Here is a 115,343-nt window from a genome sequence, read left to right on the forward strand (position 1 = left end):
TGGAAAAAGCATGCAGGTGCAGGCACCTAAGCCCGCACAAAAAAGCCGTCCCACAGGGACGGCTTTTTGCATTCAAACGCCGCAAAAACTCACTTTTGCGCGAGAAACTTCGTCGCCAGTTGCACCCAGTACGACGAACCCACCGGCAGCAGCTGATCGTTGAAGTCATAACTGGCGTTGTGCAGCATGCACGGACCGGCGCCATGACCGGCGTCGCGATGTCCACCGTCGCCGTTACCAAGAAACGCATAGCAGCCGGGCTTTTCCAGCAACATGAACGAAAAATCCTCGGCGCCCATGGTCGGCTCGACGTGGTCATCGACGTGATCGGCGCCCACGACTTCCCGCATCACTTCCGCAGCAAACTGCGTTTCCGCGCTGCTATTCACCGTCGGCGGATAATTGCGCAGGAAACTCACCTCGACGGCACATTCATACGCTTCAGCCGTGCTCTCGGCGATCTTGCGTAGACGCGCCTCAATCAGATCGAGCGTTTCCGTCGTGAAAGTGCGCACCGTACCGGCCAGCCATGCGGTGTTCGGCACGACATTCACGGCATCGCCCGCGTGAATCTGTGTGATCGACAGCACCGCGGTATCGAGCGGCTTCTTGTTGCGCGTGATGATTCCCTGCAGACCATTCGCGATCTGCACCGCCGTAAATACCGGATCGCGCCCGTTATGCGGCAGCGCGGCGTGCGAGCCCACGCCGCTGATATCGATACGAAATTCATTGCTCGACGCCATGATCGGCCCTTCGGTCACGCCGAAGAAACCGGCCGGCATCCCCGGCCAGTTATGAATGCCGAACACCGCATCGACAGGAAAACGCTCGAACAAACCCTCTTCGATCATCGCTCTCGCGCCTGCGCCGCCTTCCTCCGCCGGCTGGAAAATGAAGACGATGGTGCCGTCGAACTGCCCGTGTTGCGCAAGATACTGCGCAGCGCCCAGCAGCATTGCCGTATGGCCATCGTGACCGCACGCGTGCATCTTGCCGTCGTTGTGCGAGCGATGATCGAAGGTGTTCAGTTCCTGAATCGGCAGCGCATCCATATCGGCGCGCAAACCGATCGAACGAGTGCCGTTGCCGCGTTTGAGCACGCCCACAACGCCCGTTTTGCCCAGGCCCCGATGCACCTCGATGCCCCATCCGGCGAGCGTAGTCGCAACAAGTTCGGCGGTGCGGGTCTCTTCGTAACGCAGTTCGGGGTGAGCGTGGATCGTTCGTCGTAGGCCCTGGATTTCGCCCTGGGCGGCCTGGATTTCCGGGATCAGTTTCATGGCTGACTCGTGGCAAAGCTCGGATTACGAGCTAGGAATGTGAGCGCCCGTCCTTCGATGATGGCGGGCGTGATCGAGTCATTTTACGCCCAAGCCTTTTTTTCGAGGCAAGCACCTGGACGGGCGGCGGCGCAGCGCGCCGGACATAATAAAATCACGCCATCGATAGCCCCTTGCGACACACATCCATGAACGCCCGAGCTGAATTTGCCCGCGCAGTCTGTCCCCATGACTGCCCCGACACCTGCGCCATGCGCGTCACCGTCGAAAACGGCCGGGCGATCAAGGTGAGCGGCGACCCCGAGCATCCGCCGACCCAAGGCGTGCTCTGCACGAAGGTCACCCGTTACGCCGAACGCGTGCACCATCCGAAGCGCCTGACGCAGCCGATGAAGCGCGTCGGCCGCAAGGGAGAAGGGCGTTTCGAGCCGATCAGCTGGGACGAAGCTTGCGAAATCGCCGCCACGCGTCTGGGCGAAATTGCGCAGCGCGCGCCCGAAGCGATCCTGCCGTATAGCTATGCGGGCACGATGGGGCTCGTGCAGGGCGACAGCATCGCTCAGCGCTTCTTCCACAAGCTCGGCGCCTCGCGTCTCGATCGCACGATCTGTGCGGCGGCGGGCGCAGCGGGCCTGCGTTACACCTATGGCGCGGGCCTCGGCATGCTCACCGAGCATTTCGCCGAAAGCGAAGTGATCCTGATCTGGGGCGCGAATCCGATCGCCTCGAATCTGCATTTCTGGACGCGTGCGCAGGAAGCCAAGCGCAATGGCGCGAAGCTGATCGCCATCGATCCGTATCGCTCGCTCACGGCCGAAAAATGCCATCAGCACATCGCGCCGAAGCCCGGCACCGACGGCGCGCTCGCGCTCGGCATGATGCACGTGCTGATCACCGAAGACCGCCTCGATCACGACTACATCGCGGCCTACACGCACGGCTACGAGCAACTGAAGGCGCGTGCGCTGACTTACACGCCTGCGCGCGTGGCGCAGATCTGCGGTATCGACGAACAGACCATCATCGAGCTCGCGCGTCTCTACGCGTCCACGCGCAAGGCGGCGATTCGCATGAACTACGGTTTGCAGCGCGTGCGCGGCGGCGGCAACGCCGTGCGCGCGATTGCCTGCCTGCCCGCGCTGACGGGCGCATGGCGCGATCGTGCGGGCGGCGTGCTGCTGTCGTCGTCGGGTTGGGCGCCGGTCGATGCGAACGCGCTGCAGCGTCCCGATCTGATCCCTGGCTGGCCTAAGCATCAGCCGCGCGTCGTCAACATGAACCAGATCGGCGATGCGCTCACGCACGCGGGCGACGCGCAGTTCGGTCCGAAGATCGAAGCGGTCGTCGTCTACAACTCGAACCCGGTTGCGGTTGCGCCGGATTCGGCCAAGGTCGCGGCGGGCTTCGCGCGCGAGGATCTCTTCACGATCGTGCTGGAGCAGTTCCAGACCGATACCGCCGATTACGCCGATCTGCTGCTGCCTGCCACGACGCAACTCGAGCATCTGGACGTCCACAAGTCCTACGGCCACACGCACGTGATGGCGAATCTGCCCGCCATCGCGCCGGTTGGCGAAGCGCGTCCGAACACGGAAATCTTCCGCTCGATCGCCCGCGCGATGCAGCTCACCGAACCGGCGCTGTTCGACAGCGACGAAGAAGTGGCGGCGAGCGCCTTCGACTGGAGCGACCCGGCGTTCAACGGCGCCGGCTGGTCGACGCTCAAGGAGAATGCGTGGATCAAGCTCGATATCGCCGACGCGCCGTTCGCCAACGGCGGCTTTCGCACGCCCACGGGCAAGTGCGAGTTCTACAGCGAAGCGCTCGCGCAGGCCGGCATGGACCCGCTGCCGGACTATCTGCCGCCGTATGAATCGGCCGATCACGCGCCCGAACTCGCCGCGCGTTATCCGCTCGCGATGATCTCGCCGCCCGCGCGCAACTTCCTCAACAGCACCTTCGTGAACGTCGAAAGCCTGCGCGCGACCGAAGGCGAGCCGCACGTCGATCTCAATCCCGCCGATGCCGCGACCCGCAATATCGCCGATGGCGACCAGGTACGCATCTTCAACGATCGCGGCTCGATGAGCGCGCGTGCGCGCGTTTCCGAACGTGCGCGCGAAGGCCTCGTCGTGGGTCTGTCGATCTGGTGGAAAAAGCTCGCGCCGGACGGCCGCAACGCCAACGAAGTGACGAGCCAGGCCCTCACCGACCTCGGCGGATCGGCGACTTTCTACGATTGCCTCGTCGAAGTCGAACGCACGTAAACCCCTAATCCAGCACGCAAAAAGCGGCCCCTGCGCATTTCGAGGGGCCTTTCTAACTCGCTGATTCGCGGCAAGAAAAGCGCAGAGCGCATGCTACGATCGGCGTTTTAGCACGACCATTCGAAAATACCTGAGGAGGAGACGCCGCATGGAAAAAGTCTGGCTGAAATCGTACCCGCCTGGCGTTCCCGCGGAAATCGACGCGAGCCAATACGCGTCCATCACGGCGCTGCTCACCGAGAGTTTCAGCGCGAACCGGTCGAAGCCCGCTTTCGCCTGTATGGGCAAGGCCATCACTTACGGTCAGCTCGACGAACTTTCGAAGCGCCTCGCCGCGTGGTTCCAGTCGCGCGGCATCGAGCGCGGTGCGCGCATCGCCGTGATGATGCCGAACGTGCTGCAGTATCCGGTCGCGCTGGCTGCGATCCTGCGCGCGGGCTACGTGGTCGTGAACGTGAATCCGCTCTATACGCCGCGCGAACTCGAGCATCAGCTCAAGGACAGCGGCGCCGAAGCGATCATCATCCTGGAAAACTTCGCCAACACGCTGCAAGCCGTGATCGCGCAGACGCGCGTGAAGCATGTGGTCGTCGCGTCGATGGGCGATTTGCTGGGCGCAGCGAAGGGTTTCATCGTCAACTTCGTCGTGCGCAACGTGAAGAAGATGGTGCCCGAGTGGAGCCTGCCGGGTCACGTGCGATTCAACGATGCAGTCGCCGCTGGCGCCCGCACGAGCTTCAAGCCCGTCGAGCAGACGCCCGACGATGTCGCCTTCCTCCAGTACACGGGCGGCACGACCGGCGTGTCGAAGGGCGCGACGCTGCTGCATCGCAATCTCATCGCCAACGTGCTGCAATCGGCGGCCTGGACCGAGCCTGCGCTGGCGCGTCTGCCGGCCGGCACGCAGCCGGTGACGGTCGCGGCCTTGCCGCTTTATCACGTGTTTGCGCTCACGGTCTGCGGTCTGCTGACGATGCGCACGGGCGGCCTCGCGGTGCTGATTCCGAATCCGCGCGATATCGCCGGCATGATCAAGGAACTGCACGGTTACTCGATCACGACGTTCCCGGCCGTCAACACGCTCTACAACGCGATCCTCAATCACCCGGATTTCGACAAGCTCGACTTCTCGCATCTGCTGGTCGCCAACGGCGGCGGCATGGCGGTGCAGGAAGCCGTGGCGAAGCGCTGGTACGAGCGCACGCAGACGCCGATCGTCGAAGGCTACGGCCTTTCCGAGACCTCGCCGAGCGTGACCTGCAACCCGACCACGGCGACCGAATACACGGGCACGATCGGCCTGCCGCTGCCGTCCACCGAGATTTCGATTCGCGACGATAGCGGCAACGAACTGCCGATCGGCGAAGCGGGTGAGATCTGCATTCGCGGTCCGCAGGTGATGGCGGGTTACTGGCAGCGTCCGGAAGAAACGGCGAAGGTCATGACCGCCGATGGCTTCTTCAAATCGGGCGATGTCGGCGTGATGAACACGCGCGGTTACGTGAAGCTCGTGGATCGCAAGAAGGACATGATTCTGGTCTCGGGTTTCAACGTTTATCCGAACGAAGTCGAGGACGTGGTCGCCAAGCTGCCCGGCGTGTTCGAAGTGGCCGCGGTGGGGGTGCCCGACCAGCATTCGGGCGAGGCGGTGAAGCTCTACATCGTCAGGAAAGACCCGGCGCTCACCGACAAGGATGTGTTCGAATACTGCAAGACGCAGCTCACTGGCTACAAGCGCCCGAAGCTGATCGAATTCCGTAACGATCTGCCGAAGAGCAATGTCGGCAAGATCTTGCGGCGCGAACTGCGCGAGAGCCGCGCATAAGCGCACAGTCTGACGCGACAAGCGAAACAGGCCTGCCCGCAAGGGCGGGCCTTTCTTTTTTGCGCCGCGCCTGAATGAGGCACGCACACCACGGCGCAAAGAAAAAGGGCGCCCGAAGGCGCCCTTGAGACTGAAACGGCTGTTTTTCTTAGAACTTGTGACGGATGCCGACGCGCGCCGTGAACTGGTTCTGGCTCGACGAAGCGGTCAGGTTGTTGATATTTGCCGTGGCTGCAACGGTCTCGCCAGCGGCGTTGATCGTGTCGCCCAGTGCGTGCTGGTACACGCCCGTCACGTAGATGTCGGTGCGCTTGGACAGGAAGTAGTCCACGCCCACTGCGCCCTGGTGATACTGGGCGCGCGAGCCGCCGTTGATCGACACGCCGCGCGTGTAGTCGTAGGCTGCGCCGACCAGCAGAGCCGGGGTCAGCTGATACTTGAAGTTGAGTTCGGCGTTGTTGAACGTTGCCGACTGGCCCTTGTAGGCGGCGAGCGCGTAGGTCGAGCCGAGGTTCGCGAAGCGGATGTTCGAGTACGTGATACCGAACGTGGCTGCGCCGAACGTGTAGGCGCCGCCCGCACCGATCACCTGGTACGTATTGGCCGACGCGAAGCCCGAGTAGACCGACGACGTCACGGCTGCGTTAGCCGCTGCGGCCGTACCACCGTTGTTGAACAGGCCGCCCGATGCTGCCGGCGTGCGTGCATTCAGGTAACCGACACCGAGGGACAGCGGGCCGTTGTTGTAGCCTGCGCCCAGCGACCAGATCTGGTTGTGCGAGAAGTCGCCAGCCGTGTTGCCGAAGCTGTACGTGCCGCCGAAGGTCAGGCCAGCGTAGTTGGCGCTGGTGAACTTGACCGTGTTGTTCGTACGGTACGCGTTGTTGAAGTTGTCGATATCGCCCGGGTGAGCAGCGATGTAGCCGCCCCACTGGTCGCCGGCTTCGAGCGGACCAACGTAGTCGACCACGGAGTCGTACTGGCGACCCAGCGTGACCGAGCCGAATTGCGCGCTGTTCAGGCCCACATAAGCCTGACGACCGAACAGGAGACCGCCCTGGCCAGACTTGCCGTTGTTCACGTCAAAGCCGCTTTCGAGCACGAAGATCGCCTTGAGGCCGCCGCCCAGGTCTTCCGCACCGCGCAGGCCCCAACGGCTGCCTTGCAGGACGCCGCTCGACAGGTTGTACAGGTGCTTGCCACCTGCATTGGTGTTGATGTTGAAACCTTCGTCGATGATGCCGTACAGCGTGACGCTGCTCTGAGCGTGGGCGACGCCCGCGAACGCACCCAGCGCGGCGAGCGCGAGAAGCGACTTCTTCATTGATGGATCTCCAGTGTTTGACTGCTTTTATGCGTCTTTTTAACAAGGCCTGTTTATTTGTCTTGCGGTGGCCCTGATGTCTAACTTCGCGAGAAGTTGAGACGTAATGTAACCAAAAGGGTTAGGGGGGACAAAGGAAAAGCCTGGCGCACGTAAGTACCTGTTTCGTTTACACAACATGGTCTAGAATATGCGCCTGGATATCGGCGCTGCCCCTGATTGACGGGCCTGCCAGTGTTCCTGTAGCGACTTTGAACGGCCGGTCGGTCGGTGTTTGAGCCGCTCTTTTGATGGTCTGTTTTGCCGTGGTTCCGGAGGGAGGTTGGATGACGTTTGACGATTTGATTACCGAATTCGATCGAGGCTTGCGCTCGATCACGGGTGTGTCGCGCATGTCGCGTCCCATGCCGCAACCTTCTCCCGACGCCACGGCCGCGCAGTTCGCGACCGCCGAGGCCGCGGTGGCCACGGGCGGCGCTGTCGCGGCGTCGATGCCCGGCGAGTTGACGCCCGCCGAACGCACGCATGCCGCCGGCCTCATGCGTGTGAATCACGTTGGCGAAGTGTGCGCGCAGGCGCTTTATCAGGCGCAGAAACTCGCGACCCGTTCGCCCACGCTCAAGGCGGCATTCGAGCAGGCCGCGCGCGAGGAAGAAGACCATCTCGCCTGGACCGCGCGCCGCCTCGAAGCGCTCGATTCGCGTCCCAGTCTGCTCAATCCGCTCTGGTACGCCGGCGCGCTTGCGATCGGTCTGGCAGCAGGACGTCTGGGCGACAAGGTGAGCCTGGGCTTCATGGCCGAAACCGAGCGCCAGGTCGAGCATCACCTCGACAGCCACCTCGATGCGCTGCCGCCCGCCGACCTCGAATCGCGCGCGATCGTCGAGCAGATGCGTACCGACGAAATCGCCCACGCGAAGTCGGCAACGGATCTGGGCGGTATCGAATTGCCCTTGCCGTTGCGCTCGCTCATGCGCACTGCATCGAAGGTCATGACGCGCACGGCTTACTATATTTAAGCCGTACTTTGAGATGTTCATGCGGACCGGTATGCTTCGCCGGTCCGCTTTCTCCATGTCACTGAAAGCGCCTTTCAGAGCTTTCAGTCGTCCGGTTTAATCCCCGCCAAGTCCCCGCACCATCGCGGTTTTACCCGCGCTTTTCACGTATCACCTTCATAACCTGCGTTAGCTCATTCATTCATAACGATTTTTGGTTTTAACGTCGACTTGAACGGGTGCCGCTAAGTCCTTGTTCTATCGGATAAATTTCGTCAAAAATCGTGCCCCCCACCTTGACCCTCGAAAGGCCTTCCTCTAAAGTGGGAGACAGTGTGAGAAAGTGTATTTTTGTGTGATTTGAGAGATGTATTCGGGTAAATTTCCTGAGATTTAGACGGGCGGCGAACAGCGCCGCGTGGGGGGGGGAGCAAATTGTTCCAGGGGGCGTCGGCGCTGACACTCGATGCGAAAGGACGGATGTCGATTCCGTCGCGCTATCGGGACGCGCTGCAACAACAGGCAGAAGGCCGGGTGACGATCACCAAGCACCCGGACGGCTGCCTGTTGCTATTTCCGCGCCCCGAATGGGAAGTCTTCCGCGCGAAGGTTGCGGCCTTGCCGATGGATGCGCACTGGTGGCGCCGCATCTTTCTTGGCAACGCGTCCGACGTCGATCTCGACAGTGCGGGCCGCGTGCTCGTCTCACCTGAATTACGTCTTGCGGCTGGTATGGAAAAGGAAGTCATGCTGCTCGGCATGGGTAGTCATTTTGAGTTGTGGGATGCACAGACCTACGCCGCCAAGGAACAGGCGGCGATGGCTCAGGGCATGCCCGACGCCTTGAAGAATTTCACGTTCTGATCGCGGGTAAAAAAACGCTATGGCATCTGCGATGGGACAAGGATTGCAGCATCGCACGGTGCTGCTGGATGAAGCGGTCGATGCGCTCGTTACGCGCGCGGACGGCGTCTATGTGGACGGCACGTTCGGGCGGGGCGGCCACAGCCGCGCCGTGCTCGGCCGGCTCGCTCAAGGCGGCCGGCTGATTGCGTTCGATAAGGACCCGCTGGCGATCGCCACTGCCGGACAGGTGGGCGACGCACGGTTCTCGATCGTGCACGAAAGTTTTGCTTCACTGCGCGACGCTCTGGCGGAGCGCGGGGTAGGGCGTGTGTCGGGTGTGCTGCTGGACCTGGGCGTGTCGTCGCCGCAAATCGACGACCCGGAGCGCGGTTTCAGTTTCCGCGCCAATGGTCCGCTCGACATGCGGATGGACCCGACGCGCGGCGAGTCCGCTGCCGACTGGCTCGCGCGGGCCACGTTGCAGGAACTGACGGAGGTGATTCGAGATTATGGGGAAGAACGGTTTGCTTTTCAGATTGCAAAGGCGCTTGTTGCTCGCCGGGCAGAGTCCGACCGTCTCGGGCCTCTCGACAGCACGGGCGAGCTTGCCCAAATCGTGGCTAACGCCGTCAAAACCCGTGAGAAGGGTAAGGACCCGGCAACCCGCACCTTTCAAGCTATACGGATTCACGTCAATCAAGAGCTTGCGGAGCTGCAGGTCGTTCTAGAAGCAGCTTTGTCGTCGCTGGAACAGGGGGGGCGGCTCGTGGTCATCAGCTTTCATTCGCTGGAAGACCGTATCGTGAAGCGGTTCATGCAGGCTAACGCCACGGCGCCGGCGATCGATCGCCGTTTGCCGATTCGCGCTGTGGATCTGCCCAGCCCGCCCCTGAAGCTGCTCGGGCGCGTATTCGCAAGCGACGAAGAAGTCGCGGCGAATCCGCGCGCCCGTTCGGCCGTGATGCGCATTGCGGAGCGCATCACGCCATGAATCGCCTGAACATCTTCCTGCTGATCGTCGTTATGGGCTGCGCGTTGTCAGTCGTCAACGCCACCAATCAGCAGCGGCAGATCTTCATCCAGTTGCAACGCGCGCAGTCGCAGGAGCGTCAGCTCCAGCAGGACTACGCGCAGCTTCAATATCAGCAGAGCGCGCTGTCACGCACATCGCGCGTGGAACAGCTCGCTACCGATTCGCTCAAGATGCAGCCCGTGACGACCGGACGCACGCAATACCTGACGCTCGCACCGGGCGCGGCCACCGCAGTGGACGCGCCTGTGCCTGTTTCCGCGCCGGTCATGGCGTCGGCACCGGCCAGCACGAACGGCCGCCGCGGAGGCGCGCGATGAAAAAGGGCAACAGCCGCAAGAGCGTCGCCTTCAGCGCCAACCCGATTCTCTCCGTGCGCCTGCCGATGTGGCGCTCGAAGCTCGTCGTCTTCATGCTGTTCATGGCGTTCGTGGCGCTGGCCGCACGTGCGTTCTGGATTCAGGGACCGGGCAACGCCTTCTATCAGAAGCAGGGCGAAAGCCGCTATCAGCGCACCATCGAACTGCCCGCCACGCGCGGCAAGATTCTCGACCGTAACGGCCTCGTGCTCGCGACGAGTCTGCCCGTGCGCGCGATCTGGGCGATTCCCGAAGCCGTGCCCGACGATCTCGGCGCCGACAAGCTCAACCAGCTCGGCAAGCTGCTCGACATGTCCACCAAGGACCTGCGCGCCAAGCTCTCGGAAGACAAAACCTTTGTCTACGTGAAGCGTCAGGTGCCGCTCGACATCGCGCAGCAGATCACGGCGCTCGACATTCCGGGCATCTATCAGCGCAACGAATACAAACGTTTCTATCCGGAAGGCGATGTCACGGCCCACCTGATCGGCTTCACCAATGTGGAAGACGAAGGGCAGGAAGGCGTCGAGCTCTCGGACCAGAAGATTCTCGCGGGCGTGCCGGGCATTCGCCACGTCATCAAGGACCGCATGGGCCACATCATCGAGGATGTGGATGAAACCGTCGTGCCGCACGATGGCAAGGACGTCGAACTGTCGATCGACAGCAAGATTCAATACATCGCGTATTCGAACCTGAAGGCGGCGGTCGAAAAGTTCAAGGCCAAGGCGGGCGCCGCGATGGTGGTGGACGTGCGTACGGGCGAAGTGCTCGCGCTCGTCAATTACCCCACGTATAACCCGAACGACCGCTCGCACCTCACGGGCGAGCAGCTGCGCAACCGCATTCTGACCGACGTGTTCGAGCCGGGCTCGATCATGAAGCCGTTCACGGTGTCGCTGGCCCTGGATTTGCACCGCGTCTCGCCGACTACACTGGTGGATACGGGGGGCGGCAAGTTCACGCTCGACGGCGCGACCATCACCGACGATGCAGGCTTCGGCGTGCTGACGGTGGGCGGCGTGATCCAGAAGTCGTCGAACATCGGCGCGACCAAGATCGCGATGACGCTCCGGCCCGAAGAAATGTGGAACATGTACACCAGCATCGGTCTCGGACAAGCGCCGAAGGTCGGGTTCCCCGGCGCGGCGCCTGGGCGTCTGCGTCCGTGGAAAAGCTGGCGTCGTATCGAGCAGGCGACGATGTCGTACGGCTACGGCCTGTCGGTGTCGCTGTTCCAGCTCGCGCGCGCGTACACGGCCATCGCCCACGACGGCCAGATTCTGCCCGTCTCGATCTTCCGCCATCCCGGCGACGATCAACCCGTGGTCGGCACCCAGGTGTTCGCGCCCACGACCGCGCGCGAAGTACGCACGATGCTCGAAAGCGTGGTGTCGAAGCAGGGCACGTCGCCTGACGCGGCGGTGCCTGGCTACCGCGTGGGCGGCAAGTCCGGCACGGCGTACAAGCACGGCCCGCACGGCTACGACCACTCGAAGTACCGCGCGTCGTTCGTCGGCATGGCGCCGATGCCGAACCCGCGCATCGTTGTCGCGGTTACGGTGGACGAACCGACTGCAGGCAGCCACTTTGGTGGCGCGGTGTCGGGTCCGGTGTTCTCGAGCATCGTCGGCGATACGCTGCGCTCGCTCAACGTGCCGCCCGATATGCCGGTCAAGCAGCTCGTCGTGTCCGACGACAGCGCTTCGTCCACGGCGGTTGCGAATGCGCCGTCCGCGCCCGCAAAGCGCGTCGCGAGCGCCAACGCAGGCAACGCGAAGAGCCCGTCCGGCGCGCATCACATGACTGTCGCCGATAACGCCAAAACCCGACCCGGAGTCGTCCGATGAGCGCCACGCGCACCCAGCATCCCGCGCACCGGCAGATCGCGGACGCGCTCGCGTGGCTGCGCGCGCGCATTGCGCCCGCAGTCAATTTGCACGCCGACACCCGTTCGCTCCAGCCCGGCGATGTGTTCCTCGCCTACGCGGTCGAAGGCGCGGATAACCGCTTGCATATCGAAAACGCACTCGCGCGCGGCGCGGCAGCGGTGCTGTATCAGCCGGAAGGCTATACCGGCGCGTTCGACGTCGCGCAGGCGCAAAACGCGCTGGCGGTTGCGCAACTCGACATCCTCGCGGGCGAAATTGCCAGCGGCTGGTACGGCGACGCCAGCGATGCGATGCTCGTGGTCGGCGTAACCGGCACCAACGGCAAGACCTCGTGCAGCCAGTGGATTGCATCGGCGCTCACGGCCATCGGCCAGAAGTGCGCGATCGTCGGCACGCTGGGCAGCGGCTTTGTCGGCCAGCTCGTGCACACCGGTTTCACGACGCCCGACGCGCCGCAACTGCAACGCTCGCTCGCGCAGCTGCGTCAGCAGGGCGCGCAGGCGGTGGCGATGGAAGTGTCGTCGCACGCGCTGCATCAGGGCCGCGTGAACGGCACGTCGTTCGATGTCGCGATCTTCACGAATCTCACGCAGGATCACCTCGACTATCACCGCACCTTCGAAGCCTACGAGGCCGCGAAGGCGCGTCTGTTTGCGTGGCCGGGCCTGCGCGCCGCCGTCATCAACGCCGACGATGCCGCCGGTCGTCGCCTGATCGCTGCCACGCGCGGCACGACGCGAACGATTGCCTACGGCGTCGAAACGCCTGCCGCCGATGCGCCCGTCGCCGACGCCTGGCTGCGCGCGAAAGACGTGCGCGCGACCGCCACGGGCACCGCGTTCCATCTGGAAACGTCGGACTGGGGCGAAGCGAATATCGAAGTGCAGACGCTCGGCCTGTTCAACGTGAGCAACCTGCTGGGCGTGCTCGGCGCGTTGCTGGCGGCGAATGTGCCGCTGCTCGCCGCGCTCAACGAAATCGCGAAACTGCAGCCGGTGAACGGCCGCATGGAGCGTCTGGGTGGCCGTATCGATCAGGACGAACCGCTCGTCGTGATCGACTACGCGCACACGCCCGACGCGCTCGAAAAGACGCTCGAAGCGCTGCGCCCGATTGCGGCGGCACGCGGCGGCCGGCTGATCTGCATGTTCGGCTGCGGCGGCGACCGCGACGCCACCAAGCGTCCGCTGATGGGCGCCATCGCCGAGCGTCTGGCCGATCAAACCGTCGTGACGAGCGACAACCCGCGCAGCGAAGCGCCGGCCGCGATCATCGATCAGGTCGTCGGCGGCATGCGCGAACCCGCGAAGGCGCGCCGTATCGAGGACCGCGCGAGCGCGATCCTGCAGGCGGTGCGCGGCGCGGCCAAGGAAGACGTCATCGTGCTGGCCGGCAAGGGGCACGAGGCAACCCAGGAAATCATGGGCAAGAAGCGCGCGTTCTCCGATCAGGATCACGCGCGCCTTGCCCTCGCAGCCCGCCCGACGTCCGATCGGCATGGGCGCGGAGGCGGTGAATGACAATGCTTTCCCTGCGCGAAGCGGCAGCGCTGATTCCCGGCGCGAGCGTACTCGGCGACGAGAACACGACCTTCGAGCGCATCTCCACCGATAGCCGCACGACCGGCCCCGGCGATCTGTTCGTCGCGCTCAAGGGCGACCGTTTCGACGCGCACGACTTCCTGCCCGACGTGGCGGCCCGTCACGTGAGCGCGGCGCTGGTCTCGCGCAGCCCCGGCGACTGGCGCGTTCCCGCACTGCGCGTGGACGACTCGCGCGCGGCGCTGGGCGCGCTCGCGCTCGGCTGGCGTCGCCGTTTTGCGATGCCGCTCGTCGCCGTGACGGGCAGCAACGGCAAGACCACGGTCAAGGAAATGATCGCGTCGATCTTCGCGGCGGCGGTCGGCGAAGACGCGCGTCTGGCGACGGCGGGCAATCTGAACAACGACATCGGCGTGCCGCTTACGCTGCTGCGCCTGAACGCGGCGCATCAGATCGCGGTGGTCGAACTCGGCATGAACCATCCGGGCGAAACGGATTTGCTCGCGAAGTTCGCCGAGCCCACGGTCGCCGTGGTGAACAACGCGCAGCGCGAGCACCAGGAATTCATGGCGACGGTGGAAGCGGTCGCGCTCGAACACGCGAGCGTGATTCACGCGCTCAAGCCCGAAGGCACGGCCGTGTTTCCCGCCGACGATGCCTACGCCGGAATCTGGCGCGTGGCCGCGACCGGCTCGCAGATTCTCGACTTCGCGCTGCACACCGATGAACGCGCAGTCGACGCCGCCGTGACGGGCAAGCTCAGCGGCGCGCGTCTCGCGGTCGCCACGCCCGACGGTCATCTCGAAGTCGAACTGAAGGTGCTGGGCGCACACAACGCGCACAACGCGCTCGCCGCTACGGCGGCGGCGCTGGCTTCCGGCGTGTCGCTCGATGCGATCCGTCGCGGCCTCGAAGCATTCGAGCCCGTGAAAGGCCGTTTGCAGGTCAAAGGTGCAGCACTTGCGGAACTTGCGGGCGCGAAGGTGATCGATGACACCTACAACGCGAACCCCGATTCCGTGCGCGCGGCCATCGACGTGCTGGCGACGCATGACTCGCCGCGCGTGCTGGTGCTGGGCGACATGGGCGAAGTCGGCGACAACGGCCCGGCGTTCCACCGCGAGGTGGGCGCCTACGCGCAGGAGCGCGGTATCGACGCGCTGTACACGCTCGGCGCGGCCGCCCGCGACATCTCGACGGCATTCGGCGCCAATGCGCTGCACGCCGCCGATGTCAGCGAGCTGGTTCGCGCACTCGCCGGCGCCGGTTACGGTTCCGGCGCAACGATCCTCGTGAAAGGCTCGCGCTTCATGCAGATGGAGCGCGTCGTAGCCGCCATCACGAACCCGCAACCCACCGCACCGGACGCAGCGTCCGGCGCGCACTGAAATTCGAAGGAATACAAGCAATGCTACTGGCGCTGGCGCAATGGCTGCAGAATGACGCAAGCTTCTTGCGCGTGTTCAGTTATCTGACGTTCCGTGCGGTGATGGCCACCATCACCTCGATGGCGATCGGGCTCTTTCTCGGGCCCTGGGTCATTCGCAAGCTCACCGAAATGAAGGTCGGCCAGGCCGTGCGTACGGACGGCCCGCAGACTCACCTCGTGAAGTCCGGCACGCCCACCATGGGCGGCGTGCTGATCCTGCTCGGCATCGCCGTCGCGACGCTGCTGTGGGGCGATCTCTCGAACCGCTTCATCTGGATCGTGATGCTGGTCACGTTCGGCTTCGGCGCGATCGGCTGGGTCGACGACTATCGCAAGGTGGTCTACAAGGACCCGCGCGGCATGTCTTCGCGCGAGAAGTATTTCTGGCAGTCGGTGATCGGCCTGTTCGCGGCGGTGTATCTCGCCTTCAGCGTGTCCGAGGCGAATAACGTGCGCGTGTTCGACCTCTTCATGGCGTGGGTGCGCAGCGGTCTGTCGATGGGTCTGCCCGCGCGCGCCGACCTCTTGCTGCCGTTCCTCAAGTCGATGACTTATCCGCTGGGCGTGTGGGGCTTTATCGCGCTCACGTACTTCGTGATCGTCGGCGCAAGCAACGCGGTCAACCTCACCGACGGCCTCGACGGTCTCGTGATCATGCCGGTCGTGCTGGTGGGCGCGTCGCTGGGCGTGTTCGCCTACGTGATGGGCAGCTCGGTCTACTCGAAATACCTGCTGTTCCCGCACATTCCCGGCGCGGGCGAACTGCTGATCTTCTGCTCGGCGATGGGCGGGGCGGGCCTGGCGTTCCTCTGGTTCAACACCTATCCCGCGCAGGTGTTCATGGGCGACGTGGGCGCGCTGGCGCTCGGCGGCGCGCTGGGCACCATCGCCGTGATCGTGCGTCAGGAAATCGTGCTCTTCATCATGGGCGGCATTTTCGTCGCGGAAACACTGTCCGTGATGCTGCAGGTGACCTGGTTCAAGTACACGAAAAAACGTTATGGCGAAGGGCGCCGCATCTTCAAGATGGCGCCGCTGCATCACCATTTCGAACTGTCGGGCTGGAAGGAAACGCAGGTGGTCGTGCGTTTCTGGGTCATCACGCTGATGCTGTGCCTGATCGGTCTGTCGACGCTGAAGCTGCGTTGATCGACGTTTCCATTTTGCTCACGTAGTTCTGCCCACTTAGGAAAGCAAGCGATGTTTGGCGAGAAGTTTCGGGATCGGCAAAAGCCGATGGTGCTCGTGCTGGGACTCGGCGAATCGGGTCTCGCGATGGCGCGTTGGTGCGCGCGGCAAGGTTGCCGCCTGCGCATCGCCGACACGCGCGCGACGCCGCCGGGCCTCGCCGAACTCGCCACGCACGGCATCGATCCCGCGAACTTCATCGGCGGCGCGTTTTCGACGGCGCTGCTCGAAGGCGTCGAGATCGTTGCGATCAGCCCGGGTCTGTCGCCGCTGGCCGACGACCTCGTGCCGCTGATCGCTGCCGCGCGCGAGCAGGGCATCGAAGTCTGGGGCGAACTCGAACTGTTCGCGCAGGCGCTGCGCCATCTGGGCGAAAGCGGCTACGCGCCGAAGGTGCTGGCGATCACCGGCACCAACGGCAAGACCACCACCACGAGCCTGACCGGCAAGCTCTGCGAGCGCGCGGGCAAGACCGTGGCGGTGGCCGGCAACATCAGCCCGGCGATGCTCGACAAGCTCGCCGAAGCGATCGACAACACCGCGCTGCCCGACGTCTGGGTGCTCGAACTGTCGAGCTTCCAGCTGGAAACGGCGCACAGCTTCGCGCCCGACGCGGCGACGGTGCTCAACATCACCCAGGATCACCTCGACTGGCACGGCGGGCTCGACGCCTACGCGGCCGCCAAGGGGCGCATCTTCGGCGCGCAGACCGTGCGCGTGCTCAACCGCGACGACGCGCGCGTGATGTCGCTCGCGCGCGTGCAGGACAGTGGCGATGCGCGTGTCGTGACCTTCGGCGTGAACGAGCCGCAACGTGACGGCGACTTCGGCCTCTCGCGCGACAACGGTATGCAGTGGCTGGTGCAGGCGCACGACCGCGACGTCATCGACGAGCCGGTGTCCGCGCGCCGCCGCAAGCAACTCGACGCCGCGCCGGTGAACCTCGCCATGAAGCGTCTGATGCCGGTAGACGCGCTGCGCATTCGCGGCCTGCACAACGCCGCCAACGCGCTGGCCGCGTTCGCGCTCGCACGCGCAATCGATCTCGCGCCCGCCGCGCTGCTGCACGGCCTGCGCGAATATCGCGGCGAGCCGCATCGCGTCGAACTGATCGCATCGATCGAAGGCATCGATTTCGTGGACGACAGCAAGGGCACCAATGTCGGCGCTACGGTTGCCGCGCTCGACGGCCTCGCGCAGCGCGCGGTGCTGATCGCGGGCGGCGACGGCAAGGGCCAGGACTTCGATCCGCTGGCCGCGCCGGTGGCGCGCTGGTGCCGCGCGGTCATGCTGATCGGCCGCGACGCACCGAAGATTCGCGCCGCGCTGGAAAGCACCGGCATCACGCTCGCCGATCACGCCACGCTTGAAGAAGCCACGCGCGCGGCCACCGCGCTCGCCGAACCCGGCGACGTCGTGCTGCTTTCGCCGGCCTGCGCGAGCTTCGACATGTTCAAGGGCTACGCCCACCGCGCCGCCGTGTTCAGCGACACGGTGCAAGCCATCGCCGCAGAACGGGGGACGACGATATGAGCTGGTCCGAACGATTCGGCGCGCGCCTGTCGCGCGAAGCGAGCGGCGGGTCTGCCGATCACAGCACTTCGCTGGGTTCGTCCAGCGCACGTGCGGGCGGCATTTCGAGCGCGGTCAACGGCGTGCGTCCGGCGCGCTCGCGCATGCTCGACTACGACTACTCGCTGTTGTGGGCGGTGATCGCCTTGCTGGGCCTGGGCGTGGTGATGGTCTATTCGGCCTCGATCGCCATGCCCGATTCGCCCAAGTACGCGGCGTACCGCGACTGGGCGTTTCTCGCGCGCCATCTGGTGTCGCTCGTGGTGGCCGCGGTCGCCGCGCTGGTGGCGTTCCGCATCCCGGTTTCGGTGTGGGAGCGCTACGCGCCGAAGATTTTCCTGATCGCATTGGCGATGCTGGTGGTCGTGCTGATTCCGCACATCGGCAAGGGCGTGAACGGCGCACGGCGCTGGATTCCGCTTGGCATCACGAATATGCAGCCGTCGGAAATCATGAAGCTCGCCGTGACGATCTACGCGGCGAACTACACGGTGCGCAAGCAGGAATACATGCACAGCTTCGCCAAGGGCTTCCTGCCGATGGCGTTTGCGGTGGGCGTGGTGGGTGCGCTGCTGCTGCTCGAACCCGATATGGGCGCGTTCATGGTGATCGCCGCGATCGCGATGGGCGTGCTGTTCCTCGGCGGCGTGAACGGCAAGCTGTTCGGCGGTCTCGTGGCCACGGCCGTGGGCACTTTCACGCTGCTGGTGTGGGCGTCGCCGTGGCGTCGCGAGCGGATCTTCGCGTACCTCGATCCGTGGGACGACCGCTACGCGCAGGGCAAGGCTTATCAGCTTACGCACTCGCTGATCGCCTTCGGGCGCGGCGAGTGGTTTGGCGTGGGCCTGGGCGGCAGCGTCGAAAAGCTCAACTATCTGCCCGAAGCGCACACCGACTTCATCCTGGCCGTGATCGGCGAGGAACTGGGTTTTGTCGGCGTGATGATCGTGATCCTGCTGTTCTACTGGATCGTGCGCCGCTCGTTCGAGATCGGCCGTCAGGCGCTCGCGCTCGACCGCACTTTTGCGGGTCTCGTTGCGAAGGGGCTGGGCGTGTGGTTCGGCGCGCAGGCCTTCATCAACATGGGCGTGAACCTCGGCCTGTTGCCGACCAAGGGCCTGACGCTGCCGCTCGTGAGCTACGGCGGTTCGGGCATTTTGCTGAACTGTATTGCGGTGGCCCTGCTGTTGAGAGTCGATTACGAGAACCGGGTTTTGATGCGCGGGGGCAAGGTATGAGCGCCCAGCAACCGCGCACGCTGATGGTGATGGCCGGCGGCACCGGGGGACACGTGTTCCCGGGCCTCGCGGTCGCGCATCGCATGCAGGAGTGGGGCTGGCGCGTGGTGTGGCTCGGCAATCCTGCGGGCATGGAAGCGACGCTGGTGCCGAAACACGGCATCGCGATGGAATATGTGCGTTTTGGCGGTGTTCGCGGCAAAGGCCTCAAGACCAAGCTGATGCTGCCCGTTAACCTCCTTCGCGCGTGCACGCAAAGTCTTGCGGCGCTGCGCCGCGTGAAGCCCGATGTGGTGCTCGGCATGGGCGGCTACATCACGTTCCCGGCCGGTGTGATGAGCGCGATCTCGGGTCGCCCGCTGGTGCTGCACGAACAGAATTCGATCGCGGGTCTGGCGAACAAGGTGCTCGCGAAACTCGCGAAGCGCGTGCTCGTGGCGTTCCCGGGCGCGCTGCCGCATGGCGAGTGGACCGGCAACCCGATCCGTGCCGAACTCGAACACGTCGTCCAGCCGAAGGATCGCTACGCGCAGCGCAGCGGTCCGTTGCGCGTGCTGGTCGTCGGCGGCAGCCTGGGCGCCGCGGCGCTCAATGAAGTCGTGCCGCGCGCGCTGTCGATGCTGGCGCCGGGCGAGCGTCCGCTGGTGGTGCATCAGGCGGGCGCGAAGCATATCGACGCCTTGCGTCAGAACTATCTCGACGCCGGTATCGGGCAGGGAGAAGGCGCTGGTGAAGCGGCCCAACTCGTGCCCTTCATCGACGATATGGCGAGCGCCTACGAAAACGCAGATCTGGTGATCTGCCGCTCGGGCGCGATGACGGTGGCCGAAGTCGCGGCCGTGGGCGTGGCGGCGCTGTTCGTGCCGTTTCCCTACGCCGTGGACGACCACCAGACCACCAACGCGGCGTTCCTCGCGCAAGAGGGCGCGGCGCGCGTGGTGCAGCAACGCGAGCTGTCGGCCGAGACGCTCGCCGACTGGCTCAAGCAACAAACCCGGCAATCGCTGGCAGAAATGGCAGAGCGCGCTCGCGCGCTCGCAAAACCCGACGCCGCCGATCAGGTCGCGCGCATCTGCGCGGCCGTGGCAGGCGTAGCAGCGGGAGGAAAGCAATGAAACACATCGTCAAACATATCCATTTCGTCGGCATCGGCGGCGCGGGCATGAGCGGCATCGCCGAAGTGCTCGTCAATCTCGGTTATCACGTGAGCGGCTCGGACCTCGCGAAGAACGCGGTCACCGACCGCCTCGCCGCGCTCGGCGCGCGCATCGCGATCGGCCATGCCGAAGAGAACATCGAAGGCGCGAACGCCGTGGTCGTGTCCACGGCCGTGCGCAGCGACAACCCCGAAGTGCTGGCCGCGCGCCATCGCCGTATTCCCATCGTGCCGCGCGCCGTGATGCTCGCGGAACTGATGCGTCTGAAGCAGGGCATCGCCATCGCGGGTACGCACGGCAAGACCACCACCACGTCGCTGGTGGCGAGCGTGCTGGCGGCGGGCGGGCTCGATCCGACCTTCGTGATCGGCGGGCGTCTGATCAGCGCGGGCGCGAACGCGCGTCTGGGCACGGGCGACTTCATCGTCGCGGAAGCCGACGAATCGGACGCCTCGTTCCTGAATCTCTTCCCGGTGATCGAAGTCATCACGAACATCGACGCCGATCACATGGACACCTACGGGCACGATTTTGCGCGCCTGAAGCAGGCGTTCATCGAATTCACGCATCGTCTGCCGTTCTATGGCATCGCGGTGCTGTGCGTCGACGATCCGAACGTGAAGGAAATCCTGCCGTTCGTGTCGAAGCCGATCATCCGTTACGGCTTCGCGCCCGACGCGCAGGTGCGCGCCGTGAACGTCGTCGCACGCGACGGAAAAATGTATTTCACAGTGATGCGCGAAGATGCACCGGCGCTCGATATCGTGCTGAACCTGCCGGGCGATCACAACGTACAGAACGCGCTCGCAGCGATCGCGATCGCGACCGAACTCGAAGTGAAGGACGAGGATATCCAGCGCGCGCTGGCCGAATTCAACGGCGTGGGCCGTCGATTCCAGCGTTACGGTGAAATTCCGGTCAACGGCGGCGGCACTTACACGTTGATCGACGATTACGGTCATCATCCGGTCGAAATGGCGGCGACGATCGCCGCCGCGCGCGGTGCATTCCCGGGCCGCCGTCTCGTGCTGGCGTTCCAGCCGCACCGTTACACGCGCACGCGCGACTGCTTCGAAGATTTCGTGCGCGTGCTGTCGACGACCGATGCGCTCGTGCTGACCGATGTGTACTCGGCCGGCGAAGCGCCGATCGTCGCGGCGGACGGCCGAGCTCTTGCGCGCGCAATTCGCGTGGCGGGCAAGGTCGAGCCGGTGTTTATCGAGACAGTGGATGAGATGCCGGACGCGCTGGCCGCGGTGGTCCGCGACGGCGATGTGGTGATTACGATGGGCGCGGGTTCGATCGGCGGTGTGCCGGGCCGGATCTCGCAACAGGAACAGAAGGCGTGAGTGACATGAGCAGCATCGATCCGAAATTCGATCCGAAGCAGTTTGGCAAGGTAGCGGTCCTGCTGGGCGGTGTGTCCGCCGAGCGCGCGGTCTCGCTCAAGTCCGGCTCGCTCGTTCTGCAGGCGCTGCAAAGCGCGGGCATCGACGCACATGCGTTCGATCCGTCCGAGCGGCCGCTGTCGGCGCTCAAGGACGAAGGCTTCGTGCGCGCGTTCAACGCGCTGCATGGCGGCTATGGCGAGAACGGCCAGATCCAGGGCGCGCTCGACTTTTACGGCATCCGTTACACGGGCACGGGCGTGCTCGGTTCGGCGCTCGGTCTCGACAAATTCCGCAGCAAGCTGGTGTGGCAGCAACTGGGCATTCCGACGCCGCCGTTCGTGGCCGTGCTGCGCGGCGACGATTTCGCTGCCGCGGCGCCTGGCATCATCGCGAAGCTCGGTCTGCCGATCTTCGTGAAGCCCGCGAGCGAAGGTTCGAGCGTGGCCGTCATCAAGGTCAAGACCGAAGCCGAACTCGTGCCGGCGCTCGAAGAAGCCGCGAAGCACGACAAGATCGTGCTGGCGGAAAAGAGCATCGAAGGCGGCGGCGAATACACGGCTTGCGTAGCGGGCGACCTCGATCTGCCGATCATCAAGATCGTGCCGGCGGGCGAGTTCTACGACTACGACGCGAAGTACATCCTCGACACGACGCAGTATCTGATTCCCTGCGGTGTCGCGCCGGAGAAGGAAGCCGAACTGAAGAAGCTGGCGCGCCGCGCGTTCGACGTGCTCGGCTGCACCGACTGGGGCCGCGCCGATTTCATGATGGACGGCGCGGGCAATCCGTACTTCCTGGAAGTGAATACGGCGCCTGGCATGACCGATCACTCGCTGCCGCCGAAGGCTGCGCGTGCGGTGGGCATCGAGTATCGCGATCTCGTGGTGCGCGTGCTTGCGCTCACGCTGAAGGACTGAAGCCGCAACTGAAGTCGCAACTGCAGCAGAAACCGACCGAACCGTAAGACGACTCGCCGTAAAGATTGAATCGACGAACCCGACATGTGGAATAACGTACGCCAGCTCAACCTCGCCGCCAACGTGTTGCACGTGCTGCTCGTGCTCGCGCTTCTGGTGGCCGGCTGCTACTGGCTCGTGCAGCGCCCGAATTTCGCGCTGCGCGAGATCCGCATCGAAGGCGATACCGAGCACATCAACGCGCCGACCGTCCGCGCGAGTGTGGTCGGCCGTCTGAAGGGCAACTTCTTCACCGTCGATCTCGATACGGCGCGCGCCGCGTTCGAGCAGATGCCGTGGGTGCGCCATGCGAGCGTGCGCCGCGTCTGGCCGAATGCGCTGGCGGTGTCGCTCGAAGAGTACAAGCCGCTCGGCACGTGGGGCAGCGATCAGCTGGTCAGCACCGACGGCGAGCTGTTCACGGCGAACCAGGGCGAGCTCGACGACGATCTGCCCGCGTTCGATGGCCCGGACGGCACGGCGCCCGAAGTGGTCGCGCGTTATCGCGACTTCGTGAAGTGGTTCGCGCCGCTCGGTCTGGAGCCGGACGAAGTGACGCTCACGCCGCGCTACGCGTGGACGGTGAAACTCTCGAACGGCATGCAGGTGGAACTTGGCCGCGAGCGCAACGCGGATACGCTCGCGGAACGCTCGCATCGCCTCATCGCCGCGTGGTCGGCGCTCACGCAACGTTGGGGGAAAGACATCGAATATGCGGATCTGCGCTATCCGAACGGTTTTGCGATTCGGGCGGCGGGCATGCGCTTCATTAGCGATACGCCCGGCCCGGGCAAGAAGTAACAGCACATCACACGCAACGAGCACGATATGAGTAAAGACTATAAAGATCTGCTGGTCAGCCTCGACATCGGGACGTCGAAGGTGGTGGCCGTCGTCGCCGAAATGAAAAGCGATGGCCACTACGAGGTGATCGGCCTCGGCCAGGCCGAATCGAAAGGTCTCAAGAAGGGCGTGGTGGTGAACATCGAGGCCACGGTGCAGTCTATCCAGCGTGCGCTCGAAGAAGCGGAACTGATGGCCGACTGCAAGATCACTAATGTGTTCACCGGCATCGCAGGCAGCCATATCCGCAGCTTCAACTCGAGCGGCATGGTCGCCATCAAGGAGAAAGAAGTCACGCAGACGGACGTTGCGCGCGTGATCGAAACGGCCAAGGCGATCAACATCCCGACCGACCAGCAGGTGCTGCATATCCTCACGCAGGAATTCATCATCGACGGTCAGGAAGATGTGCGCGAGCCGATCGGCATGAGCGGCATCCGCCTCGAAGTGAAGGTGCATATCGTCACCGGCGCGGTGAGCGCGGCGCAGAACATCGTCAAGTGTGTGCGTCGCTGCGGCCTCGAAGTGAACGATCTGATCCTGCAACCGCTGGCTTCGTCGCTGGCGGTGCTCACCGACGACGAGAAGGAACTCGGCGTGGTGCTGGTGGATGTGGGCGGCGGCACGACCGACATCGCGATCTTCAGCGAAGGCGCGATCCGTCACACGGCCGTGATTCCTATCGCGGGCGACCAGGTGACGAGCGATATCGCCATGGCGCTGCGCACGCCCACGCCGGACGCCGAAGACATCAAGGTGAGCTACGGCATCGCCAAGCAGGCGCTGGCCGATCCGGACGAAATGATCGAAGTGCCGGGGCTGGGCGAGCGCGGTCCGCGCACGCTATCGCGCCAGGCGCTCGCCGCGGTGATCGAGCCGCGCGTGGAAGAGTTGTTCTCGCTCGTGCAGCAGGTGGTGCGCGAGTCGGGCTATGAGGAATTGCTCAGTTCGGGCGTCGTGCTGACCGGCGGCGCCGCGATGATGCCGGGCATGGTCGAGCTGGGCGAAGACATCTTCCTCAAGCCGGTGCGCATTGGCGTGCCGGAGTACGCGGGCGGTCTCGCCGACGTCGTGCGCAATCCGCGCTATTCGACGGCGATGGGCCTGCTCGTGGAGGGCCGCGCGCAGCGTATGCGCGGTCGCAAGGTTGCGGTGCAGTCGGGGTCGATGGGGCAGGTCTTCACGCGCATGAAGGACTGGTTTCTCGGCAACTTCTGATGCGGTGATCTGCGCAGGCTGAACGCGCAGACCCGAACTTAAAAAAGACGCACAAGTAGACGTAAGAGCGGACGCAAAAGGCTCAACGCAGGGACCGAAGAAGCGCTGGTGACGGCGGCTGGCGCGCAGGGAAGGGTTGCCCGACTCTCCCCTGAATAACGCCGAGGAGCGGAAATCTTTTTCTTGACGGAGGCAACATGGAATTCCAGATGTTGGAAACGGAAACCAACGGCACCATCATCAAGGTGGTGGGCGTAGGTGGCGCTGGCGGCAATGCCGTGCAGCACATGATCAATCGCGGCGTGCAAGGCGTCGATTTCATCGTGATGAACACGGATGCGCAGGCGCTTTCGCGTTCGCGCGCACCGGCCGTGATCCAGCTCGGCAACACGGGTCTGGGCGCTGGCGCGAAGCCGGAAATGGGCCGCGCGGCGGCTGAAGAAGCGCGCGAGCGCATCGCCGACTCGCTGCTTGGCGCGCATATGGTGTTCATCACCGCCGGTATGGGCGGCGGCACGGGCACGGGTGCAGCACCGGTGGTCGCGCAGATCGCCAAGGAAATGGGCATTCTCACCGTTGGCGTGGTGAGCAAGCCGTTCGAATTCGAAGGTGGCAAGCGCATGCGCGTGGCGGAAGCCGGCTCGCAGCAACTGGAGGATCACGTCGACTCGCTGATCGTCGTTCTGAACGACAAGCTGTTCGACGTGATGGGCGATGACGCCGAGATGGACAAGTGCTTCCAGTGCGCGGACGACGTTCTGAACAACGCCGTCGCAGGCATCGCCGAAATCATCAATGTCGACGGTCTGGTGAACGTCGACTTTGAAGACGTGAAGACGGTGATGGGCGAGCAGGGCAAGGCGATGATGGGCACGGCAACGGTTGCCGGCGTCGATCGCGCACGTCTGGCAGCCGAGCAGGCGGTCGCGAGCCCGCTGCTCGAAGGCGTCGATCTGTCGGGCGCGCGTGGCGTGCTGGTCAACATCACGTCGAGCCGTTCGCTGCGTCTGTCGGAAACGCGTGAAGTCATGAACACGATCAAGAGCTACGCGGCGGAAGACGCCACGGTGATCTTCGGTGCCGTGTACGACGACGCGATGGGCGACGCACTGCGCGTGACGGTGGTGGCAACGGGTCTGGGCCGCGCGGCAGCAACGCGCCAACAGGCTGCACCGATGACGCTGCTGCGCACGGGTACGGACAACCATCCGGTTGCAGCGGCTCAGACGTACGCACCGCAACACGCACAGACCGCCGACTACGGCGCGCTCGACACGCCGGCAGTCTGGCGCACGTCGCGCGACACCGCGGCTTCGCACGTGCAGGCGCTGCAGGAAAAGGGCGTCGATACGTACGACATCCCGGCGTTCCTGCGCAAGCAGGCCGACTAAGGCCGGCCAGGCGAACTGCGCGGCGAGCGAGTTCTGGCTGCGGCGCCGGGCACGGTGGTTCAGTGCCCGCCCGCGGACGGAGCGTTCGGCATGACGTTGCGATGATGACGAAGAGAACCCGCAAGGCCGCATCCGCGAGGATGCCCGGCGCGGATGCGTGCCCGCTGCGTTTCGATGCGCGGCACGGCATATGCGCCGCAGCCAGGGCGCGGTTTTCGGCGCAATATTGCGCGTTATGACGGGCGCGGACGCTACGCGCATCGATGTGAAGGACGAGTGATGATCAAACTGGGTGAAACGCTGCCCGACGCCACGCTCTTCGAATTTGTCGAAGACGAGCGCGCGGGCTGCACGCTGGGGCCAAACAGCTTCAGCGTGCGCGAGCAAACGGCGGGCAAACGCGTGGTGATCTTCGGATTGCCGGGCGCGTTCACGCCCACGTGCTCCGCGAAACACGTACCGGGTTATGTCGAGCAGTACGAAGCGCTGCGCGCGGCGGGCATCGACGAAATCTGGTGCGTGTCCGTCAACGACGCGTTTGTGATGGGCGCGTGGGGGCGAGATCAGCGGACCTCGGGCAAGGTACGCATGATGGCCGACGGCAGTGCGGCGTTCACCCGTGCACTCGGTCTGGAGCAGGATTTGTCGGCGCGTGGCATGGGCATCCGGTCCCAGCGCTACGCCATGGTGATCGACGACAGCGTGGTCAAGACGCTGAACCTCGAAGCACCGGGCAAATTCGAAGTCAGCGATGCAGCGAGCATACTCGCCGCGTTGAGCCCGACCTGAGCCGATGCTTTGGCCGCGTTCCCGTTGCCGCAGCGCAACGGAGCGTCGGACAAATCATCGGGCAAATGTGACGGGCTATTACTACCTGCCGTACGGGCCGCTGGCCGGGAACGCCTCCGTTCCGACCAGCGGCCCGTCGTCCATCCCCTGGAGGTAACGTGGGGAAACAGATTGTCACGCCCCGGACGACGACGGACTTGCCATACTTGGAGTATAATTCGCCCTATGAGTTAAAAAATCCCGATTGGGATTTTCAATGAGCAGAACACTATGTTGAAGCAGCGAACCATCAAATCGATCGTGAAAACGGTTGGCATCGGCCTGCACTCGGGTCGCAAGGTCAATCTGACGCTACGCCCGGCGGCGCCGGACACGGGCATCGTGTTTTCGCGCGTGGATTTGCCGACTCCGGTGGATATTCCCGCGTCGGCGATGGCGATTGGCGATACCCGCCTCGCTTCGGTGCTGCAGAAGGACGGCGCGCGCGTCTCGACCATCGAGCATCTGATGTCCGCGTGCGCAGGTCTGGGCATCGACAACCTCTATATCGACGTCACGGCGGAAGAGATTCCGATCATGGACGGCAGCGCATCGTCGTTCGTGTTCCTGATCCAGTCGGCCGGTATCGAAGAGCAGAACGCGCCGAAGAAGTTCATCAAGGTGAAGAAGACCGTGGAAGTGCGCGAAGGCGACAAATTCGCGCGTCTCGATCCGTTCTTCGGCTTCAAGCTCAAGTTCACCATCGATTTCCGTCACCCGGCCGTGGACAAGACCGGTCAGGCGCTCGAAGTCGACTTCGCGAATACTTCGTACGTGCGTGAAATCGCCCGTGCACGCACCTTCGGCTTCGCTCATGAAGTGGAAATGATGCGCGAGCTGGGTCTGGCGCGCGGCGGCAGCATGGACAACGCGATCGTGCTGGACGAGTACCGCATTCTGAACAACGACGGCCTGCGTTACGACGACGAATTCGTGAAGCACAAGATGCTCGACGCGATCGGCGATCTTTACGTGGTCGGCCATCCGCTGCTGGCTTCGTACGACGCCTATAAGTCGGGCCACGGTCTGAACAACGCGCTGCTGCGCGAGTTGCTGGCGCACGAAGACGCGTATGAAATCGTGACCTTCGACGACACGCAAAAGGCGCCGCGCGGCTTCGGTTACGAGGCGCAGACGGCGTTTGCCTGATCGGCATCAAGTCGCGGCATCAAGATCGCGACGGCAATGCTCCGATCAAACGAAAAAGGGTGGCTTCATGCCACCCTTTTTTATTTTGCGTCGCATGCCGTTTTAGCGTCGCTTCAAATGCCGCGCCGCCATTTTCGCGAGCGCTTCCTGCAGCGGCGAAGGCGGCAGGCTTTCGCTCAAACTCGCCAGCGCCTCGGCGCCCACTGGCGTCATGCGCGCCTGTTTGGGCTGCGGCGGCTCCTTCACGGCCTGCGGGCGCACGCGAATGCGCACACTCGTGAGCGCCCAGCCGCGCGCCTGCAATTCGGTGACGAGGCGCGGTTCCAGGTGCCGCAGCCGCGCAGCGAGCGCGTTATGTGCGGCAAAAAGCGCCAGCGTCCCATCCTTGATGAAGCCCGGTTCCACGCTGGCCGCCAGATAGTCGGGCAGCAGCGCGTTCAGGTCGCGCTGGATCGCCGCGATCTGCTCGACGCCCGCGCGCAGCGGCGCGAAGGCGTCGGTGCGGCTGAGGACTTCGGCGACCGGCTGCGGCGAGCGCGGCGCGCGGCCCGGCGCGCGCGAATTGCGCTGCGCACGCGGCGCGGCGGTGGCGCCCGGCCTTGAAATCGGCGAAAAACGGCTCATGTGGCGAGAAGAGGAGCAAACAGGGCCCGCGCGGGTTGCGCGGCGATGTCGTCATTGTAGCTTGCGCCATTTGCGCCCATGTTTGCCCCGATGTTTGTGTTCACGTTGCTTCTCTTGCGGCGTCGCAGCTTGCTGATTGCGTCGCCGCAGTGCGTCCTGCGCCGCTCCGCCCGAAAAGCGGCAATGGCAACGGCTCGCGAGGCGCGTCAGCGCGGGCTTTTGGCACGACATCCGACGCAGCTCCCATCATGGCTCTGACACGGGCGCTGCCTGGGGTGCGTGCTAAAATGCCCGATTCGAATCCACCAATTTGGGCTTAAGCCGCCGAGGTCCTTCCGATCCGGGCGCGTGGTGCAAACGTAAGCAAACCAGCCGTTTATCTGCCGGTTTGCAACGCGCCACGCAGGAATCCCGGCTGAAGCCGCGACGCAGACACCGATCCGATGACCACCGGTTTCTTACAGAAAATCTTTGGCAGCCGCAATCAGCGCCTGATCAAGCAATATCAGAAGACGGTCGTGGCGATCAACGCGCTCGAACCGACCATCGAGCAATACACCGACGAGCAGCTGCGCGCCAAGACCGTCGAATTCCGCGAGCGCATCTCGAAGGGCACTTCGCTCGACGATCTGCTGCCCGAGGCGTTCGCTGTCTGCCGCGAGGCCAGCAAGCGTGTGCTCAAGATGCGCCACTTCGACGTCCAGTTGATCGGCGGCATGGTGCTGCATTACGGCAAGATCGCCGAAATGCGCACCGGCGAAGGCAAGACGCTGGTCGCGACGCTGCCGGTGTACCTGAACGCGCTGTCCGGGCGCGGTGTGCACGTGGTCACGGTGAACGACTACCTCGCCCAGCGCGACGCCGAATGGATGGCGCGCCTGTATAACTTCCTCGGTCTGTCCGTCGGCATCAATCTGTCGCAGATGGATCACGGCATGAAGCAGGAAGCCTACGGCTCGGACATCACCTACGGTACGAACAACGAGTTCGGCTTCGACTATCTGCGCGACAACATGGTCTACGAGACCGAGGCGCGCGTGCAGCGTGCGCTGAACTTCGCCGTGGTCGACGAAGTGGACTCGATTCTGATCGACGAAGCGCGTACGCCGCTGATCATCTCCGGTCAGGCCGAAGATCACACCGAACTCTACGTGCGTATGAACGCGCTGCCGCCGCTGCTCGAACGCCAGATCGGCGAAGAGAAGGCCGATGGCACGGGCGTCGAAAAGCCGGGCGACTACACGCTCGACGAAAAGGCACGTCAGGTGTTCCTGACGGAAGCGGGCCACGAAAAGGCCGAGCGCATGCTCGCCGAGTGGGGCCTGATCGGTCAGGGCGAAAGCCTCTACGCGCCGCAGAACATCACGCTGATGCATCACGTGTACGCCGCCCTGCGCGCGCACACGCTGTTCTTCAAGGATCAGCATTACGTGGTGCAGAACGGCGAAGTCGTGATCGTCGACGAATTCACCGGCCGTCTGATGGCCGGCCGCCGCTGGTCGGATGGTCTGCATCAGGCCGTGGAAGCGAAGGAACACGTCAAGATCCAGAGCGAAAACCAGACGCTCGCGTCGATCACGTTCCAGAACTACTTCCGCATGTACGCCAAGCTCTCGGGCATGACGGGCACGGCGGATACCGAAGCGTACGAATTCAACGAGATCTACGGCCTCGAAACCGTCGTGATCCCGACCAACCGGATTCCGAAGCGCATCGACAAGCAGGATCAGATCTACAAGACCGCCAAGGAGCGCTACGACGCCGTGATTCGCGACATCCGCGAATGCCACGAGCGCGGTCAGCCGGTGCTGGTCGGTACGACCTCGATCGAAAACTCGGAACTGCTCTCGCATCTGCTCACGCAGGCGGGGCTGCCGCACGACGTGCTCAACGCCAAGCAGCACGGTCGCGAAGCCGCGATCGTCGCCGAAGCCGGCCGTCCGAAGCGCGTGACCATTGCCACCAACATGGCCGGTCGCGGTACCGACATCGTGCTGGGCGGCAATGCGGAAAAGCAGGCTGCGTTCATCGAAGCCGACGATTCGATTCCCGCCGACGAAAAGGCGCGCCGCATCCAGCAACTGCACGACGAATGGCAGACGCTGCACGATCAGGTGAAGGCCGCGGGCGGTCTGCACATCATCGGCACCGAGCGCCACGAATCGCGCCGTATCGACAACCAGCTGCGCGGCCGTGCGGGCCGTCAGGGCGATCCGGGTTCGTCGCGTTTCTATCTGTCGCTCGAAGATCCGCTGCTGCGCATTTTCGCGGGCGACCGCGTGCGCGCCATCATGGACCGCCTGAAGATGCCGGAAGGCGAGGCGATCGAGGCGGGCATCGTCACGCGTTCGATCGAGTCGGCGCAGCGCAAGGTCGAAGCGCGTAACTTCGACATCCGCAAGCAGCTGCTCGAATACGACGACGTCTCGAACGACCAGCGCAAGGTGATCTACCAGCAGCGCAACGAACTGCTCGAAGCGCACGACATCACCGAAACCATCGGCGCGATGCGTCACGGCGTGGTCACGGATATCGTGCGTCAATATGTGCCGCACGGCAGTATCGAAGAGCAGTGGGACGTGCCCGAGCTGGAAGAGATTCTGCGCAACGAATGGCAGCTCGACCTCGCGATCCAGGAAATGATCAACGAGTCGTCGTCGATCGACGCGGACGAGATTCTCGAAGCCGTGCTCGCCGCCGCCGACGAAGCCTACGAGCAGAAGGTGGCGCTCGTGGGTCGCGAATCGTTCAGCGCGTTCGAGCGCTCGGTCATGCTGCAGACGCTCGACCGTAGCTGGCGCGAACACCTCGCCGCGCTCGATCACCTGCGTCAGGGCATCCATCTGCGCGGTTATGCGCAGAAGAACCCGAAGCAGGAATACAAGCGCGAAGCGTTCGAACTGTTCGCCGCCATGCTCGACGCCGTGAAGCAGGAAGTCACGCGCATCGTCATGAACGTGCAGATCCAGTCGCCGCAGCAACTCGAAGAAGCGGCCGAACAGATGGAAGAGCAGGGCGGCCATCTGGAGAACGTCGAATTCCGTCACGCCGAGTTCGCCGAAACGGGCGCCGAAGCAGCGCCGGTGGGCGCGGCGGCACCGGTCGCGGACGCCGCGGCAGCGATGGTCGGCGCGGCCATGAGCCACGAGGCGCTGGACGCCGACGGCGTGCCGAAGGTCGGTCGCAACGACCCGTGCCCGTGCGGCAGCGGCAAGAAGTACAAGCAGTGCCACGGCAAGATCGCGTGATGGAGCGCGGCGGCGCGTGTATCGAACCGGGTTCGATGATCGCGCCGTTCGCTTCGTGACGCGCTTGCGCGTAGATTCCGGTGGCCCGCTCTCCCTGACGGGCCTTGCGTTTTGAATCCTCAATGCCGGCCAGGCTGACAGAAACGTCGCGGCCGGCATTGCCTTTTCGACAGGTCGCCACCATGGCTGTCAATTTCCCCTCGATCGATCCCGCACAACTTCATCCGGTCGCCGGCGTGACGCTCGGCTGGGCGGAAGCCCATATCCGCAAGCCCAACCGCAAGGATGTGCTGGTGATTTCCGTCGAAGAAGGCGCGAGCGTCGCGGGCGTGTTCACGCTCAACCGCTTCTGCGCCGCGCCGGTGACGGTGTGCCGCGAACATCTCGCGAAGGTGCGCGAAGGTGGTGCGGGCATCCGCGCGCTCGTCATCAACACGGGTAACGCCAACGCGGGTACGGGCGAGCCGGGCATGAAGCACACGCGCGAAACCTGCGACGAACTCGCGCGCCTCGCGGGCATCGAGTCCTCGCAGGTGCTGCCGTTCTCGACCGGCGTGATTCTCGAGCCGCTGCCGATCGACCGCCTGAAGGCCGGTCTGCCCGCTGCGCTCGCGAACCGCAAGGAAGCGAACTGGTTCGACGCCGCGCACGCGATCATGACGACCGACACGCTGCCGAAGGCCGCGTCGCGCCAGGTCACGATCGACGGCCACACGGTCACGCTCACCGGCATCAGCAAGGGCGCGGGCATGATCAAGCCGAACATGGCGACCATGCTGGGCTTCCTCGCGTTCGACGCGAACGTGGCGCAGCCGGTCATGGACGAACTCGTCAAGCATGTGGCCGATCGCTCGTTCAACTGCATCACGATCGATGGCGACACCTCGACCAACGACTCGTTCATCCTGATCGCTTCGGGCAAATCGAGCCTGCCGGCCATCACGTCGACCGATTCGCCGGCGTACGCTGCACTGCGCGACGCCGTCACGGAAGTGGCGCAGACGCTCTCGCAACTGATCGTGCGCGACGGCGAAGGCGCGACCAAGTTCATGACGATTCAGGTCGAAGGCGGCAAGGATGTCGCCGAGTGCCGCCAGATCGCCTACGCGATCGGCCACTCGCCGCTCGTGAAGACCGCGTTCTACGCATCGGACCCCAACCTGGGCCGTATCCTGGCCGCGATCGGCTATGCGGGCGTGACGGATCTGGACGTCAACAAGATCGATCTGTATCTGGACGACGTGCTTGTGGCGAAGGCCGGCGGCCGTAACCCGGAATACAAGGAAGAAGACGGCCAGCGCGTGATGAAGAAGAGCGAGATCCTGATCCGCGTGGTGCTCGGCCGCGGTAACGCCGAAGCCACCGTCTGGACCTGCGATCTCTCGCACGACTACGTGAGCATCAACGCCGACTATCGTTCCTGATCGGGTTCCCGATCTTTCTAGACAAGACGCAATGGACAAGCTCGAACAGTTTCTGACCCGCGCCGAAGCGCTGCTCGGCCGACTCGAAGCCGTGCTGCCGCCGGCAGCGCCCGATGTGGACTGGAACTCGGCAGTCGCGTTCCGCTGGCGCACGCGCCAGGGCCGCGGCTTCCTGCAACCGGTCCCCGGCGTTTCGCTGATTTCGCTCGACGATCTGCAGAACATCGATCGCCAGAAGAATCTCATCGATCGCAACACGCGCCAGTTCGTGCAGAAGAAGCCCGCGAACAACGTGCTGCTGACGGGCGCGCGCGGCACCGGCAAGTCGTCGCTGATCAAGGCCTGCCTGAACGCCTACGCGCAGGACGGTCTGCGCCTGATCGAAGTCGACAAGGACGACCTGCACGATCTGGGCGATATCGTCGATCTGATCTCGACGCGCCCCGAGCGCTTCATCGTGTTCTGCGACGATCTCTCGTTCGAAGACGGCGAATCGGGCTACAAGGCGCTGAAAGTGGCGCTCGACGGTTCGGTGGCCGCCCAGTCCGACAACGTGCTGATCTACGCGACCTCGAACCGCCGCCATCTGCTGCCCGAGTACATGAGCGACAACGAGTCCTACAAGCACATGCCCGACGGTGAGATTCATCCGGGTGAAGTGGTGGAGGAGAAGATCTCGCTGTCGGAACGCTTCGGCTTGTGGGTGAGCTTTTATCCGTTCAAGCAGGACGACTATCTGACGATCGTCGGACACTGGCTGCGTCACTTCGGCTGCGATGACGCCGAAGTCGAAAGCGCACGCGGCGACGCGCTGGTCTGGGCGCTGGAGCGCGGTTCGCGTTCGGGCCGTGTGGCGTGGCAATTCGCGCGCGACTGGTCGGGCAAGAAGACGGAACAAGCATGAGCGAGCAAGTCAAAACCGCGGCGCGCCCCGTCACGGAAGTTGCGGTCGGCGTGCTGGTGCAGCCCGATGGCCGTTATCTGCTGGCGCAGCGCCCCGAAGGCAAACCCTACGCGGGCTACTGGGAATTTCCTGGCGGCAAGCTGGAGCAGGGCGAGTCGGTCGAGGCGGCGCTTGCGCGCGAGCTGCACGAGGAATTGGGGATCGACGTGAAGGCTTGCCATCGCTGGCATACGCTCGAGCACGATTATCCGCATGCCTACGTGCGTCTGTACTTCTGCAAGGTGACCGAGTGGACCGGCGAGCCGCACGGCCGCGAAGGTCAGGCGCTGGCATGGCAGGCGCTGCCCGCGAGCGTGGAGCCGTTGCTGCCCGCGACGATTCCCGTGCTGGAGTGGCTGGCGGCGGATTAAGGCCAGCTTTGCGCTGAAACCGCCGGCAAAAAGTACAAAAGCCGCCGCACTTCGAGGTGCGGCGGCTTTTTTTTTTATCGGTGTGCGGCTTACTGGCGCGTATCGGTGGGCGGTGCTTCGTCGTCGGGCGGCGTGTCTTCCTCGTTGCCGCCGATCCGGTACTTTTCAGCGGCCCAGGCGCCGAGATCCATCTGCTTGCAGCGTTCGGAGCAAAACGGGCGGAAGCGGCTTTCCGGCACCCAGCGGACGTCCTTACCGCAGGACGGGCATTTGACAACGGTGGTCATTCGGTCGACTGATCAGTAGCGAGGCGGCGCCGTTTCAGTAGGCGCCGCGCGATTGAAAAATGGCGCAAAGGCAATCAGCGGATGGTGACAGATTCTGCCGGCCGCTGCTTACAGGCTGCAGAGCGTGAGCTGGAATGGCACGTCCTGATCGACGGCGCGCGGGCGCAGATCGCCGTCCTGCACCGTGAAGCGCACCCACAGCATGTACTTGTTGGCGCTGGCTTCGGGAATCACGCGCAAATCGGGTGCCACGCGCACCTGCATCAACTGGTAAGTGCGGCCCGAGAGCATCTGCTGATAGCTGCCCTGCATCGCCATCACCTTCGACGCCTGGCCGGATTCGCGCGCGAGACGCAGCACGATGCTGGCGGCGTCGCGCAGCGGCAGCAGCGGCGTGACCCATTTGGCGATGTCCTGGCGGCGTTGATCTGCGTGCAACTGTTGCCACGCGTAATACGAGGGCAGATCGAACTTGCAGGTGCCGCCCGGAATGATCGCGCGGCTGCGGATGCTGGTGAGCCACTCGTTGTCTGCAAGATGCTGGCCGGTTTTGCCCTGCATCTGCGTGAGGCCCGCAAGCGTCTGCTCGATTTCGCCGAGCACGCTTTCCAGCGCATTCTGTTCGATACCGGGATTGCCGCGGAACGGCGCGAGCGTCTGACGCTGCCTTTCGAGCTCCTTCATGAGGTCCGATTTGAGATCGGCGCGGCCTGCGACTTCCGCGATTTCGAACAGCGTCGTGAGCGCGACGTGATGTTCCCTCGGATCTTCCTGAGTCAGGAAAAACGTAAAACGCTCGAACAGGTCTTCGAGGCGCAGCAGCGTCCGGATTCGCTCGTTGAAGGGATACTCGTAAAGAATCAAGCGCGCTCGCCTCGGGCGTGGTCGGTGAAGGATTGCAGGACATTCTAATGCCGTGGGACTACGGTCGCAATCGCGCTTGCCCGTGCAACGCTGTCACATCCGTGTTTTCCTGCAGATTCCTGCGAATTTCGACTCGATTTTGCGATTGCGTGCTGCAAAAACGCAGTGGCAGCGAGCGCGGTTAAGCGCCTGCAAGCGCGAGATAGCGCCGATGGAGTAGTTCGACGTCCTGTGCGAGTGCATCGAGCGTGGTGTCGTCGTTGACGATCACATCGTCGGCGGCGGCAAGACGTGCTTCGCGCGTGGCCTGACGTGCGATGATCGCCTGCACCTGCTCGCGTGTGAAACCGTTGCGGCGCATCACGCGCGCGATCTGCGTTTGAACGCTGCAATCGACAGCCAGCACGCGATCCACGCGCGATTTCCACGCGCCGGATTCGACCAGCAACGGCACCACCAGCATCACGTAAGGGCCCTTGGCCTCGCGCGTTTCGCGCTCGGTTTCCGCGCGGATCAGCGGATGCGTGATCGCTTCGAGCCGCTTGCGCGCGGCCTCGTCGCCGAACACGAGTGCACGCATGCGCGCGCGATCCATCGAGCCATCGGCGGCGACGAATTCAGGGCCGAATTGCGCGGCGATCTGTGGCATGGCGACGCCCTGCGGGGCGGTGACGCGATGCGCGATCACGTCCGTGTCCACGAGCGGCACGCCGCGCGCGGCGAACAGGTCCGCAACCGTGGATTTGCCGCTGCCGATACCGCCCGTCAATCCAACCGCAATCATCGATTTATTGCCTCACACAAAAGCGCCATAAAACGGCGTGCCCGCGAACAGCGTGAAGAACGCGCCTGCTGCCAGATACGGCCCGAACGGCAGCGGCTCTTCGAAGCGCATGCGTCCGCTCACCGTTGCCGCGAGACCGACTGCTGCGCCGGCCACCGCGGCAATCACGATGATCTGTGGCAGCGCGGCCCAGCCGAGCCACGCGCCGAGCGCCGCGAGTAGCTTGAAATCGCCATGCCCCATGCCTTCGACGCCGCGCAGCAGACGGAAGATCCAGTACACGGTCCACAACGCGAGATAGCCGGCGACTGCGCCGATCACGGCGCTTTGCAGATCGGTGAAGGTATCGACGAGATTCACCAGCAAGCCGGCCCACACGAGCGGCAGCGTAATCGAATCGGGCAGCAGGTGATGTTCGAGATCGATCGCGCTTGCGGCAATCAACGACGCGCACAGCACGAACGCCGCAAGCGCCTTGCCCGTAGGGCCGAACGCGAGCAGCGTGCCCGCTGCGCAGATTGCGCTGGCGAGTTCGATGGCGGGGTAGCGCACGCTCACGCGCGTGCCGCATTGCGAGCAGCGGCCGCGCAACATGAGCCAGCTCACGAGCGGAATGTTTTCCCAGGCGCGCAATACGTGGCCGCAATGCGGGCAGGCGCTGCGCGGCAGCCAGAGGTTGTAGCGCGCGGGCAGACCGTCGTTGAACAGGTCGCCGCTTTCGGATGCGTGACCGGACACTTCGGCGGCGTCGGCGCGCCAGGCGCGCTCCAGCATGATCGGCAGGCGATGTATCACCACGTTGAGGAAACTGCCGATCACGAGGCCGATCACGATCGCGAAGCCCATCAGCAGGCCAGGCGGCAAAGTGCCCAGCGCGACGGACAAAGGTGCGGCCGCATCGACAGACATGACGGACGAAGCGGACGTGACCTGCGATCCGTTGAAGGATGACGCGAGTGGCGTGGAAGCGGCGGCGGACGATAAAAGGACGGACATGAGCGGGAACCGTAATCTGGCAGCGATGCTACACCACGTTGCCCAGTTGAATGATGGGAAGATACATCGCAACCACAAGGCCGCCGACCAGCGCACCGAGCACCACGATGATGAGTGGCTCGCACAGACTCGCCACAAGCGCGATCTTTTCGTCCACCTGACGGTCGGCGAGCGCGGCGACGTCGAGCAGCATCGCGTCGAGTGCGCCGGATTCCTCCGCGACCGCGACGGGCTGGATCACATCGTCGGGAAAGCAGCCCGCCGAGCGCATGGCCGACGCAAGACGTTCTCCATGCCGAAGCCGCGCGCTGATGCTCGCGCTTGCCTGATCGAAGAACGCGTTACCGCTTGCGTGCGTGAGCGATTCGAAGGCATCGGCGAGCGGCGTACCGGCGCCTAGAAGTGTGCCGAGCGCGCGGCTCCAGCGCGCGGCGCACAAGGTCGTGAGCAAAGTGCCGAAGAGCGGCAGTGCGAGCACGATGCGTCCGAATGCGATGCGCGCAGCTTCGGAGCGGCGCAGCAAGGTATGGAGTGCGAAAACGCCGGCGGTACAGAGCGCCGCCGTGGGCACGCTCCAGCGCGCCGCCGCCGCCGAGAGCATCAGGACGAATTGTGTGGGCGCGGGCAGCGTCGCGCCGAAGCCATCGAAGATCTGCTTGAACGTGGGCACGACCCAGACCAGCAACGCGGCTGTGATCGCGAAGGCGAGCAGCAGCACGGCGACCGGATAGGTGAGCGCGGCGCGCACCTTCGAGCGTTGCGCGGCGGCACGTTCCCGATCATCGGCGACGCGGGCGAGTACCCCGGCGAGCGCGCCCGACGCCTCGCCTACAGCCACGAGCTGACAATAGAGCGAGCCGAAGCGCATCGGATATTGCGCGAGTGCATCCGCGAAACGCTTGCCTGCGGTGATCTCACGCGCGAGCGCGGCTGCGATGCGCGGCAGCCCGTGCGGCCCGCTCGCCTGCGCGAGCAGATCGAGCGCACCGGCAAGCGGCAGACCCGCGCGCAGCAGACTGGCGAGCTGACGCGTGAAGCGGGTGATGTCCGCCTGATTGGCTCGTGGCGAAGGCGCCGGGCCGCGCCGCTCGATCAGCGTGGCGGTGATGCGCTCGCGCTTGAGCGCCACGCGCGCCGCCGTAGCGTCGAACGCGATCAGCGTGCCGTGACGCGCGACGCCTGTGGTATCGAGGCCGCGCCACGCGAAGCGCGAATCCGGCGCGGCGTGTGGCTGCGTTGGTTTGCCCGTGATCATGAGGCGTCCGTCGCGGCGAGTGCTTCGGCGAGACTCGTCGTGCCGTCGCGCACCCGCGCCAGCGCGGCATCGCGCAACGTGGCGACGCCCTCCGAGCGCGCCAGTTTCGCGATGTCGTGCGCGCTGCGCCGCTCGACGATCATGTCGCGCATGGCGGCGCTCACGGGCAACACTTCATGAATGCCCACGCGACCGCGATAGCCGATGCCATGACACGCTTCGCAGCCCTTCGCGAGATACGGTTGCACATCGGCGAGACCGGCGGCGCGCAACGTTGCCTCCGATTCGTTCGAACGCTGGCGGCACTGCATGCACAGGCGCCGCACGAGCCGTTGCGCCGTGACGAGCCGCAACGCGGCCGCGAGGTTATACGGTTCGACGCCGATGTCGATCAGGCGCGCGACTGCCGCGGGCGCGTCGTTGGTGTGCAGTGTGGAGAGCACGAGGTGTCCCGTTTGCGCCGCTTTCACCGCGACGCTGGCGGTTTCCTCGTCGCGTATCTCGCCGATCATGATGACGTCCGGGTCCTGGCGCAGCAGGGCGCGCAGCGCGAGCGCAAAGGTGAGCCCGGCCTTCTCGCGCACGTTGACCTGATTGATGCCGGCAAGCTGGATTTCGGCGGGATCTTCGACTGAACAGAGATTGCGCGAGGCGTCGTTGAGCTTTTGCAGGAAGCAGTAAAGCGAGAGAGTTTTGCCGCTGCCGGTCGGGCCTGTGACGAGAACGAGACCGTGCGGTGCACCGATCGCCGCGCTCAGCGTTGCTCGTTGCGTATCGTCGAGGCCGAGCGCATTCAGCGAGAGATCGGCGGGTAGCGCTTCGAGCCGGCGCAGCACGAGCTTTTCGCCATGCAGCGTGGGCAACGAGTTCACACGATAGTCTTCCTGCGGCTGCGCTTCGCCACGTGGCGCGAGCCGCAAACGCCCGTCCTGAGGAATGCGCCGCTCCGCAATATCCATACGCGCGAGCACCTTGATGCGCGTAACGAAAGCATCGCGCAGATGAGCGGGCGGCCGCGCGATTTCGTGCAGCACGCCGTCGATACGCAAGCGCACGCGCCAGCCTTGTTCCTGCGGTTCGATATGTAAATCTGAGGCATTGCGGCGCGCGGCTTCGCGCAATGTATCGGCGAGCAGGCGGACGGCGGGCGCGTCGTCGGAAGAGACGGGCGTTGCCGGCGCAGGCGAAGCGGCGGCGCCAAAGCCAACGCTCGCCGCGCCATCGGCTGTGCGTTGCGCGATAGCCGGTGCGCGCCGTACACCGTGCGCACTAAAACGATCAGGAATGGAAAACATCGATTGCCGGCCCGAAGCCGCCGTGTGCGAGAGACGGCTTCATGATCGGCTGATGTGAAGTCGCGCACCACTCGGCCGAATGGCTAACGATGCGCGCGAGGCGAACGGGTCTAGCGGCCCGGCAACAGCTTCTTCGCTTTCTCCAGCGTGGCGCGCGCGCCCTTACCCGGCGTCGTGCCCGGTTTGAAGAGTTTGACCGTGCGCACGGCCTGGTCGTCGGCGCGCATGACTTCGAGTTTCACGTCGCCGATCTGCACGCACACGTCGCCTTCGGGAATCTCTTCGAGCACTTCGAGGATCAAACCGTTGAGCGTCTTCGGCCCGTCGGTCGGCAGCTTCATATGCAGCCAGCGGTTGAGTTCGCGCAAGGGCATGCTGCCCGGCACGATGCACTCGCCCTGATCGTTCCATCCGCCGCGTCCCGTACCGCTGCGCGGCATGGTGGTGGTGAATTCGCCGATCAGCTCTTCGATGATGTCTTCCGGCGTGAGCAGTCCTTCCATCTCGCCATACTCGTTCACCACCAGCGCAATACGGTGACGGCTTTCCTGGAAGTACTGAAGTTGCTGGAACACCGGCGTGCCGGTGGGCACGAAGTACGGTTCAGCCAGCAGTTCGCGCAGCGTCTCGCGCTCGAAATCCTGGTTGTGCAGGGCGGCCAGCGTCTTGCGCACATGCAGCACACCCAGCACGCGGTCGATATCGCCTTGATAGACGATCAGCTTGTTGTGATAGCAGGTTTCGAGCTGATGCAGGATCTCTTCCAGAGGCGCGTTGAAGTCGAGCGCTTCGATACGTCGACGCGGAATCATCACGTCATCGACGGTGATGTTTTCGAGATCGAACAGGTTCAACAGGATGCTGCGGTGCTTGGTCGGCATGAAGCTGCCGGACTCCAGCACGATGGTGCGCAGTTCTTCGGTCGAGAGCCGCTGGTCGTGCGCCTTGCTCGTATTGATGTGCAGCACGCGCAGGATCGTGTTCGCAAACATGTTGACGAACCAGATGATGGGCTTCGTCACGCGCATGAGCGGCGCGATCAGCAGGCTGGCGGGCAGCGCGATTTTTTCCGGGAACGTGGCGCCGACGATCTTCGGCGTGATTTCCGCAAACACGATGATCAGAAACGCGACGATGCCGGTCGCGATCGACAGCACGAGGTTGTTATGACCGAAGGTGTGCAGCGCGATCGAGGTGGTGAGCACCGGAATGATCGTGTTGAACAGGTTGTTGCCGATCAGGATGACGGACAGCAGCAGGTCGGTGCGCGCGAGCAGTTTCTGCGTGGTCTTTGCGCCGAGCGCGTTGTGGGTCGCGAGATATTTCAGCCGATGGCGGTTGAGCGCCATCATCGCCGTTTCGGAGATGGAGAAGAAGCTGGAGCAGATGAGCAGGACGAAGACGGCGCAAATCTGCGCCCATAAGGGAAGGTGGTCCACGCTTGGAGAAAGTGAGGGGATCGGGTGAGGAAACTATAACAGAGGGGTGCCGCGCGTCAGCCGTGGCGGGGAGGGCGTTGGCCGTCCGGCCAGGGGCGGCATCGGCTGGGCTTTGTGCGCGCTTGCGCAAGGGAAAGGACAGACAAAAAACGCAGACGAAAAAAAACCGCACAACACGTGTGCGGTTTTTTTTGAATTCTGGTCGGGGTGAGAGGATTCGAACCTCCGGCCTCTACGTCCCGAACGTAGCGCTCTACCAGGCTAAGCTACACCCCGAATTTTACTGCTTTTACTCTTCCGGCTTGCTTCGTCTTCGTTAAGACTGGCGCGTCGTCGAGTAAGAACATAATTCTAGCAGGCTCTCTTTGTATTGGGAAGAGGGAAATGAAGAAATTGCATCGGCCGCTGCTTGAGCCTCTGCTTTCGCGCATTGGAGGGTGTGGTCGAGTGCGCCCGAACGCGTGATGGCGTCGAAGATTTCGTCGAAACGCGTGGTGCCGCCTTGCTCGATGGCTTCGCGCGCGAGCGCAGCTTCCGCAGCCGTGCCGTGTTCGATCAGCCAGATCAGCGGCAGCGTGGGCTTGCCTTCGCGCAGATCGTCGCCGGCGTTCTTGCCCATCGATTCGGCCGTGCCGGTGTAGTCGAGCCAGTCGTCCATGATCTGGAACGCCGTACCCATGCGCCGGCCGTATTCCGCCGCGGCTTCTTCGGTGCGGGCATCCGCCCCCGAAAGCACGGCGCCCAGTTGTGCCGCTGCCTCGAACAGTTTGGCCGTCTTGTAACGGATGACCTGCATATAGCGTTCGGTATCGACGTCCGCATCATGCATGTTCAGGAGTTGCAGCACTTCCCCTTCGGAAATGATCGTGGTGGCCTGCGAGAGGATTTCCATCACGCGCATCTTGCCGACACCCACCATCATCTCGAACGAGCGCGAATACAGATAGTCGCCCACCAGCACGCTGGCCGCGTTGCCGAACAGCGCATTGGCCGTCTGGCGGCCGCGCCGCAGGTCGGATTCGTCGACGACGTCGTCGTGCAGCAGGGTGGCCGTGTGGATGAACTCGACGACAGCCGCGAGCGTATGACGATGCGAACTGCGATCGCCGAGCGCGCCAGCCACGAGCAGCAGCAGCGCCGGACGCAGCCGCTTGCCGCCCGCACTGATGATGTACTCGGAGATCTGGTTGATCAGCATCACCTCGGACGCCAGACTCTGCCGGATGACACGATTCACCTGCTCCATGTCGCTGGCGATGGGCGCAAGCAAGGTCGCTGCGCTGGGGGTAGGGGTGGCGGTGGACGACATGATGGCAAATATAGGTAGTGCCGCGGATTATAAGGCGAATCGGTCGCGGGCCCTATGTAGCTCTGCCGTCCGGCCGATGCTTCCCTCTATTTTTGTGTGGCGGGACGGGCGCTTCGCTACGGCGCGAAGTCATCATCAAACCTGCCGCAAAGCCTTGTCGCGCGGCGCGCAGGAACACGGCGCGCGTGCTTGTCAATACCTTTTGACCGTGCAGCTAACTCTATGTATAATCTAAGGTTTCGGGCGCGCAGTGCGTCTGAAAAGATATTTTAGAGTGAGGTTCTCAATGTACGCGGTCATAAAAACCGGCGGCAAGCAGTACAAAGTTGCCGTTGGCGAAAAACTCAAAGTAGAACAGATACCGGCTGACATTGACGCAGAAATCACGCTCGACCAGGTTCTCGCAGTGGGCGAAGGCGAATCGATTAAGTTCGGTACGCCGCTGGTCAGTGGGGCTTCCGTCAAGGCCACCGTTGTGTCGCAAGGCCGACACGCCAAAGTGACCATCTTCAAGATGCGTCGCCGGAAGCACTACCAGAAGCATGGCGGCCACCGCCAGAACTACACCGAACTGCGCATCGACGCTATCAACGCGTAAGCGCACGCCGGTAAAGGAGCAAACAAATGGCACACAAAAAGGCAGGCGGGTCGTCACGTAACGGCCGCGACTCAGAGTCGAAACGACTTGGCGTTAAGGTGTTCGGCGGCCAGGCTATCCTCGCAGGCGGCATCATCGTTCGCCAGCGCGGTACGCGTATGCACCCGGGTCTGAACGTTGGCATCGGCAAGGACCACACGCTTTACGCGCTGGTCGACGGCCACGTCTCGTTCGCGATCAAGGGCGCAGCCAACAAGCACATGGTCAACGTCGTACCGGTAGCAGCGTAAGTTTTAGCTGCTAGCAATCGACGCAAGGAAGGCCCCGCGAAGTTTGCGGGGCTTTTTCTTTATCTGCGCCCAGGTCCACGTAAGGGCGCAACGCGTTGGGATCGCCGTTGGCCGTTCGGTCAGGTGGGCAAGCATGGCCCCGGCGAGCACAATACGTGGGCACAATAACGAATTACCGACGATTCACCGATTACGGGACGGAGTAACGCATGAAGTTCATTGACGAAGCGAAGATCGAAGTCATCGCCGGCGATGGGGGCGATGGCAGCGCGTCGATGCGACGCGAGAAATTCGTCCCGTTCGGCGGGCCGGATGGCGGCGACGGCGGGCGAGGCGGCAGCGTCTACGTGGTTGCCGACCGCAATATCAATACGCTGATCGACTACCGCTATACCAAGAAGCATCTGGCGCGTAACGGCGAAAATGGCCGTGGCGCTGACTGCTATGGCAAGGGCGGCGACGACATCACGCTGCGCATGCCGGTGGGCACGGCCATCACCGACATGGAAACCGGCGAGTTCATCGCCGACCTCACCGAGCACGACCAGCGCGTGATGGTGGCGCAAGGCGGCGCGGGCGGCCTCGGCAACCTGCACTTCAAGTCGTCGACCAACCGCGCGCCGCGTCAGAAGACCGACGGCAAGGCGGGCGAGCGCCGCATGCTGCGCCTCGAACTGAAGGTGCTGGCCGACGTCGGTCTGCTCGGCATGCCCAATGCGGGCAAGTCCACCTTTATTTCCTCGGTGTCGAACGCGAAGCCGAAGATCGCCGATTACCCGTTCACGACGCTTGCGCCGAATCTGGGCGTGGTGCGCGTGGGTCCGAGCAAGAGCTTCGTGATCGCCGACATTCCTGGCCTGATCGAAGGCGCAGCGGAAGGCGCGGGCCTCGGTCACCAGTTCCTGCGTCACTTGCAGCGCACCAACCTGCTGCTGCATCTTGTCGACCTCGCACCGTTCGATGAAGCGGTCGATCCGGTCGCGGAAGCGAAGGCCATCGTCGGCGAACTGCGCAAGTACGACGAAATGTTGTTCGAGAAGCCGCGCTGGCTCGTGCTGAACAAGCTCGACATGGTGCCGGAAGAAGAACGTGCCGCGCGTATCGCCGACTTCGTCGAGCGTTTCGAGTGGGACGGCCCGGTGTTCGAGATTTCGGCACTCACGGGGCAGGGCTGCGAAAATCTCTGCTACGCGATCTACGACTACATCTCCGAGCATTCGGACGCGCGCCGTGCAGAGGAAGCGGAAGATCTCGCCTCCGACGTGCGCTTCCGCGATGCCGCGTCTGGCCAGAATGGCGGCGCCGCGCAGGAGCCGCAGGAGTAATTCATCGTTCGAGCCGGCAAGCGGCCCTCGGGCCGCGCCGGTTGCTTCACGCGTCATCAGTCATTTGGGGAGACCGCGCAGCATGCGTTCCGTCATCGCCGATTCCCGGCGTCTGGTAGTGAAAGTCGGTTCCAGCCTCGTCACGAACGATGGCCGCGGGCTCGATCATGCGGCCATTGGCCGCTGGGCCGCGCAGATCGCGGCGCTGCGTGCGCAGGGCAAGGAAGTCGTGCTCGTGAGTTCGGGCGCGATTGCCGAAGGCATGCAGCGTCTGGGCTGGACGAAGCGTCCGCGCGAAATCGACGAACTTCAGGCGGCTGCGGCAGTGGGCCAGATGGGTCTCGCGCAGGTGTACGAGAGCCGCTTCGCGGAGCACGACATCCGCACCGCGCAGATTCTGCTCACGCACGCCGACCTGGCCGACCGCGAACGTTATCTGAACGCGCGCTCGACGCTGCTTACGCTGTTGCGTCTGGGCGTAGTGCCGATCATCAACGAGAACGACACGGTCGTCACCGACGAAATCAAGTTCGGCGATAACGACACGCTTGGCGCGCTCGTGGCGAACCTGATCGAAGGCGACGCGCTGGTGATCCTCACCGATCAAAGCGGTCTCTACACGGCCGATCCGCGTAAAGATCCGGCCGCCACGCTCGTGCAGGAAGCCGATGCCGGCAAGCCGGAGCTGGAAGCGATGGCGGGCGGCGCAGGGTCGAGCATCGGCCGTGGCGGCATGCTCACCAAGATTCTCGCGGCCAAGCGCGCGGCGCACAGCGGCGCGAATACGGTGATCGCGAGCGGGCGCGAAGAGCAGGTGCTCGTGCGTCTCGCGCAGGGCGAGGCGATCGGTACGCAACTGATCGCACGCACGGCGCGCATGGCGGCGCGCAAGCAATGGATGGCGGATCACCTGCAGGTGCGCGGTCATGTCGTGATCGACGACGGCGCGGTGCAAAAGCTCACGGCTGACGGCAAGAGTCTGCTGCCGATCGGCGTGGTGGGCGTGCAGGGCGCGTTCGCGCGCGGCGAAGTGATCGCGTGTCTGAATCCGTCCGGCCAGGAAGTCGCACGCGGCCTGACCAACTACAGCAGCGCGGAAACGAAGCTGATCCAGCGTCACCCTAGCGGCGAGATCGAAGGCGTGCTCGGCTATATGCTGGAGCCGGAACTGATCCATCGCGACAATCTCGTGCTGATCTAAAAAGCCTAAGTACGCAAGCTCAGTGCACAAAGAAAAAGCCGCAACAGTCGATGACTGCTGCGGCTTTTTTATTGGCGTCGCGCGCGGATATCAGCGCACGAGTGTCGATTGCGTGCGGCCGAAGCGAATGTTCTCGCCGATCACCGATGCTTTCGCGATCGGCATCTTGTTGGCGCAGAAGTAGTCCTGATAGAGCCTCGACTGGTACGCGTTGAGCGTGCCGTTCTCGATGCGCGACCAGTCGTTGGCGACGGTCTGGTCCCAGCCGTTGTGGTCGGCGTTCAGGCTCGCGTAGAGGCGCCACTCGTAGGTGTCGCAGCGAATGCCTTCGTAGTTGATGTTGCGCGCGCCATTCGGGCTCGTGATGACGATCGTGTAGCGCACCACGCCATCGGTGCCGACGCTCAGCGAGGCCGGATCGACGGCGAACTTCAGCGGCGTGTTGTTCGAGACGTCGAAGCCGTAGAGCTGCGCGTTCGCGCCGGGCAGGGCCGGCAGGCTTTCGAGCGTGTTTTCCTTCCATTCGCCCTTGCGGTCGAGCAGATAGGTAAAGGCGCTGTCGTCCTTGTTGGTGGGGCCGGAACTGCCGCAACCGGACAGCAGGACGCTACTTGCGGCCGCGGCGCACACCGCAGCAAGAGCCAGTCGTTTCAAATCGATATTCCTTCGATGCACCGGCGCTGCGCGCACGAATGCGCGGCGCCGCGGATGCGGACCGCCATGCGCCACGCAGCGCAACTCGTGCGCTACGGCGGCGAGGCCGGTCCGGGCGTTGGGTGCGACGTCGCGAGCAGGCGGGGCAATGACCGGATAACAACCCGGTGACCCGCCCACGGATTAACCATGCTCGTCCGGCGCAGGCTCGATCATACTCCCCGCGGGGTCGCAGTCGCGATCCAGCGAGACGTGGATCGAGTCATCCACGAACGTGGGCTCGAGCTGTACCGCCTCGGCATGCGCGGACGTGATGAGGCGCGGATAGCGCACTTCATGACCGTGCGGGCCGTGGGCGCTTACACGCTCGACACGCGGCATCGCCGGGCGTCGCAAAAAGCGCGACAGCTCGGTGAGCGCCAGTTGGTAGACATCGCGCTTGAACTCGATGACCGCTTCGAGCGGCACCCAGTATTCATTCCAGCGCCATGCATCGAACTCGGGATGCTCTGTTGCCCTCAGGCAGATATCGCAATCGCGCCCGACCATGCGCAGCAGAAACCAGATCTGTTTCTGACCGCGATAATGGCCGCGCACTTCGCGCTTGATGAACTTGTCCGGCACCTCATAACGCAGCCAGTCGCGCGTGCGACCGACGATCTTGACGTGCTCCGGATGCAAACCGGTTTCTTCGTGCAACTCCCGAAACATTGCCTGCATGGGGGTCTCACCATATTTGATGCCCCCTTGCGGAAACTGCCAGGAATGTTCGCGAACCCGTTTACCCCAAAACACCTCGTTTCGCGCGTTCAAGAGGATGATGCCGACGTTCGGGCGAAACCCCTCACGATCCAGCATACAACCACCTTCGAATCCTTTAAAATTGCTTTGATTATAAACAGATAACGGTCCTCACGCACCCGGCGGCCAGAAGTTTGGAGCGTTTTGCCATGAAGGCGCAAAAATGCGTCTGTCGTGCCGCTCGCCAGTCTCACCTGCGCGGCGCCCGGGGCGTTGTCATAATGTCGGGTCTGTGATCTCCACCGTTGGACACTTTCGGGCGGCCTCCCGTTGCCGCCGCTTTTGGAAAAAACCCTGAATGAAAGCCTCCCGTTTCTTTATCGGCACCCTCAAGGAAGCGCCGGCTGACGCCGAAATCGTCAGCCACAAGTTGATGATCCGCGCCGGCATGATCCGTCGCGTTGCGGGCGGCATTTACAACTATCTGCCGATCGGCCTGCGTTCGATCCGCAAGGTCGAGCAGATCGTGCGCGAGGAAATGAACCGCGCGGGCGCCATCGAACTGCTGATGCCGGCGGTGCAGCCGGCCGAACTCTGGCAGGAATCGGGGCGCTGGGAGAAATACGGGCCGGAACTGCTGCGCTTCAAGGACCGCAAGCAAAGCGATTTCGTGATGGGGCCGACGCACGAAGAAGTCGTTACCGACATCGCGCGCAACCAGATCAAGAGCTACCGTCAGATGCCGGTGAACTTCTACCAGGTACAGACGAAGTTCCGCGACGAAATCCGTCCCCGTTTTGGCGTGATGCGCGGCCGCGAATTCATCATGAAGGACGCGTACTCGTTCGATAAGGACGTGGACGGCCTGAAGCTCTCGTACGAGAAGATGTACGACGCTTACGTGCGCATCTTCACGCGTCTGGGTCTGAATTTCCGCGCAGTCGTGGCCGATAACGGCTCGATCGGCGGCAGCGGCTCGCACGAATTCCACGTGATCGCCGAAACCGGCGAAGACGATATCGCTTATTGCCCGACCTCGGAATTCGCCGCCAACGTCGAAGCCACCGAAGCCCTGCCGTTGATCGCCGAGCGCGCCGCAGCCAGCGAAGCGCTCACGAAGACCTCGACGCCCGGCGCTGCGAAGTGCGAAGCCGTCGCGAAGCTGCTCGACATTCCGCTCGAAAAGACCATCAAGTCGATCATTCTCGCGACCGACAACGAAGGCGCCGAACCCACGATCTGGCTGCTGATGCTGCGTGGCGACCACGATCTGAACGAGATCAAGGCGAGCAAGATCGAGGGTCTGTCGGGTTTCCGCATGGCGACCGAAGCCGAAATCGTCGAATGGTTCGGCACGCCGCCGGGCTACCTCGGCCCGCTCAACACGAAGAAGCCGGTCAAGGTGATCGCGGACCGCACGGTCGCGAACATGAGCGACTTCGTGGTCGGCTCGAACGACGTCGACTTCCACACCACGGGCGTGAACTGGGGCCGCGATCTGCCGGAGCCGGTCGTCGCCGACATCCGCAACGTCAAGAAGGGCGATCCGTCGCCGGATGGCAAGGGTGTGATCGACATCTGCCGCGGTATCGAAGTGGGCCACGTGTTCCAGCTCGGCACCAAGTATTCGGAAGCAATGGGCGCGACGTTCCTCGCGGAAAACGGCAAGCCCGCGCCGATGCAGATGGGCTGCTACGGTATCGGCGTCACGCGTATCCTGGGTGCGGCGATCGAGCAGAACTTCGACGACAAGGGCATCATCTGGCCGGAATCGATTGCGCCGTTCCAGGTGGTCGTGTGCCCGATGGGCATGGATCGCAGCGAGCTCGTGCGCGAGCACGCCGAACGTGTGTACAACGAACTGGTTGCTGCCGGCATCGACGTGATCCTCGACGATCGCGGCGAGCGTCCGGGCGTGATGTTCGCCGACTGGGAACTGATCGGCGTGCCGCATCGTCTGGTGATCGGCGATCGTGGCCTGAAGGAAGGCAAGATCGAGTATCAGGGCCGCCGCGACACCGAAGCGACGCTGCTGCCGGCTGAAGAAGCCGCGCAGACCGTGGCGCAGAAGGTGCTGGCCGCACTGAAGGCCTGATGCCTGTTTCGATGAACCTCAGCTAAGGAGCGTTGCGAACGTGGAGTACAGCTTCCTGTCCGCGACGATCCTGCTGCTGCTCATCACCGATCCGCTCGGCAATATTCCGCTTTTCATCGGTTGCCTGCATCACGTGGCGCGCGAGCGCCGGGCGATCGTGATCCTGCGCGAAGTGGCGATCGCCTTCGTGATCCTGCTGATCTTCATGGTGGCCGGCAACGGCTTCCTGCGGATGATGGGGCTCACGGATACGTCGCTGCGCATCGGCGGCGGCATCGTGCTGTTCCTGATCGCGCTGCGCATGATCTTCCCGCATCCGGGCGGCCCGTTCGGCGGCGGCGATAAAGACGGCGAGCCGCTGATCGTGCCGCTGGCGATTCCCGCGCTGGCGGGGCCGTCGGCGCTGGCCACGGTGATGCTGCTGACGTCGCAGGCGCCGGGCAAACTGTTCGAGTGGATCGGCGCGCTGATCGTGACGATGGCGATCTGCGCGATCGTGCTGGTGCTCGCGGAGCGCATCCAGCAGTGGCTGGGCGAGCGCGTGGTGACGGCTTTCGAGCGCTTGATGGGATTGGTGCTCGTGGCGATTTCGGTGGAGATGATCCTCGCGGGGATTGCCGCGTTCGTGCATCACCTTTGATTGCGTTTCGCCGCCTCGACGGCAACAAAAAAGCGACCCGCGGGTCGCTTTTTTTTCATGCTGCGCCCGGTAGGCGCGTCGCTTACACGACCGGGTTACGCACCTTCGGTCAGCGCGCGGATCGTCGGCAGGTTACGCCAGTAACCCTTCGCGTCCATGCCGCAGCCAAACACATAGCGGTCCGGCACCGAAAAGCCGCAGTAGTCCGGATGCAGCGGCTTCGCCTTCGGAATGATCTTCTCGCACAGCACCGCCGACAGGAAACGCTTCGCGCCCATGTCCATGATGCGGTCGCGGATCGCGGCCATGGTTTCGCCTTCGTCGAGGATGTCGTCGAGCACGAGCACGACGCGGTCCTTCACCGACTCGCGCGGCGCCACGCGCCACTGCATTTCCGCGCTGCCCTTGATGGCGTTGCGGTAGCGCGTGAGGTGGATGTAGTCGAACTCGAGCGGGAAATCGAGGTGCGGCAACAGCATGCCGGTGAACACCGCCGCGCCGCCCATCACCGACAGCACGAGCGGGAATTCCTCGCTGACATCGGCGCGAATGGCTTCGGCCATCCGGCCGATCGACGCGTTGACCTCACTCACCGAAACGATTTCTTCGGAGTGGCTGAAAATATGGAGGGCTTCTTCGCGATTCATGACTCTGGCGGGGCAGTGGCTGTAGCTATTCAGTGTGGAAAATAACGACGGCGCGCGCTACAGCAAAAACCCGCGCTTCATTGTCCAGCTCGCGCGCCGCGTCGTATCGGGTTGCGCGCGCGTTCATGCCGCGCAGCCCGGAACAGAAAAGATCGTGAATCAGCGCATGCCGGGCATCATGCCCTTCATGCCGCGCATCATCTTTTGCAGGTTGCCGCCCTTGAGCTTCTTCATCATGGTGCGCATCTGGTCGTACTGATTGAGCAGACGGTTCACTTCCTGCACCTGCACGCCCGCGCCCGCTGCGATGCGGCGCTTGCGCGTGGCCTTGATGAGATCGGGCTTGGCGCGCTCCTGGGCGGTCATCGAATTGATGATGCCTTCCATGCGGCGCATCTGCTTTTCGGCCTGGCCCATGTTGGCGCCCGAGGCGGCTTGCTGGAACTGAGCGGGCAGCTTGTCCATCAGCGACGACAGGCCGCCCATGCTCTTCATCTGCGTGAGTTGGGCGCGGAAGTCGTTGAGGTCGAAGTCGCCACCTTTCTTGACCTTGTCGGCGAGCTTCTGGGCGGCTTGAACGTCAACGCCGCGCTGCGCTTCTTCGACGAGGGCGAGAATGTCGCCCATGCCGAGAATACGGTTGGCCATGCGGTCCGGGTGGAACACTTCCAGACCGTCGAGCTTTTCCGCCACGCCGACGAACTTGATCGGCTTGCCGGTGATGTGGCGCACGGACAGCGCCGCGCCGCCGCGCGAGTCGCCGTCGAGCTTGGTGAGCACCACGCCGGTGAGCGGCAGGGCGTCGTTGAATGCCTTGGCCGTGTTGACCGCGTCCTGACCGAGCATCGCGTCGACCACGAACAGCGTTTCAGCCGGCTTGAGCGAGGCGTGCAGCGCGGTGATTTCGTTCATCATCGCCTCGTCGATACCGAGGCGACCGGCCGTGTCGACGAGCAGAACGTCGTGGTAATGGCGCTTGGCCCAGTCCACGGCGGCGGCGGCGATATCGACCGGCTTTTGATCGGGCTGCGAGGGGAAGAAGTCGGCGCCGACCTGTTCCGTCACCGTCTTCAACTGCGCGATAGCGGCAGGGCGGTAGACGTCACAGGAAACGGTCAGGACCTTCTTCTTGTACTTCTCGCGCAGCAGCTTGGCCAGCTTGCCGACCGTGGTGGTCTTACCCGCGCCCTGCAGACCGGCCATGAGGATGACGGCGGGCGGCGTGACGGCGAGATTCAGCTCGACGGCCTTGCCTTCGTAGTCGCCGCCGATCACGGCGGTCAGCTCGCGCTGCACCACGCCGACGAGCGCCTGGCCCGGCGAGAGGCTGCTGATGACTTCCTCGCCCAGCGCCTTTTCCTTGACCTTGGCGATGAATTCGCGCACGACGGGCAGCGCCACGTCCGCTTCCAGCAGCGCGAGACGGACCTCGCGCAGCATTTCCTGCGTATTGGCTTCGGTCAGCCGGGCTTCGCCGCGCAGCGTCTTGACGACGCGCGCCATCCGTTGAGTGAGATTGTCGAGCATGGGGAGGCGGTGAGCAGTGAGGCCCGGTGGTGCACGCAGCGGCAGCGCCGCGTTTCGTCGCGCTTCTGTGTGTTTGCCGCGCGGCCAGGGGGCCTATAGTAAACTTCGAACATGGATATTGTACTGTATGCCTTCACCGTGCTCCTGTACGGCGGTCTGTGCGCCGCCGACTGGCGCGCATTGCGCCGCGCCAGCGTCGAGCCGCTTTTCGGCAGCGTGCCGCCGGTTCCGGTGACGGCCGGCCCGACGGGCCTGCCCGGCGCGGATCTCGACGCCGCGCGTGCGCGCAGCTTCGGCGTGCTCTCGCGCGCTTTGCTGTTCGTCGCGCTCGCGGCGCACGGTCTGCTGCTGCATATGACGATCTTCCCCGCCAACGAAATGATCTTCGGCTTCGCGTTTGCGTTGTCGGCGATGTTCTGGCTCGGCGCGGTGATCTACTGGATCGAGAGCTTTTTCTTCGCGCTCGACGGTCTGCGTCTTCTGCTGTTGCCGCTGGCGGCGCTGGCGTCGATCCTGCCGCTCCTGTTCGGTGGCGTGCGCGTGCTGCCGTATGCGGCCGCGCCGCTCTTCAAGCTGCACTTCGTCATCGCCAATGTGGCCTATGGTCTGTTCGCGATCGCCGCGCTCCATGCGGTGCTGATGCTCGCCGTCGAGCGTCGTCTGCATGCGCTCAAGGGCGCGGGCTTCCAGCGCAACGCCGGCAACAAGGGCGGCGGCTGGCTGTCGAACTGGATCGAAACGCTGCCGCCGCTGCTGACGATGGAAAAGCTGCTGTTCCGTCTGATCGGCGCGGGTTTCGTGCTGCTCACGGCCACGCTGGTGTCGGGCATCGTGTTCAGCGAGCAGTTGATCGACCGTCCGCTGTCGCTCGATCACAAGACCGTGTTCGCGTTTCTCTCGTGGCTGATGTTCGGCACGCTGCTCACGGCGCGCAAGATTTCGGGCTGGCGTGGCCGCTCGGCGCTGCGCTGGGTGATCGCGTCGTTCGTCGCGCTGCTGCTTGCTTATGTCGGTAGCCGCTTCGTGTTCGAAGTGCTGCTGCATCGTCCCGTCGTTTGATGGTCGCCTGATGCGCGGCGCCGTTCGCGGCGACGCGCACCGCTTCATACGCTGAATTAATGAGACAGATTCTTCTCCTGATCCTGCTGTTCTTCGTCGGACAGTGGTTCTTCAAAACGCTGCGCCGTGCGCAGACGCAATCGCCGCAAGCGCGTCCTGGCGTCGATCCGCGTCAGCCGGGGCAGGGCGCGCGGCGTGCGAACGGCGGTGCTGCCGGTGCGGAAACCGGCACTGCCGTGCTGGCCGAGCCGATGGTGCGCTGTGCCGAGTGCGGCGTGCACGCGCCGCGCAGCGAGTCGGTGAGCGTGGGCGAGCAGTCCTTCTGCAGCGCCGCGCACGCTCGCGCCTACGACGCGCGCAAGACCAGCCAGAACCGTCCCGCGCGATGAGTCACGCTGGTTCGCCGCAAGCGCCTGCTTTCGACGTCGATACGCAAGGCTGGGTGGCTGCGGCTCAACAGCTGCCGTCACCGAATTTCGAAGCGCGCCCTGAGGGCGCGGTGCCGACGCTCATCGTCGTGCACAACATCAGCCTGCCGCCCGATACCTTCGGTGGTCCCGAGATCGCGGATCTGTTCCTCAATCGCCTCGACTGCGATGCGCATCCGTATTTCGATGCGCATCTGCGCGGCGTGCGGGTCTCCGCGCATTTCGTGATTCATCGCGATGGCGCGCTCGAACAGTTCGTCTCGTGCGACGAGCGCGCGTGGCATGCGGGTCTGTCGAGCTTCTTCGGGCGCGAGCGCTGTAACGATTTCTCGATCGGCATCGAACTCGAAGGCAGCGACACCCAGCCCTTCGAAGCCGCGCAATATGCGACACTCGCGCCCCTCGTGCGCGCGCTGTGCGCGCACTATCCGATCGATGCGCTCGCCGGTCACTCGGATATCGCGCCGGGACGCAAGACCGATCCGGGACCGCATTTCGACTGGACGCGTCTGCAGCGCGAGACGCAACTGGGCGATGTGTTCTTTCCCTATCTTCATGGGCGCGACGGATCGTGAACGGTGTTCGCGGCGTCGTGACGCAGTGAAGCGCAACTAAACGGAAGGCCTTTTGCCGCGCTAACCGTAGTGCGGCGTATGGGCTTTTTCGCCGCACGAAAATCGACGTCGCGCTCAAATGCCCGCGCCGTCTAGGCTTTACGTGCTGTCAAGACTCCAGGCCTAAATTTTCTTCGCATTTTCTTCTTTGACTGCGCGGCGCTTCCACTATACTTCGTACCCGAAGCACGGCTTTACACCATATGTTGTGTTGTTCTGCGGCGCCCCGCTCTGGTGAGCATGGCGCCGCGCGCATTAGCGGCATACGAAAAACTTGTGCGGTGCAGCTGGCCAGAAGGCCCGCGCACCGGCTGATATCGAGAGAAAAGGTACAGCCAATGATCGCGGCATACACGATGAAAACCGGAACGCTACGTGGTTCATCTGCCTTGCCGCATCCGGCCAACTCGCCAGGCTGGCTCGTTCTCTCCGCAAAATCGTCCGCGCACTCGGGGGCGCGGCATCCGTATTAATTCGCGAATTTCCTTCGCACATTTCCAGGACCAGGAGCTTTGCACATGCAAACGACCGATAACGTCTCGACCCGGTATGAAGGCGCGCCCGCCGCGCAGCTGGGTGGTCAGCCGCAGGACGGCCAGACCGGCGCAACGCAGTTCGCCGACCACAAGGTGATCCGCCGTAACGGCAGCGTTGTCGGCTTCGAGCCGTCGAAGATCGCCCTCGCCATGACCAAGGCTTTCCTGGCCGTGAACGGCGGGCAGGGTGCAGCGTCGGCACGCGTGCGCGAACTCGTTGAGCAGCTCACGCAGAACGTCGTGCGCGCGCTGGTGCGCAGCCGTCCGAACGGCGGCACGTTCCACATCGAAGACATTCAGGATCAGGTCGAACTCGCGCTGATGCGCGGCGGCGAGCACAACGTTGCGCGCGCCTACGTCCTGTATCGCGAGAAGCGCAGCCAGGAACGCACGCATGCGCCGGAAGCGGCAGCAGCGCCTGGCATCAACGTGACCGACAACGGCGTTACGCGTCCGCTCGACATGAACGCGCTGCGCGCGCTGATCGCTTCGACCTGCGAAGGCCTGGGCGAAGCCGTGAACCCGGACCCGATCGTCGCGGAAACGATCAAGAACCTGTACGACGGCGTGCCGATGTCGCAGGTCTATGATTCGGCGATCCTGGCCGCGCGCACGATGATCGAAAAGGACCCGGCATACAGCCAGGTCACGTCGCGCATCCTGCTGCACACGATCCGTCGCGAAATTCTGGAAGAAGAAGTCACGCAAGCCGACATGGGCTGGCGCTACGCTGAATACTTCCCGCAGTTCATCAAGCGCGGCGTCGAAGCCGGCCTGCTCGACGACAAGCTCCAGCAGTTCGACCTCAAGCGTCTCGGTAACGCGCTCGACGCGGGCCGCGACCTGCAGTTCGGCTACCTCGGCCTGCAGACGCTGTATGACCGCTACTTCCTGCACATCGGCGGTACGCGTATCGAAATGCCGCAGGCATTCTTCATGCGCGTCGCCATGGGTCTGTCGCTCAACGAAATCGACCGCGAAGCGCGCGCGATCGAGTTCTACAACGTGCTCTCGTCGTTCGACTTCATGTCGTCGACGCCCACGCTGTTCAACTCGGGTACGCACCGCTCGCAGCTGTCGTCGTGCTATCTGACGACGGTCGCCGACGATCTCGACGGCATCTACGAAGCGCTCAAGGACAACGCACTGCTGTCGAAGTTTGCCGGCGGTCTGGGCAACGACTGGACGCGCGTGCGTGCACTCGGTTCGCACATCAAGGGCACGAACGGCAAGTCGCAAGGCGTGGTGCCGTTCCTGAAGGTCGTGAACGACACGGCCGTCGCGGTGAACCAGGGCGGCAAGCGCAAGGGCGCGGTCTGCGCGTACCTGGAAACGTGGCACCTGGACATCGAAGAATTCCTCGAGCTGCGCAAGAACACGGGCGACGATCGCCGCCGCACGCACGACATGAACACGGCGAACTGGATTCCCGACCTGTTCATGAAGCGCGTGATGGAAGGCGGTGACTGGACGCTGTTCTCGCCGTCGACCTGCCCGGATCTGCACGACCTGTTCGGCGCCGATTTCGAGAAGGCTTACGTCGCTTACGAAGACAAGGCCGCACGCGGCGAGATCAAGCTGTTCAAGAAGCTGCCGGCAGCGCAACTGTGGCGCAAGATGCTGGGCATGCTGTTCGAAACGGGCCACCCGTGGATCACGTTCAAGGATCCTTGCAACGTGCGCTCGCCGCAGCAGCACGTCGGCGTCGTCCACTCGTCGAACCTGTGCACGGAAATCACGCTGAACACCAGCGACACGGAAATCGCCGTGTGTAACCTGGGTTCGGTGAACCTCGTCGCGCACATGATCGAACAGGCCGACGGCACGTTCGCTCTGGACCACGACAAGCTCAAGCGCACCATCAGCGTCGCGATGCGCATGCTCGACAACGTCATCGACATCAACTACTACGCGGTGGCGAAGGCGCGTAACTCGAACCTGAAGCACCGTCCGGTCGGCATGGGCGTCATGGGCTTCCAGGACTGCCTGCACGTTCTGCGCACGCCGTTTGCTTCGCAGGAAGCCGTCGAGTTCGCCGATCGTTCGATGGAAGCGGTCTGCTACTACGCTTACTGGGCGTCGACGGAACTGGCAGCCGAGCGCGGCCGTTACTCGACCTACCGTGGCTCGCTGTGGGATCGCGGCATCCTCCCGCAGGACACGCTCAAGCTGCTCGAAGAAGCACGCGGCGGTTACGTCGAAGTCGACACGAGCGAAACGATGGACTGGACCTCGCTGCGCGAGCGCATCGCTACGCACGGCATGCGTAACTCGAACTGCGTCGCGATCGCACCGACCGCGACCATCTCGAACATCATCGGCGTGTCGCCGTGTATCGAGCCGACGTTCCAGAACCTCTACGTGAAGTCGAACCTCTCGGGCGAATTCACGGTGGTCAACGACTACCTCGTACGTGACCTGAAGACGCGCGGCCTGTGGGACGAAGTCATGGTCGCCGACCTGAAGTACTTCGACGGCATGCTCTCGCGCATCGACCGTATCCCGGCCGATCTGCGCGCGGTGTACGCCACGGCGTTCGAAGTCGATCCGACGTGGCTCGTCGAAGCGGCATCGCGTCGTCAGAAGTGGATCGACCAGGCGCAGTCGCTGAACATCTTCATGGCCGGCGCATCGGGCAAGAAGCTCGACGAGATCTACAAGCTCGCATGGGTGCGCGGTCTGAAGACCACGTACTACCTGCGCACGATGGCCGCCACGCACGTCGAGAAGTCGACGGTCGCACACGGCGCGCTCAACGCAGTGCCGACGGGCGGTTCGAACGGCGGCGGCGCAGCAGGTGGTGCTGGCTTCGGTGCAGCAGGTGGCGCAGCCGGCAACGGCGGCTCGACGGTGATGCAATCGGCTCCCGAGCAGGCGGTCGAAGCCGCACCGGAAGCAGAAGGTCCGGTGTGCATGATGCGTCCGGGCGATGCAGGCTTCGAAGAGTGCGAGGCTTGCCAGTAAGGTTGCAGGTAGAGCTGCCATAAAGCGTCAGCGCGCAGTGCAACACTGCGCGCATGACGCAGGACCCAGGCAGTTCAGTTCAGCAGTACGCGTAGTAAACAATAGTCGTAGTCGTAGCGTTTGAAAGGGCGGCGTGCGCAACGCGCGCCGCCTGTCTCTCCGGTGCACTCCTCGCGATGTGTGAAATGCACGGCGGCACGCGTGTTGCTCGCAGGGTGTTCTCACGTCGCGTGCGGCAGGCTTCAGGAATCCCTGGGGTTTTTCGCGAGGCGCGCGAGGTGCGCGGAACACACGGCGAGACGCAGCGAAGTCTGCCGTTGCAGTAGCGCGAAGCAGGTAGCGAAGCAAGCAGCGAAGCATGCAAGCCACGCAGCAGGCGCGAAGCGAATCGAGATGAAAAGCGCAGTGAGAAGTGACAGCAGACGAAGCGTGAAACACGCGCGATGCTGAAGCTCTTTCACCGGCGCTCACGATTGCGCGAAGACCACGAATCGCGTCGCGACAGTGACGCTCGAGCAACGCAGAAGCGAAGCTTGCGCACTGTTCACGCGAGTCGATCGACACGATGCGATAACAAAGTGTTGTATCGAGGTCGCAACGCGAATCGAAAACAGGTTTTTTCGTGTGCGAACCCTTTTACCGCTCACGAAAAGATGGTACAAACCGTTCTAAATTGATGGTGACATTTATGCTCAACTGGGATGACGAGAACACGGCCGTAACTCCGTCGAGCGGTGCGCAGCAAAACGCAATGCGCAACCTCGCGGGTCAGGCTGCCTCTGTTCCGGGCATGCAGTCCGCACTGCACTCCGCTCCTCAGTCCTCTTCGGCGCAGAACATCTTCGCCGCCGACTTCGCAGTCGCACCGCCGCCGCAGACGCCGGTTTCGACCGAAGGCCGCGTGAATGTCGCCGACAAGCGCATCATCAACGGTCAGACCGACGTCAATCAGTTGGTCCCGTTCAAGTACAAGTGGGCCTGGGAGAAGTACCTGGCTGGTTGTGCCAATCACTGGATGCCGCAGGAAGTGAACATGTCGCGCGACATCGCCCTGTGGAAAGACCCGAATGGTCTGACCGAGGACGAGCGCCGCATCGTGAAGCGCAACCTCGGCTTCTTCGTGACCGCCGACTCCCTCGCCGCCAACAACATCGTGCTCGGTACCTACCGGCACATCACGGCGCCCGAATGCCGCCAGTTCCTGCTGCGCCAGGCATTCGAAGAGGCGATCCACACGCACGCGTACCAGTACATCGTTGAATCGCTCGGCCTGGACGAGAGCGAAATCTTCAACGCGTACCACGAGGTCAAGTCGATCCGCGACAAGGACGAGTTCCTGATCCCGTTCATCACGACGCTCACGGACCCCGCGTTCAAGACCGGTACGCTCGAAGCCGACCAGACGCTGCTCAAGTCGCTGATCGTGTTCGCCTGCATCATGGAAGGTCTGTTCTTCTATGTGGGCTTCACGCAGATTCTCGCGCTCGGCCGCCAGAACAAGATGACGGGCGCTGCGGAGCAGTATCAGTACATCCTGCGCGACGAGTCGATGCACTGCAATTTCGGCATCGACCTGATCAACCAGATCAAGCTCGAAAACCCGCAGCTGTGGACCCCGGCGTTCCGCGCGGAAATCACCGAACTGTTCAAGCAAGCCGTCGAACTCGAATACCGTTACGCGGAAGACACCATGCCGCGTGGCGTGCTCGGCCTGAACGCTTCGATGTTCAAGAGCTATCTGCGCTTCATCTGCAACCGTCGCTGCCAGCAGATCGGCCTCGACGCGCTGTTCCCGAACGAAGAGAACCCGTTCCCGTGGATGAGCGAAATGATCGACCTGAAGAAGGAACGCAACTTCTTCGAGACGCGCGTGATTGAATACCAGACGGGCGGTGCGCTGTCCTGGGAGTAATCCGGACGCACTGCGTCAGTCAGTCATTTGGGGTTGCCGCAAGGCGCTACGCGAGCGCCTTCGCCGGCATGACGATTAGGAGCAGGAACGCCTGATGCAAAGCGTGCCCGGAGCCCTGGTGGCTCACTTACGTGCAAGGCACTTTGCAAACCCTTCAGAGGGATGGGCAAACTTCCCCCCGGAAAAAGGCGCGAGCCATGTGGCTTGCGCCCTCAACGAACGTTGCCCGGTGTCGGTAGCCGACGCCGGAATGACTCGGCGCGCCGTGCTTTTTAGCACGGCGCGCCTTACCGCATTCATTAGCGTAAGCGCGCGGGATCAGCGTACGCCGATGAATAGCCCGCTTTGTAGCGTGCGCCCTGAGAAGCGTTTGCGGGAAGCGGGTTTTGACGAAGGGTGTAGTTTGAACTGACTCTCATCTGAACCTGAAGGAGAAAAAAATGGCAACTGCCAAGAAGAAACCGGCGGCCAAGAAAGCCGCAGTGAAGAAGGTTGCAGTGAAGAAGGCTGCAGCACCGGCGAAGAAGGCCGCAGTGAAGAAGGTTGCAGCCGTGAAGAAGGTTGCTGCGAAGAAAGTCGCCGTGAAGAAGGTTGCTGCAAAGAAGGCAGCACCGGCGAAGAAGGCAGCACCGGCAAAGAAGGTTGCAGCCAAGAAGGTTGCAGCGAAGAAAGTCGCCGTGAAGAAGGTTGCTGCGAAGAAGGCAGCGCCGGCGAAGAAGGCTGCAGTCAAGAAGGTTGCAGCGAAGAAAGTCGCCGTGAAGAAGGTTGCTGCGAAGAAGGCAGCACCGGCGAAGAAGGCCGCAGCCAAGAAGGTTGCAGCGAAGAAAGTCGCCGTGAAGAAGGTTGCTGCGAAGAAGGCAGCGCCTGCGAAGAAGGCTGCACCGGCGAAGAAGGCTGCTGCCAAGAAGGCCGCGCCTGCTGCGAAGAAGGCTGCTCCCGCGAAGAAGGCCGCTGCGAAGAAGGCTGCGCCTGCTGCGAAGAAGGCCGCACCGGCGAAGAAGGCTGCTCGCAAGGCACCGGCGAAGAAGGCCGCCGCTGCTGCGCCTGCTGCTGCAGCACAACCGGCTGCACCCGCAGCAACGGTCAAGACGGCACTGAACCCGGCTGCTGCATGGCCGTTCCCCACGGGCAGCCGTCCGTAAGTAGTACATGCCTAAGCGCGCGAGAGTCAGTTAAACAACGCGCGCCTTGGTGGTCGGGCCACGCGGTTTGTCCGCGCGGCTCGATCTGCAATCCCGTCGCAGGGTTCTCCGCGACGGGATTTTTTTCGTCCGCAGGTTTTGGCGGCGCGTTTCCTGTACGCATTGCGCTGTACGCAGGCATGAAAAAAGGCGCATGCACAGGGGAGAGCATGCGCCTGAGGTTCCGCAGGTGAGGCGCATGCGCCGCTGCGGTACAGGGGAAACCGGTATTCGAACGCCACGCGCTAGCGAGCGCCTGGCGGATGCTGCCTGGTGTGCGCTTAGTGCGTCACACGCGTCACGCCGCCGCTCGACAGCAGACGCACACGCTCGCCCGCCTGGAACACTTCGCCCGTAGCCGACTGCGTGATGGCGCGATAGTCGCCGTTATCGAGGCGCACGGTGATTTCCAGACCGTCGCGCATCGCGACGCCATTCTCGACTGCGTTACCCGCCACCGCGCCCGCGATGCCGCCGATGATGCCGGTGACGATCGATCCGCGGCCGCCGCCGATCGCACTGCCGGCCACCGCGCCCAGCGCGCCGCCGCCGACTGCGCCCAGACCGCTGGGCTGCCCGTTATTCGAGCTGATCTTCACGGCACGCACGCTTTCGACCGTAGCCATGCGGACGGTGGCTTCACGCTGCGCCTGCGAGGCGGTGTAGACATCGGCGGAACTGCTGTTATAGGCACAACCCGTCATGGCGAGCGAGCCCGCGATCATGACGGCGACAATCAGACGACTTGTTGTTTTCATTTCCCGTAACTCCAATGCACGCCGTTCCCGCGGCGCTGCGCACTCAAAGCGGCAGTTCGTAACCGAACGCGGCCTTGAATCGTTCCTTGATCTGCGCCTTCGTGGGCGCATAGTTCTGCGGACCTTGCTGCTCGATCTTGAGCGCGCCCATCAGGCTTGCCAGGCGACCCGTGGTGGCCCAGCCGAGGTTGTTCTCGATGCCGTAGAGCAGACCGCCGCGGAAAGCGTCGCCGCAACCCGTCGGGTCGAGCACCCGCTCGGCCTGCACGGCGGGAATCTCTTCGATCGTGCCGCCATGGTAGATCTGCGAGCCGTGTTCGCCGCGCGTGATGATCAGCGCGTCGACCTTGCTGGCCATTTCTTCGATCGACCAGCCCGTGCGGTGGCTCACAAGGTTAGCTTCGTAATCGTTGACCGTCAGATAGGTCGCAAGTTCAATCGCGCGGCGCAGCGACGCACCGTCGAACAGCGGCAGACCTTGACCCGGATCGAAGATGAACGGGATTTTTGCGCTCGCGAATTGCTCGACGTGCTGGACCATGCCGTCGAAGCCGTCCGGCGCGACGATGCCGAGCTTGATGCCGGGCGCTTCGTCCGCCTTGTTCACGTGCGATTGCATCATCGCGCCCGGGTGGAACGCGGTGATCTGGTTGTTTTCGAGATCGGTCGTGATCATCGCCTGCGCCGACCACATGTCGGGCAGCGCCTGCACGTGCGTGCGGTTGATGCCGAGCGCGTCGAAGCGTTCGAGATACGGTTGCGCGTCGTTCGCGCCAAGCGTGCCCATGACGCGCGCATCGCCGCCCAGCAGGTGCAGCGAGTAGCCGATGTTGCCCGCGCAGCCGCCGAATTCGCGGCGCATCGTCGGCACGAGGAAGCTCACATTCAGGATGTGCACCTGCTCGGGCAGGATGTGTTCCCGGAAGCGACCTTCGAAGGTCATGATGCTGTCGTAGGCGAGCGAGCCGCAAATAAGCGTAGCCAAGGCGAAAATTCCTGTGATGCGTATGGTGAAAGAGGGCGGCGCGCTGCGCTTGTGTCGCGCGCGCCGCCGTCCATGATTACTTCAGTGCGGCGAGTGCTGCGTCGTAGTTCGGCTCGTTCTTGATTTCGCCGACGCGCTCTGCGTACACGACGTTGTCGTTCGCGTCGATCACGACCACGGCGCGTGCCGTCAGGCCGGTCAGCGGGCCGCTCGTGATGTCCACGCCGTACGCCTGCGCGAACTCATGGCCGCGGAAGGTCGAAGCCGTCACGACGTTTTCGATGCCTTCGGTCGTGCAGAAACGGCCGGCTGCGAACGGCAGGTCGCCCGAGATCACGACGACAGCCGTGTTCTCGAGGTTAGCCGCTGCTTCGTTGAACTTGCGCGTGGAGGTGGCGCAGGTCGGCGTGTCCAGGCTCGGGACGATGTTCAGAACCTTGCGCTTGCCGGCGAAATCGGCGAGGGCGACGGGCTTCAGATCCTTGCCGACGAGCGAGAACGTCGGGGCCTTCTGGCCGGGCGTCGGGAACGTGCCTGCGACGTCGATCGGGTTACCGCCTAGCGTGACTTGACTCATGATGTGCTCTCCGGATTCAAAGCTGTTGTGGTGAGTGGCGTGCCCGGCGCGGCCGGGCGCCGGGGTTGCGCGAGCGCGCAGGCTGCGGGCGCTCGTGCGAGGGATGCGCAGTTACGGATAGAAAATCTCGATGCGGAAATTCGAGGCAACGACGTTGCCGGTGTCGAGCCGCACGATCATCGTCTGCGTGGTGTGCGCGGCGAGCCCGGCGTCGACGCGCGTGCCGGGCGGCGCGTAGTCCTGCGGGAACAGCACGCGGCGCAGTACGACGTTGTTCTGGCGGTCGAGCAGCGTCAGTTCGATCGCCGGATACGCGAGCGCCACCTGGAAACGATTACGCAGCGGCACCTTCAGTTCGAGATGATGCGGATCGTCGACCTGACGCAGATCGGATGGCTGAACCTGCAGACCGTCGATGTCGCGCGGTGGGCTCACGTGGCAGCCAAGCTGCGCGCAGGCCTGCTGATAAAGCGGCTGCGACGCGGGCCAGTAGACCATCACGCTTTCGCGTTGCCACCAGATCAGCTGCGTCGCGAGCAGGGCGATCAGCACGAGCGCCAGCAGCCAGCCGAAGATGCGCCAGCCCGTATGCCGCTTCGCGCGCGCAGGCGCTTCGCGGGTGACCGCGAAGGGCTCGGCGCCGTCGTTGGGTTCGAGCGCGGTGAAGGCGGGCGCGGTGACGGCGCGACGCAGTTGCGGCTCGGGATCGTTGCCCTGGGTGCGGATTGTTTCGTTGGACGAAAGGGTTGGCTCGGCGCCCGCGTGAGCGCGGGCCGGCGCGACCGGCTCCGGCGGCACCAGTTCGGGCTCGGAACGCGTCCAGCGCGTGGCGGGCGGGAAGGGCTCGGCCGGGGTATCGATTTCAGATGCGGTCGCAGGTGCAGCGGACAGGGCCGCGGACAGCGTCGGCTCGTCGTCATGGATCACGCGCATTTCGACTTCACGCGCCGCCTGGCTCTTTGCCACGGCGGCAGCGGCGAGGCTGGCCTGCGGCAGATGCTCGGCGTTGTACTGCAGTTTGGGATCGAGATGGCTGTCCGGCAGCGGCGCCCACGGGTCCCAGATCGGATTCGAAAAATTCGGCGGACGAGCGGGGGAGGCGGGAGCCAGTGTGGGCTCGCGGTTTGCCTCGGGAGTTGCTTCGGATGCGGCCTCGACCTGCGGTGCTACCGGTTCAGCCGCATGCGCTGCAGTTTCGACCGACGATTCAGTGCGAACGTCAACGGGCACTTCAGTTTGCACTTCAGCGGGCACATCAACCGGCGCCTCATTGACCGCGTGCTGTGCCGCGGCCGCCTGTGCCGCATGCTGCGATGTCAGGCTGGCGGCGATATCGGCGGCAACTGGCGTGGCCAGCGCGAAATCGCCGTTTTCGGGCATGTCGTACAGGCTACCCGATGCGTCGAACGCTTCCTGGCAATGACCGCAGCGCACGAGGCCGCGACGCACGGCGAGCTGAGCCGGCTGGATACGGAAAACGGTTTCGCAGAAGGGGCAGCGCGTGGCCAGGAGCATGTGTGCCGTGGACCCGGATGGTTGGCGATACCCGCCATTCTAATGGCAATCCACGACGCTTAACGACTTGAGCCGCCGCACCCATCGGGCGGGCGGCTTTTGAGGTGCGAAATGTGCGCTTATGCGCGACGCGTACCGGCCAGGCAGACCCAGCCTTCGTGCTCGCGCCAGACCGAAATATCGATCCACTGCGCGTACACCTGCGCCACTTCCTCGGCCTGGCGGGCGAGGATGCCCGACAGCGCAATGCGGCCACCCGGCTTCACGCGCGAGCTCAACATCGACGCCATCAGCTTGAGCGGATTCGAAAGAATGTTTGCCACGACGATGTCGAACTCGCCTGCCTGCAGGTCGTCCGGCAGGCCGTAGGTGACATCCGCGCGGTTGCGCTCGCTGTTGTGACGCGCCGATTCGACCGCTTGAGGATCGATGTCGATGCCGATCACCGGATTCGCGCCGCACTTCTGCGCGAGAATCGCGAGAATGCCCGAGCCGCAGCCGTAGTCGAGCAGCGACTTGCCGGTCTCGACGTGCTGCTCCAGCCACTCCATGCACAGACGCGTGGTGGGATGGCTGCCCGTGCCGAACGCAAGGCCCGGATCGAGTTCGAGCACGAGTGCGTCGGGGTCCGGCGCGTCATGCCACGAGGGCACGACCCAGATGCGCTGGCCGATCGGAATCGGCTCGAACTGCGACTGCGTCAGACGCACCCAGTCCTGTTCCTCGACTTCGCGCAGCGTGTGCTTCGGCGTCTCGGGCAGGCCCAGTTCGTTCGATGCGGCCGCGAGCAGCACGGCGGGGTCTTGATCCTCGCCGATCAGCGCGATCACGCGCGAATGCTGCCACGCGGTGCGCTCGGGCGTGAGGCCCGGCTCGCCGAAGAGCGGCTGCTCGTCGGGCGTGTCGGCGTCGGCGTCTTCCACCGACACCGAGAGGGCGCCGAGATCGAGCAGCGCGTCGGAAAGTTCCTCCGCGCGATCACGCTCGAGCTCGACGATCAGTTCCCGGTAGCTCATGAATTACGCTTCGTCCTTCTTCACAGCCTGGCGCTCGGCCAGACGGCTTTCGAGGTAGTGAATGCTCGTGCCGCCTTCGACGAACTTGGCGTCGAGCATCAGTTCACGGTGCAGCGGAATGTTGGTCGAAATGCCTTCGACGACCATTTCCGACAGCGCGATACGCATGCGCTGGATCGCCTGTTCGCGCGTCGCGCCGTAGGTGATCAGCTTGCCGATCATCGAATCATAGTTCGGCGGCACGAAATAGCCATTGTAGGCATGCGAATCGACGCGCACGCCAGGACCGCCCGGCATGTGCCACGAGGTCAGACGGCCCGGCGACGGCGTGAACTTGAACGGATCTTCCGCGTTGATACGGCACTCGATCGAGTGGCCCTTCAACTGGATGTCGCGCTGGCGGAACGAGAGCTTCTCGCCGGCGGCGATACGGATCTGTTCCTGCACGATGTCGATGCCGGTGATCTGCTCGGTGACCGGGTGTTCGACCTGCACGCGCGTGTTCATTTCGATGAAGTAGAACTCGCCGTTTTCGTACAGGAATTCGAACGTGCCCGCGCCGAGGTAGCCCATCTTCTTGCAGGCGTCGGCGCAACGATCGCCGATGCGGTCGAGCAGGCGGCGCGCGATACCCGGCGCCGGCGCTTCCTCGATCACCTTCTGGTGGCGGCGCTGCATCGAGCAGTCACGCTCGCCGAGCCACACGGCGTTCTTGAACGAGTCGGAAAGCACCTGAATCTCGATGTGACGCGGATTCTCGAGGTACTTCTCCATGTACACCTGCGGGTTGCCGAAGGCGCGGCCCGCTTCTTCGCGCGTCATATTGACCGCGTTCACGAGCGCCGCTTCCGTGTGCACGACGCGCATGCCGCGACCGCCGCCGCCGCCCGAAGCCTTGATGATGACCGGGTAGCCGATCGTGCGCGCAATCTTGACGATTTCTTTCGGATCCTCCGGCAGGGCGCCTTCCGAGCCCGGCACGCAGGGCACGCCGGTCTTGATCATGGTCTGCTTGGCCGTGACCTTGTCGCCCATCATGCGGATCGTTTCCGGGCGCGGACCGATGAAGGTGAAGCCCGATTGCTCGACGCGCTCGGCGAAGTCGGCGTTCTCCGACAGGAAGCCGTAGCCGGGGTGAATCGCCTCGGCATCGGTGACTTCCGCCGCGCTGATCAGCGCCGGCATGTTCAGGTAGCTCAGGTTCGAAGGCGCCGGGCCGATACAGACGGCTTCGTCGGCGAGCTTGACGTACTTGGCTTCCTTGTCGGCTTCCGAATAGACGACGACCGTCTTGACGCCGAGTTCGCGGCACGCGCGCTGAATGCGCAGCGCGATTTCGCCACGATTGGCAATAAGGATTTTTTCAAACATGGTGGGTATTCGACTCATCAATGGGCGCCGCATGACCGTGCAGGCGGGCCGCCATGGAGGACCGGAGGAGCGCGCGGCGCAGGTGGCCGCACGCGCCGCGACCGGCGAGGGCGGTGCGGCGCCAGAGGGATGTCGCGCGAAGCGCCGGCGCGCTCATGCGATCTCTCGTGATCTGCGGGTGGGTGTGCTTACGCGACCACGTAGAGCGGCTGGCCGTATTCGACCGCCTGGCCGTTCTCGACGAGGATTTCCTTGACCACGCCCGCGACGTCCGACTCGATTTCGTTGAGGAGCTTCATCGCTTCGATGATGCACAGCGTCTGGCCTTCCTTGACCGTGTCGCCCACCTGCACGAACGGGTCGGCGCCCGGCGACGGTGCGCGGTAGAACGTGCCGACCATCGGCGACGTCACGACGTGACCTTGCGGCACGGCCGGCGCGGCAGCGGCGGGCGCTGCGGCTTCGCCGGCTGCTGCCGGTGCGGCGGCGGGCATGCCGGCCATCGGCGCTGCGAATTGTGCTGCGGTCGGTTGTACGTAGACCGGCGGCGCGTTCTTGACGATGCGCACCTTGCCTTCGCCCTCGGTGACTTCGAGTTCCGAGATGCCCGATTCGGAGACGAGGTCGATCAGAGTCTTCAGCTTACGTAGATCCATGGTGCAGCCCCTTTGCTTGAATACGTGAGGTGCCGGGGCGCGCGCGTCCCGGCACGGGATAAGAGTTGTCTTTCAGAGTGCGTCGGTTATCCGGCGCCGAAGTTACGTGGCCGACCGGGCAGCGAGCCGGTCGAGCGCGTATTCGAGCGCGTAGAGATAACCCTTCCAGCCGAGGCCGCAGATAACGCCTTCGGCCTGGTCGGAAAAATACGAGTGATGCCGGAAGGCTTCGCGGCGATGCACGTTCGAGAGATGGATCTCCACGAACGGAATGCCCACGCCTGCCAGCGCATCCCGGATCGCCACGCTGGTGTGCGTGTACGCCGCCGGGTTGATCAGGATGAAGTCCGTCTGTTCCGTGCGGGCCGCCTGAATGCGGTCGACCAGCGCGCCTTCGTGATTGCTCTGGAACGTCGCCAGCTCCACGCCTGCGTCGGCGGCACGGTCGACGAGCGCCTGATCGATCTGCGGCAGCGTCACGCGCCCATAGACCTCCGGTTCCCGGGTGCCGAGAAGATTGAGGTTGGGTCCGTGCAAAACCAGCAGTCGCGTCATGGTCGCTTCTTTTTCCGTGGAATTGCGCGAACTTTAGCGCCGATTAGAGAAATTTGTCTAGTTTTCCAAACGGTTGATATGACCCTCAGTTCGCCGGGTAAGGCTCGGAGAGGTTCATCTTCAGTCAATTGCGTCAATTCCGGCAGCAAAAAGTGCCGTACGGCTGCTAAGCCCCGGTCAAAGTTTCAGCCGCGTCAAAGTGCGTCAAGCGTGTGCCGAAGCTCGTCCGGTTTGATTTGGCCTAATTTTGTCGACCGAACGGCGCCGTTCGCGTCGATTACGACCGTGTAAGGCAAGCCGCCGGCGTTATTGCCGAAGGCGCGCGCGACGTCCGCGCCGCCAAAACCGGCGATATAGATGGGGTAATCGACCTTGACCTTGCTCAGGAAAGTCTTGATGTTGGCCGCCGAATCCACGCCGAGGCCCACGAACTGGATGCCTTTCTTCGCGTATTCGCGATGCAGCGCGGAAAGCTCGGGCATTTCCTCGACGCACGGGCCGCACCACGACGCCCAGAAGTTCACCACAATGGGATGACCTTTATAGATGGCGAGCGACTGCGGCTTGCCGTCCGGGTTGGTGACGGCGGCCGTCCAGAGTTGCTCGACCGCGCTTTGCTTGCCGTTGACCGTTGCCGCGTCCGCGTTCGTGATGGCGGCGGTGCTGCCAGCGCCGCCGTTTGCAAAGTGCCCTGCGAGAATGCCGCCGCAGGCTGCGACCGCCGCCACTGCGACGCCGGCCAGAATCCGCTTTGTGTTCATTGCTGCGCTGTCTATATGAGTCAGGTGGTGGAGGTGGCGCCGCTTTCGTCGATCAGCGCCTGGAGTGTCTGCGCATTGGCGCGCGGCAGACGCCCGCGTGCATCGGCGCGCACAGCGCCGCGCAGGTCGTCGGTATTGTAGAGCGCCACGTGAATGCCGACCGGTTCCTCGACACGCGACGGCTTCCACAGGAAGCTCAGCGTTTCCACATAGCCGCGCGCGGCGAAGTGGCGGGTTTCCGAGACGTCATATTGCACGTTCGCGTTCAGCAGCCAGATGGCGACGCCCTTGGCGTCGTCGCAGAAAATCTGCAGATGGATGTCGGAGTGCTCGCCCGCCGTGCCGTTGAGCACCGCGCCCGTGAGGAACGGGTTGAAGGCCGCGAGCTTGAGCATCCAGTCGAGCGCGATCTCGCGCAGACGCCGCAGCACCGCCGGCTGGCTGTCGCCCTGAAACAGGGCCTGATATTCGCGGATTTCTTCCTCGATCTGGTCGTTGTCGGGGAGCCAGACGCCTTCGACACGGGTGTCCCCCACCACCTGCCGCGCGGCCTTGCGCTTGGCGGTGGCGTAATCCAGGCCGTCCTCGGCAATCATTCTTGCTGCCGCGATGGCGATTTCCTCGCGCACGCGCTGGGGATCGAAATGAGCTCTGCGAATCATGCGCTAATCATACTAGAGAACGCATGGCCCACCCGGCGGCGGCCCCGCGCAGCGCGTCAGCCGTGGGGCCGGACCGCAGGCCGCCACGACCGCCTCCTGGCCCGCTGCGGCGAAAAAGGCCCAATGGCTCGGGTACAATACCGTTCTTTGCCCCGGCGGTTCTGCCTGTCAGCGCCGCCGTCCCGCTTCACCCATCCCAAAAAACCGATCAACCCGTTCACGACGCCCGCGCGGCGCGACAGGCTTATGCACATCCATATCCTCGGCATCTGCGGCACGTTCATGGGCGGTCTCGCCGTGCTCGCGCGCAGTGCGGGCCACACGGTCACCGGCTGCGACGCGGGCGTCTATCCGCCGATGAGCACGCAGCTCGAAGCGCAGGGTATCCGCCTGATCGAAGGTTACGACGCGAGCCAGACGGCGCTGAACCCGGACCTCTACGTGATCGGCAACGTGGTGTCGCGCGGCAATCCGCTGATGGAGGAGATCCTCAATCGCGGCCTGCCGTACACGTCCGGCCCGCAGTGGCTCGGCGAACACGTGCTGCGCGACAAGTGGGTGCTCGCCGTGGCGGGCACGCATGGCAAGACCACCACGAGCTCGATGCTCGCGTGGCTGCTCGAAGACGCGGGCATGAATCCCGGTTTTCTGATCGGCGGCGTGCCGCTGAACTTCGGCATCTCCGCGCGGCTGACCGATTCGAGCTTCTTCGTGATCGAAGCCGACGAATACGACACGGCGTTCTTCGACAAGCGTTCGAAGTTCGTCCATTACCGCCCGCGCACCGCGGTGCTGAACAATCTCGAATTCGATCACGCCGACATCTTCCCCGATCTCGCCGCGATCGAAACGCAGTTCCATCATCTGATCCGCACGGTGCCAGGCGTAGGCCGCGTGGTCTCGAACGGCCGCAGCGAAGCGCTCGATCGCGTGCTGACGCGCGGCGTGTGGAGCGATGTCGAGCGTTTCGGCGTCGATGGCGGCTGGCAGGCGCTGCCGGCCGAAGAAGGCGCGACCGTGGACGAACGCTTCGCCGTCTATCACGACAGCGAGCGCGTGGGCGTGGTCGACTGGCAGATCCAGGGCGAGCACAACCGCCTGAATGCGCTCGCGGCGATTGCCGCCGCGCGCAGCGTGGGCGTGCCGCCCGCGCAGGCGGCGCAGTCGCTCGGCGGTTTCCGCAATGTGAAGCGCCGCATGGAAGTGCGCGGCAGCGTCGACGGCGTGACCGTCTATGACGATTTCGCGCACCATCCCACGGCGATCGAAACGACGATCGCCGGCCTGCGCACGCGCGTCGGTCATGACGAGTCCGGCAAACCCACGCGCATTCTCGCCGTGCTGGAGCCGCGCTCGAACACCATGAAGCTCGGCGTGATGAAGGCGCAACTGCCGGCCAGTCTCGCCGATGCCGATCTCGTGTTCGGCTACGGCGCGCCCAGCGGCAAGGACGCACTGGGCTGGGATCTGGCGGGCGCGCTCGCGCCGCTTGGCGAGAAGGCGCACGCCTACCACGACCTCGACGCGCTGGTGAAGGCGGTTTGCGCCGCCGCGCGTCCGGGCGACCAGGTGCTGGTGATGAGCAACGGCGGATTCGGCGGCGTGCATCAGAAGCTGCTCGATGCGCTCGCGGCGCGGAGCGCGACGTGATCGTCTATCTGCACGGTTTCCGTTCCTCGCCGCAGTCGTTCAAGGCGCGCCTGATGGCGGCGCGCATGGCCGAACTGGGCCGCGAGGGCGAGTGGTTGTGCCCGACGCTGCCGGTTTCGCCCGCCGAAGCCGTCGCGCAGATCGAAAGCGAAATCCGCGCGCACGCCAAAGCCGGCGAGCGTATTACGTTGATCGGCAGCTCGCTGGGCGGCTTTTTCGCCACGTATCTGGCCGAAAAGCACGGCTGGCGCGCCGCGCTGCTGAATCCGGCGGTCGTGCCGGATCGCGATCTGTCGAAGTATCTGGGCGAGCAGCCGCTCTGGCACGGCGGCGGCAGTATCGTCGTCGAGCCGCGTCATCTTGACGAGTTGCGTGCGCTGGCCGTTATGCAGATCACCCAGCCACAGCGCTACTATCTGATCGCCGCGACCGGCGACGAAGTGCTCGATTACCGCGAGATGCTGGCGCACTATCCCGGTGTCGCCACGCACCTGATCGAAGGCAGTGACCACGGCATCAGCGAATTCGCCGATTACGTCGACGAAGTCATCCGGTTCTGCGACGCAGTTTAGGGAAAAACCTTGGGCGTCGCGCCGTTCGCGTTTCGCGCGAGCGTCTATATGTATACAGCAGCACCGCCTGGGCGCGCCGCGCCTGGCCGGTGAGAGCAAGACTGAACGAGAGTGTTGAGTGAACGTTTTCTTTGAGGAATCGGGCAGTTTCAAGGCCGGCAGCGTGCTGTCGAAGCAGGGCGATGCGTTCCAGGTCGAGTTGCCGGGCGGACGCCGCGCCAAGGTGCGCGCAAAAGACGTGCTGATCGAATTCGAGAAGCCCGCCGCCGGCGATCTGCTGGAACAGGCCGACGCCGCCGCGCAGGAGATCGATCTCGATTTCCTGTGGGAATGCGCGCCCGCCGACGAATTTGTCTATACGGCGCTCGCGAGCGAGTACTTCGGCGAGACTTACGGCCCGGTCGAGCGCGCTGCGCTCGTGCTGCGTCTGCACGGCTCGCCCGTGTACTTCCGCCGCAAGGGCCGCGGCCAGTATCAGCGCGCGCCTGAAGAGCAGCTCAAGATGGCGCTGGCGTCGCTGGAACGCAAGCGCCAGCAGGCGCTCGTGCAGGCTGGCTACGAAGACGAGATGAAGGCCGGCAAGCTGCCGGAAGCGCTCAAGGACAAGGCGCTGGGTCTGCTCACCAAGCCGGACAAGAACTCGATCGAGTACAAGGCGCTCGAAGCGGCGGCCGCTGCGCGTGGCATTTCGATGCCGCGCCTGATGCTGGAATGCGGCGGCATTGCCTCGCCGCGCGCCCTGCACGAAGCGCGTTTCCTCGCTGAATTCTTCCCGCACGGCACGGGTTTCCCGCCGGTCGAAGTGGGCGCGTTGCCCGACGATCTGCCCGATGCGGCCCCGCATGTGCAGGCTTTCTCGATCGACGACGTCACCACGACCGAAATCGACGACGCGTTCTCCATCGAGCATCTGGCCGATGGCCGCGTGCGCATCGGTATCCACATCGCGGCGCCGGCGCTGGGCATCGCGCGTGGCGACACGGCCGATACGGTCGCGCGCACGCGTCTGTCCACGGTCTACATGCCGGGCGACAAGATCACCATGTTGCCCGACGATTTCGTCGATGCCTTCACGCTCAAGGAAGGCGGCATGCGCCCGGCGCTGTCGCTCTACAGCATCGTGAATCGCGAGACGCAGGAAATCGTCGCCACGGAAACGCGCGCCGAGCGCGTCTTCGTGAAGAACAACCTGCGCCACAACACGCTCGACGAAGTCGTGACGGAAGAGACGCTGGCCGCCGGCACGGGCGAATATCCGCACAAGGACGACATCGCGATTCTGTGGCCGTTCGCCCAGGCGCTGTTCGAGAAGCGCCAGCAGGCGCGCGCGGGCTACGGTCTGCGCCGCGAAGTGCAGCGCAACACCGACTACAACTTCTACGTGGAAGGCGAGCACGTCAACATCACGCCGCGCCGCCGCGGTTCGCCGCTGGACATGATCGTCGCCGAACTGGCGATTCTCGCGAACTCCACGTGGGGCGCGTTCCTCAACGATCATGGCGTGCCGGGCATCTACCGCTCGCAGCGCGCGTTCGGCGCGCCGTCGGGCCCGAAGCGCACGCGCATGCAGACCAACGCCGCGCCGCACGAAGGTCTGGGCGTCGCGCAATACGCGTGGAGCACCTCGCCGCTGCGCCGTTACGTCGACCTCGTGAACCAGTGGCAGTTGCTCGCGTGCGTGGAGCATGGCGTCGCCGCCAAGCTGGTCGCGCCGTTCAAGCCCAAGGACGCCGATCTGTTCGCGGTCGTGCAGGGCTTCGACGAAACCTATACGGCCTATGCCGATCATCAGCGCCGCATGGAGTATTTCTGGTGCCTGCGCTGGCTCCAGCAGGAAATGCGCGGTGAAGGCGGCGGCGAGCCGCGTCGTGAATTCCCGGCCACGGTCGTCAAGGACGATCTGGTGCGCTTCGAGGAAGTGCCGCTGCTCATGCACGTGCCCGCACTCGGCGTGCACGCGCGCGGTACGCGTCTGATGATGGAAGTGCTGTCGATCGACGAACTGACGATCGAGGCTTCGGTGCGTATGCTGCGCGTGCTCGACGCGCCGGTCGTAACGAGCGGCGAGCAGGCGGAAGAAGAGTCGGGCGAAGACGAAGAACTGATCGACGCCGCCGACGATTCGGCGCAAAGCGAAGCCGAAGCGCAAGCGGAATCTGACGCTGCCAGCGATGCCAACGCCGAAGAAGGCGCCACGCGAGAAGGCGGCGAGCAAGCCGAACAAGCCGAGCAAGCGGAACACCACGCCACGGAGCCGCGCGAATGAGCGCCGATCGATACGCGGTAGTCGGAAACCCGATCGCGCACAGCAAGTCGCCGTCGATTCACGCGCAGTTCGCGGCAGCGACGGGCGAGCCGGTCGAGTACGACCGCCTGCTTGCGCCGCTCGATGGTTTCGTCGAGCACGTGCAGGCGTTTCGCGCGGCCGGCGGCCGTGGCCTGAACGTGACCGTGCCGTTCAAGCTCGAAGCGCATGCGCTTGCGCATCGTCTGTCGCCGCGCGCGGCGGCGGCCGGCGCGGTCAACACGCTGCGTTTCGACGAAGACGGCATTTTCGGCGATAACACCGACGGTTTCGGCCTCGTTCGCGACATCGAAGTGAATCTGGGCGTGGCCTTCAAGGGTGCGCGCGTGCTGCTGCTCGGCGCGGGCGGTGCGGCGCGCGGCGTGGTGTTGCCGATGCTCGAACGTCATCCGCTCGAAATCACCATCGTCAATCGCACGGCGCAGAAAGCGCATGCGCTGATCGAGCAATTCGAAGGCGCGGCGCGCGAATTCGGCTGCCTGCTCAACGGCGGCGGTCCGCAGGCTGTCGATGCGAAGCCTTACGACATCATCGTCAACGCCACGGCAGGCAGTCTCGATGCCGCGCTGCCCGAGTGCGACGCGCGCGCGTTCGGTGCGGGCACGCTGGCCTACGACATGATGTACGGCGCCGAGCCGACGGTCTTCATGCGTCACGCCGAATCGCTCGGCGCGCGCGCTGCGGACGGTCTGGGCATGCTGGTCGAGCAGGCCGCCGAGTCGTTCTTCGTCTGGCGCGGCGTGCGTCCGGACGGTGCGCCCGTGCTGGCCGCGCTGCGCGCGCAGCTGGCGGCGCAGGTTTAAGCCCACGCAGCGCCACGCCATGCGCAGAGAAGCAGCCGCGCCGCGCACCGACGGCATCGCCGGGCGTCAGTTTGCACGCGGCGGTCCACGCACCGGCGAGCCGCGCGGCAAGCGGCCGGGCGCGCTGCGCTGGCTGAGCTACGCGGCTTCGGTGTTCGTGGTCGCGTGGCTCGCGCTGCAAGGCTTCTACTTCGCGCAGATCGCCGCCTGGAATGTTGTCGATCCGCAGACAACGGCCTTCATGCGCTCGGACGCCGCATATCTCGCGGCCGATCACCCCGGGCTCGCCATCCAGCATCAGTGGGTGCCGTACGAGCAGATTTCGCGCAATCTGAAGCGCGCGATCATCGCGTCCGAGGACGCCAACTTCGTCAATAACAACGGCTACGAAACCGACGCCATCCTGCAGGCGTGGGAGCGCAACAAGAAGCGCGGCCATATCGTGCGCGGCGGATCGACGATCACGCAGCAACTCGCCCGCAACCTGTTTCTTTCGCGCGAGAAAAGCTATATCCGGAAAGGTCAGGAACTGATCATCACGTGGATGCTGGAGACGCTGCTCGACAAGGAGCGCATCTTCGAGATCTATCTGAATTCGGTGGAGTGGGGTAACGGCATCTACGGCGCGCAGGCCGCCGCGCAGCATTACTACAAGACCAGCGCGACGAAGCTGACAGCGTGGCAGTCGGCGCGGCTGGCGGTGATGCTGCCGCGCCCCAAGTACTTCGACGATCATCGCAATTCCGCGTATCTGTCGCAGCGGGCCGGTGTGATCGCGCGCCGGATGGGCGCGGCGGAACTGCCTCAATCCCAGCAATAAGCGAGACAAAGCAGCAATGAAAAAGCAGCAATGAAAAAGCGCCGGCATAAACCGGCGCTTTTTTGCTTCAACGAGCGACTATTGGCGCTTACTGACGCGCGAGACGCGCGTTGTCCGGCATCGGCATATTGAAGTTGGTGCGGAACGGGTTGATGTCCAGCCCGCCGCGACGCGTGTAACGCGCGTAGACCGCGAGACGGTCCGGTTTGCACTCGCGCAGGATGTCCATAAAGATGCGCTCGGCGCATTGTTCGTGGAAGCCCGTGTGATTGCGGAACGAGATGATGTAGCGCAGCAGCCCCGCCTGATCGATCTGCGGTCCTACGTAATGAATCTGCACGCTGCCCCAGTCGGGCTGACCGGTCACCGGGCAGTTCGACTTCAGCAGGTTCGACACCAGCGTTTCCTCCACCGGCGATTCCTCGTGCGCGGCCTTCAGCAGCGTGGCGTCCGGGTGATAGACCTCGGCGTCCAGATCGAGACGGTCGATCGACAGGCCTTCGAACTCCTCGAACGCAATCTTGCCGAACGCGCCCGGCTGGTCGAGTTTCACCGACACCGACGCGCCGCTGGCCGCCGAAATATCGCGCTTGAGAATGTCGCGCACTTCATCGGCGGATTCGAACTTCGTTTGCGCGAACGAGCCCAAATAAAGCTTGAACGACTTCGATTCGACGATGTTGGGCGAATCGGCGGGAATGAAGAACGTCGCGATGGCGATCTGCGGCTTGCCGCGCGCGTTGAGCCACGAAAGCTCGTAGGCGTTCCAGATATCGGTGCCGAAGAAGGGCAGTTGCGCGCCGATGCCGATCTGTTCGCGCGCGCCGATGCGCGGAATCGGGAACAGCAGCTTGGCGTCGTATTGCTCGGTGTAGCTGGAAGCCTTGCCGAGCGGAGATTGTTCGGGAGTCATGGTGCGCTGGTTTCGGTTGATGCGTCGTTCGTGGCGCCCGCGCGCATTGCTGCGCGCACGGCGTCCACGGGATTGGCCACGCCGCTCGCCACGTGCCCGGTCGCTGTGACCGAGCGGGCCGATTCGCAGTGGCGGATCTGGTCGTCGAAGAAAAAGTCGGGTTCGAACTCGCGCAGGAACGGGCCTTTGTCGAGTCCGCCAAGGAACATCGCTTCGTCGATTTCGATGTTCCAGGCCATCAGCGTGCGGATCGCGCGCTCATGCGCGGGCGCCGAACGCGCGGTCACGAGCGCGGTGCGAATGCGCATCTGCGCGTTGGCATCCGCGAGTTTCTGCAGGCGGTTCAGCGCCGCGAGCAGCGGCTTGAGCGGACCTTGCGCAAGCGGCAGTTCGCGGTTGTCGCGTTCGTGGCTCACGAAGGCGGAGAGGCCATCGCGCTGGAAGATCTGCTCGGCTTCGTCGGAAAACAGCACCGCATCGCCGTCGAACGCGATGCGAATCTCGTGCGCCGTGTGCTCCGCCATTGTCGCCGATTCTGGAAACACGCGCGCGGCGGGAAATCCGGCGTCGAGCGCGCCGCGCACGTCCTCGGGATTCGCCGAGAGAAACAGCGACGCGTTGAGCGGCTTGAGGTAATGCCAGGGCTCGCGTCCGCGCGTGAACACGCCGCGCTGGATATCGAGCTGATGCTCGCGGCAGGAACTGAACGCGCGCAGCCCGCTGATCGGATCGCTGCGCGAGAGGATCACGACTTCGACGTGATGCGCGCCGTTGTTGAGCGCGAGCAGCTTGCGGATCAGCGCGAACGCCACGCCCGGCCGCGCGGGCAGATTCAGACGCTCGCGCTGCAGCGCCTCGTAGGCGCGCAGGTCGCCGTCCTCGTAGACGCGGTTCTCTTCCTCGAAATCGAAGAGCGCGCGCGACGAGATCGCGACGACGAGTTTGTCGGAGAGCGAAACGGACACGTTCTTGAGCCTCGCCAGCGAGATTACGAGAGGAACAAACGATAAGCCGGGTTCTGCGTCTCTTCCCAGTGCGGATAACCGAGCGTCGCGAGGAAGCGGCGGAACTCCGCGTCTTCCGCCGCGGGCACCTGAATGCCGACCAGAATCGAGCTGTAATCCGCGCCCTGATTGCGGTAGTGGAACAGGCTGATGTTCCAGTTCGGCGCCATCGACGAAAGGAAGCGCATCAGCGCGCCCGGACGCTCCGGGAATTCGAAGCGGAACAGACGTTCGTCATGCGCGAGCGGCGAGCGGCCACCGACCATGTAGCGGATGTGCTGCTTCGAGAGTTCGTCGCCGGTGAGATCGACGCTCGGGAAACCGTGCTCGCCGAAACTCTGCGCGATCTGCGCTGATTCGCCGCGGTTGCGGATCTGCACGCCGACGAAGATATGCGCGCGCTCGGCATCGTCGATACGGTAATTGAATTCGGTGACGCTGCGCGTGCCGACCAGTTCGCAGAAGCGCTTGAAGCTGCCGCGCTCTTCGGGGATCGTCACGGCGAACACGGCTTCGCGCGCTTCGCCGACTTCGGCGCGCTCGGCCACGAAGCGCATGCGGTCGAAGTTCATGTTCGCGCCCGAGGTGATGGCGATCAGCGTTTTGCCGTCGATGCCTTCGCGTTCGGCGTATTGCTTCGCGCCCGCGACGGCGAGCGCGCCAGCGGGCTCGAGCACGCTGCGCGTGTCCTGGAAGACGTCCTTGATGGCAGCGCAGAGGGCGTCCGTATCCACGGTCAGCACGTCATCGAGATATTCCTGGCACAGGCGGAAGGTTTCCTCGCCCACGAGTTTCACCGCCGTGCCGTCGGAGAAGAGCCCGACTTCGCTGAGTTCGACGCGCTTGCCCGCCTTCAGCGATTGCGCCATCGCGCAGGAATCGTCCGTCTGCACGCCGATCACGCGGATTTCCGGGCGCACGGCCTTCACGTACGCGGCCACGCCTGCGGCCAGACCGCCGCCGCCGATCGGCACGAAGATCGCGTGAATCGGGGCCTGATGCTTGCTGAGGATTTCCATCGCCACCGTGCCCTGACCGGCGATCACGTAGGGATCGTCGAAGGGATGCACGAAGGTCAGGCCGCGTTCTTCCTGGAGGGTGACGGCGTGCGCGTAGGCATCGCTGTAGGATTCGCCCGCCTGCACGACTTCGACCATCGAGCCGCCGTGGGCGCGCACGGCATCGACTTTCACCTGCGGCGTGGTGACCGGCACGCAGATCACCGCTTTCACGCCGAGTCGCGCGGCGGAAAGCGCCACGCCCTGCGCGTGATTGCCCGCCGACGCCGTAATCACACCGCGTTGCAACTGTTCCGCCGACAGATGCGCCATCTTGTTGTACGCGCCGCGCAGCTTGAACGAGAAAACCGGCTGGTTGTCCTCGCGCTTGAGCAGGACCGTGTTGCGTAGACGCGTCGAAAGATTCGGTGCGCGTTCGAGTTCGGTCACGCGGGCGGCGTCGTAGACACGGGCGGTGAGGACTTTCTTCAGGTAATCGTCTTGGGTGGCCATGCGAGGGGCGCGCCGGGCGCGGCAGTGTGATCGGGGGAAAGCGCAGAACGCGTGAAATGCCGAAAAAGCGGCAAAAGACGCGAAAACGTCAATGATAGCGCCAACGGCCGGCGCGCTGGCTGCGAGGGCGGGGCGGCCGCGCGGGCATACGGAGCGCACGCAAACGCGCCTACCGGCGATTGCCCGACCTTCCGGACGGCGAATCAAAGGGTGTGCGAAAGGTGTGCAAATGACAAAAAATGAAAGTTATATGTCCCTACGGTTCCCGCGCACCGTCAGCGCGCGTGCGGATCATGCGTTAAAATCGCTTTTTGAAACAAGGATCGGAAGATGCACTGGCAACCTCGGACAGCCCATTTGATGCCCGCACGGCGCGAGACCCGCCCCGCGGCGCAGCGGCATGCCCGCCACGCACGATCGTGTCGCTAAGTCCGAGCGCCGGGGAACCATCGGCGTGAGCGCTGCCGCCATGCTTCCCCACCCCCTTCGTCCGCTATCAGCCACCGCACGCCATCCGCGAGCCACCGGCGGACTCGATTTCAGAATAGCGCCCCACGCGCCCCGTCAGCTTCCGTCATGCAGGCCGCTTGCCCATCTGGCAGCCCACTGAGCGGGACTGACTCAAAGAGTCGTCCAACCATGAACGCACCTCAAGTTTTCGATCCTCACGGCGCAGCCGCAGCCGTGGCTGCCGACATCGAACCGCGCCTGCGCGAGATTCCGTATAACTACACGTCCTTTTCGGATCGCGAAATTGTCATTCGTCTGCTAGGCGAACAGGCATGGGACGCGCTGGCCGAACTGCGCGCCGAACGCCGTACCGGCCGCTCGGCACGTATGTTGTACGAAGTGCTCGGCGATATCTGGGTCGTGCGCCGCAATCCGTATCTGCAGGACGATCTGCTCGACAACCCCAAGCGCCGCGCGCTGCTGATCGAGGCGCTGAATCACCGTATCGCCGAAATCGAAAAGCGCCGCCGCGCCGACCTCGTCGAGCATAACGACAAGGACGGGCTGGAGCGCGCCACGCGCGTGGAGACGCTGGTTGCATCGGCGCGCCGCGCGATCGAAGCATTCGCCGCCGAATTCGACAAGATGGCCGAGCTGCGCCGCCGCGCCACCAAGGTGCTGGGCAAGCAGACGCAGAAGGACAACATCCGTTTCGACGGCATCGCGCGTGTTTCGCACGTGACGGATGCGACCGATTGGCGCGTCGAATATCCGTTCGTGGTCCTCACGCCCGATACCGAAGCGGAAATCGCCGGCCTCATCAAGGCGTGTTTCGAACTCGGTCTGACCGTGATTCCGCGCGGAGGCGGCACCGGTTACACGGGCGGCGCCGTGCCGCTCACGCCGTTCTCGGCGGTCATCAACACCGAAAAGCTCGAACAGCTCGGCCCGGTCGAGATGACCGATCTGCCCGGCGTCGACCGCAAGGTCGCAACGATCTTCTCGGGCGCGGGCGTCGTGACGCGTCGCGTGACCGAAGCGGCGGACGCTGCGGGCTTCGTGTTCGCCGTCGATCCGACTTCGCTCGATGCCTCGTGCATCGGCGGCAATGTGGCGATGAACGCGGGCGGCAAGAAGGCCGTGCTGTGGGGCACGGCGCTCGACAATCTCGCCTGGTGGCGCATGGTCGATCCGCAGGGCAACTGGCTCGAAGTCACGCGTCTTGACCACAACATGGGCAAGATTCACGACATCGAAGTCGCGCGTTTCGAACTGAAGTGGTTCGACGGCGAGTACGCGCCGGGCGAAAAGCTGCTGCGCACGGAATCGCTCGACATCGCCGGCCGCGTGTTCCGCAAGGAAGGTCTCGGCAAGGACGTGACGGATAAATTCCTCGCGGGTCTGCCGGGCATCCAGAAGGAAGGCTGCGACGGTCTGATCACGTCGGCGCGCTGGGTCCTGCACAAGATGCCCGCGCACACGCGCACGGTCTGTCTGGAGTTCTTCGGCCAGGCGCGCGAAGCGATCCCGAGCATCGTCGAAATCAAGGATTACCTGTTCGAGACCTCGAAGCAGGGCGGCGCGATTCTCGCGGGTCTGGAGCATCTGGACGAGCGCTATCTGCGCGCCGTCGGCTATGCGACCAAGAGCAAGCGCAACGCGTTTCCGAAGATGGTGCTGATCGGCGATATCGTCGGCGACGATGCCGACGCCGTGGCCAGCGCCACCTCGGAAGTCATCCGCATGGCCAACGGCAAGAGCGGCGAAGGTTTCGTCGCGGTGTCGGCCGAAGCCCGCAAGCGCTTCTGGCTCGACCGTAGCCGCACGGCCGCGATCGCGAAGCACACCAACGCGTTCAAGATCAACGAAGACGTCGTGATTCCGCTCGACCGCATGGGCGAATACACGGACGGCATCGAGCGCATCAACATCGAGCTGTCGATCAAGAACAAGCTGCAACTGGTCGACGCGCTCGAAGCGTTCTTCAAGGACGGCAAGCTGCCGCTCGGCAAGACCGACGACGCGAACGAGATTCCGTCGGCGGAACTGCTCGAAGACCGCGTGCAGCAGGCGCTCGATCTGCTCAAGCGCGTGCGCGAGCGCTGGACCTTCGTGGGCGAAAAGCTCGACATGCCGTTGCGCGAGGCGCAGCACTATCTCGTGCAGCTGGGCTACGAAGCGCTGGCGGAAAAGTTCGCCGACCGCTGCGACGTGCAGGCCGACGTCAACGTCTTCCACGTGACGCAGGACCGCACGGTGCGCATCTCGTGGAAGCAGGAAATCCGCGCGGAACTGCGCCAGATCTTCAACGGCGGCGCCTTCAAGCCGATCCTCGACGAAGCTCAGGCGATCCACAAGAAGGTGCTGCGCGGGCGCGTGTTCGTGGCGCTGCACATGCACGCCGGCGACGGCAACGTGCACACCAACCTGCCGGTCAACTCGGACAACTACGAGATGCTGCAGGACGCGCACGTCGCGGTGGCGCGCATCATGAAGCTCGCGCGTTCGCTGGACGGCGTGATCTCGGGCGAGCACGGCATCGGCATTACGAAGCTCGAATTCCTCACCGAAGACGAGATCGCCGAATTCCGCGCCTACAAGCAGCGCGTCGACCCGGAAGGGCGCTTCAACAAGGGCAAGCTGCTCGAAGGCGCCGACCTGCGCAACGCCTACACGCCGTCGTTCGGCCTGATGGGCTACGAATCGCTGATCATGCAGCAGTCCGATATTGGCGCGATCGCCGAATCGGTCAAGGACTGCCTGCGCTGCGGCAAGTGCAAGCCGGTGTGCGCCACGCACGTGCCGCGCGCGAACCTGCTGTACAGCCCGCGCAACAAGATTCTCGCGACCTCGCTGCTGGTCGAGGCCTTCCTGTACGAAGAGCAGACGCGCCGCGGCGTGTCGATCAAGCACTGGGACGAGTTCAACGACGTGGCCGATCACTGCACGGTCTGCCACAAGTGCGTGACGCCGTGCCCGGTCAAGATCGACTTCGGCGACGTGACGATGAACATGCGCAATCTGCTGCGCAAGATGGGCAAGAAGAAGTTCAACGCGGGTAACGCGGCTGGCATGTTCTTCCTCAACGCCACCAATCCGCAGACCATTAATCTCGCGCGTACCGCGATGATGGGCGTGGGCTACAAGGCGCAGCGTCTGGGCAACGACGTGCTCAAGAAGTTCGTCAGGAAACAGGCGGCGCATCCGCCCGCAACCACGGGCCGCGCGCCGGTGGTCGAGCAGGTGATCCACTTCGTCAACAAGAAGATGCCGGGCAACCTGCCGAAGAAGACGGCGCGCGCGCTGCTCGACATCGAAGACAACAAGATCGTGCCGATCATCCGCAACCCGAAGACCACCAGCGTGGATTCGGAAGCGGTGTTCTACTTCCCGGGCTGCGGTTCGGAGCGTCTGTTCTCGCAGGTGGGTCTGGCCACGCAAGCCATGCTCTGGGAAGCGGGCGTGCAGACCGTGCTGCCGCCGGGCTATCTGTGCTGCGGTTACCCGCAGCGCGGCTCGGGCCAGTTCGACAAGGCCGAGCAGATCGTGACGGACAATCGCGTGCTGTTCCACCGCATGGCGAACACGCTCAACTACCTCGACATCAAGACCGTCGTGGTGTCGTGCGGGACGTGCTACGACCAGCTCGCCGGTTATGAATTCGACAAGATCTTCCCGGGCTGCCGCATCATCGACATTCACGAGTTCCTGCTCGAGAAGGGCATCAAGCTCGATGGCGTGTCGGGGACGCGCTACATGTACCACGACCCGTGCCACACGCCGATCAAGACGATCGACCCGGTCAAGCTCGTCAATGAGCTGATGGGTTCGGAGAAGGACGGCTACAAGATCGAGAAGAACGATCGTTGCTGCGGCGAGTCGGGCACGCTGGCGGTGACGCGTCCGGACATTTCGACCCAGGTGCGTTTCCGCAAGGAAGAGGAAATCCGCAAGGGTGCAGCCAAGCTGCGCGACATTCCGATCATCGGCAACGGTGCGAATGGCGTGCAACCGGCTACGCCGCAGGAAGCGGGTGGGCAGGGCAAGCCGCAGGACGTCAAGATTCTGACGTCGTGCCCGTCCTGCCTCCAGGGTCTGTCGCGTTACAACGAGGACGCCAACGTGGAAGCCGATTACATCGTGGTGGAGATCGCCCGACACGTGCTCGGCGAAAACTGGATGGCCGACTACGTGAACCACGCGAACAATGGCGGAATCGAGCGCGTGCTGGTTTAATGCTAGCGCCAAATTTTCCGTAACACGGGTTCGAGGACGACGATGGGATGCGTATTCTGTAATGAGGAAGGCGGTGAAGTGCTGTGGGAAGACGAGCGTATGCGCGTCGTTCTCGCCACCGCCGAAGTCGACTATCCCGGCTTTTGCCGGGTGATCTGGAATACGCATGTCGCCGAGTTCTCGGATCTCGCCGATGCGGACCGGGAACACCTTATGCGCGCGGTCTATGCGGTCGAGCGTGTGTTGCGCCGCATCATGCAGCCGTCGAAGGTGAATCTGGCGAGTCTCGGCAACCAGGTGCCGCATGTGCATTGGCACGTGATTCCGCGCTTTACCAACGACGCGCATTTTCCGATGTCGGTCTGGTCGCCGCGCCAGCGTACGGTGTCCGAAGCGATGCTCGGCCAGCGCCGTGCGCAGGCGACGCTGCTGCGCGAGGCGGTGCGCCAGGAAATGGAGCAGGCGCAGGCTTCGTGAGCGTCGCTGCGCGGCCCGGGATCGCGTCGATCGAACAGGGACGATCATGAGTGGACTGAAATCCGATACGCCGGTGCCGACCGGCGTCGTGGTGCATGCGCTGTCGCGCGTGCTCGAACTGCAGTATGCGAACGGCGAGAGTTACCGCATTCCGTTCGAACTGATGCGCGTTTTTTCGCCCTCCGCCGAGGTGCGCGGCCACGGCCCGGGCCAGGAGACGCTGCAGACCGGCAAGCGTGAAGTGACGATCACGGCGCTCGAAGGCGTCGGCCACTACGCGCTGCAGCCTACTTTCTCCGACGGCCACAATACTGGCATCTATTCCTGGGACCAGCTTTACGAGCTGGCGACGCGTCAGGACGCGCTCTGGGCCGAGTATTTCGCGAAGCTCAAGGCCGCGGGCGTCGAGCGCGATGCGCCGATGGCAGCAGCACCTGCCGCCCACGGCCACTGCCACTGACGCTTCCTGTTACGATCCAGCCGCCGCGCGAGGGGCGCGGCTCACTCCATCAAAAAGAACCGGACACGATCCGGCTCAAGACCCGCGAAAGGACGAGCGCGATGAGCAAAACCCACTTCGGCTATCAGACAGTCGACGAACAGGACAAGGCGAAGAAGGTGGCCGGCGTGTTCCACTCGGTCGCCTCGAACTACGACCTGATGAACGATCTGATGTCGGGCGGGCTGCACCGCGCCTGGAAGGCGTTCACGATCGCGCAGGCGAACATCCGCCCGGGCGCGAAGGTGCTCGATATCGCGGGCGGCACCGGTGATCTGTCGATGGCATTCGCGAAGAAGGCCGGCCCTACCGGCGAAGTCTGGCACACCGACATCAACGAATCGATGCTGCGCGTGGGCCGCGACCGCCTGATCGACAAGGGCGTGATCACGCCCGCGCTGCTCTGCGACGCCGAAAAAATTCCCTTCCCGGATAACTACTTCGACCTGGTCACGGTGGCCTTTGGCTTGCGCAACATGACCCACAAGGATCGTGCGCTGGCGGAAATGCGCCGCGTCATCAAGCCGGGCGGCCGCGTGATGGTGCTCGAATTCTCCAAGGTCTGGGAGCCGCTGAAGAAGGCGTACGACGTCTACTCGTTCAAGGTGCTGCCGTGGCTGGGCCAGCGTTTTGCCCAGGACGCGGAGAGCTACCAGTATCTGGCCGAGTCGATCCGCATGCACCCGGATCAGGAAACATTGAAGACGATGATGGAACAAGTCGGCCTCGACGCCGTCAAATATTACAATTTGTCAGCTGGCGTGGTAGCCTTACACGTCGGAACAAAGTACTAATGTTCCCAACTCTCTGTCTTTAAAGGAAATTCCGCCATGTCCGAGACTCGCAACATTGCTTTCAATAAGCTTTCTATGTCTTGGGCGAGGCGGATCGGCACCTTCGCGGTGATCGGCGCGATCGTCGCGGGCAGCCTGGCTTCGCTCGACGCTGAAGCAAAACGCATGGGTGGCGGCCGCAGCTTCGGCCGTCAGTCTTCGGTGGCGTCGCAGCGCAGCACCACGCCGCCGCCGGCACAACCCAGCCCTACGCAGCAAGCGGGCGCGCGCGCCCAGCCCGGCGCACCGGCGCCGGCAGCCACGCCCGCACCGGCGCGTAACCGCTGGCTCGGGCCGATCGCGGGTCTCGCGGCAGGTCTCGGTATCGCGGCGCTGCTGTCGCACTTTGGCCTTGGCGAAGCGTTCGCCGGCGCAATGGCCAACATGATCGTGATCGCGCTGATTGCTTTCGTCGCCATCTGGCTGATCCGCAAGTTCATGAGCCGTCGTCGCGATACGCAGCAACCGGCGTATCAAACCGGTGGCGCCAGCCTGAATCAGGCGGGTGGCTATCAGCCGCAGGAACCGCGCTACACCACGCCGCCCACGGGCCAGTACCTCGCGCCCGAAGCGCAGCCGCTCACCACGCCGCAGATCAACAACGCGCCCGACGTGCCGGCCGGTTTCGACACCGAAGCTTTCCTGCGTAACGCCAAGGTGTACTTCGTGCGTCTGCAGGCCGCGTGGGACGTGGGCAATATCGAAGACATCCGCGAATTCACCACGCCGGAAATGTTCGCCGAAGTCCGCGTCGATCTCGCGGGTCGCGGCGCGCAGACCAACCAGACCGATGTCGTGCAGCTCAACGCCGATCTGCTCGCCGTGGAAGAGCGCGGCAACGAATACCTCGCGAGCGTGCGCTTCTCCGGTTTGATCCGCGAAGAGGCGGGCGCGGCGGCGGCGCCGTTCGTCGAGATCTGGAATCTTTCGAAGTCGCGCAGCACGGGCGAAGGCTGGCTGCTCGCGGGTATCCAGCAGGTCGAAGCGCATTGATGAGTTAGCGCGGCGTTAGCACGGCAGGGCGAGGTCCGACAGCCCGCGCCCTGTGGCGGCGCGGCTTTGCGCCTCGAACGCTACAATAGGAACCCGCGCGAGCTCGATGCCCGCGCGGGTTTTTTTATTTCCAAGCCGATGACTCTCGCCGCCAAGCCCTTCGCCGCCGCTGTCAATCACCTGCTCGCCCGCGAATCGTGGGCCCGCGACCGCCTCGCTCCATACGCCGGCAAGACCGCGCGTCTGTCCTGTCCGCCCGTGGTGCTTACGCTGCTCGTGCAGCCTGACGGCTATCTGGCCGCCGTCGAGGAGCAGGACGCAACTCACGCCGATGTCGCGCTTTCGCTGCCTGCGGGCGCGTTGTCTTCGTACGTGCAGGGCGGCCAGTCCGCCATCATGAAGCACGTGAAAATCGAGGGCGACGCCGAATTCGCGCAGATCATCGGCAAGCTTGCCGAGCATCTGCGCTGGGAGCCCGAGGAGGATCTCGCGAAGCTGATCGGCGATGCGCCGGCCTCGCGCATTGCGTCGTTTGCGCGCGCCGCGCACGAGCAGGTGCTGCGCACCGGGCGCAACGTGCTGGGCTCCGTCACCGAATATCTGCTCGACGAAAATCCGCAGCTCGTGCGGCACGCCGAGCTCGACGGCTTCAATGCGGAGCTGTCCCGCGCGCGCGATGCACTGGCGCGCGTCGAAAAGCGCATCGAGCGCCTTGAACAAAAAACACAAGCGCGCAGCGCGAGCCAGGGCCAGCTTCAGGCTCCGGCGCCGCGCTGCCCGAGCCCGCTACAAGGCAATTAAGACATGCGTTTTCTGCGTTTCCTGAAGATTTTCTTTACGGTCATCCGCTTCGGTCTCGACGAAATGATGTTGAGCCGGATCAATGACCGGCGCGTCAGAGTGCTGCTGCGTATCACCACCATCGGGCGTAAATTCGATCAACCGCCGGGCGTGCGTCTGCGTCTCGCGCTCGAAAGCCTCGGCCCGATTTTCGTGAAGTTCGGTCAGGTGCTGTCGACGCGCCGCGATCTGCTGCCGCTCGACATCGCCAACGAACTCGCCAAGCTTCAGGATCAGGTGCCGCCGTTCGAATCGCAGGTGGCCATCGACATCATCGAAAAATCGCTGGGCGCGCCCGTCGATACGCTGTTCGACGACTTCGAACGCGTGCCGGTGGCGAGCGCCTCGATCGCGCAGGTGCACTTCGCCAAGGTGAAGTCCGGCCAGCACGCGGGCAAGGCGGTGGCGGTGAAGGTGCTGCGCCCGAACATGCGTCCGGTGATCGATTCCGATCTCTTGCTGCTGCGCGATATCGCCGTGTGGGCCGAGCGCCTGTGGGCCGACGGCAAGCGCCTGAAGCCGCGCGAAGTGGTGGCGGAATTCGACAAGTATCTGCACGACGAACTCGACCTGATGCGCGAGGCCGCTAACGGCAGCCAGCTGCGCCGCAACTTCGCCGGTCTCGATCTGCTGATGGTGCCCGAGATGTACTGGGAATTCAGCACGGCCAACGTGCTGGTGATGGAGCGCATGGTGGGCGTGCCGATCAGCCAGGTGGACCGGCTGCGCGCGGCGGGCGTCGATATCCCCAAGCTCGCGCGCGAAGGCGTGGAAATCTTCTTCACGCAGGTGTTCCGCGACGGTTTTTTCCACGCCGATATGCATCCCGGCAACATCCAGGTCAGCCTCGATCCGGCGCATTTCGGGCGTTATATCGCGCTGGATTTCGGCATCGTCGGCGCGCTGTCGGACTTCGACAAGAACTACCTCGCGCAGAACTTCCTCGCCTTCTTCAAGCGCGACTATCATCGCGTGGCGACGCTGCACATCGAGTCGGGCTGGGTGCCGCCCACGACGCGCGTCGAAGAACTGGAAAGCGCGATTCGCGCCGTCTGCGAGCCGTATTTCGATCGCGCGCTCAAGGATATTTCGCTCGGTCAGGTGCTGTTGCGACTGTTCCAGACCTCGCGCCGCTTCAACGTGGAAATTCAGCCGCAGCTCGTGCTGCTGCAAAAGACCATGCTGAACGTGGAAGGGCTGGGCCGCTCGCTCGACCCCGAACTCGATCTCTGGAAGACGGCCAAGCCGTATCTGGAGCGCTGGATGACCGAACAGATCGGCCTGCGCGGCTGGTACGAGCGCTTCAAGATCGAGGCGCCGCAGTGGAGCAAGACGCTGCCGCAATTGCCGCGCCTCATCCATAACGCGCTGCTGCATCGTCAGGACCCGACGCACCTCGCCAACGACGAGACGATCCGCCAGATTCTCGCCGAGCAGCGCCGCACCAACCGCATGCTGCAGGGCCTCGTGGTGTTCGGCGTGGCGGTGGGCGTGGGCATGGTGGCGGCGCGCGTGTGGCTGGCGCTGGCTTACGGTTACGGCGGCTGATAGCGCACGCAGGGCACGCAGCCTGCCGAAGCCGCAAAGCAGCCGAAAAAGACAAGGAGCGAGACGATGAGCGACCCCACGCAACCCGGTCAGGCAGGGCAGGCGCCCGAATTCGATTCGCGCGATCCGGCCGCGCCCGCGTTCTGGGACGAGCGCTTCGAGCGCGGTTTCACGCCGTGGGATCAGGCAGGCGTGCTGCCGGCCTTCGAAGCCTTCGCCGCCGCGCATCCCGCCGCCAACGTGCTGATTCCCGGTTGCGGCAACGCCTGGGAAGCGCGCTGGCTGGCCGAGCGCGGGCGCACGGTGCGCGCCATCGACTTTGCGCCTTCGGCGGTTGCGCATGCGCGCGCAGCGCTGGGCGATTACGCGAACGTGGTCGAGCAAGCCGACTTCTACACCTACACGCCGCCGTTCACGCCGGCGTGGATTTTCGAGCGCGCCTTTCTCTGCGCGCTGCCGAAAGTGCAGCGCGCAGACTACGCGCGCCGCATGGCCGAACTGCTCGCGCCGGGCGCGTTGCTGGCGGGCTACTTCTTTATCGGCGAAACGCCCAAGGGGCCGCCGTTCGGCATCGCACGCGATGAACTCGACGCGCTGCTCACGCCGCATTTCTCGCTGATCGACGATCAGCCGGTGGAAGGCTCGCTGCCGGTGTTCCAGGGCCGCGAACGCTGGCTTACCTGGCGGCGTAAAAGCTGAACCTGTGCCGCGCTGCGGCACAAAACCTGCCCACGCTCTTGATCCTGCGCAAGCCGGCCCCATCTGGCCCGGAGCGCGCTGCGTTCGCTGGTCCTGGCAATTCCCAGGCCAAGGGAGCGTTTGCGGCTATAATTCAAGGCTTTGCAAGCATTTGTCAGGTTTTTGCGCCTGACTTTCACTCGTTTCATCAGGAAAGAGATCATGCCGATCTACGCTTACCGCTGCGAGTCGTGCGGCTTCGACAAGGACTGTCTGCAGAAGATCAGCGATGCGCCCCTGACGCAGTGCCCAAGCTGCGGTGCGGACGCATTTCGCAAGCAGGTTACTGCGGCTGGCTTTCAGCTGAAGGGCTCGGGCTGGTACGTCACGGATTTCCGTGGCGGCAATAACAGCAACGGCGGCAACGGGGCGAGCGCGGCTGCGACCGGCGCGAAGACCGACAGCGCGTCGTCGTCCGAGTCCAAAACGGCTGCGGCCGACAGCGCGCCGGCAACGGCGAGCGCTCCGGCAGCGCCGGCTGCGGGCACAAGCGGCACAAGCAGCGCAAGCAGCACGAGCACGGCAGGCTCGACCTGAAACCCTGCGGCCCGATTCCGGTTTTCCGGGGTCAGGCGGCGTAAGCGCCGCGCCACGCGCGCGGCCTGGATGGCGTGTACATGACGATCAAGAAAGCGACTTTAAAATCGGTATTCCTGACCGGCCTGCTCGTGCTGGTGCCGTTGGCCCTCACGCTGTGGGTCCTGAATCTCGTCATCAGCACGATGGATCAGACGCTGTTGCTGCTGCCGGAGTCGTGGCGCCCGCCAGTGCATCTGCCGGGTCTGGGCGCGGTGCTCACGCTGGCGTTCATCTTCGTGGTGGGCCTGCTCACGCACAATTTCATCGGCCAGAAGCTGGTGGAGTGGTGGAATGCGCTGGTGCGCCGCATCCCGATCATCGGTCCGCTGTATGGAAGCATCCAGCAGGTTTCCGATACACTGCTTTCCAGCAACGGCAATGCCTTTCGCAAGGCGCTCCTGATCGAGTACCCGCGCAAGGGCTCGTGGACCATCGCGTTCCTCACCGGCATTCCGGGCGGCGACGTGGTGAACCATCTGCAGGAAGACCATGTGAGCGTGTATGTGCCGACCACGCCCAATCCCACCTCGGGCTTTTTCCTGATGGTGCCGAAGAGCGAAGTCGTCGAACTCGACATGACGGTCGATGCCGCGCTCAAGTATATTGTTTCGATGGGCGTCGTCGCGCCAGCCGCGACTCCGCGACGCCCCATCGATCCCCCGCTTTAAATACCGGATGCTGCGTCGGCTCCAAGAGGCGCACGCGGCCTTCCTGTTTAATTTACGCATAACGAAAGACGAACATCATGTCGATGAGATCTGAATACTGCGGTCTGGTGACCGAACAGCTGCTGGGCCAAAACGTTTCGCTGTGCGGATGGGTGCAGCGCCGCCGTGACCATGGCGGCGTTATCTTCATCGACCTGCGCGATCGGGAAGGCCTCGTCCAGGTCGTGTGCGACCCGGACCGCGCAGAGATGTTCAAGGTGGCCGAAGGCGTGCGCAACGAATTCTGCGTGCAGATCAAGGGCCTCGTTCGCAATCGTCCGGAAGGCACGGTCAACGCCAATCTGAAGAGCGGCAAGATCGAAGTGCTGTGCCACGAACTCGTGGTGCTGAACGCGTCGGTCACGCCGCCGTTCCAGCTCGACGACGACAACCTCTCGGAAACCACGCGCCTCACGCATCGCGTGCTGGACCTGCGCCGTCCGCAGATGCAGCACAACCTGCGCCTGCGTTACCGCGTGGCGATGGAAACGCGCAAGTATCTCGATTCGCTCGGCTTCATCGACATCGAAACGCCGATGCTCACCAAGAGCACGCCGGAAGGCGCGCGTGACTACCTCGTGCCGTCGCGTACCAACGCAGGCCAGTTCTTCGCGCTGCCGCAGTCGCCGCAGCTCTTCAAGCAGCTGCTGATGGTGGCGAACTTCGATCGCTACTACCAGATCGTCAAGTGCTTCCGCGACGAAGACCTGCGCGCCGACCGTCAGCCGGAATTCACGCAGATCGACTGCGAAACGTCGTTCCTCGGCGAGCAGGAAATCCGCGATCTGTTCGAAGACATGGCGCGTCACGTGTTCAAGGAAACGATCGGCGTCGAACTCGATGCGAAGTTCCCGATCATGCCGTACTCGGAAGCCATGAGCCGTTTCGGTTCGGACAAGCCGGACCTGCGCGTGAAGCTCGAATTCACGGAACTGACGGACGCCATGAAGGACGTGGACTTCAAGGTGTTCAGCACGCCGGCCAACAGCAAGGACGGCCGCGTGGCCGCACTGCGCGTGCCGAAGGGCGCCGAACTCTCGCGTGGCGACATCGACGGTTACACGGAATTCGTGCGCATTTACGGCGCGAAGGGCCTCGCCTGGATCAAGGTCAACGAAGTCGCGAAGGGCCGTGACGGTCTGCAAAGCCCGATCGTCAAGAACCTGCACGACGCGTCGATCGCCGCCATTCTCGAGCGCACCGGCGCGCAAGACGGCGACATCATCTTCTTCGCGGCAGATCGCGCGAAGGTCGTGAACGACAGCCTGGGCGCCCTGCGTCTGAAGATCGGCCATTCGGAATTCGGCAAGGCCAACGGTCTGGTCGAGAAGGGCTGGAAGCCGCTGTGGGTGATCGACTTCCCGATGTTCGAATACGACGAGGAAGAGAACCGCTACGTGGCCGCGCACCACCCGTTCACGAGCCCGAAGGACGAGCACCTGGAATATCTGGAAACGGACCCGGGCCGCTGCCTCGCGAAGGCGTACGACATGGTGCTGAACGGCTGGGAAATCGGCGGCGGTTCGGTCCGTATCTATCAGGAAGAAGTGCAGAGCAAGGTGTTCCGCGCGCTGAAGATCGGTCCGGAAGAAGCCCGTGCGAAGTTCGGCTTCCTGCTGGACGCGCTGCAATACGGCGCGCCGCCGCACGGCGGTATCGCATTCGGTCTGGACCGCATCGTCACGATGATGGCCGGCGCTGATTCGATCCGCGACGTGATCGCGTTCCCGAAGACGCAACGCGCACAGTGTCTGCTCACGCAGGCGCCGAGCGAAGTTGACGAGCGTCAGCTGAAGGAACTGCACATCCGTCTGCGTCAGCCTGAGCCGAAGACGGCGCAGTAAGTCGTTTAGCGGTGGCATGAAGAAGAGGCGCCTTGGCGCCTCTTTTTTCGTCTCGCGTCTGTGCGCGCATTCAACGCGTGCGCTGCCCGTTCACGCCGATTTGCTAGACTGCGCGACCATCGATCAGCAAAGAGCTTGCCATGCCGATACGCGCGCTTCGTGCCTTGTTCCTCGTCGTTTCGCTCGGCCTGCCGGCGCTTGCGCACGCGCAGCAGGTCGGCTTCATTTCGAACGGCGTCTACTACTCCGTGAATCCACAATTGCCGAAAGGCACGACATTGCAAGTCGTGCCCGACGTCGAGCATCCTGCCGTGCAATGCTGCGCGACCATCAGCGGGCGCGCGCCCGGCAACGCCAATGTGTCGGATAACCTGCACGATCGCGCCGTGACGGCTTACGCGATCGAGTTGCCGTCCACCCTCGATAAGGACGCTTCCGGGTTCGGGATAATCGGCGACGCGCGTTTCGCGAATGTCGGCAGGAACGTCGACGCCACGCTCGCTGGCGGGTTGAAAGTGCGCCTTTCCACCTGCACATCGAGCGAAAGCGTGCACTATCTCGGCAAGCGGATCGGCGATGGAAAAACGCTGGTGCATCTGTCCCAGCACTTTGACGCCGATTTCGAGCCCTCCTGTCGCGACGCCGATCTGGAGCCGGCCGCGCACTGAGCGCGCCATCGAACCCGTGCGCCTTTTGCCCCTTTTGCGTTAAATTCCTGACAGAACCGTCGCAAACATCGCGGCGAGTCCCCACACGTTCCATTGCCATGCAGAAGCCGCCGAAGATTCCGGAGTCCGTACTCGTCGTTATCCATACGGCGCAGCTCGAGGTATTGATCATCGAGCGCGCCGACCGCGCCGGCTTCTGGCAGTCGGTCACGGGCTCGAAGGACCGCCTCGACGAGCCGTTCGCGGAGACCGCCGTGCGCGAGGTGGCGGAGGAGACGGGCATCGTCGTCGGCTCGCCGGGCGTGCCGGATGCCGCGCTGCGCGACTGGCGGCACGAGATCGACTACGAGATCTATCCGGTCTGGCGCCATCGCTACGCCGAAGGTGTCACACGCAATACCGAGCACTGGTTTAGTCTCGAGGTGCCCGCCGGTACGCCTGTCACGCTCGCGCCGCGCGAGCACACCGCGTATCTGTGGCTGCCTTATGAGGAAGCGGCGGCGAAGTGTTTTTCGTCGTCCAATCGCGAGGCGATCCTGCAACTGCCCGCGCGTCTTGCCACGCGTGGCCAGGCGCTTCGTCCTGGAGAGCCTCTGTGAGCGATACCCGCGCCGATCCCGAAGCGGACCTCGAACCGCGCCGCGTCATGCGGCTGCGCGAGGCGCTGCTGGGGCGGCGCTATCGCTCGCGTTACCGTTTTACGAGCGGCAACGACGTGCGCCTGTTCCATTCGGGCGAGAGTCTCTTTGCATCGATGATCGCGCGCATCGAAGCCGCCCGCAGCGACGTTGCGCTCGAAACCTACATTTTCTGCAGCGACGGCACGGGGCAAGCCGTCTCCGAGGCGCTGATGCGCGCCGCCCGCCGCGGCGTGCGCGTGCGCGTGATCACCGATGGCGTCGGCACGGCGCGTCTCGATCTGTTCGATAGCTGGTCGGCGGCCGGTATCGAGCATCGCATCTACAACCCGCATATCTTCGGGCGCTTCGGCTTTTCGCGCACGCACCGCAAGCTCGCCGTGATCGACGATCAGTACGCGTATTGCGGCGGCATCAACGTGGTCGACGATATGGAGAACGACGGCAAGCCGCTGCCGTTCCCGCGCTGGGATTTCGCGCTGGAGCTGGCCGGGCCGGTGGTGGTGGACGTGCGCGAGGCGATCGAGATGCAGTGGCGGCGCATTCGCCTCGGGCACCGGCCGCCGCTCGCGGGCGCGGTGTCGCCCGATGGCGCGCCCGTGCTGTCGCCGGGCGTGCCCGCAAGCTCCGGTTTTCTCGCGCCGCATCCCACGGGCCACACGGTCAGGCAGCCCGCCAAGGCCGTCAACGAAGTGCTGCGCGAACTCGCGCCCGTCGTGCGCACCGGGCGCGCGCAACGCATCATCGCGCGGCTGCGTGACCGTCTGCGTGCGGGCGTGCCTGATCCGCGCACGGCGCATGTGCCCTGCGTGGCGTTCGTCGCGCGCGATAACGTGGTGAACCGCCGCGCGATCGAGAAGGCCTATCTGGACGCCATCGGCGAGGCGCGCAAGGAAGTGCTGCTCGCCAATCCGTACTTCATGCCGGGGCGGCGGCTGCGCCGCGCGCTCGTCGAAGCGGCGTCGCGCGGCGTGACCGTCAAGCTGCTGATCGGCCGCAAGGAGTTTGCGGTGCTCGATTACGGCACGCCGTTTCTCTATCACCAGTTGCTGAGCGCGGGCGTGCAGATCGCCGAATACGAAAAGACCATGCTGCACGGCAAGGTGGCCGTGGTGGATTGCGCGTGGGGCACGGTCGGATCGTCGAATCTGGATGCGCTCAGTCTCGTGCTCAACAACGAGGCCAATGTGCTGCTCGTGCTGCATCCGCAGATCCAGCAGCTACGCGACGAAATTCTCAGTGCTTTCGACGAATCGCCGAAGATCGACCGCGCGCGCTACGAGGCGCGTCCGTGGCATGTGCGGGCGGTCAACTGGCTCGCGTGGACGTCGTATCGCGCGGTCATGAAGCTGCTCACGGTGGGCGGCTACGACTAGCGTCCGGCGGCCTTTTAAGCGGGTCCGCAAAATATGCGCCTGCCATACCTTACGCCTGGCGTGCAATCGAGAAATGCTCGCTTGTGCGCGCCGTGCGAAGCCCGAAAATTAGAGTACCGGTTAGAAATCGGTTTCTAATAAAGTCCTTGTTTCGCGGGCGGCTGTCCTCAACAATAGTACGGCCGTTCGATTTAATTCAGGCCGAGATGCGAGCAGATCAAGCCAACATCGCGGCCACATCGTCACGGTAAATAAAGCTATGCGTAAAGGCGAACAGACACGAGCCGCCATTCTGGATGCAGCACTCGACCTCGCGAGCCGGGACGGACTGGAAGGTCTGACCATAGGCCTGCTGGCCGAGCGCATGCAGATGAGCAAGAGCGGTGTCTTCGCGCACTTCGGTTCGCGCGAAGACCTGCAGGTCGAGGTCGTGGGCGAGTACCACCGCAGATTCGAGGAAGAAGTCTTCTTTCCGAGCTTGCGCGAGCCACGCGGTTTGCCTCGTCTGCGTGCGATGCTGTCGCGGTGGTTCGAAAAGCGCATCCACGAAGTCACGACCGGCTGTATCTACATCAGCGGTGCGGTGGAGTACGACGACCGCGCCGACAGCCAGGTCCGCGAGAAGCTGGTCGCGAGCGTGACGATGTGGCGTGCGGCGCTGCTCAGAGCCATTGCGCAGGCGATTGAAGAAGGGCATCTGCGACGTGACACCGATCCCGCGCTGATGCTGTTCGAACTGTATAGCGTGACACTCGGTCTGCATCATGACGGCCGCTTCCTGCATCTGCCGGACGCTGTCGAGCATACGTGGGCCGCGTTTGAAAAACTGATTGTTTCGTATCAGAGCGTCAGCCAGTAGCCAACGCCGCGCACAGCGTCGCGGCGGTACGCGAAGGTCCGAAACTCCAAGCTCTACCAAGGGAGATAAAACATGGGACAGTACACCGCGCCGCTGCGCGACATGCAATTCGTGCTGCACGAGCTGCTGAACGTGGAAGGCGAAGTCAAGCAGATGCCGAAGCACGCCGACCTCGACGCCGACACCATCAACCAGGTGCTGGAAGAAGCTGGCAAGTTCTGCTCGGAAGTGCTGTTTCCGCTGAACCAGGTCGGTGACCGCGAAGGCTGCACGTACGCCGGTGACGGCGTCGTCACCACGCCGACGGGCTTCAAGCAGGCCTACAAGCAGTACGTCGAAGCCGGCTGGCCGGCACTGGGCTGCGATCCCGAATACGGCGGCCAGGGCCTGCCCGCATTCGTGAACAACGCGCTCTACGAAATGCTCAATTCGGCGAACCAGGCGTGGACCATGTACCCGGGTCTGTCGCACGGCGCCTACGAATGTCTGCACGCACACGGCACGCCGCAGCTGCAGCAGACCTATCTCCCGAAACTCGTCGAAGGCGTGTGGACGGGCACGATGTGCCTGACCGAGCCGCATTGCGGCACCGACCTCGGCATCCTGCGCACCAAGGCCGAGCCGAATAGCGACGGCTCCTACGCGATCTCCGGCACGAAGATCTTCATCTCGAGCGGTGAGCACGACATGGCGGAGAACATCATCCACCTCGTGCTCGCACGTTTGCCGGACGCGCCGCAAGGCACCAAGGGCATTTCGCTGTTCGTCGTGCCGAAGTTCATCCCCACGGATGCGGGCGCACCGGGCGAGCGCAACGGCATCAAGTGCGGCTCGATCGAGCACAAGATGGGCATTCACGGCAATTCGACCTGCGTGATGAATCTGGACAGCGCGAAGGGCTGGCTCGTCGGCGAGCCGAACAAGGGCTTGAACGCCATGTTCGTGATGATGAATGCGGCGCGCCTGGGCGTGGGCATGCAAGGTCTCGGTCTGACCGAAATCGCTTACCAGAACTCGCTGACCTACGCGAAAGAGCGTCTGCAGATGCGCGCGCTGACCGGCCCGAAGGCGCCCGAAAAGGCGGCCGATCCGATCATCGTGCATCCGGACGTGCGCCGCATGCTGCTCACGCAGAAGGCCTGGGCCGAAGGCGCGCGCGCTTTCACGTACTGGGCGGCGCTGCAGATCGACAAGGAACTGTCGCACGGCGACGAAGCCGAGCGTAAGGAAGCCGCCGATCTGGTCGCGCTGCTCACGCCGATCATCAAGGCGTTCCTGACCGATAACGCCTTCGACAGCACCAACCTCGGCATGCAGATCTACGGCGGCCACGGTTTCATCTCCGAGTGGGGCATGGAGCAGTACGTGCGCGACGCGCGTATCAACCAGATCTACGAAGGCACCAACACGATCCAGTCGCTGGACCTGCTGGGCCGCAAGGTGCTGGGCGACATGGGCGCGAAGCTCAAGAAGTTCGGCAAGCTGGTGACGGATTTCGTCGAAGCCGAAGGCATCAAGACGGAGATGCAGGAGTTCGTGAATCCGCTCGCCGATATCGGCGACAAGATGCAGAAGCTGACGATGGAAATCGGCATGAAGGCGATGCAGAACCCGGACGAAGTGGGCGCGGCCGCCGTGCCGTACCTGCGCACGGCGGGTCATCTCGTGTTCGCCTACTTCTGGGCGCGCATGGCGCGCATCGCGCTCGACAAGGAAAGCTCGGGCGATCCGTTCTACAAGTCGAAGCTGGCCACGGCGCGCTTCTACTTCGCCAAGCTGCTGCCGGAAACGGCGACCTCGATCCGCCAGGCACGCGCGGGTTCGAAGACGCTGATGGAAGTCGACGAAGCGCTGTTCTAAGCGCTTCGGTGGTGCGCTGCGCCTGCGGGCGCGCGCACCGCTCAATATCGCAGCACCGAATCTCTCAAGCGGCGCCCCGGTCAGAAAAACGACATGCCGGAAACGCGCCGCGACCCAATCCCGTTTTCGCTCGACATTGCATATCCGCTGGAGGAACAACGTGAGCAATCTCAATATTCGCAAGGTCGCCGTGCTCGGCGCCGGCGTGATGGGCGCGCAAATCGCCGCGCACCTGATCAACGCCCGCGTGCCCGTGCTCCTGTTCGATCTGCCCGCGAAGGAAGGCCCGAAAAACGCCATCGCGCTCAAGGCGATCGAAACGCTGAAGAAGCTCTCGCCCGCGCCGTTCGGCGTGAAGGACGACGCGCAGTACATCACGCCCGCGAACTACGAAGACGATATCGCGAAGCTGGCGGAATGCGACGTGGTGATCGAAGCGATCGCCGAGCGCATGGACTGGAAGCACGACCTCTACAAGAAGGTCGCGCCGCATATCGGTCCGAAGGCGATTTTCGCCTCCAATACCTCGGGTCTGTCGATCACGGAACTGTCGCAAGGTTTCGACGACAACCTCAAGGCACGCTTTTGCGGCGTGCACTTTTTCAATCCGCCGCGCTACATGCACCTGGTCGAGCTGATCCCGACCACGCACACGCAGCCCGAAATCCTCGACCAGCTCGAATCGTTCCTCACGAGCGTGGTCGGCAAGGGCGTGGTGCGCGCGAAGGATACGCCGAACTTCATCGCCAACCGCGTCGGCATTTTCTCGATCCTCGCGGTCATGACCGAAGCGAAGAAGTTCGGTCTGCGTTTCGACGAAGTCGACGATCTCACGGGCAGCCGTCTGGGCCGCGCGAAGTCGGCAACGTTCCGCACTGCTGACGTTGTCGGTCTGGACACGATGGCGCACGTCATCAAGACGATGCAGGACAACCTGAAGGACGATCCGTTCTTCCCGGTCTACGAGACGCCGGCCGTGCTGGCGGGGCTGGTCGCGAAGGGCGCGCTCGGCCAGAAGACCGGCGGCGGTTTCTATCGCAAGGAAGGTAAGGCGATCAAGGTGCTCGACGGCAACACCGGCGAGTACGTGGACGGCGGCGCGAAGGCCGACGAACTGGTAGGCCGCATTCTCAAGCGCCCGCCCGCAGAACGTCTGAAGCTGCTGCGCGAATCGCAGCATCCGCAGGCGCAGTTCCTGTGGTCGATTTTCCGCGACGTGTTCCATTACATCGGCGTGCATCTGCAATCGATCGCCGATAACGCGCGCGATGTCGATCTGGCAATCCGCTGGGGCTTCGGCTGGAACGAAGGTCCGTTCGAAGGCTGGCAGGCGGCTGGCTGGAAGCAGGTCGCCGAGTGGGTCAAGGAAGACATCGACGCGGGCAAGACGCTGTCGGGCGCACCGCTGCCCGCATGGGTGTTCGAAGGCCCGGTCGCTGCGAATGGCGGCGTGCATGGCGCCGAAGGTTCGTGGTCGCCGGCTGAAGCGCGCTTCGTGCCGCGCTCGAATCTGGCGGTCTACGAGCGTCAGGTGTTCCGCGCGGCGCTGTTCGGCGAATCGGGCGCGCGCGATCCGAAGACCTTCGGCAAGACGCTGTTCGAGAACGAGCATCTGCGCGCGTGGGTCGACGACCGTGCGGGCGAGGACGATGTCGTCATCGTCTCGTACAAGAGCAAGATGAACACGATGGGCCCGGGCGTGCTCGATTCGCTGTCGAAAGCGATCGACATCGCCGAAGACGGTTACAAGGGCGTGGTGATCTGGCAACCGACGTCGCTGAAGCTCGGCGCGCCGGGCGGCCCGTTCTCGGCGGGCGCGAACCTCGAAGAAGCCATGCCGGCGTTCATGATGGGCGGCGCCAAGGGCATCGAGCCGTTCGTGAAGAAGTTCCAGGACACGATGATGCGCGTGAAGTACGCGAACGTGCCGGTCGTGGCGGCCGTGTCGGGCATTGCGCTCGGCGGCGGTTGCGAAATCATGCTGCACAGCGCGAAGCGCGTCGCGCACATCGAAAGCTATGTCGGTCTGGTGGAAGTGGGCGTGGGCCTCGTGCCGGCGGGCGGCGGTCTGAAGGAAGCCGCGCTGCGTGCCGCCGACGCGGCCGCGCAGATCGGCGCCGTGCCCAGCGACCTGCTGCGTTTCCTGCAGAAGTCGTTCGAAAACGCGGCGATGGCCAAGGTCTCCGGTTCGGCGATCGAAGCGCGCACGATGGGTTATCTGAAGCCCTCGGACACGATCGTCTTCAACGTGTTCGAACTGCTCGACACGGCGAAGAAGGAAGCGCGTGCGCTTTCCGCTGCCGGCTATCGTGCGCCGCTGCGTGCGAAGCAGATTCCGGTCGCGGGCCGCTCGGCGATCTCGACCATCAAGGCGTCGCTCGTCAACATGCGCGACGGCCGCTTTATCAGCGACCACGATTACCTGATCGCGGGCCGCATCGCGGAAGCGGTGTGCGGCGGCGACGTCGAAGCGGGCAGCCTGGTCGACGAAGAATGGCTGCTCACGCTGGAGCGCCGCGCTTTCGTCGATCTGCTCGGCACGCAAAAGACGCAGGAACGCATCATGGGCATGCTGCAAACCGGCAAGCCGGTGCGCAACTAAGCGGCACGACGCATACCAGATACTGGAGTCAAAGATGAGCAAACAGTTGCAGGACGCATACATCGTCGCCGCGAGCCGCACGCCCATCGGCAAGGCGCCGCGTGGCGTGTTCAAGAACACCCGCCCGGACGAACTGCTGGTTCACGCGATCAAGTCGGCCGTGGCGCAGGTGCCCGGCCTCGACACGAGCGTGATCGAAGACGCGATCGTCGGTTGCGCGATTCCCGAAGCCGAGCAAGGCCTGAACGTGGCGCGTATCGGCGCGCTGCTCGCGGGTCTGCCGCAGAGCGTGGGCGGCGTGACCGTCAACCGCTTCTGCGCCTCGGGTCTGTCGGCGCTGGCCATGGCCGCCGACCGCATCCGCGTGGGCGAGTCGGATGCGATGATCGCCGCCGGCTGCGAATCGATGAGCATGGTGCCGATGATGGGCAACAAGCCGTCGCTCTCGCCGCATATCTTCGATCGCAGCGAAGACGTGGGCATCGCTTACGGCATGGGCCTGACCGCCGAGAAGGTTGCCGAGCGCTGGAAGATCAGCCGCGAAGCGCAGGACGCGTTTTCGGTGGAATCGCACCGCCGCGCGCTGGCCGCGCAGCAGGCCGGCGAGTTCAAGGACGAAATCTCGCCGTACACGCTCGTCGAGCGTTTCCCCGATCTCGCCACCGGCGAAGTGAAGGTGAAGGAGCGTCTGATCGAGCTGGACGAAGGCCCGCGTGCGGATACCACGCTCGAAGGCCTCGCGAAGCTGCGCGCCGTGTTCGCCAACAAGGGTTCGGTCACGGCCGGTAACAGCTCGCAGACGTCGGATGGCGCGGGCGCGCTGATCGTCGTTTCGGAAAAGATGCTCAAGCAGTTCAACCTCACGCCGCTCGCGCGTTTCGTGAGCTTCGCGGTGCGCGGCGTGCCGCCGGAAATCATGGGCATCGGTCCGAAGGAAGCGATTCCGGCTGCGCTGAAGGCGGCGGGTCTGAAACAGGACGACCTCGACTGGATCGAACTGAACGAGGCGTTTGCTGCGCAGTCGCTGGCGGTGATCCAGGATCTGGGCCTCGATCCGTCGAAGATCAACCCGCTGGGCGGCGCGATCGCGCTGGGTCACCCGCTGGGCGCGACGGGCGCGATTCGTGCGTCGACGGTCGTGCACGGCCTGCGCCGCCGCAACTACAAGTACGGCATGGTGACGATGTGCGTCGGCACCGGCATGGGCGCGGCGGGCATCATCGAGCGGCTGTAACGCGTTCCGCTTGCTAACGCATGGCACGATCGACACGGTTCGCAGGCTTCACGGTCTGCGAGCCGTTTTTCATATTCGGCGGAAACTTGACCGTCGAGACGAGGAGACTCGCTGATGAGTAACGAAATCCTGAGCGCACGCGAAAACGGCGTGCTGACGATCACCATCAACCGTCCCGAGCGCAAGAACGCGCTCACGCCCGCGATGTATCAGGCGATGTCCGATGCGCTTGCCTCGGCGCAGGAAGACGGCAGTGTGCGCGCCGTACTGCTGCGCGGTCACCCCGAGATTTTCACGGCCGGCAACGACATCGAAGACTTCCTGAAGAACCCGCCCACCGGCGCGGATTCGCCCGTGATGCAGTTTCTGCACAACATCGCCACGTTCGAGAAGCCGCTGGTCGCGGCGGTGGTGGGCGCGGCTGTCGGCGTGGGCACGACGATGCTGCTGCACTGCGATCTGGTCTATGCCGCCGACACGGCGCGTTTCGCGATGCCGTTCGCGCAACTGGGCCTGTGCCCGGAAGCGGCTTCGTCGCTGCTGCTGCCGCGTATCGCGGGTTATCAGGGCGCGGCGGAAAAGCTGCTGCTCGGCGAGACCTTCGATGCAGCGGAAGCGCACCGCATGGGCTTCGTGAATCGCGTGGTGGCCGCTGCCGAACTGGAGGCGTTCGTCGCCGCGCAACTGGCGAAGCTGGTGGCGCTGCCGGCGTCGTCGCTGCGCGCGACCAAGTCGCTGATGAAGCGCGCAAGCGAGCACGAGATCAAGACGCAGATGAGCGAGGAATCCGTGCACTTCGGCAAGATGCTGCTCTCGCCCGAAGCGCGCGAGGCGTTCACGGCCTTCCTGCAGAAGCGCAAGCCGGATTTCCGGCAGTTCGATTGACCGCGATCAGGCGGCGCCGTTAGCCGTGTCGTAATCGACGAAACCGGACTCGCGGCAGAAGCTCACCAGCCGTAGTCCGGCGCGTTTCGCGATGGTGACGGCAAGCGAGGAGGGCGCCGAGATCGTCGCGACCATCGGCATGCCCACGCGCGCGGCCTTGCGCACCAGCTCGTAGCTCGCGCGGCTGGAGAGGAAGACGAAGCCCTGCTGCGTGTCGGCGCGCTCGATCACCAGCTGGCCGATGAGTTTGTCGAGCGCGTTGTGGCGGCCCACATCCTCGAAGGCGCGCAGGATCTGGCCATCGGCATCGCACCAGGCGGCGGCGTGCAGGCCGCCGGTGAGTTTCGTGAGCGCCTGATGCTGCGGCAGTTCGCGCGCGGCGCGGGCGATGGCGTCGGGCGCGAGACGCGCGAGAAAGCCGGTGTCGGGCACGATTTCGGGTTCGAGATCGAGCAGATCGATGCTCTCGATGCCGCACACGCCGCAGCCGCTGCGTCCGGCCAGCGCCCGGCGTTTTTCCTTCAGTTCGACGAAAGCCTGCTGCACGACCGTGAGATGCACTTCGGCGTGCGGGATGTCCGCTTCGGCGTGCCAGAACACTTCGATATCCTGGATGTCGGCGTTACGCCCGACGATGCCTTCCGAGATCGCGAAACCCACCGCGAACGCTTCCAGATCGCGCGGCGTGCACATCATCACCGCGTGCGAGATGCCGTTGAAAACCAGCGCGACGGGCCATTCCTGGCCGACGTGATCGCCGCGCGTATCGATCTGGTCGCCGCGATGCCGGTGCACGCGCAACTCGACGGCGCCGGGCTGGCCTTCGCTTTCCAGCGGGTTGTGGAGGGCGGGAGCCGAGGGGGAATGCTGGGAATGCGGGGAATTCAAGCGGGGTACTCCATCGATGCCTGTACTGTGCGCGGGGCGCAGTCCCCGGCGCGGAAGGTTCTAAAATACCTCAAGCGGGCCTCTTTCGCTCAACCCGGCCCGCTTCGCGAGGATCAACGCCATGGCATTAGCCGAAGCTCCGCTGCTGTTCCAGTACGAGGTTGTCTCGTCCGAGGACCTCACCTTCATTCCCATGTGCGTGCGCTTCAATCTGGATCGCTTCGGGCTGCGCATTTCGCTCGCGCAGTGGCAGTTGCTGCCATACGAGGATCGGCGTCTGCTGGCGCGCTTTCCCGTCGATGAAGACGCCGAAATCGAGCCGAATTTCGATCACGCGCTCTTCGAGATGCTGCGCACCCACGCCAACGTCGAGCCCGAATGGTTCTCGCCCGATGAAGCGCCCGCCTGGCGCGACATCGGCACGGTGCCGAACGGTATCGGCAATCAGGCGACGCTCGCGAATCTGCAGGCGCCGGACATCGAGGACTGGGCGCAGCTCGCGCCGTTCCAGCGCTATGTGCTGGCCAAGCTCTCGCGCAAGCCCGAGGCCAATCACGATTTCATTCCGGCGATGCGCGAATTCGGGCTGGCGGTTCCGCGCTGAATCGCGCCGCGCGCGTGGTGCATCGCGTTGTGACCCGGTCGTGGCGCGGTCGTACGCCAGCCGTACATTAGAGCGCGCACCCTAAATCTGCGGTGTGCGCACGAAAATCCGCCGATCAGCCCTCAAGCCTTGCCGAGGAATGCCGTTATCCGGTAGGGCGCAACGCGCGCCAGCGCTCTTGCGCGCAGGTCGTTAGCAGTCATCCTATGCCCGCCGTACGGCGACGAACGACGTTCCGGCATTCATGAACCTTCATTTTTCGAAGCGGCACCTCATCAACCTCGCGGTGGTGGTGGCTGCCGTCGGCGCAAACGCTTTCGTGGCATGGACCCAGATCGGCAGCCAACGCGAACTCGACCAGCGCGCCTCGCAGGCCGCGCGCGTGCGCCACGATCTGGACCACTTCCGTGACGTTCTCGGCGCGGGGCTGACGGCCTTGGGCCGCTTCAGCGCCGATGGCACCGTCGAGTCGATCGACGAGCGCGATGCCCGCGCCGCCGAACTCGACGATACCGTGCAGGCCGTCCACGCCGAGCTGTCGGGCGACCCGGCAATGACACGCCGCTTCGACACCGTGGCGACCGAGGCGATGCTGCTCGCAGGCGAGATCGACGAGACGCTCGAGCGCGCCCAGCAGCGCGCCGCCGATGCGAAGGTGCAGGCGAGTGCGGCGGCTTCGGCCGAGGCTGCCGTTCAGGCGAGCGCCCCGGCGGTTGCGGCGGCTTCTGCGCCCGCGGGGGCATCGCAGCCTGTCGCGGCGCATGGCGCGCCCGCGCGCGATTCGCAGCTCGGCAAATTCACCAGAATCGCGGCGCATCTGGGCGCGAGCAAGACGCACGCGCACACGACGGCCAGGACGCATCTGCACGATTTGTCGGCGCCGTACTCGGTGGCTTCGGCGGCTTCGGGGGCGCAACAGACGCCCAGAAGTCTCGCCGAGCCGTATGCGAACGCCAGCGCCGTTGCAGCGCCGCAAGTCGCCGCGAATAGCCTCGCGCAGCCTTACTCGCAAGGGCCGGGTGCGGGCGCGCCGAATCTGGCCGCCCTTTACGCCGATCCTTCGAAGACCGTGACTGCGGCGGCGGGCTCGCTCGCCGAGCCCTACGCCGCTGCGCCGACGCTCGCCGCCGCGGCTCCTGGCGCATCGCCGAACGCATCGACGCCCAACGCCTCGACCCCGCAACCGGCCAACGGCGCGATCGCCGGCACCTCCGCCTGGATCGCCCAGCAATACATTCGGCTGGACACGCGCGTCGATCGCGTCGATGCCCGGATTTCCGCGCTGCAAGGCGAACAGGATCTGGCGCTGGCTGGCGCGCTGGCCGAATCGACGCGTGCGGGCAGCCGCGCCTCGATCCTGCTGATCGTGACGATGCTCGCAGGTGCCACGCTGCTGATCTACACCTTCGGGGCGCGCGAGAACGCCGCACGCGAGAAGCTGCGCGCGCTCGCCGGCATGCGCACGCGCAACGAGCGCTTCCAGGGCCTGTTCGACGCCCATCCGGTGCCGATGTACGTGTTCGACCGCGACACGCTGCGCTTTCTCGCCGTCAACGCGGCGGCGATCCAGCAATACGGCTACAGCGAGGAAGAGTTCCTCGACATGACGATCCGCGAGATCCGTCCGGGAGAGGATGTTTCGCGGCTCGAACAGCATCTCGCGCGCTCGGACACGCTCACGCAGAACGTGCGCACGATGGCCGGCATCTGGCATCACACGCGCCGCGACGGCACGGTCCTCAGCGCCGATATCTCGCACCACGCGCTCACCTTCATGGGCCGCGCCGCCGTGTTCGTGCTCGCCGACGACGTCACCGAGCAGATTCAGGCCGAAGTCGAGGCGCAGCGCTCGAACCAGATGCTCGAAACGGTGATCGACAACATTCCGCAGCGCATTTTCTGGAAGGACGCGCAGTCGCGTTATCTGGGCTGCAACATGACCTTCGCGCGCGACGCGGGTCTGGCGTATCCCGAGCAGATCGTCGGCCGCACCGACGACGATCTGCCGTGGCGCGCCTACGCGAACACCATGCGCGAGCAGGACCGCGAAGTGATCCAGAGCGGCCTGCCGCGCCTGAACTTCGAAGAAGACATGTCGGTCGACGGGCTGCACCGTACGACCATCACGAGCAAACTGCCGCTGCTCGACGGCGATGGCCGCGTGATGGGCGTGCTCGGCACCTATTCCGATACCACCGAAAGCAAGCGCGCCGATCTCGCGCTGCGCCTGCAAAGCCGCGCGCTCGACGCCTGCGTGAACGCGATTCTGATTACCGGGCCGGGACCGGGCGGCAGCAATCTGATCGAGTACGCGAATCCGGCGTTCCGCCGCATCACGGGCTACGATCCCGCCGATGTGATCGGCCTCGATTGCCGCCTGCTGCAACGCGACGACCGCGATCAGGACGGGCTGGTGGCGATTCGCCAGGCGCTGATCGGCAACCGCGAGGTGAGCGCCGTGCTGCGTAACTATCGCAAGGACGGCGCGCTGTTCTGGAACCAGTTGCTGATCGCGCCGGTGCCCGATCTCGACGGGCGCATCACGCATCACATCGGCATCATCAACGACGTGACCGAGCTGATCCGCTATCAGGAGCAACTCGAGTATCAGGCGAACTACGACAGCCTCACGCTGCTGCCCAACCGCAATCTGCTGCGCGACCGTCTGCAGCAGGCGCTGGTCGCGGCGCAGCGCCACGAGCGCGGCGTGGCCGTGGTGTTCATCGACCTCGACGGCTTCAAGAACGTCAACGACAGCCTCGGCCATAGCGTGGGCGACCGCCTGCTGGGCGTGGTCGCCGAGCGTCTGACGCGCTGCACGCGCACGAGCGACACGGTCGCGCGCCACGGCGGCGACGAATTCGTGATCGTGCTGACCGACACCATCGACGAAAAATCGCTGATCGGCTGGATGGAGCGCGCGCGCCAGATGATTTCGGAGCCGGTGATGCTCGACGGCACCGAGCTTTACGTGGGTTGCAGTCTGGGCGCGAGCGTGTATCCGCAGGACGGCAACGACGCCGAAACGCTGCTCAAGAAAGCCGATGTGGCGATGTATCGCGCCAAGGAACTCGGCCGCAACACCTTCCAGTTCTATCAGCCGGAGATGAACGCCGCCGCGGGCGCGCGCATGAATCTGGAGCGGCGTCTGCGCCGCGCGCTGCGCGACAGCGAATTCCTGCTGCACTATCAGCCGCAGGTGGAGATCGAGAGCGGACGGATCGTCGGTATGGAGGCGCTGGTGCGCTGGCACGACCCGGAAGTAGGCCTCGTGTCGCCGGCGCAGTTCATTCCGGTCGCCGAGGAAAGCGGGCTGATCGGGCCGCTGTCCGACTGGGTGCTGCGCGAGGCGTGCCGCCAGAATCGGGCGTGGCAGGACGCCGGGTTGCCGCCGGTGCGGGTGTCGGTGAATTTGTCGGCCAAGACTTTCCATCAGCGCGATATTTCGCAGCAGGTCAGCGACGTGCTGCAGGAGACCGGGCTGGAGCCGTGCTGGCTCGAAGTCGAACTCACCGAAAGCACGCTGATGCGCAACACCGAGGAAGCGGTGTCGATGCTCAATGCGCTGCACGAACAGGGCGTGGGCATTGCCATCGACGACTTCGGCACGGGCTATTCGAGCCTGAGCTATCTGAAGCGCCTGCCGGTGGACCGGCTCAAGATCGACCGCTCGTTCGTGGCCGATATCGGCACCAGCACCGACGACGAAACCATCACGGCGGCCATCATCGCGCTGGCGCACGAACTGCGTCTGCAGGTGATCGCGGAAGGCGTGGAGACGTCGCAGCAGTTCGCGTTCTTGCGCGAGCGCGCGTGCGACGAGTTGCAGGGCTACTTCTTCGCGCCGCCGTTGCCGGGGCCGGAGATTGCCGCGCTGCTGTCGGCGAGCGCGGCCTACGAAGAGGGCGCGGGGCTCGCCTGGAGCAACTGAGGGGGCGGCCGGGTTGGCCGCTGCGCTGGTTGCCGGGCGCGCCGCTTATTCCGCGGCGGGCAGGGCGCGCGGCCGGCGGTCGTTGCCGGTTGCTACATAGGTGAGCGTTGCTTCGGTTACCTTGACGACTTCGTCCTGCAGACGCATGCGCTGCGCGTACACCTCGACCTGCACGGTCACCGAGGTCGTGCCGGTTTTGACGATATCGGCGTAAAAGCTCAGCAGATCGCCGACGAACACCGGCTGCTTGAACAGGAACGAGTTCACCGCGACGGTCGCGACGCGGCCATTGGCGCGGCGGCTGGCGGGGATCGAGCCGGCGATGTCGACCTGCGACATGATCCAGCCACCGAACACGTCGCCGTGGACATTGGCGTCCGAGGGCTGCGGCACGACACGCAGCGCGGGCGACTTCTGGGGAAGCGGATAAGAGTCGTTCATCGGAAATCCATGAAAAGGGCGGGAGAGGGCCGCAAACCGGCGCCCCCAGCGGCGCTTGCCGCCTTCTGCGACAATAGAGCGATCAGGAATTGTACGGGAAAGCGCCATGCGCGGCGGGTCGGCCAGACGGCGGTTCCGCTGGAGTAGAAGCCCGCGCCCAGGTGGTCCCCAAGCCGTCCCGATCTGTCGTTAGCGTCCCCAACTTTCTCGTCGTGCCCCGCGCCGCCCATCATCGGACGACGCGGCACCTTCATCGCCCATGCGCCGCTTTTCCGCTTCCAACGAACCCGCGCAGCCCGCCACCGGGCCGCGCAACGACTGGCAGACCATCGTCTCGCTGCTGCCGTATCTCACTGCATACAAATGGCGCGTTGCGTTTGCGCTGACCTGCCTGATCGGCGCGAAGGTCGCCAATCTGGGCGTGCCGATCGTGATGAAGCATATCGTCGATGGTCTTGCGCCCGTGCGCCATCTGACTGCGCTCGGACGCGCCGAGAACGCGCCGGGCATCGTGCTGATCGGCGGAGTGGGGCTGCTGGTGGTGGCCTACGCGGCGGTGCGGCTATCGACATCGCTGTTCACCGAACTGCGCGAAATCCTCTTTTCGAAGGTGACGGAAAGCGCGGTGCGCCAGCTTGCGTTGAAGGTGTTCCGGCATCTGCATGCGCTGTCGCTGCGCTTTCACCTCGACCGGCAGACGGGCGGCATGACGCGCGACATCGAGCGCGGCACGCGTGGCATCACGCAACTGATCTCGTACTCGCTTTACAGCATCTTGCCGACGCTCGTGGAAGTGGGCCTCGTGCTGGGCTTTTTCACGGTGAAATACGAGGCGTATTACGCGATCGTCACGCTTTGTGCGCTGGTTGCGTACATCGTTTTCACGGTGAAGGTGACCGAGTGGCGTACGCATTTCCGCCGCACGATGAACGAACTGGATTCGCGCGCCAACTCGCGGGCGATCGATTCGCTGCTCAATTACGAGACGGTGAAGTACTTCGGCAACGAAGAGTGGGAAACGCGACGCTACGACGAGAATCTGCATCGCTATCGGGCGGCGGCGATCAAGTCGCAGCATTCGCTGTCGGCGCTGAATTTCGGGCAGCAGGCGATTATCGGCACGGGGCTGGTGTTCATCCTCTGGCGCGCGACGCAAGGCGTGATGGCGGGCAAGCTCACGCTCGGCGATCTGGTGCTGATCAACACCTTCATGTTGCAGCTTTATATCCCGCTGAATTTTCTGGGCGTGGTGTATCGCGAACTCAAGCAAAGCCTCACCGATATGGACCGCATGTTCACGCTGCTGACGGTGGCGCGCGAAGTGCCCGATGCGCCGAATGCGCCATTGCTCGAAGTGCGCGGCGGCGAGGTGCGCTTTACGAACGTGAACTTTGCGTATGACCCGGCGCGGCAGATTCTGCATGACGTGAGCTTCACGATTGCGGCGGGCACGACGACGGCGGTAGTCGGGCATAGCGGATCGGGCAAGTCGACGCTCGCGCGGCTGCTGTTCCGCTTTTACGATCTCGATAAGACTTCGGGCGGGGCGATCACCATCGACGGGCAGGATATTCGCGATGTGACGCAGGATTCGCTGCGGGCTTCGATCGGCATCGTGCCGCAGGATACGGTGCTGTTCAACGATTCGATCTATTACAACATTGCTTATGGGCGGCCTGCGGCGAGTCGCGAGGAAGTGATCGCGGCGGCGCGCGCGGCGCATATTCATGCGTTTATCGAGAGTTTGCCGAAGGGGTATGAGACGGCGGTTGGCGAGCGTGGCTTGAAGCTGTCGGGTGGGGAGAAGCAGCGGGTGGCGATTGCGCGGACCTTGCTGAAGAATCCGCCTGTTTTGTTGTTCGATGAAGCGACTTCGGCGCTGGATTCACGGTCTGAACGGGCTATTCAGCAGGAACTCGATCTGATTGCTCGCGAGCGTACTACGTTGGTGATTGCGCATCGGCTGTCTACGGTGGTGCATGCGCAGCAGATTATCGTGATGGATCGCGGGCGGATTGTGGAGCGTGGGACGCACAGCGAGTTGCTGCTGGCGCAGGGGCTTTATTCGCAGATGTGGGATTTGCAGCAGCAGCGGGGTGCAGAGGTGCCTGCGGCTGAAGCGGTTGATGGGGCGCTGCGTGGGCGTTCTTAGGGTGTTGGCATTTCCTTGTGTTCGTGTCGGTCTATTAGCGTCGCCCCTGTGCGGGGCGGCACCTACTTTTCTTTGCAGCGGCAAAGAAAAGTAGGCAAAAGAAAGCCGCTACAAACGCCAGAATGACGCAGTCCACAAACAGCCGTTAAGGGGCAAAGGTATAGGAGCATCCGACACTTCGCACCACGAAACAAAGTGACAAGGCGCCCGCCCACCCGGGGGCGCTGCGCGCCCCGAGGGGCATAACGCAAACCGAAGGTTTGCTGGTTTCCGTGGCAAACCCGACCGTTGCGCGCGTAGCGAGCAACGGGATGAATGACGGCTTTGTCACTCAGTTGGAAGGTGCGGGATGGCAGACGCTCCTATACCATTCCCCGTGTAAGGCTGGTTGTGGACTGCGTCACATTGGCGGTGTGAGCGGCTTTCTTTGCCTACTTTCTTTGCCGCCGCAAAGAAAGTAGGTGCCGCCCCGCACAGGGGCAACGCTGGCAGACCGACACGAAAACAAGGAAATGCCAAAGGGAAAATGCCAAAGCAAAAAACTCAACCCCGCAATTCAACATCAAGCGCCGCGAGTTGCGCAGCAGTCCCAACATTCTCCCAGCGCCCCTCAAAGAGCTCCCCGGTAGCACACCGCCCAGCAATAGCCGCCTTGTAGTAAGGCGTAAGCGCCCGCCTGGTCCCAGGCGCAAGCTCACGAAACATCCGCGAGTCATACAACCCGATACTGCCGAACGTGTAGCGCGGCGCACCATCCGCACTCAGCACACCATCATCGCCAAGCACGAAATCCCCATTCGGATGAAACGCAGGATTCGGCACCATCACAAGATGCATCCCCGGCTCATCGCGCCCGGCGAGCGCATCCGCTGCCCGCCCCAGCCGCGCAAAATCAAAATCGCTAAACACATCGCCAGCGACGGCGAGAAACACACAAGCCTCGCCATTCTGCTCAAGCAAGGGCAACGCCTGAGCAATCCCCCCAGCGGTTTCCAGCGCATCGTGCTCAGCCGAATAAAGCAGTCTCACCCCAAACCGCGACCCATCACCGAGCCGAGCTTCGATCAACTCCCCCAGCCACGCATGATTGATGACGATCCGCGTATAGCCCGCCGCAGCGAGGCGCTCGATCTGCCAGACGATCAGCGGCTTGCCGCCCGCTTCGAGCAAGGGCTTGGGGCACGTATCGGTGAGCGGGCGCATGCGCTCGCCGCGCCCGGCGGCGAAGATCATCGCCGTACGGGCGTGCGTCATGGTTTCGACCTTGTCATGAGTTGAAAACGATCAGAAGGTATAGCCGGTCTCGGTCTGCGTGCCCTGCAGATCGTCGATAAAGCGCGCGAACGGCGCCAGCGGCCGATAGCGGCGCGCGACCTTGCCCGCGTAATCGAGAAAGCGCGGCAGATCGGCCATGTAATGCGGCTTGTTATCGCGATAGTTGATGCGGCAGAACAGGCCCAGCACCTTGATATGACGCTGCAGACCCATCCATTCGAGCTGGCGATAGAACTCGCCGAAATCCGCATCGACCGGCAGGCCCGCCTTCTTCGCCCGCTCCCAGTAGCTCACGAAGCAGTCGAGTTCGAACTCTTCGTCCCAGCTCAGGAAGGCGTCGCGCAGCAGCGAGGCGATGTCGTAGGTGATCGGCCCATACACGGCGTCCTGGAAGTCGAGCACGCCAGGATTGGGCGTCGCGATCATCAGGTTGCGCGGCATGTAATCGCGCAGCATGAACACCTGCGGCTGCGAGCGCGCGCTCGCGATCAGCAGCGCAAAGGTGCGGTCGAGCATGGCGCGCGTGGCGTCGTCGATCTTGCGGCCCAGATGGCGCTCCAGATACCACTCGGGCATCAGCTCCATTTCGCGGCGCAGGAAGGCTTCGTCGAACGAGGGCAGCACGCCTTCGCGCGAGTTTGCCTGGAAGCGGATCAGGGCGTCGATGGCATCGAGCATCAGCGCGCGCGAGCGCGGGCCGGGGCCGGCTTCGACCAGCGTCTGGAGGTAGGGCGCCGTGCCCAGGTCGGTCACCAGCATGAAACCGGCGTCCAGATCGACTTCGAGGATGCGCGGCACATGCACGCCGGCGGCTTCGAGCAGCCCGGCGACTTCGACGAATTCGCGGCATTTTTCCGGCGGCGGCGCATCGACGGCGATCAGCGTCGCGCCATGGCCGCCCGCGCTGGCAAGGCGGAAGTAGCGGCGAAAGCTCGCGTCGGCCGAGGCCGGGGCGAGCGTGGCAAGGTCGAGCGCGTAGGTGGCGGCGTGGCCGGCAAGCCAGTTGGCGAGCAGGTCGCGGCGGGTATCGGCAGGGGAGGACGGCGCGGAGAAGGTCATGTAAACCGGAGGCAAAATCAGTGGATCAACGTCTTGCCATATAATACCCCACGACTTTTTTGACGCGACTCGCGCCAAAGCCTGCATGACGGTTCGCCTGCCGCACTGATCTTCAGTCCATCGTCCGATGAATTGTAAAGAATTGCGCGCAACCTTGCCTTGATCGACGACCGGTCCGGTTTCTCGCCCGGACCCGTCCGACGCACCGGCAAGGCGGCCGCAATGTGCAGCTGGCCGGGCCGATACGCCAAAACCATACATGCCGCCCAGACAGTTTTTCCAGACGATCTCCAACAGTGACGACGGCGTGCCGGGCAAGCGGCGGCTCATCGCGGCACTCATGGCCGTGCCGGGCTTCGTGCCCGCGTTCGCGCACGCCCAGCTCGCGGGCACGGCCGCACAGGCCGAGCGGCTGGACGACGCGTGGAGCCTGCGCCTCGCGCCGCAGCTCGAGGACATTGCGTCCACGCCGGGCCAGCGTCCGGCCACCTTCGTGCTCGGCGATTCGACCACCGGCACCTCGGGCACCGACGCCGCCGTCAAAGGCGCAGCCGAACTTCGCCAGGGCAACAACATCGTCAAGGGCGACGCGCTGCACTATGACGAAGACACCGACATGGCCGACGCATACGGCAATGTCGTCGTCGTCCAGAACGGCAGTTCGTTCACCGGTCCCGAAGCGCACCTGAAGGTCGAAGCCAACGAAGGCTTCATGACCACGCCGAAGTATCACTTTTCGGTCACAGGCGGCTCGGGCAGCGCCGAGCGCGCGGACCTGCTCGACAACGAGCGCTCCGTGCTCACGAACGGCACCTATACGGCCTGCCAGTGTTCGACCGATCCGGCCTGGTATATCAAGGGCACCGAGTTCGATTTCGACACGGGCGCCGACGAAGGCGTCGCGCACAACAGCGTGCTGTTCTTCCAGGGCATGCCGATCTTCGCCAGCCCGTGGATCTCGTTCCCGCTTTCGGGCGATCGCCGCAGCGGCCTGTTGCCGCCGACGTTCTCGATCAGCTCGACCAACGGTTACGAAATCTCGCTGCCGTATTACTTCAACATCGCGCCGAACCGCGACTTCACGTTCACGCCCGAGCTGATCTCGAAGCGTGGCGTGTTCCTGCAGGGCACCTACCGGTATCTCTCGACGAATTACTCGGGTTCGATCACCGGCACGTTCCTGCCCGACGACGCGATCACGAAGACCAACCGCTACGCGCTGTTCATCCAGCACAACCAGAACTTCGGCAACGGGTTTGGCGGTTACATCTACTACAACAAGGTTTCGGATAACACCTATCCGGAAGACCTTGCTTCGCCCGCGAACCAGTTCCTGAACGGCACGCAGATGCTGTATCAGCAGGAAGCGGGCGTGACATACAACAACGGTCCGTGGTCCGTGCTCGGCCGCTGGCAGCACTGGCAGACGCTGGCGCCGTCGGTCGCGCCGTATGGCCGCGAGCCCGAGCTCAACGTCAAGTACGCGAAGTACAACGTCGATGGCTTCGACTACGGCGCGGAAGCCGATTACTCGCGCTTCCGTATCACGACGTCCGACGCGACCGAAGGCGATCGCGTCGTCTTCAACCCGTACCTGTCGTATTCGGTTACGGGGCCGGGTTACTTCGTCACGCCGAAGGTGCAGTGGCACTTCGCGTCGTACAACCTGAGCAATCTCGGCACGCCTGGCACGACCTTCGGGTCGCCGGTCGGCACG

Annotated in this window: 96 protein-coding genes, 1 tRNA gene and 1 pseudogene (1 of these 98 running past the window's edge); 65 read left to right on the forward strand and 33 right to left on the reverse strand. The window is 64.1% G+C overall.

Features of this window, described 5'->3' with window-relative positions:
- Positions 1 to 89 precede the first annotated feature (89 nt).
- The gene (locus U5A67_RS22010) at positions 90 to 1,283 is read right to left on the reverse strand and encodes a M20 aminoacylase family protein (RefSeq protein ID WP_321816180.1); all 1,194 of its coding nucleotides are present in this window, start codon (positions 1,281 to 1,283) and stop codon (positions 90 to 92) included.
- 188 nt (positions 1,284 to 1,471) lie between these two features.
- Here U5A67_RS22010 and U5A67_RS22015 point away from each other — a divergent pair, with 188 nt between their 5' ends.
- Entirely contained in the window at positions 1,472 to 3,550 is a 2,079-nt protein-coding gene (locus U5A67_RS22015) for a molybdopterin oxidoreductase family protein (RefSeq protein WP_321816181.1), read from the forward strand.
- Between the two features lie 148 nt (positions 3,551 to 3,698).
- Entirely contained in the window at positions 3,699 to 5,375 is a 1,677-nt protein-coding gene (locus tag U5A67_RS22020) for a long-chain fatty acid--CoA ligase (protein ID WP_321816182.1), read from the forward strand.
- Between the two features lie 148 nt (positions 5,376 to 5,523).
- Here U5A67_RS22020 and U5A67_RS22025 read toward each other — a convergent pair whose 3' ends face one another.
- Positions 5,524 to 6,699: a porin gene (locus tag U5A67_RS22025; RefSeq protein WP_205983454.1), complete on the reverse strand. Its 1,176-nt coding sequence runs from the start codon at positions 6,697 to 6,699 to the stop codon at positions 5,524 to 5,526.
- A 326-nt stretch (positions 6,700 to 7,025) separates the two neighbouring features.
- Here U5A67_RS22025 and coq7 point away from each other — a divergent pair, with 326 nt between their 5' ends.
- The 18 genes from coq7 to lpxC all read left to right on the forward strand — a co-directional run bounded on the left by coq7 (position 7,026) and on the right by lpxC (position 27,725).
- Positions 7,026 to 7,718 carry a 2-polyprenyl-3-methyl-6-methoxy-1,4-benzoquinone monooxygenase gene (coq7, locus tag U5A67_RS22030; protein ID WP_321816183.1) on the forward strand — a complete coding sequence of 231 codons (693 nt, stop codon included), beginning with the start codon at positions 7,026 to 7,028 and terminating at the stop codon, positions 7,716 to 7,718.
- Between the two features lie 414 nt (positions 7,719 to 8,132).
- Positions 8,133 to 8,561 (forward strand): division/cell wall cluster transcriptional repressor MraZ, encoded by a 429-nt coding sequence (mraZ, locus tag U5A67_RS22035; protein WP_027818006.1) that lies wholly within the window; start codon positions 8,133 to 8,135, stop codon positions 8,559 to 8,561.
- A gap of 31 nt (positions 8,562 to 8,592) precedes the next feature.
- The gene (gene rsmH / locus U5A67_RS22040; protein WP_205983451.1) at positions 8,593 to 9,534 is read left to right on the forward strand and encodes a 16S rRNA (cytosine(1402)-N(4))-methyltransferase RsmH; all 942 of its coding nucleotides are present in this window, start codon (positions 8,593 to 8,595) and stop codon (positions 9,532 to 9,534) included.
- Positions 9,531 to 9,893, forward strand: coding sequence for a cell division protein FtsL (ftsL, locus tag U5A67_RS22045; protein ID WP_205983450.1), 363 nt, complete (start codon positions 9,531 to 9,533; stop codon positions 9,891 to 9,893). Before rsmH ends, ftsL begins: the two co-directional genes overlap by 4 nt.
- Entirely contained in the window at positions 9,890 to 11,782 is a 1,893-nt protein-coding gene (locus tag U5A67_RS22050) for a penicillin-binding protein 2 (RefSeq protein WP_321816184.1), read from the forward strand. The genes ftsL and U5A67_RS22050 overlap by 4 nt, the downstream gene beginning before the upstream one ends.
- Complete coding sequence (locus U5A67_RS22055) at positions 11,779 to 13,344, forward strand: UDP-N-acetylmuramoyl-L-alanyl-D-glutamate--2,6-diaminopimelate ligase (RefSeq protein ID WP_321816185.1); 1,566 nt, start codon at positions 11,779 to 11,781, stop codon at positions 13,342 to 13,344. Before U5A67_RS22050 ends, U5A67_RS22055 begins: the two co-directional genes overlap by 4 nt.
- Positions 13,341 to 14,753, forward strand: a complete 1,413-nt coding sequence (locus U5A67_RS22060) for a UDP-N-acetylmuramoyl-tripeptide--D-alanyl-D-alanine ligase (RefSeq protein WP_321816186.1) — start codon at positions 13,341 to 13,343, stop codon at positions 14,751 to 14,753. Before U5A67_RS22055 ends, U5A67_RS22060 begins: the two co-directional genes overlap by 4 nt.
- Before the next feature lie 20 nt (positions 14,754 to 14,773).
- The gene (mraY, locus tag U5A67_RS22065; protein WP_205983446.1) at positions 14,774 to 15,943 is read left to right on the forward strand and encodes a phospho-N-acetylmuramoyl-pentapeptide-transferase; all 1,170 of its coding nucleotides are present in this window, start codon (positions 14,774 to 14,776) and stop codon (positions 15,941 to 15,943) included.
- 51 nt (positions 15,944 to 15,994) lie between these two features.
- Positions 15,995 to 17,515, forward strand: a complete 1,521-nt coding sequence (murD, locus tag U5A67_RS22070) for a UDP-N-acetylmuramoyl-L-alanine--D-glutamate ligase (protein WP_321816187.1) — start codon at positions 15,995 to 15,997, stop codon at positions 17,513 to 17,515.
- Positions 17,512 to 18,792: a putative lipid II flippase FtsW gene (gene ftsW, locus U5A67_RS22075; RefSeq protein WP_321816188.1), complete on the forward strand. Its 1,281-nt coding sequence runs from the start codon at positions 17,512 to 17,514 to the stop codon at positions 18,790 to 18,792. Before murD ends, ftsW begins: the two co-directional genes overlap by 4 nt.
- On the forward strand, positions 18,789 to 19,907 hold the full coding sequence (murG, locus tag U5A67_RS22080) for an undecaprenyldiphospho-muramoylpentapeptide beta-N-acetylglucosaminyltransferase (RefSeq protein WP_205983443.1): 1,119 nt from the start codon (positions 18,789 to 18,791) through the stop codon (positions 19,905 to 19,907). Before ftsW ends, murG begins: the two co-directional genes overlap by 4 nt.
- The gene (gene murC, locus U5A67_RS22085; protein ID WP_321816189.1) at positions 19,904 to 21,298 is read left to right on the forward strand and encodes a UDP-N-acetylmuramate--L-alanine ligase; all 1,395 of its coding nucleotides are present in this window, start codon (positions 19,904 to 19,906) and stop codon (positions 21,296 to 21,298) included. The genes murG and murC overlap by 4 nt, the downstream gene beginning before the upstream one ends.
- Before the next feature lie 5 nt (positions 21,299 to 21,303).
- Positions 21,304 to 22,257, forward strand: coding sequence for a D-alanine--D-alanine ligase (locus U5A67_RS22090; RefSeq protein ID WP_321816190.1), 954 nt, complete (start codon positions 21,304 to 21,306; stop codon positions 22,255 to 22,257).
- An 84-nt stretch (positions 22,258 to 22,341) separates the two neighbouring features.
- Positions 22,342 to 23,097: a cell division protein FtsQ/DivIB gene (locus U5A67_RS22095; RefSeq protein WP_205983440.1), complete on the forward strand. Its 756-nt coding sequence runs from the start codon at positions 22,342 to 22,344 to the stop codon at positions 23,095 to 23,097.
- A gap of 27 nt (positions 23,098 to 23,124) precedes the next feature.
- Positions 23,125 to 24,357, forward strand: a complete 1,233-nt coding sequence (gene ftsA, locus U5A67_RS22100; RefSeq protein ID WP_027817993.1) for a cell division protein FtsA — start codon at positions 23,125 to 23,127, stop codon at positions 24,355 to 24,357.
- A gap of 197 nt (positions 24,358 to 24,554) precedes the next feature.
- On the forward strand, positions 24,555 to 25,748 hold the full coding sequence (gene ftsZ, locus U5A67_RS22105) for a cell division protein FtsZ (RefSeq protein WP_205983439.1): 1,194 nt from the start codon (positions 24,555 to 24,557) through the stop codon (positions 25,746 to 25,748).
- Positions 25,749 to 26,027: 279 nt separating this feature from the next.
- Positions 26,028 to 26,537 carry a peroxiredoxin gene (locus tag U5A67_RS22110; RefSeq protein ID WP_205983438.1) on the forward strand — a complete coding sequence of 170 codons (510 nt, stop codon included), beginning with the start codon at positions 26,028 to 26,030 and terminating at the stop codon, positions 26,535 to 26,537.
- Between the two features lie 270 nt (positions 26,538 to 26,807).
- Positions 26,808 to 27,725, forward strand: coding sequence for a UDP-3-O-acyl-N-acetylglucosamine deacetylase (gene lpxC / locus U5A67_RS22115; protein WP_205983437.1), 918 nt, complete (start codon positions 26,808 to 26,810; stop codon positions 27,723 to 27,725).
- 102 nt (positions 27,726 to 27,827) lie between these two features.
- On the opposite strand, the gene U5A67_RS22120 is transcribed toward lpxC, so the two are convergent.
- Entirely contained in the window at positions 27,828 to 28,349 is a 522-nt protein-coding gene (locus U5A67_RS22120) for a DUF721 domain-containing protein (protein WP_205983436.1), read from the reverse strand.
- A 443-nt stretch (positions 28,350 to 28,792) separates the two neighbouring features.
- On the opposite strand from U5A67_RS22120, the gene secA reads away from it, so the two are divergent.
- The 4 genes from secA to U5A67_RS22140 all read left to right on the forward strand — a co-directional run bounded on the left by secA (position 28,793) and on the right by U5A67_RS22140 (position 34,335).
- Positions 28,793 to 31,597: a preprotein translocase subunit SecA gene (gene secA, locus U5A67_RS22125; RefSeq protein ID WP_205983435.1), complete on the forward strand. Its 2,805-nt coding sequence runs from the start codon at positions 28,793 to 28,795 to the stop codon at positions 31,595 to 31,597.
- A 182-nt stretch (positions 31,598 to 31,779) separates the two neighbouring features.
- Complete coding sequence (gene argJ / locus U5A67_RS22130) at positions 31,780 to 33,021, forward strand: bifunctional glutamate N-acetyltransferase/amino-acid acetyltransferase ArgJ (RefSeq protein ID WP_205983434.1); 1,242 nt, start codon at positions 31,780 to 31,782, stop codon at positions 33,019 to 33,021.
- A gap of 31 nt (positions 33,022 to 33,052) precedes the next feature.
- Entirely contained in the window at positions 33,053 to 33,925 is an 873-nt protein-coding gene (locus tag U5A67_RS22135; protein ID WP_321816191.1) for an ATP-binding protein, read from the forward strand.
- Positions 33,922 to 34,335: an NUDIX domain-containing protein gene (locus U5A67_RS22140; RefSeq protein WP_205983432.1), complete on the forward strand. Its 414-nt coding sequence runs from the start codon at positions 33,922 to 33,924 to the stop codon at positions 34,333 to 34,335. Before U5A67_RS22135 ends, U5A67_RS22140 begins: the two co-directional genes overlap by 4 nt.
- Before the next feature lie 89 nt (positions 34,336 to 34,424).
- On the opposite strand, the gene U5A67_RS22145 is transcribed toward U5A67_RS22140, so the two are convergent.
- From U5A67_RS22145 to U5A67_RS22185, 9 genes are all read right to left on the reverse strand, one after another.
- Positions 34,425 to 34,622: a DNA gyrase inhibitor YacG gene (locus U5A67_RS22145; RefSeq protein WP_205983431.1), complete on the reverse strand. Its 198-nt coding sequence runs from the start codon at positions 34,620 to 34,622 to the stop codon at positions 34,425 to 34,427.
- Positions 34,623 to 34,730: 108 nt separating this feature from the next.
- Positions 34,731 to 35,486, reverse strand: coding sequence for a cell division protein ZapD (gene zapD / locus U5A67_RS22150; protein ID WP_027817983.1), 756 nt, complete (start codon positions 35,484 to 35,486; stop codon positions 34,731 to 34,733).
- 181 nt (positions 35,487 to 35,667) lie between these two features.
- Positions 35,668 to 36,270, reverse strand: a complete 603-nt coding sequence (gene coaE / locus U5A67_RS22155; protein ID WP_205983430.1) for a dephospho-CoA kinase — start codon at positions 36,268 to 36,270, stop codon at positions 35,668 to 35,670.
- A gap of 12 nt (positions 36,271 to 36,282) precedes the next feature.
- Positions 36,283 to 37,179 carry a prepilin peptidase gene (locus U5A67_RS22160; protein WP_205983470.1) on the reverse strand — a complete coding sequence of 299 codons (897 nt, stop codon included), beginning with the start codon at positions 37,177 to 37,179 and terminating at the stop codon, positions 36,283 to 36,285.
- 115 nt (positions 37,180 to 37,294) lie between these two features.
- On the reverse strand, positions 37,295 to 38,521 hold the full coding sequence (locus U5A67_RS22165; RefSeq protein WP_321816192.1) for a type II secretion system F family protein: 1,227 nt from the start codon (positions 38,519 to 38,521) through the stop codon (positions 37,295 to 37,297).
- Complete coding sequence (locus U5A67_RS22170; RefSeq protein WP_321816193.1) at positions 38,518 to 39,816, reverse strand: GspE/PulE family protein; 1,299 nt, start codon at positions 39,814 to 39,816, stop codon at positions 38,518 to 38,520. Before U5A67_RS22170 ends, U5A67_RS22165 begins: the two co-directional genes overlap by 4 nt.
- 110 nt (positions 39,817 to 39,926) lie before the next feature.
- Entirely contained in the window at positions 39,927 to 41,255 is a 1,329-nt protein-coding gene (locus tag U5A67_RS22175) for an HlyC/CorC family transporter (protein WP_205983427.1), read from the reverse strand.
- Positions 41,256 to 41,454: 199 nt separating this feature from the next.
- Positions 41,455 to 41,531 (reverse strand) — tRNA-Pro (locus U5A67_RS22180).
- A 40-nt stretch (positions 41,532 to 41,571) separates the two neighbouring features.
- Positions 41,572 to 42,564, reverse strand: a complete 993-nt coding sequence (locus U5A67_RS22185; protein ID WP_205983426.1) for a polyprenyl synthetase family protein — start codon at positions 42,562 to 42,564, stop codon at positions 41,572 to 41,574.
- Between the two features lie 286 nt (positions 42,565 to 42,850).
- Here U5A67_RS22185 and rplU point away from each other — a divergent pair, with 286 nt between their 5' ends.
- From rplU to proB, 4 genes are all read left to right on the forward strand, one after another.
- Complete coding sequence (gene rplU, locus U5A67_RS22190; protein ID WP_007180329.1) at positions 42,851 to 43,162, forward strand: 50S ribosomal protein L21; 312 nt, start codon at positions 42,851 to 42,853, stop codon at positions 43,160 to 43,162.
- 26 nt (positions 43,163 to 43,188) lie between these two features.
- Positions 43,189 to 43,452 (forward strand): 50S ribosomal protein L27, encoded by a 264-nt coding sequence (rpmA, locus tag U5A67_RS22195; RefSeq protein ID WP_167069419.1) that lies wholly within the window; start codon positions 43,189 to 43,191, stop codon positions 43,450 to 43,452.
- 209 nt (positions 43,453 to 43,661) lie between these two features.
- Positions 43,662 to 44,777, forward strand: coding sequence for an Obg family GTPase CgtA (cgtA, locus tag U5A67_RS22200; RefSeq protein ID WP_205983425.1), 1,116 nt, complete (start codon positions 43,662 to 43,664; stop codon positions 44,775 to 44,777).
- Between the two features lie 82 nt (positions 44,778 to 44,859).
- Positions 44,860 to 45,978: a glutamate 5-kinase gene (gene proB / locus U5A67_RS22205; protein WP_205983424.1), complete on the forward strand. Its 1,119-nt coding sequence runs from the start codon at positions 44,860 to 44,862 to the stop codon at positions 45,976 to 45,978.
- A gap of 90 nt (positions 45,979 to 46,068) precedes the next feature.
- Here the strand turns inward: proB and U5A67_RS22210 are convergent, their stop codons facing one another.
- Together U5A67_RS22210 and U5A67_RS22215 are read right to left on the reverse strand one after the other, a co-directional pair.
- Complete coding sequence (locus tag U5A67_RS22210) at positions 46,069 to 46,632, reverse strand: CNP1-like family protein (RefSeq protein ID WP_205983423.1); 564 nt, start codon at positions 46,630 to 46,632, stop codon at positions 46,069 to 46,071.
- Between the two features lie 183 nt (positions 46,633 to 46,815).
- Positions 46,816 to 47,490, reverse strand: coding sequence for an RNA pyrophosphohydrolase (locus U5A67_RS22215; protein ID WP_205983422.1), 675 nt, complete (start codon positions 47,488 to 47,490; stop codon positions 46,816 to 46,818).
- A gap of 241 nt (positions 47,491 to 47,731) precedes the next feature.
- On the opposite strand from U5A67_RS22215, the gene U5A67_RS22220 reads away from it, so the two are divergent.
- Complete coding sequence (locus tag U5A67_RS22220; RefSeq protein ID WP_205983421.1) at positions 47,732 to 49,468, forward strand: proline--tRNA ligase; 1,737 nt, start codon at positions 47,732 to 47,734, stop codon at positions 49,466 to 49,468.
- Between the two features lie 40 nt (positions 49,469 to 49,508).
- A complete protein-coding gene (locus U5A67_RS22225; protein ID WP_205983420.1) occupies positions 49,509 to 50,108 on the forward strand; it encodes a MarC family protein in 600 nt (199 codons plus the stop codon).
- Between the two features lie 95 nt (positions 50,109 to 50,203).
- Here U5A67_RS22225 and U5A67_RS22230 read toward each other — a convergent pair whose 3' ends face one another.
- Both U5A67_RS22230 and ffh read right to left on the reverse strand, forming a co-directional pair.
- Positions 50,204 to 50,755, reverse strand: coding sequence for a hypoxanthine-guanine phosphoribosyltransferase (locus U5A67_RS22230; RefSeq protein ID WP_205983419.1), 552 nt, complete (start codon positions 50,753 to 50,755; stop codon positions 50,204 to 50,206).
- 159 nt (positions 50,756 to 50,914) lie between these two features.
- Positions 50,915 to 52,282, reverse strand: coding sequence for a signal recognition particle protein (gene ffh, locus U5A67_RS22235; RefSeq protein WP_027817969.1), 1,368 nt, complete (start codon positions 52,280 to 52,282; stop codon positions 50,915 to 50,917).
- A gap of 111 nt (positions 52,283 to 52,393) precedes the next feature.
- Between ffh and U5A67_RS22240 the strand changes: the two genes are divergently transcribed.
- The 7 genes from U5A67_RS22240 to U5A67_RS22270 all read left to right on the forward strand — a co-directional run bounded on the left by U5A67_RS22240 (position 52,394) and on the right by U5A67_RS22270 (position 60,937).
- On the forward strand, positions 52,394 to 53,341 hold the full coding sequence (locus U5A67_RS22240) for an inner membrane protein YpjD (RefSeq protein WP_205983418.1): 948 nt from the start codon (positions 52,394 to 52,396) through the stop codon (positions 53,339 to 53,341).
- 59 nt (positions 53,342 to 53,400) lie between these two features.
- Complete coding sequence (locus tag U5A67_RS22245; RefSeq protein WP_321816194.1) at positions 53,401 to 53,730, forward strand: PP0621 family protein; 330 nt, start codon at positions 53,401 to 53,403, stop codon at positions 53,728 to 53,730.
- Entirely contained in the window at positions 53,727 to 54,344 is a 618-nt protein-coding gene (ampD, locus tag U5A67_RS22250; RefSeq protein WP_321816195.1) for a 1,6-anhydro-N-acetylmuramyl-L-alanine amidase AmpD, read from the forward strand. Before U5A67_RS22245 ends, ampD begins: the two co-directional genes overlap by 4 nt.
- Before the next feature lie 557 nt (positions 54,345 to 54,901).
- On the forward strand, positions 54,902 to 57,883 hold the full coding sequence (locus tag U5A67_RS22255; protein WP_321816196.1) for a ribonucleoside-diphosphate reductase subunit alpha: 2,982 nt from the start codon (positions 54,902 to 54,904) through the stop codon (positions 57,881 to 57,883).
- 688 nt (positions 57,884 to 58,571) lie between these two features.
- Positions 58,572 to 59,795: a ribonucleotide-diphosphate reductase subunit beta gene (locus U5A67_RS22260; protein WP_321816197.1), complete on the forward strand. Its 1,224-nt coding sequence runs from the start codon at positions 58,572 to 58,574 to the stop codon at positions 59,793 to 59,795.
- Positions 59,796 to 59,889: 94 nt separating this feature from the next.
- A complete protein-coding gene (locus U5A67_RS22265; RefSeq protein ID WP_241023452.1) occupies positions 59,890 to 60,207 on the forward strand; it encodes a hypothetical protein in 318 nt (105 codons plus the stop codon).
- Between the two features lie 28 nt (positions 60,208 to 60,235).
- The gene (locus U5A67_RS22270) at positions 60,236 to 60,937 is read left to right on the forward strand and encodes a histone H1-like DNA-binding protein (RefSeq protein WP_321816198.1); all 702 of its coding nucleotides are present in this window, start codon (positions 60,236 to 60,238) and stop codon (positions 60,935 to 60,937) included.
- Positions 60,938 to 61,257: 320 nt separating this feature from the next.
- Here U5A67_RS22270 and U5A67_RS22275 read toward each other — a convergent pair whose 3' ends face one another.
- The 10 genes from U5A67_RS22275 to U5A67_RS22320 form a co-directional block, all read right to left on the reverse strand.
- On the reverse strand, positions 61,258 to 61,734 hold the full coding sequence (locus U5A67_RS22275) for a glycine zipper 2TM domain-containing protein (RefSeq protein WP_205983412.1): 477 nt from the start codon (positions 61,732 to 61,734) through the stop codon (positions 61,258 to 61,260).
- Between the two features lie 43 nt (positions 61,735 to 61,777).
- Positions 61,778 to 62,719, reverse strand: coding sequence for a carbohydrate kinase family protein (locus U5A67_RS22280; RefSeq protein ID WP_321816199.1), 942 nt, complete (start codon positions 62,717 to 62,719; stop codon positions 61,778 to 61,780).
- Positions 62,720 to 62,795: 76 nt separating this feature from the next.
- Positions 62,796 to 63,296: a thiol peroxidase gene (gene tpx / locus U5A67_RS22285; protein ID WP_205983410.1), complete on the reverse strand. Its 501-nt coding sequence runs from the start codon at positions 63,294 to 63,296 to the stop codon at positions 62,796 to 62,798.
- 111 nt (positions 63,297 to 63,407) lie between these two features.
- Positions 63,408 to 64,811 (reverse strand): DUF3426 domain-containing protein, encoded by a 1,404-nt coding sequence (locus U5A67_RS22290; protein WP_321816200.1) that lies wholly within the window; start codon positions 64,809 to 64,811, stop codon positions 63,408 to 63,410.
- Positions 64,812 to 64,930: 119 nt separating this feature from the next.
- Positions 64,931 to 65,827 carry a 50S ribosomal protein L11 methyltransferase gene (gene prmA, locus U5A67_RS22295; RefSeq protein ID WP_205983408.1) on the reverse strand — a complete coding sequence of 299 codons (897 nt, stop codon included), beginning with the start codon at positions 65,825 to 65,827 and terminating at the stop codon, positions 64,931 to 64,933.
- A gap of 3 nt (positions 65,828 to 65,830) precedes the next feature.
- Positions 65,831 to 67,198, reverse strand: coding sequence for an acetyl-CoA carboxylase biotin carboxylase subunit (gene accC, locus U5A67_RS22300; RefSeq protein ID WP_321816201.1), 1,368 nt, complete (start codon positions 67,196 to 67,198; stop codon positions 65,831 to 65,833).
- A gap of 188 nt (positions 67,199 to 67,386) precedes the next feature.
- Positions 67,387 to 67,854, reverse strand: a complete 468-nt coding sequence (accB, locus tag U5A67_RS22305; RefSeq protein ID WP_205983406.1) for an acetyl-CoA carboxylase biotin carboxyl carrier protein — start codon at positions 67,852 to 67,854, stop codon at positions 67,387 to 67,389.
- A 102-nt stretch (positions 67,855 to 67,956) separates the two neighbouring features.
- A complete protein-coding gene (gene aroQ / locus U5A67_RS22310) occupies positions 67,957 to 68,409 on the reverse strand; it encodes a type II 3-dehydroquinate dehydratase (protein WP_205983405.1) in 453 nt (150 codons plus the stop codon).
- Between the two features lie 194 nt (positions 68,410 to 68,603).
- Positions 68,604 to 69,170, reverse strand: a complete 567-nt coding sequence (locus tag U5A67_RS22315; protein ID WP_321816202.1) for a TlpA disulfide reductase family protein — start codon at positions 69,168 to 69,170, stop codon at positions 68,604 to 68,606.
- Positions 69,171 to 69,190: 20 nt separating this feature from the next.
- Positions 69,191 to 69,832 (reverse strand): UDP-N-acetylmuramate--alanine ligase, encoded by a 642-nt coding sequence (locus tag U5A67_RS22320; protein ID WP_205983403.1) that lies wholly within the window; start codon positions 69,830 to 69,832, stop codon positions 69,191 to 69,193.
- Positions 69,833 to 70,078: 246 nt separating this feature from the next.
- On the opposite strand from U5A67_RS22320, the gene mpl reads away from it, so the two are divergent.
- From mpl to mtgA, 5 genes are all read left to right on the forward strand, one after another.
- A complete protein-coding gene (gene mpl, locus U5A67_RS22325) occupies positions 70,079 to 71,482 on the forward strand; it encodes a UDP-N-acetylmuramate:L-alanyl-gamma-D-glutamyl-meso-diaminopimelate ligase (RefSeq protein ID WP_205983402.1) in 1,404 nt (467 codons plus the stop codon).
- Positions 71,479 to 72,054, forward strand: a complete 576-nt coding sequence (locus tag U5A67_RS22330; RefSeq protein WP_321816203.1) for a YqiA/YcfP family alpha/beta fold hydrolase — start codon at positions 71,479 to 71,481, stop codon at positions 72,052 to 72,054. The genes mpl and U5A67_RS22330 overlap by 4 nt, the downstream gene beginning before the upstream one ends.
- 118 nt (positions 72,055 to 72,172) lie before the next feature.
- A complete protein-coding gene (locus tag U5A67_RS22335) occupies positions 72,173 to 74,320 on the forward strand; it encodes a ribonuclease catalytic domain-containing protein (RefSeq protein ID WP_321816204.1) in 2,148 nt (715 codons plus the stop codon).
- Positions 74,317 to 75,162 carry a shikimate dehydrogenase gene (gene aroE / locus U5A67_RS22340; protein ID WP_321816205.1) on the forward strand — a complete coding sequence of 282 codons (846 nt, stop codon included), beginning with the start codon at positions 74,317 to 74,319 and terminating at the stop codon, positions 75,160 to 75,162. Before U5A67_RS22335 ends, aroE begins: the two co-directional genes overlap by 4 nt.
- Before the next feature lie 19 nt (positions 75,163 to 75,181).
- Complete coding sequence (mtgA, locus tag U5A67_RS22345; protein ID WP_321816206.1) at positions 75,182 to 75,982, forward strand: monofunctional biosynthetic peptidoglycan transglycosylase; 801 nt, start codon at positions 75,182 to 75,184, stop codon at positions 75,980 to 75,982.
- Between the two features lie 88 nt (positions 75,983 to 76,070).
- Here the strand turns inward: mtgA and queF are convergent, their stop codons facing one another.
- The 3 genes and pseudogenes from queF to ilvA form a co-directional block, all read right to left on the reverse strand.
- The gene (gene queF / locus U5A67_RS22350; protein WP_321816207.1) at positions 76,071 to 76,895 is read right to left on the reverse strand and encodes an NADPH-dependent 7-cyano-7-deazaguanine reductase QueF; all 825 of its coding nucleotides are present in this window, start codon (positions 76,893 to 76,895) and stop codon (positions 76,071 to 76,073) included.
- Positions 76,896 to 76,966: 71 nt separating this feature from the next.
- Positions 76,967 to 77,860 (reverse strand): annotated as a pseudogene (locus tag U5A67_RS22355) (5'-nucleotidase); the annotation flags it as partial.
- Positions 77,861 to 77,883: 23 nt separating this feature from the next.
- Positions 77,884 to 79,410, reverse strand: coding sequence for a threonine ammonia-lyase, biosynthetic (gene ilvA / locus U5A67_RS22360; protein WP_415767901.1), 1,527 nt, complete (start codon positions 79,408 to 79,410; stop codon positions 77,884 to 77,886).
- A gap of 639 nt (positions 79,411 to 80,049) precedes the next feature.
- On the opposite strand from ilvA, the gene U5A67_RS22365 reads away from it, so the two are divergent.
- The 19 genes from U5A67_RS22365 to U5A67_RS22455 all read left to right on the forward strand — a co-directional run bounded on the left by U5A67_RS22365 (position 80,050) and on the right by U5A67_RS22455 (position 103,276).
- Positions 80,050 to 84,096: a DUF3683 domain-containing protein gene (locus U5A67_RS22365; protein ID WP_205983395.1), complete on the forward strand. Its 4,047-nt coding sequence runs from the start codon at positions 80,050 to 80,052 to the stop codon at positions 84,094 to 84,096.
- A 42-nt stretch (positions 84,097 to 84,138) separates the two neighbouring features.
- Positions 84,139 to 84,573 (forward strand): HIT family protein, encoded by a 435-nt coding sequence (locus U5A67_RS22370; protein ID WP_321816208.1) that lies wholly within the window; start codon positions 84,139 to 84,141, stop codon positions 84,571 to 84,573.
- Between the two features lie 46 nt (positions 84,574 to 84,619).
- Positions 84,620 to 85,033 carry a gamma-butyrobetaine hydroxylase-like domain-containing protein gene (locus tag U5A67_RS22375; protein WP_205983393.1) on the forward strand — a complete coding sequence of 138 codons (414 nt, stop codon included), beginning with the start codon at positions 84,620 to 84,622 and terminating at the stop codon, positions 85,031 to 85,033.
- Positions 85,034 to 85,134: 101 nt separating this feature from the next.
- Complete coding sequence (ubiE, locus tag U5A67_RS22380) at positions 85,135 to 85,866, forward strand: bifunctional demethylmenaquinone methyltransferase/2-methoxy-6-polyprenyl-1,4-benzoquinol methylase UbiE (protein ID WP_321816209.1); 732 nt, start codon at positions 85,135 to 85,137, stop codon at positions 85,864 to 85,866.
- Positions 85,867 to 85,902: 36 nt separating this feature from the next.
- Positions 85,903 to 86,898 (forward strand): Tim44 domain-containing protein, encoded by a 996-nt coding sequence (locus tag U5A67_RS22385; protein WP_321816210.1) that lies wholly within the window; start codon positions 85,903 to 85,905, stop codon positions 86,896 to 86,898.
- Positions 86,899 to 87,036: 138 nt separating this feature from the next.
- The gene (locus U5A67_RS22390; RefSeq protein ID WP_321816211.1) at positions 87,037 to 87,699 is read left to right on the forward strand and encodes an SCP2 domain-containing protein; all 663 of its coding nucleotides are present in this window, start codon (positions 87,037 to 87,039) and stop codon (positions 87,697 to 87,699) included.
- Between the two features lie 3 nt (positions 87,700 to 87,702).
- On the forward strand, positions 87,703 to 89,286 hold the full coding sequence (gene ubiB, locus U5A67_RS22395) for a ubiquinone biosynthesis regulatory protein kinase UbiB (protein ID WP_205983389.1): 1,584 nt from the start codon (positions 87,703 to 87,705) through the stop codon (positions 89,284 to 89,286).
- Between the two features lie 66 nt (positions 89,287 to 89,352).
- The gene (locus tag U5A67_RS22400; RefSeq protein ID WP_321816212.1) at positions 89,353 to 89,985 is read left to right on the forward strand and encodes a methyltransferase domain-containing protein; all 633 of its coding nucleotides are present in this window, start codon (positions 89,353 to 89,355) and stop codon (positions 89,983 to 89,985) included.
- A gap of 201 nt (positions 89,986 to 90,186) precedes the next feature.
- Positions 90,187 to 90,561 carry an FmdB family zinc ribbon protein gene (locus U5A67_RS22405; protein ID WP_321816213.1) on the forward strand — a complete coding sequence of 125 codons (375 nt, stop codon included), beginning with the start codon at positions 90,187 to 90,189 and terminating at the stop codon, positions 90,559 to 90,561.
- Positions 90,562 to 90,641: 80 nt separating this feature from the next.
- On the forward strand, positions 90,642 to 91,271 hold the full coding sequence (locus U5A67_RS22410) for a DUF502 domain-containing protein (RefSeq protein ID WP_205983386.1): 630 nt from the start codon (positions 90,642 to 90,644) through the stop codon (positions 91,269 to 91,271).
- 77 nt (positions 91,272 to 91,348) lie between these two features.
- Positions 91,349 to 93,154: an aspartate--tRNA ligase gene (aspS, locus tag U5A67_RS22415; RefSeq protein ID WP_205983385.1), complete on the forward strand. Its 1,806-nt coding sequence runs from the start codon at positions 91,349 to 91,351 to the stop codon at positions 93,152 to 93,154.
- Positions 93,155 to 93,294: 140 nt separating this feature from the next.
- Complete coding sequence (locus U5A67_RS22420; RefSeq protein WP_321816214.1) at positions 93,295 to 93,822, forward strand: hypothetical protein; 528 nt, start codon at positions 93,295 to 93,297, stop codon at positions 93,820 to 93,822.
- A gap of 98 nt (positions 93,823 to 93,920) precedes the next feature.
- Positions 93,921 to 94,421 (forward strand): dihydroneopterin triphosphate diphosphatase, encoded by a 501-nt coding sequence (gene nudB, locus U5A67_RS22425; protein WP_321816215.1) that lies wholly within the window; start codon positions 93,921 to 93,923, stop codon positions 94,419 to 94,421.
- 47 nt (positions 94,422 to 94,468) lie between these two features.
- The gene (locus U5A67_RS22430; protein ID WP_205983468.1) at positions 94,469 to 95,836 is read left to right on the forward strand and encodes a phospholipase D-like domain-containing protein; all 1,368 of its coding nucleotides are present in this window, start codon (positions 94,469 to 94,471) and stop codon (positions 95,834 to 95,836) included.
- Between the two features lie 259 nt (positions 95,837 to 96,095).
- On the forward strand, positions 96,096 to 96,695 hold the full coding sequence (locus U5A67_RS22435; protein WP_205983383.1) for a TetR/AcrR family transcriptional regulator: 600 nt from the start codon (positions 96,096 to 96,098) through the stop codon (positions 96,693 to 96,695).
- 72 nt (positions 96,696 to 96,767) lie between these two features.
- The gene (locus tag U5A67_RS22440; RefSeq protein ID WP_321816216.1) at positions 96,768 to 98,555 is read left to right on the forward strand and encodes an acyl-CoA dehydrogenase C-terminal domain-containing protein; all 1,788 of its coding nucleotides are present in this window, start codon (positions 96,768 to 96,770) and stop codon (positions 98,553 to 98,555) included.
- Between the two features lie 160 nt (positions 98,556 to 98,715).
- Positions 98,716 to 101,157: a 3-hydroxyacyl-CoA dehydrogenase/enoyl-CoA hydratase family protein gene (locus tag U5A67_RS22445; protein ID WP_205983381.1), complete on the forward strand. Its 2,442-nt coding sequence runs from the start codon at positions 98,716 to 98,718 to the stop codon at positions 101,155 to 101,157.
- A 34-nt stretch (positions 101,158 to 101,191) separates the two neighbouring features.
- Positions 101,192 to 102,391 (forward strand): acetyl-CoA C-acyltransferase, encoded by a 1,200-nt coding sequence (locus U5A67_RS22450; protein ID WP_205983380.1) that lies wholly within the window; start codon positions 101,192 to 101,194, stop codon positions 102,389 to 102,391.
- A 114-nt stretch (positions 102,392 to 102,505) separates the two neighbouring features.
- Entirely contained in the window at positions 102,506 to 103,276 is a 771-nt protein-coding gene (locus U5A67_RS22455; protein ID WP_321816217.1) for an enoyl-CoA hydratase, read from the forward strand.
- Positions 103,277 to 103,282: 6 nt separating this feature from the next.
- Here U5A67_RS22455 and fdhD read toward each other — a convergent pair whose 3' ends face one another.
- Positions 103,283 to 104,110 (reverse strand): formate dehydrogenase accessory sulfurtransferase FdhD, encoded by an 828-nt coding sequence (fdhD, locus tag U5A67_RS22460; RefSeq protein WP_415767907.1) that lies wholly within the window; start codon positions 104,108 to 104,110, stop codon positions 103,283 to 103,285.
- Positions 104,111 to 104,285: 175 nt separating this feature from the next.
- Here fdhD and U5A67_RS22465 point away from each other — a divergent pair, with 175 nt between their 5' ends.
- Together U5A67_RS22465 and U5A67_RS22470 are read left to right on the forward strand one after the other, a co-directional pair.
- The gene (locus tag U5A67_RS22465; protein WP_205983377.1) at positions 104,286 to 104,768 is read left to right on the forward strand and encodes a nitrate reductase associated protein; all 483 of its coding nucleotides are present in this window, start codon (positions 104,286 to 104,288) and stop codon (positions 104,766 to 104,768) included.
- Positions 104,769 to 105,012: 244 nt separating this feature from the next.
- Positions 105,013 to 108,699 carry an EAL domain-containing protein gene (locus U5A67_RS22470; protein WP_321816219.1) on the forward strand — a complete coding sequence of 1,229 codons (3,687 nt, stop codon included), beginning with the start codon at positions 105,013 to 105,015 and terminating at the stop codon, positions 108,697 to 108,699.
- Positions 108,700 to 108,744: 45 nt separating this feature from the next.
- Here the strand turns inward: U5A67_RS22470 and U5A67_RS22475 are convergent, their stop codons facing one another.
- The gene (locus U5A67_RS22475) at positions 108,745 to 109,140 is read right to left on the reverse strand and encodes an acyl-CoA thioesterase (RefSeq protein ID WP_205983376.1); all 396 of its coding nucleotides are present in this window, start codon (positions 109,138 to 109,140) and stop codon (positions 108,745 to 108,747) included.
- 259 nt (positions 109,141 to 109,399) lie between these two features.
- On the opposite strand from U5A67_RS22475, the gene U5A67_RS22480 reads away from it, so the two are divergent.
- Positions 109,400 to 111,292 (forward strand): ABC transporter ATP-binding protein/permease, encoded by a 1,893-nt coding sequence (locus U5A67_RS22480; protein WP_321816220.1) that lies wholly within the window; start codon positions 109,400 to 109,402, stop codon positions 111,290 to 111,292.
- 543 nt (positions 111,293 to 111,835) lie between these two features.
- On the opposite strand, the gene murU is transcribed toward U5A67_RS22480, so the two are convergent.
- Complete coding sequence (murU, locus tag U5A67_RS22485; RefSeq protein WP_321816221.1) at positions 111,836 to 112,546, reverse strand: N-acetylmuramate alpha-1-phosphate uridylyltransferase MurU; 711 nt, start codon at positions 112,544 to 112,546, stop codon at positions 111,836 to 111,838.
- A 30-nt stretch (positions 112,547 to 112,576) separates the two neighbouring features.
- Entirely contained in the window at positions 112,577 to 113,626 is a 1,050-nt protein-coding gene (locus U5A67_RS22490) for an aminoglycoside phosphotransferase family protein (protein ID WP_321816222.1), read from the reverse strand.
- Between the two features lie 259 nt (positions 113,627 to 113,885).
- Here U5A67_RS22490 and U5A67_RS22495 point away from each other — a divergent pair, with 259 nt between their 5' ends.
- Positions 113,886 to 115,343, forward strand: partial view of an LPS-assembly protein LptD gene (locus tag U5A67_RS22495; protein ID WP_205983370.1) — the 5' portion only. 930 nt of this gene lie beyond the right edge of the window; the window shows 1,458 of its 2,388 coding nt (coding positions 1–1,458); its start codon is at positions 113,886 to 113,888; its stop codon lies beyond the right edge, outside the window.

The organism is Paraburkholderia sp. J69-1, from assembly GCF_905220255.1.
In the GTDB taxonomy this organism is placed as follows: domain Bacteria; phylum Pseudomonadota; class Gammaproteobacteria; order Burkholderiales; family Burkholderiaceae; genus Paraburkholderia.

Bases quoted from the DNA above. Each gene is read 5' to 3' on its own strand.
- U5A67_RS22095 (WP_205983440.1), top strand. From the start codon at position 22,342: ATGTGGAATAACGTACGCCAGCTCAACCTCGCCGCCAACGTGTTGCAC.
- U5A67_RS22450 (WP_205983380.1), top strand. From the start codon at position 101,192: ATGAGCAAACAGTTGCAGGACGCATACATCGTCGCCGCGAGCCGCACG.
- rplU (WP_007180329.1), top strand. From the start codon at position 42,851: ATGTACGCGGTCATAAAAACCGGCGGCAAGCAGTACAAAGTTGCCGTT.
- U5A67_RS22390 (WP_321816211.1), top strand. From the start codon at position 87,037: ATGACTCTCGCCGCCAAGCCCTTCGCCGCCGCTGTCAATCACCTGCTC.
- ilvA (WP_415767901.1), bottom strand. From the start codon at position 79,410: ATGGCCACCCAAGACGATTACCTGAAGAAAGTCCTCACCGCCCGTGTC.
- lpxC (WP_205983437.1), top strand. From the start codon at position 26,808: ATGTTGAAGCAGCGAACCATCAAATCGATCGTGAAAACGGTTGGCATC.
- ftsZ (WP_205983439.1), top strand. From the start codon at position 24,555: ATGGAATTCCAGATGTTGGAAACGGAAACCAACGGCACCATCATCAAG.
- nudB (WP_321816215.1), top strand. From the start codon at position 93,921: ATGCAGAAGCCGCCGAAGATTCCGGAGTCCGTACTCGTCGTTATCCAT.
- U5A67_RS22020 (WP_321816182.1), top strand. From the start codon at position 3,699: ATGGAAAAAGTCTGGCTGAAATCGTACCCGCCTGGCGTTCCCGCGGAA.
- mpl (WP_205983402.1), top strand. From the start codon at position 70,079: ATGCACATCCATATCCTCGGCATCTGCGGCACGTTCATGGGCGGTCTC.
- U5A67_RS22010 (WP_321816180.1), bottom strand. From the start codon at position 1,283: ATGAAACTGATCCCGGAAATCCAGGCCGCCCAGGGCGAAATCCAGGGC.
- murG (WP_205983443.1), top strand. From the start codon at position 18,789: ATGAGCGCCCAGCAACCGCGCACGCTGATGGTGATGGCCGGCGGCACC.
- U5A67_RS22055 (WP_321816185.1), top strand. From the start codon at position 11,779: ATGAGCGCCACGCGCACCCAGCATCCCGCGCACCGGCAGATCGCGGAC.
- U5A67_RS22245 (WP_321816194.1), top strand. From the start codon at position 53,401: ATGAGACAGATTCTTCTCCTGATCCTGCTGTTCTTCGTCGGACAGTGG.
- coq7 (WP_321816183.1), top strand. From the start codon at position 7,026: ATGACGTTTGACGATTTGATTACCGAATTCGATCGAGGCTTGCGCTCG.
- U5A67_RS22240 (WP_205983418.1), top strand. From the start codon at position 52,394: ATGGATATTGTACTGTATGCCTTCACCGTGCTCCTGTACGGCGGTCTG.
- ubiB (WP_205983389.1), top strand. From the start codon at position 87,703: ATGCGTTTTCTGCGTTTCCTGAAGATTTTCTTTACGGTCATCCGCTTC.
- queF (WP_321816207.1), bottom strand. From the start codon at position 76,895: ATGACTCCCGAACAATCTCCGCTCGGCAAGGCTTCCAGCTACACCGAG.
- U5A67_RS22140 (WP_205983432.1), top strand. From the start codon at position 33,922: ATGAGCGAGCAAGTCAAAACCGCGGCGCGCCCCGTCACGGAAGTTGCG.
- ampD (WP_321816195.1), top strand. From the start codon at position 53,727: ATGAGTCACGCTGGTTCGCCGCAAGCGCCTGCTTTCGACGTCGATACG.
- U5A67_RS22440 (WP_321816216.1), top strand. From the start codon at position 96,768: ATGGGACAGTACACCGCGCCGCTGCGCGACATGCAATTCGTGCTGCAC.
- U5A67_RS22255 (WP_321816196.1), top strand. From the start codon at position 54,902: ATGCAAACGACCGATAACGTCTCGACCCGGTATGAAGGCGCGCCCGCC.
- proB (WP_205983424.1), top strand. From the start codon at position 44,860: ATGCGTTCCGTCATCGCCGATTCCCGGCGTCTGGTAGTGAAAGTCGGT.
- U5A67_RS22015 (WP_321816181.1), top strand. From the start codon at position 1,472: ATGAACGCCCGAGCTGAATTTGCCCGCGCAGTCTGTCCCCATGACTGC.
- U5A67_RS22230 (WP_205983419.1), bottom strand. From the start codon at position 50,755: ATGAATCGCGAAGAAGCCCTCCATATTTTCAGCCACTCCGAAGAAATC.
- secA (WP_205983435.1), top strand. From the start codon at position 28,793: ATGACCACCGGTTTCTTACAGAAAATCTTTGGCAGCCGCAATCAGCGC.
- U5A67_RS22320 (WP_205983403.1), bottom strand. From the start codon at position 69,832: ATGATTCGCAGAGCTCATTTCGATCCCCAGCGCGTGCGCGAGGAAATC.
- U5A67_RS22170 (WP_321816193.1), bottom strand. From the start codon at position 39,816: ATGTTTTCCATTCCTGATCGTTTTAGTGCGCACGGTGTACGGCGCGCA.
- U5A67_RS22385 (WP_321816210.1), top strand. From the start codon at position 85,903: ATGTCCGAGACTCGCAACATTGCTTTCAATAAGCTTTCTATGTCTTGG.
- ftsA (WP_027817993.1), top strand. From the start codon at position 23,125: ATGAGTAAAGACTATAAAGATCTGCTGGTCAGCCTCGACATCGGGACG.
- U5A67_RS22145 (WP_205983431.1), bottom strand. From the start codon at position 34,622: ATGACCACCGTTGTCAAATGCCCGTCCTGCGGTAAGGACGTCCGCTGG.
- mtgA (WP_321816206.1), top strand. From the start codon at position 75,182: ATGCGCAGAGAAGCAGCCGCGCCGCGCACCGACGGCATCGCCGGGCGT.
- U5A67_RS22215 (WP_205983422.1), bottom strand. From the start codon at position 47,490: ATGCTGGATCGTGAGGGGTTTCGCCCGAACGTCGGCATCATCCTCTTG.
- U5A67_RS22410 (WP_205983386.1), top strand. From the start codon at position 90,642: ATGACGATCAAGAAAGCGACTTTAAAATCGGTATTCCTGACCGGCCTG.
- U5A67_RS22275 (WP_205983412.1), bottom strand. From the start codon at position 61,734: ATGAAAACAACAAGTCGTCTGATTGTCGCCGTCATGATCGCGGGCTCG.
- argJ (WP_205983434.1), top strand. From the start codon at position 31,780: ATGGCTGTCAATTTCCCCTCGATCGATCCCGCACAACTTCATCCGGTC.
- ftsW (WP_321816188.1), top strand. From the start codon at position 17,512: ATGAGCTGGTCCGAACGATTCGGCGCGCGCCTGTCGCGCGAAGCGAGC.
- U5A67_RS22265 (WP_241023452.1), top strand. From the start codon at position 59,890: ATGCAAAGCGTGCCCGGAGCCCTGGTGGCTCACTTACGTGCAAGGCAC.
- mraY (WP_205983446.1), top strand. From the start codon at position 14,774: ATGCTACTGGCGCTGGCGCAATGGCTGCAGAATGACGCAAGCTTCTTG.
- ftsL (WP_205983450.1), top strand. From the start codon at position 9,531: ATGAATCGCCTGAACATCTTCCTGCTGATCGTCGTTATGGGCTGCGCG.
- U5A67_RS22160 (WP_205983470.1), bottom strand. From the start codon at position 37,179: ATGTCTGTCGATGCGGCCGCACCTTTGTCCGTCGCGCTGGGCACTTTG.
- murU (WP_321816221.1), bottom strand. From the start codon at position 112,546: ATGACGCACGCCCGTACGGCGATGATCTTCGCCGCCGGGCGCGGCGAG.
- U5A67_RS22120 (WP_205983436.1), bottom strand. From the start codon at position 28,349: ATGAGCCGTTTTTCGCCGATTTCAAGGCCGGGCGCCACCGCCGCGCCG.
- U5A67_RS22455 (WP_321816217.1), top strand. From the start codon at position 102,506: ATGAGTAACGAAATCCTGAGCGCACGCGAAAACGGCGTGCTGACGATC.
- U5A67_RS22185 (WP_205983426.1), bottom strand. From the start codon at position 42,564: ATGTCGTCCACCGCCACCCCTACCCCCAGCGCAGCGACCTTGCTTGCG.
- U5A67_RS22475 (WP_205983376.1), bottom strand. From the start codon at position 109,140: ATGAACGACTCTTATCCGCTTCCCCAGAAGTCGCCCGCGCTGCGTGTC.
- U5A67_RS22315 (WP_321816202.1), bottom strand. From the start codon at position 69,170: ATGAACACAAAGCGGATTCTGGCCGGCGTCGCAGTGGCGGCGGTCGCA.
- murD (WP_321816187.1), top strand. From the start codon at position 15,995: ATGTTTGGCGAGAAGTTTCGGGATCGGCAAAAGCCGATGGTGCTCGTG.
- U5A67_RS22050 (WP_321816184.1), top strand. From the start codon at position 9,890: ATGAAAAAGGGCAACAGCCGCAAGAGCGTCGCCTTCAGCGCCAACCCG.
- U5A67_RS22090 (WP_321816190.1), top strand. From the start codon at position 21,304: ATGAGCAGCATCGATCCGAAATTCGATCCGAAGCAGTTTGGCAAGGTA.
- tpx (WP_205983410.1), bottom strand. From the start codon at position 63,296: ATGAGTCAAGTCACGCTAGGCGGTAACCCGATCGACGTCGCAGGCACG.
- U5A67_RS22260 (WP_321816197.1), top strand. From the start codon at position 58,572: ATGCTCAACTGGGATGACGAGAACACGGCCGTAACTCCGTCGAGCGGT.
- accB (WP_205983406.1), bottom strand. From the start codon at position 67,854: ATGGATCTACGTAAGCTGAAGACTCTGATCGACCTCGTCTCCGAATCG.
- U5A67_RS22060 (WP_321816186.1), top strand. From the start codon at position 13,341: ATGACAATGCTTTCCCTGCGCGAAGCGGCAGCGCTGATTCCCGGCGCG.
- aroE (WP_321816205.1), top strand. From the start codon at position 74,317: ATGAGCGCCGATCGATACGCGGTAGTCGGAAACCCGATCGCGCACAGC.
- prmA (WP_205983408.1), bottom strand. From the start codon at position 65,827: ATGAGCTACCGGGAACTGATCGTCGAGCTCGAGCGTGATCGCGCGGAG.
- murC (WP_321816189.1), top strand. From the start codon at position 19,904: ATGAAACACATCGTCAAACATATCCATTTCGTCGGCATCGGCGGCGCG.
- U5A67_RS22110 (WP_205983438.1), top strand. From the start codon at position 26,028: ATGATCAAACTGGGTGAAACGCTGCCCGACGCCACGCTCTTCGAATTT.
- U5A67_RS22430 (WP_205983468.1), top strand. From the start codon at position 94,469: ATGCGGCTGCGCGAGGCGCTGCTGGGGCGGCGCTATCGCTCGCGTTAC.
- U5A67_RS22435 (WP_205983383.1), top strand. From the start codon at position 96,096: ATGCGTAAAGGCGAACAGACACGAGCCGCCATTCTGGATGCAGCACTC.
- U5A67_RS22375 (WP_205983393.1), top strand. From the start codon at position 84,620: ATGAGTGGACTGAAATCCGATACGCCGGTGCCGACCGGCGTCGTGGTG.
- U5A67_RS22465 (WP_205983377.1), top strand. From the start codon at position 104,286: ATGGCATTAGCCGAAGCTCCGCTGCTGTTCCAGTACGAGGTTGTCTCG.
- aroQ (WP_205983405.1), bottom strand. From the start codon at position 68,409: ATGACGCGACTGCTGGTTTTGCACGGACCCAACCTCAATCTTCTCGGC.
- accC (WP_321816201.1), bottom strand. From the start codon at position 67,198: ATGTTTGAAAAAATCCTTATTGCCAATCGTGGCGAAATCGCGCTGCGC.
- cgtA (WP_205983425.1), top strand. From the start codon at position 43,662: ATGAAGTTCATTGACGAAGCGAAGATCGAAGTCATCGCCGGCGATGGG.
- U5A67_RS22270 (WP_321816198.1), top strand. From the start codon at position 60,236: ATGGCAACTGCCAAGAAGAAACCGGCGGCCAAGAAAGCCGCAGTGAAG.
- rsmH (WP_205983451.1), top strand. From the start codon at position 8,593: ATGGGACAAGGATTGCAGCATCGCACGGTGCTGCTGGATGAAGCGGTC.
- coaE (WP_205983430.1), bottom strand. From the start codon at position 36,270: ATGATTGCGGTTGGATTGACGGGCGGTATCGGCAGCGGCAAATCCACG.
- aspS (WP_205983385.1), top strand. From the start codon at position 91,349: ATGTCGATGAGATCTGAATACTGCGGTCTGGTGACCGAACAGCTGCTG.
- U5A67_RS22490 (WP_321816222.1), bottom strand. From the start codon at position 113,626: ATGACCTTCTCCGCGCCGTCCTCCCCTGCCGATACCCGCCGCGACCTG.
- U5A67_RS22420 (WP_321816214.1), top strand. From the start codon at position 93,295: ATGCCGATACGCGCGCTTCGTGCCTTGTTCCTCGTCGTTTCGCTCGGC.
- U5A67_RS22400 (WP_321816212.1), top strand. From the start codon at position 89,353: ATGAGCGACCCCACGCAACCCGGTCAGGCAGGGCAGGCGCCCGAATTC.
- ubiE (WP_321816209.1), top strand. From the start codon at position 85,135: ATGAGCAAAACCCACTTCGGCTATCAGACAGTCGACGAACAGGACAAG.
- U5A67_RS22365 (WP_205983395.1), top strand. From the start codon at position 80,050: ATGAACGCACCTCAAGTTTTCGATCCTCACGGCGCAGCCGCAGCCGTG.
- U5A67_RS22370 (WP_321816208.1), top strand. From the start codon at position 84,139: ATGGGATGCGTATTCTGTAATGAGGAAGGCGGTGAAGTGCTGTGGGAA.
- U5A67_RS22290 (WP_321816200.1), bottom strand. From the start codon at position 64,811: ATGCTCCTGGCCACGCGCTGCCCCTTCTGCGAAACCGTTTTCCGTATC.
- U5A67_RS22470 (WP_321816219.1), top strand. From the start codon at position 105,013: ATGAACCTTCATTTTTCGAAGCGGCACCTCATCAACCTCGCGGTGGTG.
- U5A67_RS22165 (WP_321816192.1), bottom strand. From the start codon at position 38,521: ATGATCACGGGCAAACCAACGCAGCCACACGCCGCGCCGGATTCGCGC.
- rpmA (WP_167069419.1), top strand. From the start codon at position 43,189: ATGGCACACAAAAAGGCAGGCGGGTCGTCACGTAACGGCCGCGACTCA.
- U5A67_RS22405 (WP_321816213.1), top strand. From the start codon at position 90,187: ATGCCGATCTACGCTTACCGCTGCGAGTCGTGCGGCTTCGACAAGGAC.
- U5A67_RS22480 (WP_321816220.1), top strand. From the start codon at position 109,400: ATGCGCCGCTTTTCCGCTTCCAACGAACCCGCGCAGCCCGCCACCGGG.
- U5A67_RS22135 (WP_321816191.1), top strand. From the start codon at position 33,053: ATGGACAAGCTCGAACAGTTTCTGACCCGCGCCGAAGCGCTGCTCGGC.
- U5A67_RS22220 (WP_205983421.1), top strand. From the start codon at position 47,732: ATGAAAGCCTCCCGTTTCTTTATCGGCACCCTCAAGGAAGCGCCGGCT.
- ffh (WP_027817969.1), bottom strand. From the start codon at position 52,282: ATGCTCGACAATCTCACTCAACGGATGGCGCGCGTCGTCAAGACGCTG.
- U5A67_RS22025 (WP_205983454.1), bottom strand. From the start codon at position 6,699: ATGAAGAAGTCGCTTCTCGCGCTCGCCGCGCTGGGTGCGTTCGCGGGC.